The organism is Kribbella sindirgiensis (assembly GCF_004331435.1).
In the GTDB taxonomy this organism is placed as follows: domain Bacteria; phylum Actinomycetota; class Actinomycetes; order Propionibacteriales; family Kribbellaceae; genus Kribbella; species Kribbella sindirgiensis.
On record NZ_SJKA01000012.1, the window covers coordinates 114,107 to 228,019 of the forward strand.

General features: G+C 68.9%; 112 protein-coding genes and 1 pseudogene (2 of these 113 only partly in view). 84 read left to right on the top strand and 29 right to left on the bottom strand.

All coding sequences use genetic code 11. The features are described 5' to 3' along the window. Window positions 1-614 carry the 3' portion of an RNA polymerase subunit sigma-70 gene (locus tag E0H50_RS29485; RefSeq protein ID WP_131293800.1) on the top strand. It extends 337 nt beyond the left edge of the window, so 614 of the gene's 951 nt are visible here — the last part of the coding sequence; the start codon falls outside the window, past its left edge; the stop codon is at window positions 612-614. Window positions 615-621: 7 nt separating this feature from the next. On the opposite strand, the gene E0H50_RS43170 is transcribed toward E0H50_RS29485, so the two are convergent. After that, window positions 622-768 (bottom strand): hypothetical protein, encoded by a 147-nt coding sequence (locus E0H50_RS43170; RefSeq protein WP_165547339.1) that lies wholly within the window; start codon window positions 766-768, stop codon window positions 622-624. Window positions 769-942: 174 nt separating this feature from the next. Beyond that, window positions 943-2,598 (bottom strand): bifunctional 3'-5' exonuclease/DNA polymerase, encoded by a 1,656-nt coding sequence (locus E0H50_RS29490; RefSeq protein ID WP_131293801.1) that lies wholly within the window; start codon window positions 2,596-2,598, stop codon window positions 943-945. A 135-nt stretch (window positions 2,599-2,733) separates the two neighbouring features. Here E0H50_RS29490 and E0H50_RS29495 point away from each other — a divergent pair, with 135 nt between their 5' ends. From E0H50_RS29495 to E0H50_RS29525, 7 genes are all read left to right on the top strand, one after another. Next, entirely contained in the window at window positions 2,734-4,086 is a 1,353-nt protein-coding gene (locus E0H50_RS29495) for an aminotransferase-like domain-containing protein (protein ID WP_131293802.1), read from the top strand. 72 nt (window positions 4,087-4,158) lie between these two features. Continuing rightward, window positions 4,159-5,049, top strand: coding sequence for a pyridoxal 5'-phosphate synthase lyase subunit PdxS (gene pdxS / locus E0H50_RS29500; protein ID WP_131293803.1), 891 nt, complete (start codon window positions 4,159-4,161; stop codon window positions 5,047-5,049). Further along, window positions 5,046-5,612 (top strand): DUF6891 domain-containing protein, encoded by a 567-nt coding sequence (locus E0H50_RS29505; RefSeq protein WP_238151349.1) that lies wholly within the window; start codon window positions 5,046-5,048, stop codon window positions 5,610-5,612. The genes pdxS and E0H50_RS29505 overlap by 4 nt, the downstream gene beginning before the upstream one ends. Further along, a complete protein-coding gene (gene pdxT / locus E0H50_RS29510) occupies window positions 5,609-6,202 on the top strand; it encodes a pyridoxal 5'-phosphate synthase glutaminase subunit PdxT (protein WP_131293804.1) in 594 nt (197 codons plus the stop codon). Before E0H50_RS29505 ends, pdxT begins: the two co-directional genes overlap by 4 nt. A 33-nt stretch (window positions 6,203-6,235) precedes the next feature. Next, window positions 6,236-7,000: a YebC/PmpR family DNA-binding transcriptional regulator gene (locus E0H50_RS29515; RefSeq protein ID WP_131293805.1), complete on the top strand. Its 765-nt coding sequence runs from the start codon at window positions 6,236-6,238 to the stop codon at window positions 6,998-7,000. Window positions 7,001-7,037: 37 nt separating this feature from the next. After that, window positions 7,038-7,301: a CopG family transcriptional regulator gene (locus E0H50_RS29520; protein ID WP_131293806.1), complete on the top strand. Its 264-nt coding sequence runs from the start codon at window positions 7,038-7,040 to the stop codon at window positions 7,299-7,301. After that, a complete protein-coding gene (locus E0H50_RS29525; RefSeq protein ID WP_131293807.1) occupies window positions 7,298-7,711 on the top strand; it encodes a type II toxin-antitoxin system VapC family toxin in 414 nt (137 codons plus the stop codon). The genes E0H50_RS29520 and E0H50_RS29525 overlap by 4 nt, the downstream gene beginning before the upstream one ends. Before the next feature lie 28 nt (window positions 7,712-7,739). On the opposite strand, the gene E0H50_RS29530 is transcribed toward E0H50_RS29525, so the two are convergent. From E0H50_RS29530 to E0H50_RS29580, 11 genes are all read right to left on the bottom strand, one after another. Further along, window positions 7,740-8,528, bottom strand: coding sequence for a hypothetical protein (locus tag E0H50_RS29530; RefSeq protein WP_131293808.1), 789 nt, complete (start codon window positions 8,526-8,528; stop codon window positions 7,740-7,742). A gap of 69 nt (window positions 8,529-8,597) precedes the next feature. Continuing rightward, on the bottom strand, window positions 8,598-11,291 hold the full coding sequence (locus E0H50_RS29535) for an exo-rhamnogalacturonan lyase family protein (RefSeq protein ID WP_131293809.1): 2,694 nt from the start codon (window positions 11,289-11,291) through the stop codon (window positions 8,598-8,600). Further along, window positions 11,264-13,810 (bottom strand): exo-rhamnogalacturonan lyase family protein, encoded by a 2,547-nt coding sequence (locus tag E0H50_RS29540; protein ID WP_131293810.1) that lies wholly within the window; start codon window positions 13,808-13,810, stop codon window positions 11,264-11,266. Before E0H50_RS29540 ends, E0H50_RS29535 begins: the two co-directional genes overlap by 28 nt. After that, window positions 13,807-14,694 carry a carbohydrate ABC transporter permease gene (locus E0H50_RS29545; protein ID WP_131293811.1) on the bottom strand — a complete coding sequence of 296 codons (888 nt, stop codon included), beginning with the start codon at window positions 14,692-14,694 and terminating at the stop codon, window positions 13,807-13,809. Before E0H50_RS29545 ends, E0H50_RS29540 begins: the two co-directional genes overlap by 4 nt. 9 nt (window positions 14,695-14,703) lie before the next feature. After that, window positions 14,704-15,684 (bottom strand): ABC transporter permease, encoded by a 981-nt coding sequence (locus E0H50_RS29550; RefSeq protein WP_131293812.1) that lies wholly within the window; start codon window positions 15,682-15,684, stop codon window positions 14,704-14,706. A gap of 3 nt (window positions 15,685-15,687) precedes the next feature. After that, window positions 15,688-17,238 carry an extracellular solute-binding protein gene (locus E0H50_RS29555; protein ID WP_131293813.1) on the bottom strand — a complete coding sequence of 517 codons (1,551 nt, stop codon included), beginning with the start codon at window positions 17,236-17,238 and terminating at the stop codon, window positions 15,688-15,690. After that, window positions 17,235-17,855 carry a YesL family protein gene (locus E0H50_RS29560; RefSeq protein ID WP_131293814.1) on the bottom strand — a complete coding sequence of 207 codons (621 nt, stop codon included), beginning with the start codon at window positions 17,853-17,855 and terminating at the stop codon, window positions 17,235-17,237. The genes E0H50_RS29555 and E0H50_RS29560 overlap by 4 nt, the downstream gene beginning before the upstream one ends. A gap of 121 nt (window positions 17,856-17,976) precedes the next feature. Beyond that, window positions 17,977-18,627 (bottom strand): DUF1961 family protein, encoded by a 651-nt coding sequence (locus E0H50_RS29565; protein WP_131293815.1) that lies wholly within the window; start codon window positions 18,625-18,627, stop codon window positions 17,977-17,979. Then, window positions 18,627-19,643, bottom strand: a complete 1,017-nt coding sequence (locus E0H50_RS29570) for a LacI family DNA-binding transcriptional regulator (RefSeq protein WP_131293935.1) — start codon at window positions 19,641-19,643, stop codon at window positions 18,627-18,629. The genes E0H50_RS29565 and E0H50_RS29570 overlap by 1 nt, the downstream gene beginning before the upstream one ends. A gap of 276 nt (window positions 19,644-19,919) precedes the next feature. After that, window positions 19,920-20,309, bottom strand: coding sequence for a VOC family protein (locus E0H50_RS29575; protein WP_131293816.1), 390 nt, complete (start codon window positions 20,307-20,309; stop codon window positions 19,920-19,922). After that, complete coding sequence (locus tag E0H50_RS29580) at window positions 20,306-21,193, bottom strand: alpha/beta fold hydrolase (protein WP_131293817.1); 888 nt, start codon at window positions 21,191-21,193, stop codon at window positions 20,306-20,308. Before E0H50_RS29580 ends, E0H50_RS29575 begins: the two co-directional genes overlap by 4 nt. Window positions 21,194-21,276: 83 nt before the next feature. Here E0H50_RS29580 and E0H50_RS29585 point away from each other — a divergent pair, with 83 nt between their 5' ends. From E0H50_RS29585 to E0H50_RS29640, 12 genes are all read left to right on the top strand, one after another. Further along, window positions 21,277-21,735 (top strand): hotdog fold domain-containing protein, encoded by a 459-nt coding sequence (locus E0H50_RS29585; RefSeq protein WP_131293818.1) that lies wholly within the window; start codon window positions 21,277-21,279, stop codon window positions 21,733-21,735. A 26-nt stretch (window positions 21,736-21,761) separates the two neighbouring features. Then, on the top strand, window positions 21,762-22,934 hold the full coding sequence (locus E0H50_RS29590; RefSeq protein WP_238151351.1) for a GNAT family N-acetyltransferase: 1,173 nt from the start codon (window positions 21,762-21,764) through the stop codon (window positions 22,932-22,934). A 72-nt stretch (window positions 22,935-23,006) separates the two neighbouring features. Beyond that, a complete protein-coding gene (ruvC, locus tag E0H50_RS29595) occupies window positions 23,007-23,603 on the top strand; it encodes a crossover junction endodeoxyribonuclease RuvC (RefSeq protein ID WP_131293819.1) in 597 nt (198 codons plus the stop codon). 22 nt (window positions 23,604-23,625) lie between these two features. Then, a complete protein-coding gene (ruvA, locus tag E0H50_RS29600) occupies window positions 23,626-24,228 on the top strand; it encodes a Holliday junction branch migration protein RuvA (RefSeq protein WP_131293820.1) in 603 nt (200 codons plus the stop codon). Between the two features lie 3 nt (window positions 24,229-24,231). Next, complete coding sequence (gene ruvB, locus E0H50_RS29605) at window positions 24,232-25,284, top strand: Holliday junction branch migration DNA helicase RuvB (RefSeq protein ID WP_131293821.1); 1,053 nt, start codon at window positions 24,232-24,234, stop codon at window positions 25,282-25,284. Window positions 25,285-25,522: 238 nt separating this feature from the next. Next, window positions 25,523-26,020 carry a preprotein translocase subunit YajC gene (gene yajC / locus E0H50_RS29610; RefSeq protein WP_131293822.1) on the top strand — a complete coding sequence of 166 codons (498 nt, stop codon included), beginning with the start codon at window positions 25,523-25,525 and terminating at the stop codon, window positions 26,018-26,020. Window positions 26,021-26,107: 87 nt separating this feature from the next. Then, window positions 26,108-27,871: a protein translocase subunit SecD gene (gene secD / locus E0H50_RS29615; RefSeq protein WP_238151352.1), complete on the top strand. Its 1,764-nt coding sequence runs from the start codon at window positions 26,108-26,110 to the stop codon at window positions 27,869-27,871. Continuing rightward, window positions 27,871-29,073 (top strand): protein translocase subunit SecF, encoded by a 1,203-nt coding sequence (gene secF / locus E0H50_RS29620; protein ID WP_131293823.1) that lies wholly within the window; start codon window positions 27,871-27,873, stop codon window positions 29,071-29,073. The genes secD and secF overlap by 1 nt, the downstream gene beginning before the upstream one ends. After that, window positions 29,073-29,612, top strand: a complete 540-nt coding sequence (locus tag E0H50_RS29625) for an adenine phosphoribosyltransferase (protein WP_131293824.1) — start codon at window positions 29,073-29,075, stop codon at window positions 29,610-29,612. The genes secF and E0H50_RS29625 overlap by 1 nt, the downstream gene beginning before the upstream one ends. Window positions 29,613-29,743: 131 nt before the next feature. Further along, window positions 29,744-32,107: a RelA/SpoT family protein gene (locus E0H50_RS29630; protein WP_238151354.1), complete on the top strand. Its 2,364-nt coding sequence runs from the start codon at window positions 29,744-29,746 to the stop codon at window positions 32,105-32,107. Between the two features lie 6 nt (window positions 32,108-32,113). Then, window positions 32,114-32,590: a hypothetical protein gene (locus E0H50_RS29635; protein WP_131293826.1), complete on the top strand. Its 477-nt coding sequence runs from the start codon at window positions 32,114-32,116 to the stop codon at window positions 32,588-32,590. Window positions 32,591-32,783: 193 nt separating this feature from the next. Then, entirely contained in the window at window positions 32,784-33,500 is a 717-nt protein-coding gene (locus E0H50_RS29640) for a hypothetical protein (RefSeq protein ID WP_238151355.1), read from the top strand. Window positions 33,501-33,998: 498 nt separating this feature from the next. Here the strand turns inward: E0H50_RS29640 and E0H50_RS29645 are convergent, their stop codons facing one another. Beyond that, on the bottom strand, window positions 33,999-34,901 hold the full coding sequence (locus E0H50_RS29645) for a hypothetical protein (RefSeq protein WP_131293827.1): 903 nt from the start codon (window positions 34,899-34,901) through the stop codon (window positions 33,999-34,001). A 179-nt stretch (window positions 34,902-35,080) separates the two neighbouring features. On the opposite strand from E0H50_RS29645, the gene E0H50_RS29650 reads away from it, so the two are divergent. The 3 genes from E0H50_RS29650 to E0H50_RS29660 all read left to right on the top strand — a co-directional run bounded on the left by E0H50_RS29650 (window position 35,081) and on the right by E0H50_RS29660 (window position 37,171). Further along, the gene (locus E0H50_RS29650) at window positions 35,081-35,668 is read left to right on the top strand and encodes a papain-like cysteine protease family protein (RefSeq protein ID WP_131293828.1); all 588 of its coding nucleotides are present in this window, start codon (window positions 35,081-35,083) and stop codon (window positions 35,666-35,668) included. A gap of 1 nt (window position 35,669) precedes the next feature. Next, window positions 35,670-36,440 (top strand): hypothetical protein, encoded by a 771-nt coding sequence (locus E0H50_RS29655; RefSeq protein WP_131293829.1) that lies wholly within the window; start codon window positions 35,670-35,672, stop codon window positions 36,438-36,440. Window positions 36,441-36,601: 161 nt separating this feature from the next. Next, window positions 36,602-37,171, top strand: coding sequence for a GrpB family protein (locus tag E0H50_RS29660; protein ID WP_131293830.1), 570 nt, complete (start codon window positions 36,602-36,604; stop codon window positions 37,169-37,171). A 221-nt stretch (window positions 37,172-37,392) separates the two neighbouring features. Here the strand turns inward: E0H50_RS29660 and E0H50_RS29665 are convergent, their stop codons facing one another. The 3 genes from E0H50_RS29665 to E0H50_RS29675 all read right to left on the bottom strand — a co-directional run bounded on the left by E0H50_RS29665 (window position 37,393) and on the right by E0H50_RS29675 (window position 40,874). Next, on the bottom strand, window positions 37,393-38,637 hold the full coding sequence (locus E0H50_RS29665) for a hypothetical protein (RefSeq protein ID WP_131293831.1): 1,245 nt from the start codon (window positions 38,635-38,637) through the stop codon (window positions 37,393-37,395). 95 nt (window positions 38,638-38,732) lie between these two features. After that, complete coding sequence (locus tag E0H50_RS29670; protein WP_131293832.1) at window positions 38,733-39,590, bottom strand: hypothetical protein; 858 nt, start codon at window positions 39,588-39,590, stop codon at window positions 38,733-38,735. Window positions 39,591-39,647: 57 nt separating this feature from the next. Then, a complete protein-coding gene (locus E0H50_RS29675; RefSeq protein WP_131293833.1) occupies window positions 39,648-40,874 on the bottom strand; it encodes a DUF349 domain-containing protein in 1,227 nt (408 codons plus the stop codon). A gap of 260 nt (window positions 40,875-41,134) precedes the next feature. Here E0H50_RS29675 and E0H50_RS29680 point away from each other — a divergent pair, with 260 nt between their 5' ends. From E0H50_RS29680 to E0H50_RS29695, 4 genes are all read left to right on the top strand, one after another. Further along, on the top strand, window positions 41,135-41,824 hold the full coding sequence (locus E0H50_RS29680; protein WP_131293834.1) for an MBL fold metallo-hydrolase: 690 nt from the start codon (window positions 41,135-41,137) through the stop codon (window positions 41,822-41,824). After that, window positions 41,821-43,143 carry a histidine--tRNA ligase gene (gene hisS, locus E0H50_RS29685; protein ID WP_131293835.1) on the top strand — a complete coding sequence of 441 codons (1,323 nt, stop codon included), beginning with the start codon at window positions 41,821-41,823 and terminating at the stop codon, window positions 43,141-43,143. Before E0H50_RS29680 ends, hisS begins: the two co-directional genes overlap by 4 nt. After that, window positions 43,140-44,909, top strand: coding sequence for an aspartate--tRNA ligase (gene aspS, locus E0H50_RS29690; RefSeq protein WP_131293836.1), 1,770 nt, complete (start codon window positions 43,140-43,142; stop codon window positions 44,907-44,909). The genes hisS and aspS overlap by 4 nt, the downstream gene beginning before the upstream one ends. 94 nt (window positions 44,910-45,003) lie before the next feature. Then, on the top strand, window positions 45,004-45,921 hold the full coding sequence (locus E0H50_RS29695; RefSeq protein WP_131293837.1) for a glycoside hydrolase family 19 protein: 918 nt from the start codon (window positions 45,004-45,006) through the stop codon (window positions 45,919-45,921). 1 nt (window position 45,922) lies between these two features. Here the strand turns inward: E0H50_RS29695 and E0H50_RS29700 are convergent, their stop codons facing one another. Further along, window positions 45,923-46,705 carry an arginase family protein gene (locus tag E0H50_RS29700; protein ID WP_131293838.1) on the bottom strand — a complete coding sequence of 261 codons (783 nt, stop codon included), beginning with the start codon at window positions 46,703-46,705 and terminating at the stop codon, window positions 45,923-45,925. 582 nt (window positions 46,706-47,287) lie between these two features. On the opposite strand from E0H50_RS29700, the gene E0H50_RS29705 reads away from it, so the two are divergent. The 3 genes from E0H50_RS29705 (at window position 47,288) to E0H50_RS29715 (ending at window position 48,695) form a co-directional block, all read left to right on the top strand. After that, window positions 47,288-47,713, top strand: a complete 426-nt coding sequence (locus E0H50_RS29705; protein ID WP_131293839.1) for a helix-turn-helix transcriptional regulator — start codon at window positions 47,288-47,290, stop codon at window positions 47,711-47,713. Between the two features lie 32 nt (window positions 47,714-47,745). Continuing rightward, window positions 47,746-48,171, top strand: coding sequence for a VOC family protein (locus E0H50_RS29710; protein WP_131293840.1), 426 nt, complete (start codon window positions 47,746-47,748; stop codon window positions 48,169-48,171). A 170-nt stretch (window positions 48,172-48,341) separates the two neighbouring features. Further along, window positions 48,342-48,695 carry a GntR family transcriptional regulator gene (locus E0H50_RS29715; RefSeq protein ID WP_238151357.1) on the top strand — a complete coding sequence of 118 codons (354 nt, stop codon included), beginning with the start codon at window positions 48,342-48,344 and terminating at the stop codon, window positions 48,693-48,695. Here E0H50_RS29715 and E0H50_RS29720 read toward each other — a convergent pair. Beyond that, a complete protein-coding gene (locus E0H50_RS29720; protein WP_165547340.1) occupies window positions 48,679-49,383 on the bottom strand; it encodes a class I SAM-dependent methyltransferase in 705 nt (234 codons plus the stop codon). The two genes, E0H50_RS29715 and E0H50_RS29720, sit on opposite strands and share 17 nt — an antisense overlap. A gap of 76 nt (window positions 49,384-49,459) precedes the next feature. Between E0H50_RS29720 and E0H50_RS29725 the strand changes: the two genes are divergently transcribed. After that, window positions 49,460-49,960 carry a hypothetical protein gene (locus E0H50_RS29725; RefSeq protein ID WP_131293843.1) on the top strand — a complete coding sequence of 167 codons (501 nt, stop codon included), beginning with the start codon at window positions 49,460-49,462 and terminating at the stop codon, window positions 49,958-49,960. Window positions 49,961-50,078: 118 nt separating this feature from the next. Then, window positions 50,079-52,097, top strand: coding sequence for a GxGYxYP domain-containing protein (locus E0H50_RS29730; RefSeq protein ID WP_131293844.1), 2,019 nt, complete (start codon window positions 50,079-50,081; stop codon window positions 52,095-52,097). A 50-nt stretch (window positions 52,098-52,147) separates the two neighbouring features. Here the strand turns inward: E0H50_RS29730 and E0H50_RS29735 are convergent, their stop codons facing one another. Continuing rightward, window positions 52,148-52,762, bottom strand: coding sequence for an AMIN-like domain-containing (lipo)protein (locus E0H50_RS29735; RefSeq protein WP_202868382.1), 615 nt, complete (start codon window positions 52,760-52,762; stop codon window positions 52,148-52,150). Window positions 52,763-52,867: 105 nt separating this feature from the next. Here E0H50_RS29735 and E0H50_RS29740 point away from each other — a divergent pair, with 105 nt between their 5' ends. From E0H50_RS29740 to E0H50_RS29830, 19 genes are all read left to right on the top strand, one after another. Continuing rightward, entirely contained in the window at window positions 52,868-53,701 is an 834-nt protein-coding gene (locus E0H50_RS29740; RefSeq protein ID WP_131293845.1) for a GNAT family N-acetyltransferase, read from the top strand. A gap of 117 nt (window positions 53,702-53,818) precedes the next feature. Next, complete coding sequence (locus E0H50_RS29745; RefSeq protein ID WP_131293846.1) at window positions 53,819-56,473, top strand: preprotein translocase subunit SecA; 2,655 nt, start codon at window positions 53,819-53,821, stop codon at window positions 56,471-56,473. A gap of 167 nt (window positions 56,474-56,640) precedes the next feature. After that, a complete protein-coding gene (locus E0H50_RS29750; protein ID WP_131293847.1) occupies window positions 56,641-57,522 on the top strand; it encodes a VC0807 family protein in 882 nt (293 codons plus the stop codon). An 8-nt stretch (window positions 57,523-57,530) separates the two neighbouring features. Then, window positions 57,531-58,460, top strand: coding sequence for a hypothetical protein (locus E0H50_RS29755; protein WP_131293848.1), 930 nt, complete (start codon window positions 57,531-57,533; stop codon window positions 58,458-58,460). Window positions 58,461-58,506: 46 nt separating this feature from the next. After that, window positions 58,507-59,442 carry a hypothetical protein gene (locus tag E0H50_RS29760; protein ID WP_131293849.1) on the top strand — a complete coding sequence of 312 codons (936 nt, stop codon included), beginning with the start codon at window positions 58,507-58,509 and terminating at the stop codon, window positions 59,440-59,442. Between the two features lie 82 nt (window positions 59,443-59,524). After that, window positions 59,525-60,892 carry a replication-associated recombination protein A gene (locus E0H50_RS29765; protein WP_131293850.1) on the top strand — a complete coding sequence of 456 codons (1,368 nt, stop codon included), beginning with the start codon at window positions 59,525-59,527 and terminating at the stop codon, window positions 60,890-60,892. Next, window positions 60,889-61,197 (top strand): nuclear transport factor 2 family protein, encoded by a 309-nt coding sequence (locus E0H50_RS29770; RefSeq protein WP_131293851.1) that lies wholly within the window; start codon window positions 60,889-60,891, stop codon window positions 61,195-61,197. Before E0H50_RS29765 ends, E0H50_RS29770 begins: the two co-directional genes overlap by 4 nt. Window positions 61,198-61,291: 94 nt before the next feature. Then, window positions 61,292-61,906, top strand: a complete 615-nt coding sequence (locus E0H50_RS29775; protein ID WP_238151359.1) for an excalibur calcium-binding domain-containing protein — start codon at window positions 61,292-61,294, stop codon at window positions 61,904-61,906. A gap of 150 nt (window positions 61,907-62,056) precedes the next feature. Beyond that, window positions 62,057-63,754, top strand: coding sequence for a multicopper oxidase family protein (locus tag E0H50_RS29780; protein ID WP_131293853.1), 1,698 nt, complete (start codon window positions 62,057-62,059; stop codon window positions 63,752-63,754). A gap of 131 nt (window positions 63,755-63,885) precedes the next feature. Further along, window positions 63,886-64,296, top strand: a complete 411-nt coding sequence (locus tag E0H50_RS29785; RefSeq protein ID WP_130388436.1) for a DUF948 domain-containing protein — start codon at window positions 63,886-63,888, stop codon at window positions 64,294-64,296. After that, window positions 64,293-64,529, top strand: a complete 237-nt coding sequence (locus E0H50_RS29790; RefSeq protein ID WP_131293854.1) for a DUF6167 family protein — start codon at window positions 64,293-64,295, stop codon at window positions 64,527-64,529. Before E0H50_RS29785 ends, E0H50_RS29790 begins: the two co-directional genes overlap by 4 nt. Window positions 64,530-64,534: 5 nt before the next feature. Beyond that, on the top strand, window positions 64,535-67,204 hold the full coding sequence (alaS, locus tag E0H50_RS29795) for an alanine--tRNA ligase (protein WP_131293855.1): 2,670 nt from the start codon (window positions 64,535-64,537) through the stop codon (window positions 67,202-67,204). Between the two features lie 28 nt (window positions 67,205-67,232). Beyond that, window positions 67,233-67,691 carry a Holliday junction resolvase RuvX gene (ruvX, locus tag E0H50_RS29800; RefSeq protein WP_131293856.1) on the top strand — a complete coding sequence of 153 codons (459 nt, stop codon included), beginning with the start codon at window positions 67,233-67,235 and terminating at the stop codon, window positions 67,689-67,691. An 11-nt stretch (window positions 67,692-67,702) separates the two neighbouring features. After that, entirely contained in the window at window positions 67,703-68,887 is a 1,185-nt protein-coding gene (mltG, locus tag E0H50_RS29805; protein ID WP_238151360.1) for an endolytic transglycosylase MltG, read from the top strand. 1 nt (window position 68,888) lies between these two features. Further along, the gene (locus tag E0H50_RS29810) at window positions 68,889-69,713 is read left to right on the top strand and encodes a shikimate dehydrogenase (RefSeq protein WP_131293858.1); all 825 of its coding nucleotides are present in this window, start codon (window positions 68,889-68,891) and stop codon (window positions 69,711-69,713) included. Then, a complete protein-coding gene (locus E0H50_RS29815; protein ID WP_131293859.1) occupies window positions 69,700-71,235 on the top strand; it encodes an FAD-binding oxidoreductase in 1,536 nt (511 codons plus the stop codon). Before E0H50_RS29810 ends, E0H50_RS29815 begins: the two co-directional genes overlap by 14 nt. Window positions 71,236-71,249: 14 nt before the next feature. Next, window positions 71,250-72,290, top strand: coding sequence for a DUF2330 domain-containing protein (locus E0H50_RS43985; protein WP_131293860.1), 1,041 nt, complete (start codon window positions 71,250-71,252; stop codon window positions 72,288-72,290). A gap of 19 nt (window positions 72,291-72,309) precedes the next feature. After that, window positions 72,310-73,017: a prepilin peptidase gene (locus E0H50_RS29825; RefSeq protein ID WP_238151361.1), complete on the top strand. Its 708-nt coding sequence runs from the start codon at window positions 72,310-72,312 to the stop codon at window positions 73,015-73,017. 88 nt (window positions 73,018-73,105) lie between these two features. Beyond that, window positions 73,106-74,686 (top strand): FAD-binding oxidoreductase, encoded by a 1,581-nt coding sequence (locus tag E0H50_RS29830; protein WP_131293862.1) that lies wholly within the window; start codon window positions 73,106-73,108, stop codon window positions 74,684-74,686. A 13-nt stretch (window positions 74,687-74,699) separates the two neighbouring features. On the opposite strand, the gene E0H50_RS29835 is transcribed toward E0H50_RS29830, so the two are convergent. Further along, window positions 74,700-75,809: an ADP-ribosylglycohydrolase family protein gene (locus tag E0H50_RS29835; protein ID WP_131293863.1), complete on the bottom strand. Its 1,110-nt coding sequence runs from the start codon at window positions 75,807-75,809 to the stop codon at window positions 74,700-74,702. 124 nt (window positions 75,810-75,933) lie between these two features. Here E0H50_RS29835 and E0H50_RS29840 point away from each other — a divergent pair, with 124 nt between their 5' ends. From E0H50_RS29840 to E0H50_RS29870, 7 genes are all read left to right on the top strand, one after another. Beyond that, window positions 75,934-76,134, top strand: coding sequence for a hypothetical protein (locus tag E0H50_RS29840; RefSeq protein WP_131293864.1), 201 nt, complete (start codon window positions 75,934-75,936; stop codon window positions 76,132-76,134). A 38-nt stretch (window positions 76,135-76,172) separates the two neighbouring features. Further along, window positions 76,173-76,439 (top strand): type II toxin-antitoxin system Phd/YefM family antitoxin, encoded by a 267-nt coding sequence (locus tag E0H50_RS29845; protein WP_202868383.1) that lies wholly within the window; start codon window positions 76,173-76,175, stop codon window positions 76,437-76,439. After that, window positions 76,436-76,846, top strand: coding sequence for a type II toxin-antitoxin system VapC family toxin (locus E0H50_RS29850; RefSeq protein WP_131293865.1), 411 nt, complete (start codon window positions 76,436-76,438; stop codon window positions 76,844-76,846). The genes E0H50_RS29845 and E0H50_RS29850 overlap by 4 nt, the downstream gene beginning before the upstream one ends. Window positions 76,847-76,889: 43 nt before the next feature. Continuing rightward, window positions 76,890-78,089 (top strand): chorismate synthase, encoded by a 1,200-nt coding sequence (gene aroC, locus E0H50_RS29855; protein WP_131293866.1) that lies wholly within the window; start codon window positions 76,890-76,892, stop codon window positions 78,087-78,089. Further along, a complete protein-coding gene (locus E0H50_RS29860) occupies window positions 78,086-78,586 on the top strand; it encodes a shikimate kinase (protein WP_131293867.1) in 501 nt (166 codons plus the stop codon). Before aroC ends, E0H50_RS29860 begins: the two co-directional genes overlap by 4 nt. Further along, window positions 78,583-79,683, top strand: a complete 1,101-nt coding sequence (aroB, locus tag E0H50_RS29865; protein WP_131293868.1) for a 3-dehydroquinate synthase — start codon at window positions 78,583-78,585, stop codon at window positions 79,681-79,683. Before E0H50_RS29860 ends, aroB begins: the two co-directional genes overlap by 4 nt. A 244-nt stretch (window positions 79,684-79,927) precedes the next feature. Further along, complete coding sequence (locus tag E0H50_RS29870) at window positions 79,928-81,013, top strand: Gfo/Idh/MocA family protein (RefSeq protein WP_131293869.1); 1,086 nt, start codon at window positions 79,928-79,930, stop codon at window positions 81,011-81,013. Here E0H50_RS29870 and E0H50_RS29875 read toward each other — a convergent pair. Then, a complete protein-coding gene (locus E0H50_RS29875; protein ID WP_131293870.1) occupies window positions 81,010-82,971 on the bottom strand; it encodes a HelD family protein in 1,962 nt (653 codons plus the stop codon). The two genes, E0H50_RS29870 and E0H50_RS29875, sit on opposite strands and share 4 nt — an antisense overlap. A gap of 58 nt (window positions 82,972-83,029) precedes the next feature. Here E0H50_RS29875 and E0H50_RS29880 point away from each other — a divergent pair, with 58 nt between their 5' ends. The 3 genes from E0H50_RS29880 (at window position 83,030) to E0H50_RS43990 (ending at window position 85,040) form a co-directional block, all read left to right on the top strand. Further along, window positions 83,030-83,617, top strand: a complete 588-nt coding sequence (locus E0H50_RS29880; RefSeq protein ID WP_131293871.1) for a TetR/AcrR family transcriptional regulator — start codon at window positions 83,030-83,032, stop codon at window positions 83,615-83,617. 14 nt (window positions 83,618-83,631) lie between these two features. Then, window positions 83,632-84,069: a type II 3-dehydroquinate dehydratase gene (aroQ, locus tag E0H50_RS29885; protein WP_131293940.1), complete on the top strand. Its 438-nt coding sequence runs from the start codon at window positions 83,632-83,634 to the stop codon at window positions 84,067-84,069. A 740-nt stretch (window positions 84,070-84,809) separates the two neighbouring features. Continuing rightward, on the top strand, window positions 84,810-85,040 hold the full coding sequence (locus tag E0H50_RS43990; protein WP_238151391.1) for a response regulator transcription factor: 231 nt from the start codon (window positions 84,810-84,812) through the stop codon (window positions 85,038-85,040). 78 nt (window positions 85,041-85,118) lie between these two features. On the opposite strand, the pseudogene E0H50_RS29895 reads toward E0H50_RS43990, so the two are convergent. Continuing rightward, window positions 85,119-86,027: pseudogene (locus E0H50_RS29895) on the bottom strand (EamA family transporter); the annotation flags it as partial. On the opposite strand from E0H50_RS29895, the gene E0H50_RS29900 reads away from it, so the two are divergent. Both E0H50_RS29900 and fxlM read left to right on the top strand, forming a co-directional pair. After that, the gene (locus E0H50_RS29900) at window positions 86,016-86,513 is read left to right on the top strand and encodes a MarR family winged helix-turn-helix transcriptional regulator (RefSeq protein ID WP_131293873.1); all 498 of its coding nucleotides are present in this window, start codon (window positions 86,016-86,018) and stop codon (window positions 86,511-86,513) included. The pseudogene E0H50_RS29895 and the gene E0H50_RS29900 sit on opposite strands and share 12 nt — an antisense overlap. Window positions 86,514-86,519: 6 nt before the next feature. Beyond that, window positions 86,520-87,671, top strand: a complete 1,152-nt coding sequence (fxlM, locus tag E0H50_RS29905; protein ID WP_131293874.1) for a methyltransferase, FxLD system — start codon at window positions 86,520-86,522, stop codon at window positions 87,669-87,671. On the opposite strand, the gene E0H50_RS29910 is transcribed toward fxlM, so the two are convergent. Then, window positions 87,649-88,374 (bottom strand): hypothetical protein, encoded by a 726-nt coding sequence (locus tag E0H50_RS29910; RefSeq protein WP_131293875.1) that lies wholly within the window; start codon window positions 88,372-88,374, stop codon window positions 87,649-87,651. The two genes, fxlM and E0H50_RS29910, sit on opposite strands and share 23 nt — an antisense overlap. 301 nt (window positions 88,375-88,675) lie before the next feature. On the opposite strand from E0H50_RS29910, the gene efp reads away from it, so the two are divergent. Both efp and nusB read left to right on the top strand, forming a co-directional pair. After that, complete coding sequence (gene efp, locus E0H50_RS29915; protein ID WP_131293876.1) at window positions 88,676-89,239, top strand: elongation factor P; 564 nt, start codon at window positions 88,676-88,678, stop codon at window positions 89,237-89,239. Window positions 89,240-89,274: 35 nt separating this feature from the next. Further along, window positions 89,275-89,685, top strand: coding sequence for a transcription antitermination factor NusB (nusB, locus tag E0H50_RS29920; protein WP_131293877.1), 411 nt, complete (start codon window positions 89,275-89,277; stop codon window positions 89,683-89,685). Between the two features lie 272 nt (window positions 89,686-89,957). Here the strand turns inward: nusB and bldD are convergent, their stop codons facing one another. Further along, a complete protein-coding gene (bldD, locus tag E0H50_RS29925) occupies window positions 89,958-90,473 on the bottom strand; it encodes a transcriptional regulator BldD (protein WP_130388461.1) in 516 nt (171 codons plus the stop codon). Window positions 90,474-90,679: 206 nt separating this feature from the next. Between bldD and pyrR the strand changes: the two genes are divergently transcribed. The 9 genes from pyrR (at window position 90,680) to E0H50_RS29970 (ending at window position 101,744) form a co-directional block, all read left to right on the top strand. Beyond that, the gene (pyrR, locus tag E0H50_RS29930) at window positions 90,680-91,321 is read left to right on the top strand and encodes a bifunctional pyr operon transcriptional regulator/uracil phosphoribosyltransferase PyrR (protein ID WP_131293878.1); all 642 of its coding nucleotides are present in this window, start codon (window positions 90,680-90,682) and stop codon (window positions 91,319-91,321) included. After that, on the top strand, window positions 91,318-92,256 hold the full coding sequence (locus E0H50_RS29935; RefSeq protein WP_131293879.1) for an aspartate carbamoyltransferase catalytic subunit: 939 nt from the start codon (window positions 91,318-91,320) through the stop codon (window positions 92,254-92,256). Before pyrR ends, E0H50_RS29935 begins: the two co-directional genes overlap by 4 nt. After that, window positions 92,253-93,545, top strand: a complete 1,293-nt coding sequence (locus tag E0H50_RS29940; RefSeq protein WP_131293880.1) for a dihydroorotase — start codon at window positions 92,253-92,255, stop codon at window positions 93,543-93,545. Before E0H50_RS29935 ends, E0H50_RS29940 begins: the two co-directional genes overlap by 4 nt. Next, a complete protein-coding gene (locus E0H50_RS29945; protein WP_131293881.1) occupies window positions 93,542-94,027 on the top strand; it encodes a PH-like domain-containing protein in 486 nt (161 codons plus the stop codon). Before E0H50_RS29940 ends, E0H50_RS29945 begins: the two co-directional genes overlap by 4 nt. Next, window positions 94,024-95,145 (top strand): glutamine-hydrolyzing carbamoyl-phosphate synthase small subunit, encoded by a 1,122-nt coding sequence (gene carA, locus E0H50_RS29950; RefSeq protein ID WP_131293882.1) that lies wholly within the window; start codon window positions 94,024-94,026, stop codon window positions 95,143-95,145. Before E0H50_RS29945 ends, carA begins: the two co-directional genes overlap by 4 nt. Further along, window positions 95,145-98,447, top strand: a complete 3,303-nt coding sequence (gene carB, locus E0H50_RS29955; protein WP_131293883.1) for a carbamoyl-phosphate synthase large subunit — start codon at window positions 95,145-95,147, stop codon at window positions 98,445-98,447. The genes carA and carB overlap by 1 nt, the downstream gene beginning before the upstream one ends. Beyond that, window positions 98,440-99,489, top strand: a complete 1,050-nt coding sequence (locus E0H50_RS29960; protein WP_131293884.1) for a quinone-dependent dihydroorotate dehydrogenase — start codon at window positions 98,440-98,442, stop codon at window positions 99,487-99,489. The genes carB and E0H50_RS29960 overlap by 8 nt, the downstream gene beginning before the upstream one ends. A 23-nt stretch (window positions 99,490-99,512) precedes the next feature. After that, window positions 99,513-100,349, top strand: coding sequence for an orotidine-5'-phosphate decarboxylase (gene pyrF / locus E0H50_RS29965; protein WP_131293941.1), 837 nt, complete (start codon window positions 99,513-99,515; stop codon window positions 100,347-100,349). Between the two features lie 432 nt (window positions 100,350-100,781). Beyond that, entirely contained in the window at window positions 100,782-101,744 is a 963-nt protein-coding gene (locus tag E0H50_RS29970; protein WP_131293885.1) for a DUF4037 domain-containing protein, read from the top strand. Here E0H50_RS29970 and E0H50_RS29975 read toward each other — a convergent pair. Next, complete coding sequence (locus E0H50_RS29975) at window positions 101,714-102,577, bottom strand: LysR family transcriptional regulator (protein WP_131293886.1); 864 nt, start codon at window positions 102,575-102,577, stop codon at window positions 101,714-101,716. The two genes, E0H50_RS29970 and E0H50_RS29975, sit on opposite strands and share 31 nt — an antisense overlap. Window positions 102,578-102,646: 69 nt before the next feature. Between E0H50_RS29975 and E0H50_RS29980 the strand changes: the two genes are divergently transcribed. The 7 genes from E0H50_RS29980 to coaBC all read left to right on the top strand — a co-directional run bounded on the left by E0H50_RS29980 (window position 102,647) and on the right by coaBC (window position 107,216). Continuing rightward, window positions 102,647-103,612 (top strand): EamA family transporter, encoded by a 966-nt coding sequence (locus E0H50_RS29980; protein WP_238151362.1) that lies wholly within the window; start codon window positions 102,647-102,649, stop codon window positions 103,610-103,612. Between the two features lie 9 nt (window positions 103,613-103,621). Next, the gene (locus tag E0H50_RS29985) at window positions 103,622-103,999 is read left to right on the top strand and encodes a hypothetical protein (RefSeq protein ID WP_238151363.1); all 378 of its coding nucleotides are present in this window, start codon (window positions 103,622-103,624) and stop codon (window positions 103,997-103,999) included. Window positions 104,000-104,102: 103 nt separating this feature from the next. Next, entirely contained in the window at window positions 104,103-104,477 is a 375-nt protein-coding gene (locus E0H50_RS29990) for a hypothetical protein (protein WP_238151364.1), read from the top strand. Between the two features lie 117 nt (window positions 104,478-104,594). Continuing rightward, complete coding sequence (gene mihF, locus E0H50_RS29995) at window positions 104,595-104,909, top strand: integration host factor, actinobacterial type (RefSeq protein WP_131293887.1); 315 nt, start codon at window positions 104,595-104,597, stop codon at window positions 104,907-104,909. 44 nt (window positions 104,910-104,953) lie between these two features. Beyond that, entirely contained in the window at window positions 104,954-105,577 is a 624-nt protein-coding gene (gene gmk / locus E0H50_RS30000; RefSeq protein WP_131293888.1) for a guanylate kinase, read from the top strand. A gap of 2 nt (window positions 105,578-105,579) precedes the next feature. Beyond that, the gene (rpoZ, locus tag E0H50_RS30005) at window positions 105,580-105,882 is read left to right on the top strand and encodes a DNA-directed RNA polymerase subunit omega (RefSeq protein ID WP_130388473.1); all 303 of its coding nucleotides are present in this window, start codon (window positions 105,580-105,582) and stop codon (window positions 105,880-105,882) included. A gap of 38 nt (window positions 105,883-105,920) precedes the next feature. Next, window positions 105,921-107,216 carry a bifunctional phosphopantothenoylcysteine decarboxylase/phosphopantothenate--cysteine ligase CoaBC gene (gene coaBC / locus E0H50_RS30010; RefSeq protein WP_238151365.1) on the top strand — a complete coding sequence of 432 codons (1,296 nt, stop codon included), beginning with the start codon at window positions 105,921-105,923 and terminating at the stop codon, window positions 107,214-107,216. Window position 107,217: 1 nt separating this feature from the next. Here the strand turns inward: coaBC and E0H50_RS30015 are convergent, their stop codons facing one another. Continuing rightward, window positions 107,218-108,114, bottom strand: coding sequence for a GNAT family N-acetyltransferase (locus tag E0H50_RS30015; protein ID WP_131293889.1), 897 nt, complete (start codon window positions 108,112-108,114; stop codon window positions 107,218-107,220). Between the two features lie 86 nt (window positions 108,115-108,200). Here E0H50_RS30015 and E0H50_RS30020 point away from each other — a divergent pair, with 86 nt between their 5' ends. From E0H50_RS30020 to E0H50_RS30030, 3 genes are all read left to right on the top strand, one after another. Next, complete coding sequence (locus E0H50_RS30020) at window positions 108,201-109,322, top strand: winged helix DNA-binding domain-containing protein (protein ID WP_131293890.1); 1,122 nt, start codon at window positions 108,201-108,203, stop codon at window positions 109,320-109,322. A gap of 189 nt (window positions 109,323-109,511) precedes the next feature. Continuing rightward, a complete protein-coding gene (gene metK / locus E0H50_RS30025) occupies window positions 109,512-110,705 on the top strand; it encodes a methionine adenosyltransferase (RefSeq protein ID WP_131293891.1) in 1,194 nt (397 codons plus the stop codon). Window positions 110,706-110,791: 86 nt separating this feature from the next. Then, window positions 110,792-112,825 carry a primosomal protein N' gene (locus E0H50_RS30030; RefSeq protein WP_131293892.1) on the top strand — a complete coding sequence of 678 codons (2,034 nt, stop codon included), beginning with the start codon at window positions 110,792-110,794 and terminating at the stop codon, window positions 112,823-112,825. Here E0H50_RS30030 and E0H50_RS30035 read toward each other — a convergent pair. Together E0H50_RS30035 and E0H50_RS30040 are read right to left on the bottom strand one after the other, a co-directional pair. Next, window positions 112,822-113,895 carry a phosphotransferase enzyme family protein gene (locus tag E0H50_RS30035; RefSeq protein WP_131293893.1) on the bottom strand — a complete coding sequence of 358 codons (1,074 nt, stop codon included), beginning with the start codon at window positions 113,893-113,895 and terminating at the stop codon, window positions 112,822-112,824. The genes E0H50_RS30030 and E0H50_RS30035 overlap by 4 nt on opposite strands. Next, a protein-coding gene (locus E0H50_RS30040; protein WP_238151366.1) for an ArsR/SmtB family transcription factor crosses the window boundary here: on the bottom strand, window positions 113,892-113,913 show its 3' portion. The gene runs 647 nt beyond the window's last position; 22 of the gene's 669 nt are visible here — the last part of the coding sequence; its start codon lies off the right edge, out of view; the stop codon is at window positions 113,892-113,894. Before E0H50_RS30040 ends, E0H50_RS30035 begins: the two co-directional genes overlap by 4 nt.

Consider the following 113,913-nt stretch of genomic DNA (forward strand, 5'->3'; position numbering starts at 1 on the left):
ATGCGGTCGCGATCCGGCGGGAGACGATCGAGTTGGCGTTCCTGATCGCGATCCAGCACCTACCCGCGCGGCAACGGGCCGTACTGATCTTCCGTGACGTCCTGGGGTGGTCAGCCCGGGAGACGGCGGACGCTGTCGACCTGTCCGTGGCAGCCGTCAACTCCGCCTTGCAACGTGCGCGTCCGGTCCTCCGCGAGCACCTACCGCCACACCGCTCCGAGTGGTCGGCGCGCGACACGTCCGAGGCCGAACGCGAACTCCTCCGGCGCTACCTCACCGCCTGGGACAACGCCGACCCCACCGCGCTGGCCGCCCTGATGCACGAAGACATCCGCATCACCATGCCCCCGTACCCGTTCTGGTTCGAAGGCCGCACCGACGCAATCCGCTCCCTGACCCCGAACCTCACCCCGGCCTACCGCGGGACCTGGCGATTCGTCCCTGTGACGGTCAATCGCCAGCCCGCCCTGGCCGCTTACCTGAATCGTGATTTCTTCGGCCTGGACATCTTCCGCGTCGAACAACGCCGAATCGCGGAAATCACCGCCTTCGAAACCACAGATGCCGGGCGGTACGGCCTGCCGGCCACGATGGGACTGGACGACGGAAGGTGAAGACTGTCTACCTGCCGAGTCGGTTCTTGGCCTTTGCGTAAGCCCTGGCCTGTTTCCCGGTCATCTGGACGGCCTGGCCGGAATCCCCCTTTTCGATCGCCTTGCTTTCCTTCTTGGTGACCTCGCCCTTGCGGAGTTTGCGGCCGAAATCCATGACAGTTTGTCCTTTCGTCGCGCCTGGAGGTTTTGCGTTGTCGGGCAGCCCAGGCATTCCTGACCATACAAGTCTCAGAGGTCAGGACGGGCCGATCGGTTCCCTCGAAATCCGAGACAACGAGCTGTGCAGATAGCGAATGACTGTTTCCCAGCCGCACTCACGACATCTGGGCTACTTGGCGTCGGAGTACCTTTCGACCACCGTCGAAACGAAGGCGAAATTCGCGGGTGTCGGGCCGAAGGTCAGGACGCCGGCGAGGTTGCCGGCCTGCTGGATGTATTCGGTGACCTGCTCGGCTTCCTCGGCGGGGCAGTGGACGATGACCTCGTCGTGCTGGTGGAAGACAAGCTCGGCCTTCAGAGGGGCCAGGGACTGACGAAGGGCGGCCAGCAGCAGCAGAGCCCAGTCGGCGGCGCTGCCCTGGACCACAAAGTTCCTGGTGAAGCGGCCGCGGGCTCGGGCGTGCCGGGGGTCTGTGGCAGGGAGGTCGGCGGGCGGGCCTTCGAGCATGGCCTCGTCGAGGGGATGGCCGCTGGGTGGACAGGTGCGGCCGAGGTACGTGCGGACCAGCCGGCCTTCTTCGCCGGCTCGGGCCGCGTCGTCGACGTACGCGACGGCTTGCGGGAATCGTTTGCGCAACATGGCCAGGTGCTTGAGGCCGTCGCCGGACGTCTGACCGTAGATCGCACCCAGGACGGCGAGCTTCGCCTGCGCACGATCGCCGGAGAATGCCTGGTCCGACACGGCCTTGTAGAGGTCTCCGGGATCACTGGCGACCTCCATCAGCGCGCGGTCGCGCGAGATCGCCGCCAGGACCCGCGGCTCGAGCTGCGAGGCGTCGGCGACGACGAGCCGCCAGCCGGGGTCGGCGACCACCGCGCGGCGGATCACCTTCGGGATCTGCAGACCGCCGCCGCCGTTCGTGATCCAGCGGCCCGACACGGTGCCACCGGGCAGGAACCCGGGCCGGAACCGCCCGTCGTGGACCCAGTCGTTCAGCCAGCTCCAGCCGTTCGCGGTGTAGATCCGGTAGAGCTTCTTGTACTCGAGCAGCGGCGCGACCGCCGGATGATCGAGGTGCTCGAGCTCCCACTTCCGCGTCGACTTCACCTGGTGCCCGGCCTGCTTGAACGCCTTCAGTACGTCGGCCGGCAGCTCGGGCCGCACCCGGTGCCCGAACGCCGCGGAGATCTGGTCCGCGAGCTCGGTCAGCCGGCGCGGCTCACCCGATCCGGCGAACCGTTCACCGAGCAGCTCGCTCAGCACCTCTCGATGCGCGTCGGCGCTCCACGGCAACCCGGCGAGGTCCATCTCGGCCGCCACCAGCATCGCGGACGATTCCGATGCCGTGAGCAACCGCATGCGGTCCGGGTACTCGGCCAGGTCGTGCCGGCGGAGCTGGTCGGCGTACACCCGGAGCAAGGCGTCGAACGGGACCGGCTCGACAGCGATCTCGAACAACGACGACTGCTCACCCGGTACGACGGCACGCAGCGGCGGATCGGGTGGGACCGGCCGACCGCTCAATCGCGCCCACGCGGCGGCCGCAGACCGGGGCTCGCCGAGCCGGCCCTCGTGGCCGAGGAGCAGGCCCTCGGTGTTCTCGATGTCGTAGCACCGCTCGACCCGGACACCGGCGGCCAGCAACCGCGGGTAGATCTCGGTCGACGAACGCCACACCCACCGCGCGACCTGCGGCCGCGACGCGACGGCCGCGACCAGGTCCGGTTCGCGCAGGATCTCGCCGGCCGGCTGCCCGTCCGGATGCAAGGCGACGAGCATCGCCCCGCCGCCCTCCTCCGGAGCGATCAGCCACCGTTCGTCCATGAGCCCCATCCTCACACCCACCACCGACACTCTGATCACCTCACTTTGAGCCCCCACCAGCCAATTCGACGGCCGGATAATGGCTGGTGGGGGCACAAGGATCGAGGATCAGGCCAGTCGTGCGAGACTGGACTTATGTGGCGGGTGGGGGACCTGGAGGCGGCGGACGGGACCAAGACCGAGCAGGTCGAAGGTCTCGTGCTGCGGCGCATCGAGCGGGGCGACCTGTCGATCGGCTCGCGGTTGCCCTCGGAGCGGGTGCTGGCGGAGCGGCTCGGAGTGAGTCGCGTGACCGTCGTCCGCGCGTTGGAGAACCTGCGGCGTGACGGCGTACTGGAGACCAAGCGCGGCTCCGGGACCGTAGTGCGACCGCTGGACCGGCTGCTCGACCCAGTGGCGCCGGCGTCCACGGTGACGGCAGGGGACCGGCCGGTGCTCGACCTGCGGTTCGCCACGACGGCTGCGCCGCATGACGTGGCTGAGGCGGCAGCGCAGATCGTTGAGGACGGGCTGCCACAGGCCATGGGCGGTGACGGGCCACCACCAGGAGGGTCACAGGAGCTCAGAGCGGCTCTGGCCGAGCGCCTCAGCTCAGAGGGCGTGCCCACCGAGCCGGAGCAGTTGACGCTCACCGTCGGCGCAGCAGCCGGTCTGAACGCGGCACTGGCCGGGCTGGACCTCGGACCGGGCGTGGCGATCACCGAGACCCCGACGTACCCGGCTGCCTTCGATCTGCTCCGCAAACACCGCCTGGACGTCGCCGGCTGGCCTGCGGGTGTCTGGGACACCGATCAGCTCGCTCACCTCTGCCGGCGCCACCGCCCGAAGGTCATCTACCTGCAGGCCGACAACCACAACCCGACCGGCCTCAGCCTGCCCGCTGACCGGCGGCAAGCGGTGGTCGAGATAGCCCGCAGGTACGGCGCTGCTCTGATCAGTGACGAGACGATGCGGCCGTTGTGGTTGGCCACCGGGGAGCAGGCCGAGCCACTCAGCCGCTATCCCAGGACTGTGAGTGTGGGCTCGCTGTCCAAGACGGTGTGGGGTGGGCTGCGGGTCGGGTGGGTGCGTACCGGCAAGCAGTTGCGCAGGCGGATCAACACCGCGGCGCAGCTGAGCGTGGCCTCGCCCAGCGCCTTGGACGACCTGCTGGCGCGGGCGATCGTGCCGAAGCTCGACAAGGTGATCGGCCGCCGCAGGACCCGGCTGCGCGCCAACCTGAACGCCCTGGAGACCGGACTCCGGACACTCGACGGTGTGGCGTGGCCCACGCCGACGGGCGGTATGACGCTGTGGCTCGAGCTGACCGAGACGCGGGCCCGCCGCGTCCTGGAGGCGGCCCGGGAGCAGGGGCTGTTGCTGGGCGCGGGTGACCTGTTCACGCCGGACGCGACCGACCGCAGGCACATCCGGATCCCGTTCACCGCGCCACCGGCCACGCTCCGGCTCGTGGTCGCCCGACTGGATGAGGCCCTTCAGTCCAGTTGATCCACGGTGGACTGAAGTTCGAGGCCCGGTACCTCCTAACCTGGACAGCGAGCCCCACGATCAGGAGGAACAGTGACCGAGAACCAGACCGGTACCGCCAAGGTGAAGCGCGGGATGGCGGAGATGCTCAAGGGCGGCGTGATCATGGACGTCGTCACCGCCGAGCAGGCCAAGATCGCCGAGGACGCCGGCGCGGTCGCGGTGATGGCGCTCGAGCGGGTCCCGGCCGACATCCGCGCCCAGGGCGGCGTCTCCCGGATGAGCGACCCGGACATGATCGACTCGATCATCGGCGCCGTGTCGATCCCGGTGATGGCCAAGGCCCGGATCGGTCACTTCGTCGAGGCGCAGGTGCTGCAGAGCCTCGGCGTGGACTACATCGACGAGTCCGAGGTGCTCACCCCGGCCGACTACGCGAACCACATCGACAAGTGGCAGTTCACCGTGCCGTTCGTCTGCGGCGCGACCAACCTGGGCGAGGCGCTGCGCCGGATCACCGAGGGCGCGGCGATGATCCGCTCCAAGGGCGAGGCCGGTACCGGTGACGTGTCCAACGCGACCACCCACATGCGCCAGATCCGCCAGGAGATCCGCAAGCTGCAGAACCTCCCGGAGGACGAGCTGTACGTCGCGGCGAAGGAGCTGCAGGCGCCGTACGAGCTGGTCAAGGAGGTCGCCGCGCTCGGCAAGCTGCCTGTGGTGCTGTTCACCGCCGGCGGCATCGCCACCCCGGCCGACGCCGCGATGATGATGCAGCTCGGCGCCGAGGGCGTCTTCGTCGGCTCGGGCATCTTCAAGTCCGGCAACCCGGCGCAGCGCGCGGAAGCGATCGTCAAGGCCACCACGTTCCACGACGACCCCGACGTGATCGCCAAGGTCTCCCGCGGCCTGGGCGAGGCCATGGTCGGCATCAACGTCGACGAGATCCCGCAGCCGCACCGGCTCGCAGAGCGCGGCTGGTGAGCAACAGTCTGCAGTCCGTGGACGAGCGGACCGCCCGGGAACTGCGCGGGCTCGCTCGCGTGCTGGTGCGGTCCGGGTACGCCGACCACGCGGCGATCACGGCCGCACTGACGGAGGCCGTCCAGGAGGACGCGCCGTCGATGGACCCGGCCGCGCTCGTACCGCTGCTGATCGGTGAGGCGGTCATCGACCTCAACGCCGAGGCGTCCGATTGGCCGGAGAACACGGATCCGGACCGGCTGGACGCCGTACTCGCGGAATTCGAGCGTCTCGGCCTGGTGGTGGTCCGCTACACGTCGGACCACCACGCGGCCCGGCAGGCGCTGGAGGCCGCGGACGCGCCGCAGGGGCTGGTGTTCTTCACCGACACCGATGTCTGGCACGCGGTCGACTTCGGGATGCTGGAGCTCAAGCTCTGGCACCCGGACACCGCGAACGTCGCACCGGGGGAGCCGCTGCTGGAGGACGTGCTCGCGCTGCTGCGCCAGAACGACCTGCCCGCGGTGTTCGACGAAGGCCGTATCGAGGTCACCCTCGAGTGGCGACGGAGGGTGACGCTGTGACGGTCATCGGCGTTTTCGCGTTGCAGGGGAACGTGCGTGAGCACCTGGCCATGCTGGCCGAGGTCGGCGTCGAGGGTCGCGCCGTACGGCGTCCGTCCGAGCTGGCGGAGGTCGACGCGATGGTGCTGCCGGGCGGCGAGTCGACCACGATGGACAAGCTCGCGCGGGCGTTCGACCTGTTCGAGCCGCTGCAGAAGCGGATCGCGGACGGGATGCCGGTGTTCGGCACCTGCGCCGGGATGATCATGCTGGCGAACGAGATCACCGGCGGGACCGCGGACCAGGAGACGCTCGGCGGGCTCGACGTGACGGTCCGGCGGAACGCGTTCGGGCGGCAGGTGGACTCCTTCGAGGCAGACCTCGAGTTTGCTGCCTTCGACACGCCGTACCACGCCGTGTTCATCCGGGCACCGTGGGTGGAGCGCGTCGGCAGGGACGTCGAGGTACTGTCGACGGTGAGCTCGGGCCCCGCCACGGGTAGGATCGTCGCGGTCCGCCACGATCGGCTGCTGGCCACCTCGTTCCATCCGGAGATGACCGGGGACGCCAGGTTGCACGGGTACTTCGCCGATCTGGTCCGGGGCTGCTGAGTCTGTGTTGTAGGTAGAAGGGTTGGGTTCGCCATGTCAGGCCACTCCAAGTGGGCCACCACGAAGCACAAGAAGGCCGTCATCGACGCGAAGCGCGGCAAGCTCTTCGCGAAGCTGATCAAGAACATCGAGGTGGCCGCCCGGATGGGCGGTGGCGACCCCGGCGGGAACCCGACGCTGTACGACGCCATTCAGAAGGCGAAGAAGTCCTCGGTCCCGAACGACAACATCGACCGCGCGGTCAAGCGCGGTTCCGGTGCCGAGGCGGGCGGCGCGGAGTACCAGACGATCATGTACGAGGGCTACGGCCCGAACGGCGTGGCGATGCTGGTCGAGTGCCTCACCGACAACCGCAACCGGGCCGCCGCGGACGTCCGGACGGCGATGACGCGCAACGGCGGATCGCTCGCCGACCCGAACTCGGTCGCGTACATGTTCAACCGCAAGGGCGTGATCGTCGTCGCCAAGGAGCAGGACGGCAAGTCGCTGTCCGAGGACGACGTGATGGAGGCCGTGCTCGAGGCCGGCGCCGACGAGGTCAACGACCTCGGTGAGTCCTGGGAGGTCGTCACCGAGGCCACCGACATGGTCGCGGCCCGGACGGCGCTGCAGGACGCCGGGATCGACTACGACTCCGCCGACGTCCAGTTCGTCCCGTCGATGACGGTCGAACTCGACGCCGACGGCGCCGGCAAGATCTTCCGCCTGATCGACGCCCTCGAGGACAGCGACGACGTCCAGAACGTCTACGCGAACTTCGACGTGTCGGACGAGATCATGGAAGCGGCCAACGCCTGATATCCCGCAGGGGAGGATCGATGGTAGGATCAGGAGCATGAGTGAGACTACCGGAAAGTACTCGATCACCATGCCACGGGAGATCGCGGACGCGGCCCGGGCGCGGAGCGGACCGTCGGGTCTGTCGGCGTACGTCGCGGCCGCGGTGGCCCGTCAGGTCGAGCGGGACGATCTCAACGAGCTGATCGCGGCCGGTGAGGCCGAGCATGGTCGCATCTCCGAGGAAGCGATCCAGGCCAAGCGTGAACAGCTTCGGCGTGCGCGTCAGGATCAGCACGGTTCCGGCACGAGCGCTGCATGACTCCTTCGGTCGCCACGCCAGGCGGCAGTCTGATCCTCGACAGTGAGGGACTCGCCCGAGCAGTTCTGCGGGATCGCGACGTGATGGAGTGGCTGGCCCTCGCTCGCGACGAGGACATGCGGGTCATCGCCAGCGCAGCAACTCTCATCGAGGTGGTGCATCCGCGGATCAGGAGGCCCGCTCTCGAGTGGACCCTGTCGCGGATCATCGTGGAGCCGGTGACCGAGTTGATCGCGGGAGTGGCGATCGCGCTGTTGAGCGATGCGGGGTTGCACGGCCACAGGTACGCCATCGACGCGATGGTGTGTGCGACCGCGCTCGCCGCACCTGGGCCGGTCACGGCGCTGACCAGCGATCCCGATGATCTTGCTCGGCTCTGCGACGGCCGGGTTACCGTGATCAAGATCTGAGTCGTGCCACGCGCTGCTCAGGCGCGCCTCACAGCCCGAGGGCTTTTCCGTCGATCACCTGGGCGGCCGGCGGGGCCTTCGGCGTGGTGGCCTGGTTGTACTCGGTGAACGTCACCGCGTCGGCGCCGGACGACTCGAGGCGGACCGGGCGCGCGGTGACGGTGTCGACCCAGAGGGTGCCGTCGGTGTCGCGGAGACCGATCGCGGTGACGCCGTCGACGGTTCGGGTCGCGGTCTTGCGGAGCGTGCCGGTCGGCTCGAACAGCGTGTCGAAGAACTTTGGCTTGCTCGCGAACGCCGCGAGCTCACCGAGATCCTTGTCGGTCAAGGACGTCTTGATCCAGCGGCCCGCGACCAGCCCGATCACGGCGTCCGCGTCGGCCTTGTCCTTGATCTGGGCACGCCAGAACTTGTCACTGAGCTTTAGGTACGCCGTCTTGTCCAGGACGATCAGCGAGAACGCGGCGCCGTTGATGCTCATCGTGCCCTGACCACCCGCCTGACCGAGCCGGATGTCCAGCACGATCCGGTCGCCCCCGTCCGACATCGCCCCCTTCATCCGCACACTGGTCGCGGCCTTCGCGGCGGCTTGAGCCTTGCTCAGGATCTTCGCTGCGGACAGCCCGGCGATCGTGCTCGCCGGCGTACTGGGAGACGGTGTCACCACCGGAGACGGCGTAACGGACGTCACCGTCGGTGTGGGCGTCGGCGTAGTCCCCAGCGAGTCGCTGGTTGCCGGGTCAGATCCCTGGCAACCAGCGACAAGTCCAGCCAGCACACCCACCACCGCGCAGATCGCCGTACGACGTATCAACATCTCCCGCTCCCCCTCCCGCACTCCCCAGTGCAGATATTGAGAGAGATGCAGGAAGTGCCCGAAAAGTTGTTACGGGTCGACGATCTGGTCTCCGACCAGGGCGAGGGTTTGGATGGCGGCGAGGCCGTAGAGCGCTGTGGTGTTGGTGGAGATCCACTTGGCGGCCTGGGTGGGGTTGAGGGTGCTGGTGACGTCTTCGGCGGTCCAGGGGAGCGTCGGCGCGTAGCCGTCACCCTTGTAGAACTCCGACCAGGCGCGGGCGGCCAGGTCGTCGCGGTTCAGGCGGACCGAGGCGTACGCCGTGAGTCGCGCGTGCCCCTGCCGCAGGATGAGGTTGCCGAAGTACGCCCCGCACTCTGCTGTCTGCTCTGCGCGGGTCGCGTTGAACAAACGGCAGTACTGCAGCCACGCGGCCTCGAATGCGGGCATCTCCACCAGGTCGATCAGCTCGGCGCAGATCTCCACCTCGCCGAACATGGCGCTCAGATGGGACACGCTGACGATCTTCTCGGCCACAGGTGCGAAGCGTCCGGTGTCGAGGTCGTAGAGTCCGCTGCCGGTGACGAACCCGTTCGGCATCGCCCCGATCGTTTCCATCGTCCCGAGCAGCTTGGCCTTCGCCACGGCCGCCTTGGGTCCTTGCCGCTCCCACTCGGTCAGCCAGGCAGCAGCCAGACCGCTCCAGTCCGTGCCGAGGCCGATGGACAGCGCATGCGGATCAGGTGTGTACGGCTCGGTCCTGATCTTCCGGAGCGGGTCCAGCACCAGGAACGTCTTGTCCGAGTCCACCAGCTCCGACAGCAGGTCGCCAGTACGGTCGTCAGCCGTCAGGTAGTAGTAGAACCGCCGGTACGCCGCCGTACTGATCCGCTGCTGTTTCGCGCTGTCCGCCCAGTGCTGTACGCCGTGCCGCGTACCCAGGCCGGCCCACTGACCCAGGTGGTACACGTCGACCTCACCGGTGTGCCGTGTCATCGCCTCCGCGAACCGGAAGATGTCGGCACGCCCAGACCGCAGGAACGCGTACCAGAGCCACAGGTCCGGTGACAGCTCCGAGTTGTCCCACGCGTACCCGCCGACGTCGTACCGCCACACCAGCCGGTCCTCGTCGAACGTGTGCATGATGTCGCCGTAGTCCCAGAACCCGTACCAGTGCCGCGACTCGACCTGTTCGCGGTAGTAGTCGAACAGGAAGTCCAGGTGGTCCTCGATCGCCTTCTTGGCCGGCACCGACCGGTCCACCGGGGAGAACAGCCCACCGAAGACCCGGGAGCTCACCAGCTGATCCACCGGGTTGATGAGCTGCGGCGGCGTCCGCACCTGGTCGGCCAGGTCACCCAGCCGTGCAGCCGAGGGTGTCGCCTCCAGTGCCCAGAACGTCAGCTCGGAGGTACGGGCGATGCCGTACGGCGTACCGAACGCGGGCTCGTAATCCTCATAGGTGATGTTGAGTCCCTCGAGCTGCTCCGGATAGGTGTCCTGGCCCATGCCGTCGTGGTAGAACCGCGTGTCCATCGCACCGGCCTCCGGCGACCACAGCCACACGGTCACCTCGGCTTCCTCGGTCGCCGCGTTCCGGATGTCCAGCTGCGTCGGGTGCCGCTGCCAGAAGTCCCTGAGCCCGAAGGCGAATCCGCCGCTCACGCCACCGACGTACCCGAGCCCGGAGGCGCGTTTGCCCTGGTCGACCGAGACCCAGCCGTAGCCCTTCTTGGTGCGCTTCTTCACGGCGAACCCGTCCGCGGTCAGCTGGCTCAGCGAGTAGTCGCCCCACTCGGGGATGTACTGCAGCCGCGTCGTCACCCGCTGGTCCCAGGTCGCGGGATCGGGCAGCTTGGTCCCGGCGATCTGCGCGGCCCGGACGACGGCGCCCGGGTCGCGGCGCAGGCCGGTGATGCCCTTCACCGCCTCGGACACCATCCCGTGCCCCTCGCCGACGAACCGCACATGCCGGTCGTACGCCGCGTCGCGCATCGGCACCGAGAAGCGCACGCCGAGACCCGCGATGTAGTCCTTCTGCCCGTCGCGGTCGTAGACGAACGTGTGCACCATCCGCACGTTCTCCGCACCGGCGACGAAGTACAGCCGGACCGAGAACGGCAACCAGGTCAGGCCCTTGCGCGACTTGTGCCGGCCCTCCACCTTCACCACCGCGCGGACCGGTCCGGCCTGCTCGACGCTGACCTTCTGGATGTCGCTCTCGTACCGGTCCCGGACAGCGCCACCGGTCTCGTCCTCGGCGATCCTGTCCTGCTTCAGGTTCACGAGCACGCCCTTGTGGGCGATCAGAACGTCACCACGCCAGATCTGGCTGACCACCTCCGGCCCGCTCTTGCGGATGCGGGTGCGGATCACGCCGGTGTCGACGTCGACGTACAGCTTCTCGTTCTTGACCGTGACGGGTCGCGCGGGCGCGGTCGCCGTACCCGGGCCGAGCGTGTACGACTCAGCAGGTGCGTCCACCGCGATCGCGTGCGCACTCCACTTGAGCGAGCCGTCCGGCCAGTAGGCGGTCGGCCAGCTCTGGAGTGGTACGTCGGCTCCGTCCGCCGACTTCAGCGCGAACGACTGGTTCGCTGGTACGGCGCCCTTCGGCCACGGCGTACCCCAGGTGGTGACAGCCGCCGTAGTGGGCTTGCCTTCGAGCCAGGTGAGCTTCACTTCCTGCACCTCCGCGGCAGTTGCAGGTTGGATGTTGTCCAGCAGGGAGACCGCGGGCACTGCGGCCATACCTGCTAGGACTGTGCGTCTTGAGACCTCCATGCCGTTCCACCTCTGTCATTCCGGTGTGCGGGGATCAGGGACAGGTTCTGGATCGCTGCCAGCGCGTACTGCGACGCGCCGTTGGTGCTGATGAACGCGGCCTCGTCGGCCGGCATCAGCGCGCCGTCGACGGGAGTGGTCTTCCACTCGGCGTTGTCCACCAAGAAGTTCCGCCAGGCCAGCCGGGCCAGCTCCTGGTCGCCGGTGCGCGCTGCGGCGTACGCGGCCAGCCGGCTGTGGGCCAGCTCTTGCGAGATGCCCTGCAACGGCTGTCCGAGCTCAGCGGCCTGCTCCTCGGGCGAGAGCAGGTACAGCCGGCAGTAGTCGAGCCAGGCCTTCTCGAACCCCGGTACGTCGAGGTCCAGGTCGATGAGCTCGGAACAGATCTCGGGCAGCCCGAAGAGTGAGGACAGGTGGGACACGGCGATTCCCCGCCTGCTGGTGTCGAAACGGCCGGTAGACACGTCCAGCCGTGCGTTGCCGGTCAGGAAGCCGTAGTGCAGCGCGGCGATGTCGGACATCGTGCCCAGCAGCCGCGCTCGCGCTCGCTCGTCTCCGTAGCGCTCCCACCGCGTGAGCCACGCAGCGGCCAAGGCACCCCAGTCCACGCCCAGCTCGATGGACAGCGCATGCGGGTCGGGGGAGTAGACGTCCGGTCGTACCTTGCGCTGTGGGTCTGTGCCGAGGAAGGTCTCCTCGATGGTCGCCAGCTCGTCCATCAGGTCACCTGTCCGCTCGTCCGCGGTCAGGTAGTAGTAGAAGCGCCGGTAGATCGCGCTGGAGATCCGGACCTGCTTGCAGCTGCAGCCCCAGTGCTGGACGTTGTGCCGCGACCCCAGGCCCTTGAAGCGGCCCAGGTGATGTACGTCGACCTCTCCGGTGTGCCGTGTCATCGACTCGGCGAAGCGGAACACGTCGGCCCGTCCGGTCCGCAGGTACTGGTACCAGAGCCACAGGTCGGGGGAGAGCTCCGAGTTGTCCCAGGCGAACCCGCCCACGTCGTACCGCCACGTGTGCCGGTCGCGATCGTACGTGTGCATGACATCGCCGTAGTCCCAGAACCCGTACCAGCGGCGTTGCTCTCGCTGACCGACGTAGTACTGGAAGAGGAAGTTCAGCCGGGCCTCAATGTCCTGGTGGTCTGCGGTGGGCAGACTCCAGGTGCCGAACACACCTGCCTCTAGCAAACGCGCAGGAGAGACCGTGAGCAGCCCAGGCGAGTTGAGCAGTGCTACGTGTTCCGAAAGTTCCTCGGTTGATGGTGTGGTGCTGTGGATGCGCAGACTCAGCTCATGCGTACGGGCGACACCGTGCGCGTTGCCGAAGCCGGGTTCGTAGTCCTCGTAGGTGATCTCGAGTCCTTCGAGCTGTTCTTCGTACGTGTCCTGGTCCATGCCGTCGTGCCAGTAGCGCACGTCCATGGCCGGTGCGCTGGGCGACCACATCCACACCGTTGCCGTGGCCACGTCGGTGGCTGCGTTGCGGATGTCCAGCCTGGTCGGGTGCAGTTTCCAGAAGTCACGGAGCCCGAAGCCCAGTCCGCCGCTCACGCCACCGACGTACCCGTAGCCGGGCGCCCTGGTGCCGGACGGGATGGTGATCCACCCCTGTCCCGCGCCGGTGCGTTTGCGCAGCGTGAAACCGTCCGCGCTGGTCTGGTCGAGGGTGTAGTCGTTCCACTGCGGGATGAGGTGCAGGCGGTCGGCCACCTCCGGGTTGGGGATCGCCTCGACAGTACCGCCGGCGACCTGGGTACGTCGTACCTCTTCACCCGGATCGCGACGCAGACCGGTCAGACCGCGCACTGCCTCGGTCAGGAACCCGGAAGGACCCGCGAGCCGGACGTGGCGGTTATGCGGCTCGTCGCGCATCACCACGTCCGCGCTGAGCCCCAGACCGGCCAGGAAGTCCCGGTCCGGATCGCCGTCCCAGACGAAGCTGTGGACGATCCGTACGTCGGCAGCGCCCGCGTAGAAGTACAGCCTGATGGAGAACGGCAGCCAGTCACCGTGCTTGCCTTCGAGCCGGACGACGGCGCGCACCGGCCCGTCCTGCTCGACAATGAGATTGTCAACAATCGCCGTCGTCTGCGTCCGCGTCGCGCCCAGGTCGTCGTCCGGAGCGTTCTGCCGCAAACTCACCAGCCGGACGTCCCGCACAATCTCCTGACCGTCGTAGCTGATCGACGCCATCAACCCAGGCGGTCTGAGAACCCACGCGACCGGTCCGGTCGTGATCCGCACCTCGTCATCGGCCCGTTCCACCTGTACGCGCTGGGCCGGCGGCGCGGGTGCACCGACGACCAGCTCGTACGACGACTCGGGCCGCTCGGACGGCCCGATCGCGTGCGCGGACCACTTCACCGAGCCGTCCGGCCACGTCGCGGTCGTCCAGCTCTGCACCGGCGTACCGTCGGCCAACGCAAACTCGGTGCCCTCGGCAACCGTGCCCCGGGCCCAGGGGACACCCCAGGAAACACCTTGTCGACAAGGAGTTTCCAGCCATTGCAACGTAGTCATTCCTTCACCGATCCGATCAGGACGCCCTTCGCGAAGTGCTTCTGCAGGAACGGGTAGAAGAACAGGATCGGGAGCGTCGCGACCACGACGACCGCGAACTTCAGGCCCTGCTCGGGGAACGTCACCGTCTCCAGCTGCTGCAGCACGTTCGCCGAGTCCGCGTTCGCCGCGGTCAGCTGGCGGACGATCATCTGCAGCGTCCACTTCTTGCTGTCGTCGATGTAGAGCAAAGGCGACATGTAGTCGTTCCAGATCCCGACCGCGTAGAACAGCGAGAACGTCGCGATGATCGGCTTCGACAACGGCAGCACGATCCGCAGGAACACGTTCAGCTCGTTGCACCCGTCGATCCGGGCCGCTTCCTCGAGCGCCTCCGGCAACTCCTGGAAGAAGCTCTTCACCACGATCAGGTAGAACGGGTTGATCGCCAGCGGCAGGACCAGGGCCCAGTAGCTGTCCAGCAACCCCAGATCCCGTACGACGAGGTACGTCGGGATCATGCCGCCGCTGAACACCAGCGTGAAGATCACCAGGTTCAGCACCAGCGCCCGCCCCGGCAGGAACTTCTTCGCGAGCGGATAGGCCATGGTCAGCGTCAGCAGCAACTGGATCACCGTGCCGACCGCGGTCACGCCGACCGTGGTCAGCAACGCCCGGACGAACGTGTCGGTGGAGAAGATGTAGTGGTACGTGTCGGTGACGAACTTGTGCGGCCACAGGAAGAACGGCCGCGAACTGATCTCGGACTCGGTCGCGAACGACCCGGCGAGCACGTAGAGCAGCGGAAGTACCGTGACGACGGCCAGGCCGGTCAGGAACACGACGTTCAGCACGTCGAAGGCACGGCTGCCGACGGAGTCGTAGTACCGCACTCGTTGTTTCATTCCGCCTCCTCAGAACAGGCCGCGCTGGCCGAGCCGCTTGGCCAGGAAGTTGGAGCCGAAGATCAGCACGACGCCGACGACGCCCTTGAACAGGCCGACCGCGGTCGCGTAGCTGAACGAGCCCTGGGTGATGCCGATGTAGTACACGAACGTGTCGAACACGTCCGCGACGTCACGGTTCAGCGACGTGGTCATCAGCCAGATCTGCTCGAACCCGGAGTCCATCAGATGCCCGGACGTCAGAATCGCCATCACCACGATCGTCGGCCGGATCGCCGGCAACGTGATGTGCCAGAACTGCCGCCACCGGCCGGCGCCGTCCACGCGAGCGGCCTCGTACAGCTGCGAGTCCACGCCTGCCAGCGCCGCCAGATAGATGATCGTGCCCCAGCCGGTCTGCTTCCACAGCAGTTGCAGCACGATCAGCGGGCGGAACCAGTCCGCCTGCGCCACGTAGTCGGTCTTCTGCCCGCCGACGAGACCGTGGATCCAGTTCGCGATCACACCGAAGTCCACCGAGAACAGCAGATAGGTGAGCGAGGCAACGATCGTCCACGACAGGAAGTGCGGAATGTAGACCAGCGACTGCACGGACCGCTTCAGGACGTTGACCCGGAGCTCGTTCAGCAGCAACGCGACGACGATCGGCGCCGGGAACACGAAGAGGATTGTCAACAATGCGAGCAGCAGCGTGTTGAACAGCAGCCGGCCGAAGTCGGGTCCGGTGAACAGCTCCTGGAAGTGCTTCAGCCCCACCCACTCGCTCCCCGAGTAGCCGAGGAACGGTACGTAGTCCTTGAACGCGATGGTCAGTCCGTACATCGGCAGGTACTTGAACACCACGAAGTACGCGAGACCGGGCAGCAGCAACAGGTACAGCCAGCGGTAGCGCCAGAAGTTCGGCGTACGCCGTTTGCGCCTTTGGGTGGACGCCGGCCGCGGGGAGCCCGCGGCCGGTTGCGCCACCTCGGGGACGAGGTCAGTGGCCATCGATCAGCCGCCGGCCTTCGCGGACAGGTCGTTGATCTCCTTGGCGATGTCCGTGCCGCCGCTGTCGTACCAGCGCTTGATCTGCGCCTTCAGCTGGTCCTCGGTGATGGCACCGGACAGGTACTTGATCCGCGCGTCCGGGACGATCGTGTCGATGGTCTGGCCCTTCGCCACCGCGGTCGGGGCGACGAAGCCGAGCGCCGGGTTGAAGACCGCGGTCTTCAGGTCCTCGTTCATCAGCACGTCGAACTTCTCCCGCATCTTGCGGCTGGCCTCGTCCGCCGGCCGCAGCTGGTAGGCGCCGGTGCCGACGCTGGCCCGGGTCCCGAGCTGGATGAACGCCTTGTCCACGTCGTTCTGGATCGCCTTGACCTTCGGGTCCTCCTGGTTGATCGGTACGGCGTACTCGCCTTCGACCTTGAAGTTGCGGCCCTCGATCCCGTTGGTGAGCAGGATCGAGCCCTCCTTGGACTCGAGCTTGTCCAGCGTCTTCAGCACGTCATCGAGCTGCTCGTCGGTCCGGATGTGTTGCTTGGAGATCGCGAGGACGTCGTTGTAGCCGGTGAACGGGTAGGAGTGCTTCTCGCCGTCCGGGCCCGCCAGGTTGCCGACCAGGGTGACCTTGTCGAAGTCCTTCGGGTTCTTCTCCTTGAACAGGTCGAGGAGCTGGGTGGCCCGAACGTTCACGTCGATGATCATGCCGCCCTTGCCCTGCACGAACGGGTCGTTCCAGTTCGCGCTGTCCAGGGTGGCGAAGTCCGGGTTGACCAGGCCTTCCTGTACCCACGTGCGCAGCCACCGGTTCGCCGCCAGGAACTCCGGGGTGTCGAAGCCGGGTACCAGCTTGCCGTCGCGTTCGCCCCATCCGTTCGGCGCACCGAACCAGGTCTCGACCACGTCGTACGGGCTGGCGCTGGCGTAGTTGCCGGGCCACTTCGGGATGATCAGGCCGTAGGTGTCCTTCTTGCCGTTGCCGTCCGGGTCCTTCTCGGTGAAGGCCTTGGCGATCGCGTACAGGTCGTCGACGGTCTTCGGCTCCTGCAGACCGAGCTTGGCCAGCCAGTCCTTGCGGATCACGATGCCGGAGCGCAGCAGCGGCCGGACCCGGTAGATGCCGTAGGTCTTGCCGTTGGTCTGCGAGTTCTTCGCGGTCTGCTCGTTGGCCGGCTTCAGGTTGGGGTACTTGTCGAGCTTGCCGGTCAGGTCCCAGAACGCGCCGGCTTCGGCGGCCTTGACGAACGAGGGGCTCTTCTCGTTCACCGTCATCACGTCCGGGATGTTGTCCGAGGCGAGCGTGACGTTCGCCTTGTCGCCGTACTCCGCGTTCGGCACCCAGGTGATCTTGAGCTTCTTGCCGATCAGCTTCTCGACCGCCTGCTGGAGTTCGCCGTTCGGATCCGGCGCGGTGCCGAACAACTTGGTCATCACCGTGAGTTCGGTACTGGCGGCCTGGCCGCCTTTGTCGTCGCCACCGCCGGAACAGGCGGAGGCGGCGAGCAAGGCCGTCGACAGCGCGGCGGCGACGGCGATGCGCCGTGGGGAGAAGATGGTCATTGGTTCCCTTTCAGGTGCAGGCGCGCCTCGTTCTCGGCGAAGAAGCGCAAGCAGAGCCAGGTGTCGAGCTGGATCCAGGCGCCGCCGGCCAGAACGAACCCGAAGACCGGGAACTTCACCGACACGAAGGCGATGGACACCGCGACGAACAGCAGGACCAGGGACGACGCCGGCCGCGCGAGCGCGACCAGCGATGCCTTGGGCAACAACATGCGGATCCCGAGGTCGTAGTGCACGGCCATCGGGAGCGCGTACGCCGCGATCAGCCCGAGCGCGACGAGCGCCGTGAGGCTGGCCAGGCGGGGGACTGCGGCCCCGAGCGCGGCGAAGTACAGGTAGTTGCCGACGAGAACGACGGCGACCGCGACCAGGGGGAGTACGACGAGCGTGCCGCGGCGGAACTCCTGGCGGAACGCGGTACGGAAGGCAGGAAAGGCGTGAAACGATTCATCGGATGACCTGCGTCTGGCCAGCGAATAGGCCGCGAGCGTGGCCGGGCCGATACCCAGCGCAATCCCGCCGAGCACCGTGAAGAGGATCCACAGGGCGTTCAACTTGATCACCCAAAGGACCTCGTCCGCAGCGTCGTACAGCCTGATGGCCCAGCCAGTGCCCATGCCGGTTCCTGCCTTGTTTCGGGGCGAAAAGTGTTGTGACCGTATGGTTGAATCGTCTCAATGTCAAGGCTTGGGAAAGCGTTTGTCGGAGACTGGTCACGGGGCTGCGCGAACGCGGGGGTCAGGAGTGGGTGACGCGCAGGTTCGCGTATTCGCCGATCAGGGGTGCCATCTGGCGGAAGCCGAGCTTGCCGCCGGCGAGCGGGTCCTGGTCGTGATGGGTGAAGCTGACCAGGTCGTTGATCGCGAACGTGATCTCGCCGTTGTGGACGGTCAGCCGGAGGTGGTACGGGCCGTCGGCGTCGGCGACGTCCGGGATCGGGTCGGCGCCCTGCGCGACGAGGTGGAATCCGTAGCTCTTGCGCAGGTTGCAGGTGTGGAAGGCGCGCTCGGCCGGCCAGCGTCTGCGGAAGTACGAGACGTGGTAGGTGTCGAGGTCGCCGTGGTGGTACTGCTCGTACGGCCCGGTGCGCGGCCGCAGCTCGAACAGATCCTCGCCGTGGCGGCCCTTGGCGTGGAAGAACAGGATGCACAGACCGGGTTCGCGGATCGGCCAGAAATCCCACTCGATCGTCACGTCCGGCGGGAAGTCCTCCGGGCACCACAGCACGACGTTCGCGTCCTGGCCGTCCGCCGCGGGGCGCACACTCTCCAGGCGCAGCCGCCCGAGCGGGAACGACGTCGCGCCGTCGCCCTCCAGCCGGAAGCCGTCGAGATCGGCCACCGACGCGAGCGGGTTCTCGTAGAGCACGTGCTCGTCGTCGCGCTGCATCAGCGGCGGCGCTGGAAGTCGCTGGACTCGCGGACGATCAGGTCCGGCTGGAAGATCACCTGACGATGCCGGTGCCGCTCGGCCGACTCGACCTCTTCCTGCAGCAGCTCCATCGCGGTCCGCCCGAGCAACTCGGCCGGCTGCCGCACGGACGACAGCGGTACGGCGGCGGCGCGGGCGAAATCTATGTCGTCGTACCCGACGATCGCCATGTCCCGCGGAACCCGCAGGCCGGCGACCGCCATCCCCTGCAGGAATCCGAGCGCGAGCAGGTCGTTGGCGAGGAACGCCGCGGTCGGACGCGAACGCGCCGGCAGCGCGGCGAGCTGTTCACCGATCGCGCGACCTTCGACCACGCCCATCACGTCGACCTCGTGGTGCTGCAGGTCGACACCGCCCGCCTCCTCGACGACCGCGGTGATCCCGGCCCGGCGATCTGCCACCTGCTGCATCGTGAACGGCCCACCGATAAAGGCGATCCGGCGATGGCCCGACTCGATCAGGTGGTTCCCGGCGAGACGTCCGCCGAGCTGGTCGTCGACCGACACCGAGCACAGCCCGCGGTCCGCCGTACGGTCGACCAGGACCACCGGCGTACCGCGGTCGACCAGTGCGGTGAGCCGCGGATCGGTGCTGTCGAACGGGGTGATCAGGATGCCCATCACGCGCTGCTGCTCCAGCTGATCGAGGTGATGTCCCTCGCGCACCGGGTCGGTCTTGCTGTTGCAGAGCATCACCACGGTGTCGTGCTCGTACGCCAACGCCTCGGCGCCTTCGGCGAGATCGGTGAAGAACGGGTTCGTCACGTCGAGCACCACCAGCCCGACGGTCCGGCTGCGCCCGGCCCGCAGGTGCCGCGCCGCCTCGTTCCGCACGAACCCGAGCGCCTGAATGCTGTCCTGCACCCGCTGCCGCGTCTCCGGCGCCACGATCCCCGGCCGATTGAGAAAGTTGCTCACAGTCCCCACCGAAACCCCGGCCCGCTGCGCAACCTCCTTGATGCTGGGCGTCCCCATCGTCCCCCGTCCAGCAGCGTCATCGGTCACCCGCAGTCTAACCAGCCCCAATTGAATCGTCTAAATCACCGACCTGAGGCATCCGGGAACAGGCCGTGGGGACTGTGAACAGGAAATAGCATGTCTCCAGTCACCAGTGCCTGTCCGCAGCCACCAGTTCGGCACGGGGCTGGGGACTGCCACCCACCTGAAAGGACCAGCGGTGCACTTCCCTGCGGTGAGGGGGGCGAACCAGATATTCGTCTCCCGCACTCCCGCGGCGGTTGTCCGGTGGGTTCAGACGGAGTGGGTGATGGCGCCGTCTGGCTGGTAGAGGCCTTTGGATAGGTCTACGAGTACGAGGATGTTGCCGAAGGGGTCTTGTACGACGGCGACTTGGCCTACCGGGATGTCTGTGGGGGGACTGATGATGGTGCCGCCGGCCGTTGTGAAGGTGGTTACTGCGGTTTCGACGTTGTCGACGAGCCAGTTGGGTTCGTAGGCGAGGTGTTCGGTGAGTACCAGTTCGCTGTCGCCGTTGGGGAGCTCGAGGCCGGCCTGGCCGACGTTGTCGTTGCGCCACTTCAACCGATGGCCGAGCTTGTCGACGTAGAACTGGATGCCGTCGTCCAGGCTCGGTACGGGTACCTGTACTGCGTCTACGCGCTGGAGAAGTCCGTTGGTCATGGCGCGACGTCCAGGATTGCTCGGGCGAAGGATTCGGGGGCTTCCTGGGGAGGATTGTGACCGATGCCTGGCAGCTCGCGGCGGTCGAAGCCGCCGGTGAAGAGGGGTTCGTCGGGGCTGGAGTCGTCGGGGCCAAGGCCGTCGGCCAGGGCGTCCAGCGCCACGGTCGGCACGGTGATCTTCGGTGCGGACGCCAGCAGCTCCTCGAGGCGGTCGTAGCGCGGGTCGCCGGGAGCCATGCCGCGACGGTGCCGATAGGAGTGAATGACGGTCTCGATGAAGTCAGGGTTGTGCAGGCTGGGTGCGCTGACGGCGAAGGCCGTGGTGGCGTTCGCCCAGGTCGGCGACGATTGCCGCCACAGCAGTCCGCAGAGCTCGTCTGTGTACTGCTCCAACCCGGCACGCCCACGGTCGGTGAGGAAGTAGTGGGTGTACCAGGCGGCGCTCTCGGCCTCAGGCGTCGCGGGCTCGGCAGAGTGGGCGATGTCCTGGATGTTGTACCCGCCCACTGTCACCAGGCCGGCAACACGCTCGGGTGCGACCGCGGCCGCGATGCAGGCCGCCCGGCCACCCCAGTCGAAGCCGCCCACGACGGCGCGTTCGATCTCGAGCGCATCGAGCAGATCGAGCAGGTCCTGCCCGAGCGCGCCTTGCTGACCAGAACGCATGACGTCTGCGCTGCGGTAGCGGGTCGGCCCGTAGCCCCGGAGGTACGGAACCACCACGCGCATCCCGGCGTCGGCCAGAACCGGCACCACACCGTCGTAGCAACGAACGTCGTACGGAAAGCCGTGCAGCAGTACGACGACCTGCCCGTCACCGGCCCCAGCGGTCTCGTAGGCGATGTCCAGCACCGGCGTCGACACGGTCCGCGGCTGATCCATCAGGCTCCTCCTCAGGTGCTGGGGCGATGACGATACTCGCGGTGCTCTTCACTCGGCATGTGACTCGTGAGTAACATGCGGGTATGAGTCAGGTGCTGGGGTTGTGGGAGCGGTTGCGGGGCGTGCCGGGTGGGGTGCGGGTGTTCTCTTGGGGGTTCACCTGGAAGGCGCCGTACTTTCGGTCGGTGCGGCCTCGGTTCGTGCAGGTGAGTCCCAACTACGCGGCGCTGACGTTGCCGAAGCGGCGGGCGGTGCTGAATCACATCGGGACCGTGCATGCGATTGCTGTGTGCAACGGTCTCGAGGCGGCGATGGGAGCGTTGGCGGAGGCGACCGTGCCGGCCGGGAAGCGGTGGCTGCCGAAGGGGATGGAGGTCGCGTACCTGGCCAAGTCGACGTCCGACCTGACGTGTACGGCGGAGACCGATCCGGACACCTGGACCGCGGGCCCGGACGTTCCGGTGCGGGTGAAGGCGACCCGCGACGACGGCACGGTGGTCGTCGAAGGCACCATCCACCTCTGGGTAACTGACAAGCAATAGGCAGCCGTACGACGTAAGGTCTCGGCGTGACTGAGCTGCGGGTGGTGGAGGTTGCCGAGGAGCAGTTGGACTCGGTGTGGCAGGTGCGGGCGCGGTCGTTCGGGATGGGTGGTGACCGCGACGAGTGGAAGAAGAGCGCACGGTCGTTCATCGTCGACGGGCGGTACCTCGGTGTCGTCGACGGTGACGAGCTGGTCGCGGCGGCGCGGGTCTGGCCGCATGAGCAGTGGTGGGGCGGGCGCCGAGTGCCGATGGGCGGTGTGGCCGGCGTTGTCGTCGCACCGGAGTACCGCGGTCGCGGGGTCGGCAGCCTGTTGATGCGCGCCGTACTCAACGTGTGCGCGGAGAAGGGCTATCCGCTGACGGCGCTGTATCCGGCGACCACCGTGCTGTACCGGCATCTCGGGTACGAGTTCGCGGGCAGCCGGCACCTCTACACGTTCGAGGCCGCCGACCTGCGGACCCTGGGCGGCACCAGCAGAGGCAACGGTACGGCGGTGCGCAGGGCGGGCCGCGACGACGCCGACCTCTTCCTGGAGCTCGCCGCGAAGGCGCACGAGACGCGACGCTCGAACGGTCCGCTGATCTGGCCGCGTACCGAGGTCGAGTCCTGGCTGGAGGACGAGAGCAACTTCGCGTACGTGGCCGAGGACGGCTTCGTCGTCTACAAGTGGAAGGACCGCAACCTCGCCGTCGAGGAGCTCATTGCCGGGTCGGAGGAGACCGCACGCGCGCTGTGGGCGACCGTCGGCTCCGGTGCGTCGATCGCGAAGACGGTGGAGGCGTGCTGCCCGCCGTTCGATCCGATCCACCTGTTGGTGGAGCACGAGGCGCTCGGCAAGTCCTGGCAGAACCGGTGGATGCTCCGCCTTGTGGACGCTCCGGCAGCCCTTGCGGGACGGGGCTTCCCGGACGGCGTCGTACTCGAGGCCGACTTGCGGATCGACGACCCCGAGCTGCCCGCGAACACCGGCGACTGGCACCTCTCGATCAGCGACGGATCAGCCTCCCTCACCGCAAGAGAGCCGTCGGACGACGCACTCCGGGTCGGTCCGCGCGGACTGGCGGCGCTGTACGCCGGTACGCCGCTGGCCACCCTGCGCGGTACCGGACTGGTCACCGGGGGAGCAGCCCTCGCGGACTCGGCGTTCGACGCGGTCTTCGGCGGGCCGGCGGCGTACATGCTCGACGACTTCTGAGTCCCGGCGCGCCGATTTCCAAAGGCACATCACCGAAGACTAGGGTTGTCGAACAAACGTTCGGAGGTGTTCATGCGGGTTCTCGGCGTCGACCCGGGTCTGACCCGGTGCGGCCTCGGCGTCGTCGAGGGGACACCGGGGAAGCCGCCGGCGCTGGTCGCCGTCGGGGTGATCCGGACGCCGGCCGACCTGGACGTCTCCAAGCGGCTCGTGCTGATCGAGAGAGAGCTCGACGAGTGGATCGCCCGGCACCAGCCGGACGCGGTCGCGGTCGAGCGGGTGTTCGCGCAGCACAACGTCCGGACAGTGATGGGTACGGCGCAGGCATCGGGGGTCGCGATGGTCGTCGCGGCCCGGCGCGGGCTGCCGGTCGCCCTGCACACGCCCAGTGAGGTGAAGGCCGCGGTCACCGGATCCGGCCGTGCGGACAAGGAGCAGGTGACCACGATGGTCACCCGGATCCTCAAGCTGAGCGAGCGTCCGACGCCCGCGGACGCCGCGGACGCGCTGGCCCTGGCGATCTGCCAGGTGTGGCGCGGCGGGGTGGCCGGCAAGCTGCAGCAGGCCGCGAGCAGCCGGGCGAACATGGAGGCCTTGGCGCAGGCACAATCGCGGTTGCAGGTGGCGAGATTGCGGGCCGCGGTGGCGGCCCAGCAGGGCAAGCGGTGAGCACGGAAACGGGAGGTTGGCGATGATCGCCTTTGTGCGGGGACCGGTGGCGGCCATCGGACTGGACAGTGCCGTGGTCGAGGTCGGCGGGATCGGCCTGCAGGTGTACTGCGACCCGGGCACGCTGGCCGGTTTGCGCCCGGGACAGGAGGCGCGGATCGCCACGTCGATGGTGGTTCGTGAGGACTCGCTGACGCTGTACGGGTTCGCCGACGACGACGCGAAGAACCTGTTCGAGCTGCTGCAGACCGCGTCCGGCGTCGGGCCGAAGCTCGCTCAGGCCGCGCTCGCGGTGCTGAACCCGGACCAGCTGCGGCAGGCGGTCGCGACCGAGGATCTCGCCGTACTGGTGAAGGTTCCGGGCATCGGGAAGAAGGGTGCACAGCGGATCGTGCTCGAGCTGAAGGACAAGATCGGTGCGCCGTCCAGGACGGTGACGGGCCGGCCGCTGCAGGCGCAGGAGGCGTGGCGCGACCAGGTGCAGGCCGGTCTGGTCGGTCTCGGCTGGTCCGCGCGCGATGCCGAGGACGCGGTCACCGCGGTCTCGCCGCTCGCCGCCGACAGCCCGAACCCGTCCGTCCCCGACCTGCTGCGCGCCGCGCTGCGCGTGCTCTCCAAGGCGTAACGCATGGAAGACAACGTCAGGCCCCTGGTCTCCGCGGACGCGGTCGATCTCGAGGAACGCAAGATCGAGTCCGCGCTCCGGCCGCGAACCATGGCCGAGTTCGGCGGTCAACGTCGCGTCAGCGAGCAACTCGAGTTGGTGCTGCATGCCGCGCGTGGGCGTAGCCGCACGCCCGACCATGTGTTGCTGTCCGGTCCGCCTGGCCTGGGCAAGACGACGCTGGCGATGATCATCGCCAGCGAGATGGCCGCTCCGCTGCGGGTGACCAGCGGTCCGGCGATCCAGCACGCCGGCGACCTGGCCGCGATCCTGTCCGGGCTGAGCGAGGGCGAAGTCCTGTTCCTGGACGAGATCCACCGGATGTCGCGGCCCGCGGAAGAGCTGCTGTACATGGCGATGGAGGACTTCCGCGTCGACGTGATCGTCGGCAAGGGGCCGGGTGCGACCGCGATCCCGCTGGAGATTCCGCCGTTCACCCTGGTCGGCGCGACCACGCGGGCCGGTCTGCTGCCCGGGCCGCTGCGGGACCGGTTCGGGTTCACCGGCCACCTGGAGTTCTACGAAGCCGCCGAGCTGGAGAAGATCGTGAACCGGTCGGCCGCGCTGCTCGAGGTCGACATCACCCCGGAGGGCGCGACCGAGATCGCGTCCCGTTCCCGCGGTACGCCGCGGATCGCGAACCGGCTGCTCCGCCGGGTCCGTGACTATGCCGAGGTCCGCGCGGACGGCATCATCACACTCGCGCTGTCGAAGGCCGCCCTGGATCTCTACGAGGTGGACAAGATGGGGCTGGACCGGCTGGACCGGTCGGTTCTGGACGCGTTGTGCCGCCGATTCGGGGGCGGGCCGGTCGGTCTTTCCACGCTGGCGGTTGCGGTCGGCGAGGAACGTGAGACTGTGGAGGAAGTGGCCGAACCGTTCCTGGTCCGGTCGGGCTACCTGGCCCGTACGCCGCGTGGTCGCGTCGCCACGCCCGCGGCCTGGCGGCACATCGGGCTCAAGGTCCCGAAGGGCGCGACGTTCGCGGACACGCTCTTCGACACCGATGAGGACTGAAGGAGTTCAACCGCAACTGAACACGACGACCGCCGGGGGAACCTCTGCCGGTGCCGGAACGTAGACACTGCGTAGCGAGCAGTAGTGAGTAACGCAAACGTGACCCGGCGTCATGCGGTAGTTGTTGACGCGCGGCGTTAGACTCCCCGGTGGTCTGACCTCCCGGTCTTCCACCGCGACCTGCGCATTCGCGCGGTGCACGCCTTACAACCGAGCCGACGAAGGATTCTGAGACCCGATGCAACTCCTCGCCGTACCGATGGCCTCCTCCGGGGGTGGCGGCATCACGCTGCTGCTGCCGCTGATCCTGATCGTCGGAATGATCTGGTTCATGAGCCGCTCCCAGCGTAAGCAGCGTGAGCGGCAGGCACAGACCGTCGCCGCACTCACGCCCGGCACCAAGGTGATCACCACCAGCGGCCTGGTCGGCATCGTCGAGGAGACCGACGACGAGTACGTGACGCTGGAGATCTCCGAGGGCGTCCTGGTCCAGGTCGTCAAGGCCGCGATCGGCCGGGTGCTCCCGGAAGAGGACGCGACCGCCGACGAGGCCGAGTCCGCCGAGGTCACCGAGACCGCTGAGGCCACCACGGCCGACGAGACCGCCGACGCCGGCAAGACCGCTGACGACGACGCGGCGAAGGTCGACGTACCGGATGCGGGTAAGGCCGGTGACAAGGCCGACGGCAAGGTCCAGGACACGCCGAAGCTGCCGCCGACGCACACCGAGAACTGATTTCCGTCCCAACAACGGCCTGCGGCGCGGCGTTCGGCGTCCACCTGACGGTGCGGCGCGCCCAGAAGTACAAAGGTTGAAACTGACGTGGCAACGAGTTCGACATCCCGCCCCGGGCGGAGCCTGATCGGCTTGCTGGTGGTCGTGGTTCTGCTGTTCGGGATCATGGCCCTGACCAAGACCTGGTCGCCCAAGCTCGGGCTGGACCTGCGGGGCGGTACGACCATCACGCTGACCGCCAGCACGTTCGACGGCACCGGCAAGGTCACCGCCGAGCAGCTGAACGAGGCCAAGAACATCATCGGCCAGCGGGTCAACGGGGCGGGTGTCGCCGAGTCCGACATCACCACCTCCGGCGCGAACCACATCAACGTGGCCGTGCCGGGCGCCACGAAGGAATCCCTGGTGTCGCAGGTCGGTCAGACCGCGCTGCTGTACTTCCGGGTGGTCTACAGCGCGGACGCCGTTGCACCGCAGCCGACGCCGACCCCGTCGGCCACCCCGAAACCGAGTACGACGCCGAAACCGAGTACGACGCCGAAACCGAGCACCACGATCAAGCCGAGCACCCCGGCCAGCAGCACGCCGAAGGGCCGGGCCTGGTCCAGCGCGCTGGGCGGGGCGACGCCGACGCCGACCCCCAAGGCCAGTACGACGCCGACCGCGAAGCCGAGCGCCACGCCGTCCGCTACGCCTTCTGCCACGCCGTCGACGCCGGCTGCCGGGGGAGACGGGCTGAACTACACCCCGGACGCGGCCACGCAGGCGGCGTTCGCGACGTACAAGTGCGGTGACAAGCAGCTCGACGACCCGAGCAAGGCGATCTTCTCCTGCGACCGCCAGGGCACCTACAAGTACCTGCTCGGCCCCGCGATCCTGAACGGCACCGACCTGTCGGACGCCTCCGCCGGCATCCCGCAGAACGGCCTGCAGTGGCAGGTGAACCTGAAGTTCACCGGTGAGGGCGGCGAAAAGTTCCTCAAGGCCACCACGGCGATCTCGCAGCGCGGCCAGGGCCAGAACCTGTTCGCGATCGTGCTCGACGGCGAGACCATCTCGACCCCGAGCGTGGACAGCCCGATCCCGGGCGGTCAGGCGCAGATCACCGGTACCTTCACCGAGGCCGAGGCCCGCGACCTGGCGAACGTGCTGAAGTACGGCGCGCTGCCGATCAAGTTCGACATCTCCTCGGTCGAGACCGTGTCGCCGCAGCTCGGTGGCGACCAACTCTCCGCCGGTATCTGGGCCGGGATCATCGGCCTGGCGCTGGTCGTCGTGTTCTGCTTCCTGTACTACCGCGGTCTCGGTCTCGTGGTGGTGCTCTCGCTCGCGGCCGCCGGCCTGCTCACCGGAGCGCTGGTGATCCTGCTCGGCAAGGCGATCGGGTTCACGCTGACGCTGGCCGGTATCGCCGGTCTGATCGTGGCTGTCGGTATCACCGCGGACTCGTTCATCATCTACTTCGAACGACTGCGGGACGAGGTCCGTGAGGGCCGCAGCCTGCGCTCGTCCGTGGAGACCGGCTGGGCCCGCGCCAAGCACACGATCATCGCCGCCGACTCGATCTCGCTGCTCGCCGCGCTGGTGCTGTACGTACTGGCGATCGGCAGCGTGAAGGGCTTCGCGTTCACGCTCGGCCTGACCACGCTGATCGACCTGGTCGTGGTGTTCCTGTTCACCAAGCCGCTGGTCACGCTGCTGGCCCGGACCGACTTCTTCGGTCACGGGCACAAGCTGTCCGGACTGGACCCGGAGCATCTGGGCGTCGAACGGCTGCCCGGACAGACGAAACCGTCGGCCCGGCCGCGGAAGACGCCGTCGACGCGCAAGCCGGTCGGAGGGGAGGTCTGATGTCGAAGCTCGGACAGATCGGTGCCAAGCTGCACCGTGGTGAGGTTTCCTACGACTTCATCGGCCACCGCAAGTTCTGGTTCAGCCTCTCGGCGGTCCTGGTCATCATCTCGCTGGCCGGCCTGTTCGTCCGCGGCCTGGCGCTCGGGATCGAGTTCAAGGGCGGCGTCGAGTACGAGGCCAAGGTCAAGGTCACCGACAGCACCGTCCAGGACTTCGGCGACGCCGTGAAGGCGACCGACGCCAAGGACCTCGGTGACCCGGTCGTCACCACGATCAACAACGAGAAGGTCCGGGTCCAGACCAAGCCGCTGGCCCAGAACGACATCGGCACCGTGCGCGCGGCGATCGCCAAGGAGGCCGGTATCCCGGCCGAGCAGGTCACCTCGCAGCAGATCGGCGCCTCCTGGGGCCAGCAGATCGCGAACAAGGCGATCCTGGCGCTGATCGTGTTCCTGGTCCTGGTGTTCGGGGTGATCTGGCTCTACTTCCGGGAAGCCAAGGCCTCGATGGCGGCGATCATCGCGCTGGTCCACGACGTCACGATCACGGTCGGGCTGTACGCGCTGATCGGCTTCGACGTCACGCCGGCCACGGTGATCGGCGTACTGACGATCCTTGGTTACTCGCTGTACGACACCGTGGTCGTGTTCGACAAGGTCCGGGAGAACACCCGCGGTATCACCGGGTCGAACCGCTACACCTACTCGGACGCGACCAACCTGGCCGTCAACCAGACCGTGGTCCGGTCGATCAACACGACGGTCACCGCGCTGCTCCCGATCGGCGCGATCCTGGTCGTCGGCACGGTGGTGCTCGGCACCGGCCCGCTGAAGGACCTCTCGCTGGCGCTGTTCGTCGGTGTTGCGATCGGTGCGTACTCGTCGATCTTCATCGCGCCGGCGCTGCTCGCGGTCTTCAAGGAGCGCGAGCCGGGGATGCAGGCGCTGAGCAAGCGGGTGTCCGCGAAGAAGGCGCAGCTCGCTGCCGCTGCGGCCGCTCCGGTGAGCGTGGCGACGGCCGGGGCCCCAGCGGGTGCGGCGGCGCGTTCCGGCGTCCAGGATTCGACGCGGCAGGACACGCCGCGGAAGGCGGACCGGGCGACCGGGACGGCTCCGACGCCGTCGTCGCGGCCGATGAAGGCAGCGGCCGCGGGGCGTCCGCAGCCGACCCGCAAGCCGCGGTCGAAGCGCGGTAAGTGATGCGGTCGCTCGAGCAGGTCCTCGCGGACGGTATCCGCGACATCCCGGACTACCCGCAGGCGGGGGTGGTGTTCAAGGACATCACCCCGCTGCTGGCCGACCACACCGGTTTCGGCCAGGTCGTCGAGGCGCTGGCGGCCGTCGGGAAGGACGACGACGGCCGGCCGGTCGTCGACAAGGTGGTCGGGATCGAGGCGCGCGGGTTCATCCTGGCGGCCCCGGTCGCGCTCGCGCTCGGCGCCGGGTTCGTGCCGGTGCGGAAGAAGGGCAAGCTGCCCGCGGCGACGTACGAGGAGTCGTACGCGCTGGAGTACGGCGAGGCGACGATCGAGGTGCACCAGGACGCGTTCGCCCCCGGTGACCGCGTGCTCGTCATCGACGACGTCCTGGCCACCGGCGGTACGGTCGAGGCCTGCCTGCGGCTGATCCGGCGCTGCGGCGCCGAGGTCCTCGGTACGGCGGTGTTGCTGGAGCTGTCGTTCCTCCCGGGCCGCAAGCGCCTCGACGGCGAGGCCGTCGCCGCCCTCGTCACGGTCTGAATTCGGGTAAACCCTCCGTCATCGCAGGCTTACCCGGCGTGTTGTCCACAGGCGGTTCTGCCTCGCTGGACGCTGGCCTCTAGACTGGTGCCCTGTCGGCGGAGGGACACAACGTGGGCGAAGACCCGGCGATGACATCTGCGGTGCCGAACGCCGTACCGCAGGAGCCGCCGCGCGCGCCGTCACCGGTGCGCCCGGCGCCCGTATCGCCGCCGCCTGCCACCCAGCCGCCGCGGATCGCGCCGGCCCGGGTCCGTGCCCGGCTCGCCCGCCTCGGCGGCACCCGGCACCCGAACCGGGCGCCGATGCTCGAGCCGCTGTTCCGGGTGGTCCGTGCGACCCACCCGAAGGCCGATCTCGGCATGATCGAGCGCGCCTACCGGACCGCGGAGAAGTACCACACCGGCCAGATGCGGAAGAGCGGCGACGCGTACATCACGCATCCGCTCGCGGTCGCCACCATCCTCGCCGAGCTCGGTATGACCGCGACCACGCTCTGTGCCGCGCTGCTCCACGACACCGTCGAGGACACGCCGTACACGGTCGAGGACCTGACCCGCGACTTCGGCGAAGAGATCGCCATGCTGGTCGACGGCGTCACCAAGCTCGACAAGGTCCGCTACGGCGAGTCCGCGCAGGCCGAGACGATCCGCAAGATGGTCGTCGCGATGTCCAAGGACATCCGGGTGCTGGTCATCAAGCTGTCCGACCGGCTGCACAACATGCGCACGCTCGGCTCGCTGCGCCAGGAGAAGCAGGAGCGGATCGCCCGCGAGACGCTGGAGATCTACGCCCCGCTGGCGCACCGGCTCGGTATGAACACGATCAAGTGGGAGCTCGAGGACCTGGCGTTCTCGACCCTGCACCCGAAGGTGTACGACGAGATCGTCCGGCTGGTCGCCGAGCGCGCGCCGTCCCGCGACGAGTACCTGGCGACGGTGATCGACCAGGTGCACGAGGACCTGCGCCTCGCCAAGGTGAAGGCCACCGTCACCGGCCGGCCGAAGCACTACTACTCGATCTACCAGAAGATGATCGTCCGCGGCCGCGAGTTCGGCGACATCTACGACCTGGTCGGCATCCGGGTCCTGGTCGAGTCGGTCCGCGACTGTTACGCCGCCCTCGGCATCATGCACGCGCGGTGGAACCCGGTCCCCGGCCGGTTCAAGGACTACATCGCGATGCCGAAGTTCAACATGTACCAGTCGCTGCACACCACGGTGATCGGGCCGCAGGGCAAGCCGGTCGAGCTGCAGATCCGGTCGTTCTCCATGCACCGCCGCGCGGAGTACGGCATCGCCGCGCACTGGAAGTACAAGGAGGACCCGTCGTCGGTCGCGCCGGCCGCGCCGAGCACCGAGATCGGCGGGCCGAACGACATGCCGTGGGTGCGGCAGCTCGTCGACTGGCAGCGGGAGACCTCCGACCCGTCGGAGTTCCTCGACTCGCTGCGGTTCGAGATCAACAACGCCGAGGTCTACGTCTTCACCCCGCGCGGTGACGTGATGTCGCTGCCGACCGGGTCGTCGCCGGTGGACTTCGCGTACGCCGTGCACACCGAGGTCGGCCACCGCTGTATCGGGGCCCGCGTCAACGGGCGCCTGGTGCCGCTGGAGAGCACCCTCGAGAACGGTGACGTCGTCGAGGTCTTCACGTCGAAGGCGCAGGGCGCGGGCCCGTCGCGGGACTGGCTCACGTTCGTCAAGAGCCCGCGTGCGCGGAACAAGATCAAGCACTGGTTCTCCAAGGAGCGCCGCGACGAGGCGATCGAGCACGGCAAGGACGCGATCGCGAAGCAGCTCCGCAAGGAGGGTCTGCCGCTGCAGCGCCTGCTGTCGCACGAGACCCTGACCGCGGTCGCGAACTCGCTGCGGTACCCGGACGTCACCGGGCTGTACGCCGCCGTCGGCGAGCAGCACGTGAGCGCGCAGGCCGTCGTACGGCGACTCATCGAGACGTACGGTGGCGAGGAGGGTGCGGCCGAGGACCTTGCCGAGGGCATGCGGCTGCCGGCCACCAAGGAGCGGCGGAAGCGGACCGCGCGCGGCGACGCCGGTGTCATCGTCAAGGGCGCGACCGACGTACTGTCGAAGCTCGCTCGGTGCTGCACACCGGTGCCGGGTGACGAGATCATCGGCTGGATCACCCGCGGCGCGGGCGTCTCGGTGCACCGGGCCGACTGCGCGAACGTGGAGAACCTGAAGACCCAGCCCGAGCGCATCGTCGAGGTCGAGTGGGCGCCGACGGCGCAGTCCGTGTTCCTGGTCGCGATCCAGGTCGAGGCGCTGGACCGGGCCCGCCTGCTGTCGGACATCACCCGGGTGCTGTCGGACTACCACGTGAACATCCTGTCCGCGGCCCTCACCACGACCCGCGACCGGATCGCGAAGTCCCGCTTCACCTTCGAAATGGGCGATCCGACGCACCTCGGGCATGTGCTGAAGGCGGTTCGCTCGGTCGAGGGCGTCTTCGACGTCTACCGCGTCACGCAGTAGGCCCCCGTGGGCGACTGGTTCCGCGGCTCGGCCGACGGGCCGGGGCTGAAGCTGTCCAACGGAGCGACCGCGGTCTTCCTGGACGTGCTTGCGCTGCCCGCGTGTGAGCTGGCGCAGACGGATTTTGAGCGTGGGTTCGCGTTACTCCTGTGCAACTCCCGGATCGGGCTGGGGAACGACGGGTTCGATCTGGACGAGCTGCCGTGGTCGAGTGCTGGGTGGGAGGCGGAGCGGGCGTTCCTGTTGCGGGTGGTTCGGTTGGCGGCTTCGCGGTTCCGGTGGGAGTTGCTGAGTTACGAGCCGCCGTACGTCGAGGTGTATCTGGGGGAGTACGAGCGGGTGGTTCTGGAGTTCAGGCCGCCGGCCGAGCCGGTTGAGCTGCCGCGGCTGTGGGATCCGGAGCCGGTGGAGGCTGCGTTTGTCCGTTGCCCTGAGCATGGGTTGTATCTCGGCGACTACACGGACTGCAGGCTCTGTTTGTAAGGGTGGGGACACTGCAGGTATGAGGCGGCGTGCGTTTCTGATCGCGGGTGCGGGACTGCTGGCTGGGTGCAGTGATTCGTCGGCTCAGAATCAGCCGAGCTCGAGTCCGAGTCCGACTCCAGTTCCGTCGACTCCTGCGGCGTCCAGTGCGCCGGTGACACCGTCTCCCGCACCCACGGTTGTGCTGCCAGCCGTGCGCTCCTGGGCGCCGGGGCCGGGGGAGATCCAGCCACAGGTGAAGCGGCTCGCGGTGGCGGCCGTGGTGAAGCTCCTGCAGCCGACCGAAACGCAGGCCGTGATCGAGGTGATCGACGCCCAGTACGGCGGCATCTTGAGCGACTCGGCCAGCGTCCTGGTGCCGTACCGCGTGTACTCGATCCGGCAGAACCGCCTGATCAGCGGCGGTACGACGGTCGACGTACGACTGAGCAAGGCGTCGTCGGGGACTTGGCGAGTGACCGCGACCCACCCGGCGCAACCCGGGGCGCCGGCTGCGAGCCTGTCGGCCGCGGCGAGGCAGGTGCTGGCCAGCGAACAGATCCTGCTGCCGCCCGCTTCCGCCGCGGACATCCGCTCGGGCCAGGTCCACGACACCGTGCTCACCACGATGCTCGAGCTCGCGAAGACCTACCAGATCGGGGTCAGCGTGATCCGCTCCGGTCACCCGACCAACGTGTTCGGCACCAACCGTCCGAGCGACCACCCCCGCGGCCGGGCCTTCGACACCTGGCAGATCGACGGCCACCCGGTCGTGTCGCCGTCAACCTCCCGCGCACTCGTCACGGCGTACATGCGCGCAACCGAGTCCCTGGGCTCCTACAACGTTGGCGGCCCCTACCAACTATCCGGCACCGCGTACTTCTCCGACCAAACCCACCACGACCACGTCCACGCCGGCTTCCGCACCTAACCCCAACCGCCCCCACCCGTCCGGCCCTCGGCTCGCACCGCACCCGCCGGCGCCGCGCCCGCCCGGCACCGCACCCGCCCGGCACCGCACCCGCCCGGCACCGCACCCGCCCGGCACCGCACCCGTCCGGCGCCGCACCCGCCGGCACCTCACCCACCCACCGTGCCCGCTCATCCAGGCGCCCAGCGCCCGCCGCTGAGTGCGAATTTGGTGGGTATACCCACCAGGTCTGGGGTTCTGCACCCTGGACCACGGTCCAGAACCCCGCAGGTCATGGGTCTACCCACCAAATTCGTGGGCTGACCGGCGCTCCTGTTCGTTGGTGCGGGCGGTGTCCTGTCGACCTTGCCGGGGGAGGACACCTTTTCCGGGTACTGCGGACAGGGAATAGCAGGTGCGAGCCCACCAGAACCTGTCTCACGGCACGCGGTTCGCCACACGTCGTACAGGAGCGCCGGTCAGCCCACGAAATTGCGACGGCCGGGGTGGGAGCCGTACCTAGTCCCACTCCCAGATGATGCCGACGGTGCCGGGGTCTGCGGCGGGTTCGATGACGTGGACTCGGCCGTCGGGGGTGAGCATCAGGTCGCGGTGGAGCAGGTTCGGGCCGGAGGTGTGGCGGCGGCGGATCTCGTGGACGCGGACGGGCAGCGCGGCGCGGTCGAACTGCACCTCCAGCACGTAATGCATCCCGCCCCACTCGCTGAACCGCTGGTACTCCGTCGACGGCAGCCCGGTGCGGTCCTCGATCTCGTAGCGCACGACAGCCGTCTCGCCGACGGCGAGGACCCGGTCGAGCAGCAGCTCTCCGAGCATCGCGCCGGCCTCGGGGGAGCGGGCGATCCGGCCGGTCCGGCAGCCGCTCAAGGCCCGCAGGGCGAGTTGCTCGGCGTCGCAGCCCGGCTCGCCCTGGTGCGCGATGATCAGCCGATCCACCGGCTGTACGGCGACCACGCTCTGGATCACGCGCCGGCAGTGAGCGCTCCGATCCGCGCCCAGGCGAACCTCTTCGAGAACGGTCACGTTGCGCAGCCGGCCGTGGGCGTCGCGGCGGAGCCGGTCGAGCAGCCGGGTCAGCGCCTCGGCGTAGTCGACCACGGCGTACGGCTGCGACGTCGTGTCCGGCACGGTCCGCGCCGGCGGGATCCGTCCGGTGAGCCACCCGGGCGGCAGTTGCAGGAGCTCTTCGAGCGCCGTGACGATCGCCAGCGAATCCTCGCGGGGGATCCGGCGGCCGCTCTGCCAGGTGCTGAGCGTCGCGACCCCGACGTGCAGCCCGCGGTCGGCCAGATGGGTCCGGATCCGGTTCAGGGCCAGCCCGCGGCGGGCGATCGCCTGCCGCAGCGCCTCCGCGAACGACGCGTCCGGAGTCACCGCACGGACTTCGACCGGCTTGATCATGGGCCCCACGCTCCTCAGGGCAGCAGTGTAAACATTCACAGCACCCGCTGACACTGCCTCGTCACGCATCGTTCACGCGCCGTTGCCGTTCACACCCCGGATCCGAGTTCTTGCCGCGCTGCGGCCGCGTCCCCACGATGGAGTCCGCCCACCCCGCAGTACCTCTTGAAGGAGGACTCATGCGCAGGCTCCGCCCAAGGCCTGGCCGCAGCTGGTCGTTGCTGCTGGCTACGATCCTCGGTCTGGTGACGCTGGCGCCGCTCGCCCCGCCGGCCGCGGCCGCCCCCAGCAGCTACTACCTGAACGTCACCGGCCAGGCCCAGCAGAAGTCGAACTGGTGCTGGGCCGCGAGCGGCAACAGCATCGCCGCGTTCTACGGCCGCACGTACTCGCAGAACCAGTTCTGCAACCTCGCCTTCGGCTACTCGATGAACGGCACCTGCCCGAACAACCAGGCCACGCTCGGCAACGACCAGAGGGCGTTCCGGGCGATCGGGATCAGCGCCGGCAGCTACGTGTCGTCCACGCTCAGCTTCAGCACGCTCGTCACCGAGATCGCCGCCGGCCGCCCGGTGATGACCCGGATCGGCTGGACCTCGGGCGGCGGTCACATGATGGACATCATCGGGTACGACGCGTCCGACTCGACCATCGAGTACTACAACCCGTGGCCGGACGACCCGCGCTACAACTACTCGTCCTACAACTGGTACCGGTCCAACTCGCAGTTCACCTGGACGCATTCCCTGTACCGGATCGGAGCCTGACATGCGCCGCCCGAAGAACGTCCTGCTCCGTTGCGCCGCCGTACTCGCCGCAGGTCTCGGTTTCACGTTCGCCGCCGCCGGTCTGGCCGATGCGGCGGGTCCGCAGCCGGTCGCGCCGGCCGAGTTGTCCAAGGCAACTGACGCCGCGCGGTCGTCCGAGGCGCTGAGCCTGCTGGGCAAGGCCGGAGGTACGGCGAAGGCCGCGGCGAGCGTCGCGCGGGACACGCGGCCGATCTACGCGCTCAACCCGGCATTCGTGCGGGACGCGGCGGCGCCGGTCGCGACCTTCTGGTACGCCGCGACCACCGCGGCGCAAGGCGGCCGGACCTTGACCGTCTTCACGACGCCCGACGAGAAGGGCGCCTGGCATGCCGTCAACGTTGCCTCCGGCAACACCGAGGCGCGGATGGTGTCGGCGGCCGCGGGGGCGCTCGTCTTCACCGAGCCTCAGGTCGGCGCGTGGTATGCGCTCTCCGGTACGCAGGTGCGACCGCTCAACCAGTCGGCGGTGAAGTCGATCGGTGCCCGGCCGATCACCGTCACCGCCTACCAGGAACTCGTCTCCGACCGGTACTCCGACAAGCTCCCCGGCACGCAGTACAACGATGCCGGCATGGCGGGCGGATACGACGCCAACTCGTCCACGGCCACTGTTGCGGTTGCGTCCGGCAACAACCACCTCATGCTGATCACCGCTGCCGGTGGCGTGCTCCTGCTCGCGCTCCTGGTGCTCGCTCGCCGGTACTCCCTCAAGGCCCGCTACAACGACTGACCCCTCCGGCCGTCGGTCGTCGGCGCCGGGGATGATCCCGCCGTACCGGACTGGTGCCACCCGGGCGCCATGTCCCCGCCGGGGCGTGCGGGGTCCGTTCCGCCTGGTTCGCCGCACTAATCCGCTGGTGCGGCGAACCGGGTGGTTGGGAGCATGGGCGAATGCCCTTCCCGGATGAGCTAGGTCCTGCGATAGCCGTCGTCGACTACAACCCGAACTGGCCCTCCGACTTCAACCACCTCGCAGCCAGGCTGCAGGCCGCGGTCGGCGACCGCGCGGTCGCCATCGACCACATCGGCTCCACGTCCGTCCCCGGCCTCGCCGCGAAGAACTGCATCGACGCACAGATCCGCGTCACCGCTCTCAGCCCCGACCTGGTCGACCTGCTCGAGTCCGCCGGCTTCCGCTGCCGCCCCGAACCGTGGAACCACACCGAAACGTCGTACGGCGTTCCCTGCGAGAAGCTCGTCTTCGCCCCACCCGCCGGAGAACGGGCCGTCAACGTCCACGTCCGCGTCGCCACCGGCCCGAACACCCGCTACGCCCTCCTGTTCCGCGACTACCTCCGCGCCACCCCAGAAGCCCGCGAGTCCTGGGGCGCCTTCAAACAACGCCTGGCCCAATCCGTCCCCGACCTCTTCGACTACGGCCAAATCAAAGCCCCCGCCACCAACATCCTCATGACCACCGCCGAACACTGGGCAACTCAAACCGCCTGGACCGTTCGCTGATCGCCGTCGCCGCGGCAGGCCAGGCGGTGGGCGCGCCCCTTGCCTTCGACGCGGACCTGGAGTTCCGGCCGGGGGAAGCGGGCATCGAACAGCCGCAGCCGGTGCCACGACTCGCCCAGTGACTCCGCACGGCCGTCGGCGATCCGCAGGAGCTCCGCGGCTTGGGACGTGCTGTCCGCGCCAGTTCGTCGGTGAGCCGGGTGGTTGGGGGCACGCGCCGATCAGGAAATGAGGTTCTTGTCCGTCACGAACGAATGCTCGCCGGTTTCGTCCTTCCAGTAGACGAGGGTCGGCGAGGTTGCGCCGTTCGTCGGCTCCGACGTCTCGAGCGCCTTCCGAGTCGTCCGGGCGGACTCGATGAGCGAATGGAACTCACTCATGATTTCCCGCTCGCTCTCCATCGTTGCCCTGTACGCGGTGTTACGCCTCGCGAGCTCCTTCTCGAGCGTGGCGCCCTCGCCGCCTGGGAAGTTACGCGCCGCCCAGTTCATGTCCTGGAGTTTCGCCTCGAGCTGACCGATCTCATCCTTGAGCGCTCGTGAGCGGTCCTGCAACTGCTGCCAGAACACGATCCCGTCGTCGATGACTGCCTTCAGGTATTCCGTCGACGAGGCGACCGATTTCGGATTCTCCTGCATGTCGACGCAGACCCGGAGATAGGAGATTCGGAGCTCCACGAACGACGCGAGCATCGCGCTGTGGGCGTCGTAGTTCGCCTGCTGAACCTCCTTGAGATCATCGACGTTCGTCGCGCTACGCGCTTCGACGAGTTGCCGGAACCTGGCGGCGAGTGCTCTCACGTCGCGTTCCGCGAGCGCGAGGCGCACGAGCATGTCGTTCGAGAAGGACCCTTCGAGACCGTACTGCCGGTAGACGTCGTCGACGGTCCTGGAGGCGGCGAGCAGTTCGCCGGCGTGTGTCGCTTCGGTCCTGGCGATCGCCTTGTCCAAGGCGCTCTTGATGGTGTCGAGCTTCCGATCGACCTGCTTGAACTGCTGCATCATCACTGCTGTGTTGAGCGCCAGGACAGCGAGGATCGGCGCCACCACCGGAAGCGAACTCGCCACGGCGATGAAGGGCGCCTGTGCCACGATCCCGCCGGCTCCCATCACGGCGCTGCCGACGCCGTTGCCGAGGGTCATGAGCGTCGCGGGATTCGCGGTGGCCATGAAGAGCGTCGACGAGAACGCTGCCGAGAGCGCGGTCGCTCCGGTCGCAGCGCCAGCGACAGCCAGCGAAAGCGCACCTTGCGGAGAGACAGACCTCGCGTCCGAGACGTAGTTCCCGGTGGCAAGGTAGGCCTCACGGAGGCTGGACATCATCAGCTCTCGCAGCTTGCCCTGGAACTCGAAGACGGCGAGCTCCGCTCCCTCACTGCCCAAGCGTCGAACCGTGACCTCTTGAGGCATCTCTTCTTCTGGCGTATCCACGACTCCCCCTTCATACCTCGCCGTACGGCGGCACACACCCCACCCCTTTGGACCGATGCGACTCTATCCCAGTCCGCAGTGCCCAGGCCGGAGCCCGATTCGCCGCTCATACCCGTCGATATCGTCGCGGCTCACCACCGCCGTGGCAGGCGTGGTTCCTGGCAGAGGAAGCTGCCTATCGCGAGTTCCAAGGCTGGGTATGAGCCCCATAGGTCGGTGCGGCGGACCGAGATGATGTGCCAGCCCAGGGCGTCGAGTTCTGTACGGCGGGTTTCGTCTTTCAGCTGTTGTTTCGTTGAGGAGTGCCACTGGTCGCTGTCGTACTCCAGGCCGAGGCGGCGGCCGTCTACTGGCAGGTCTGGATAGCCCAGGTCCAGGCGGTAGGTGCGGCCGTTGCCTTCGACCGGGACCTGGAGTTCCGGGCGGGGGAAGCGGGCGTCGAACAGCCGCAGGCGGAGCCACGATTCACCTGGTGACTCCGCGCGGCCGTCGGCGATCCGTAGGAGCTGCGCGGCTTGGGCGGTGCTGTCCGCCGGGAAGTAGGCGGCTGATGCGGATACGAGGTCGCTCATCGGCATGCCTGCGTGGAGCAGCCCGTCCACCGCCGACAAGGCGAAGGGTCGTGGAAGCTGTTTGACCAGCTCGATCGCTGTGGCGGCCGGCGTAGTGACCATGAGCCCTTGGATCTCCACGGCAGGGCGTTCGGCGAAGGTCCATTCGGGACGAAAGGGTTCCCGGGCGAGCGCGGTGGAGTCGATGCCGTGCAACCAGGCGGCGGCCCGGCCGCACACCGTCGCCCCGGACGGTACGACGAGATGTAGCGCGTCGGCCCTCAGCGCGATGGTTTCCGGCACCCGCACGTCGACGTACACGCCACTGATCAACTGCCGGATCTCACCCCGGGCCAGTAACCAAGGAAGCTTGCGCCCTACCTGGTGCGCACGAAACGGGATGCCGCAGAAGTACAGCGGCAGGTCAGCAGGAAGCATCCGCACAGCATCGCTGAATTCGGCGATCGCTGCGGAAAGTTGTCCACAGGGCTTTGGTCAGCTGAAGTCGGTGAGGGCGTTTTGGGCTTGGGTCAGCCATTCCCGGCGGGCGGCTATGGCTTCGCGGGCTTCGGTGGCTTTGCGGGTGTTGCCTTGGGCCTCGAACTTGGCGGCTTGCTTCTCGAGGTCGGCGATCAGGGACTGGAGTTGTTTGACGGTGGCCTCGGCGCGGGCGCGGGCCTCGGGGTTGCTGCGGTTCCAGACCTCGTCCTCGGCGGCCTTCACGGCCTGCTCGACGGCCCGTAGGCGGCCGTCGACGGCGCGCATCGAGTCGCGGGGGACCTTGCCGATCTGGTCCCAGCGGTCCAGGTACTCGCGGAGCTGCTCGCGGGCGGTGCGCGCGTCCTCGACCGGGAGGATGGTCTCGATCTCGGTCAGCAGTGCTTCCTTGGCCTGCAGGTTCTGCACCTGCTCGGCGTTCTCCTCGGCCTGTACGGCGTCCCGCGCGCCGAAGAACAGGTCCTGCGCGGCGCGGAACCGCGCCCACAGCTTGTCGTCCACCTCGCGCGGCGCCGGTCCGGCGGCCTTCCACTGCCGCATCAGGTCGCGGAAGCGCCCGGAGGTCGGGCCCCATTCGTTCGACGAGGCGAGCGTCTCGGCCTCGGCGGCGAGCCGCTCCTTCACCAGGGCGGCCTCTTCACGCTTGGAGGACAGCTCCGCGAAGTGCTGCTTGCGATGCCGCGTGTACGTCGTCCGCGCGGAGGAGAACCGGTGCCAGAGCTCGTCGTCGCTGGACTTGTCGAGCCGGGGGAGTGCCTTCCACTCGTCGAGCAGTTCGCGCAGCCGGGTCACGCCGTGCCGCCAGTCGGTGCCGGCCGCGATGGTCTCGGCCTCGGTGGCGATCTTGGTCTTGGCGGAGCGCGCCTCCTCGACCTTGGCGGCCCGCTCGGCCTTGCGCCGCTCGCGCTGCTGCGCGACCAGGGGCGTGAGGGCCTCGAGGCGGGTCAGCAGGCCGTCCAGGTCGCCGACGGCCTGCGCGTCCTCGATCGAGCCGGTGACCTTCTTGACCGCGGCGCGGGCGTCGTCGGGCGAGACCGTACCGGCCTGGACCCGCTGCTCCAGCAGCTCGACCTCGAATGCCAGCGCGTCGTACCGGCGGGTGTAGAAGGCGAGGGCTTCCTCGGGGTTCGCGTCCGGCCACTGGCCGACCGCCCGTTCACCGGCCTTCGTCCGTACGAAGACTGTTCCGTCCTCGGCTACCCGGCCCCAGTTCTCTCCGGCCACAACTCGCCCCTTCCGGCGGTATGCACTGCGCTCGTGCCCATTCTGGTCAGTCCCCGGTCCAACCGCGCGGACAGGGCCCGCCTGGGCGCGTCGAGCTGCCTTCCCGACGCTCAGGCCCTCCACTCGCAAAGGCCTGTCCCTGAACAATCACAAACTCCCAGCTCAGGCGCAACGGGGTTGCATCACAATCCGGTTCGAAGTACGGCGAACCGCCCGGGTAACCTTGGTGGGTCCCGAACCCCGTTCCAGGAAGGTCTGCCGTGCTCATCGCCGGGTTCCCCGCGGGTTCGTGGGGTACGAACTGCTACGTCGTCGCCACCGGCCAGGGCGCGGAGTGCATCGTCGTCGACCCCGGTCAGGACGCGACCGGCGGGGTCGAGCAGGTCGTCCGGGAGAACAAGCTGAAACCCGTCGCGGTGCTGCTCACGCACGGTCACATCGACCACATGTTCTCGGTGCTCCCGGTCTGCGGGACGTACGACGCGACCGCCTGGATCCACCCCGACGACCGGCACCTGCTCGCCGACCCGATGGCCGGGATCAGCCCGGAGACGGCGCGGATGCTGCTCGGCGGCGATCACACCTTCGCCGAGCCGGACGACGTCGCCGAACTGAAGGACGGTCTGTCCCTGGAGCTGGCGGGCCTGAACTTCACGGTCGACCACACCCCGGGTCACACCCGCGGGTCGGTCACTTTCACCACGCCGTACGACGGACCAGAAGACGTACCAGCGGTGCTGTTCTCCGGTGACGTGTTGTTCGCCGGGTCGATCGGCCGGACGGATCTGCCGGGCGGCGATCATCCGGCGATGCTGCATACGTTGGCCACCAAGATCCTGCCGATGCGCGACGAGATCGTCGTCCTGCCGGGTCATGGTGGCCAGACCACGATCGGCCGGGAGAAGGCGACCAACCCCTACTTGCAGGACCTGGAGATACCGAACTTATGAGCAAGGTGACCCCACTCAGCGGGTTCCCCGAGTTTCTGCCGAGCGACAGGATCGTCGAGTTGCAGTTCCTCGACACGATCCGGGAGACCTTCGAGCTGCACGGTTTCGCGTCGATCGAGACCCGGGCGGTCGAGCCGGTCGAGCGGCTGTCCAACCAGGGCGAGGACGCCGACAAGGAGATCTACGGCGTACGGCGGCTCGCGGCCGGCGCCGACGAGGACGCGGCCCTCGGACTGCACTTCGACCTGACCGTGCCGTTCGCCCGCTACGTACTGGAGCACAGCGGCAAGCTGGTGTTCCCGTTCCGGCGCTACCAGATCCAGAAGGTGTGGCGCGGTGAACGTCCGCAGGAGGGCCGGTACCGCGAGTTCACCCAGGCGGACATCGACATCATCGACAGCGGCGAGCTGCCGTTCCACTACGAGGTCGAGCTGCCGCTGGTGATCGCGGACGCGTTCCGCAAGCTGCCGATCCCGCCGTTCCGGATCCAGGTGAACACCCGGCAGATCCCGGAGGGCTTCTACCGCGGCCTAGGCATCGAGGACATCACCGGAGCACTCCGGATCGTCGACAAGCTGGACAAGATCGGCCCGGACAAGGTGACCGACCTGCTGACCGCGGCCGGCCTGTCCGCGGAGACCGCGAAGCAGGTGCTGCGGCTCGCGGAGATCTCGAGCACCGATGCGTCGTTCGCCGATCAGGTCCGGGCGCTGGGTGTGCAGCACGAGATTCTCGACGAGGGGCTCGAGCGGCTGTCGCAAATCATGACGGCGGCGAACGAGCACGCGCCGGGGCTGCTGGTCGCGGATCTGAAGATCGCGCGCGGACTCGACTACTACACCGGCACGGTCTACGAGACCCAGCTGATCGGTGACGAGGGCTACGGGTCGATCTGCTCCGGTGGGCGGTACGACTCGCTGGCGTCCGACGGCAAGACGACGTACCCGGGTGTCGGGATCTCGATCGGGGTGTCGCGGCTGGTGCACCGGTTGATCAGCAAGGGGTTGGTGAAGGCGAGTCGGAGTACGCCGACCGCTGTGCTGATCGCACTGAACTCCGAAGAGGACAGGGCGGAGGCCATGCGGACCGCGATTCAGCTCCGGGGCCGGGGGATTCCGGTCGAGGTGGCGCCGGCGGCCGCGAAGTTCGGGAAGCAGATCAAGTTCGCCGATCGGCGCGGGATTCCGTTCGTCTGGTTCAGCACCGAGAACGGTCCCGAGGTGAAGGACATTCGGAGCGGCGAGCAGGTGCCGGCGGACGCCGCCACCTGGGCCCCGCCCGCACACGACGTACGTCCAAGTATTGAGGAGATCTCGTGATCCGTACCCATTCCGCAGGCTCGTTGCGTGCCGAGCACGCCGGGCAGACGGTGATTCTGGCGGGCTGGGTGGCGCGGCGACGCGATCACGGCGGCGTGGCGTTCATCGACCTGCGCGACTCGACCGGCACCGTCCAGGTCGTGATCCGTGACGAGGACGCCGCGCACGGCCTGCGTTCGGAGTACTGCCTGAAGATCGTCGGCGTCGTCTCCCCGCGCCCGGAGGGCAACGCGAACCCGAACCTGCCGACCGGCGAGATCGAGGTCATCGCCGAAGAGGTCGAGGTGCTGAACGAGGCGGCCCCGCTGCCGTTCCCGGTCGAGGAGCACCACGCGACGCCGGTGAACGAGGAGATCCGGCTCAAGTACCGGTACCTCGACCTGCGCCGCCAGGGCCCGGGTTCGGCGTTGCGCCTGCGCAGCGAGGTGAACAAGGCCGCTCGCGAGGTGCTGGCCAAGCACGACTTCGTCGAGCTCGAGACGCCGACACTGACGCGTTCGACGCCGGAGGGTGCCCGCGACTTCGTGGTGCCGGCGCGCCTGCAGCCGGGCAGCTGGTACGCGCTGCCGCAGTCGCCGCAGCTGTTCAAGCAGCTGCTGATGGTGGCCGGTATGGAGCGCTACTACCAGATCGCCCGCTGTTACCGCGACGAGGACTTCCGCGCCGACCGGCAGCCGGAGTTCACTCAGCTGGACGTCGAGATGAGCTTCGTCGACCAGGACGACATCATCGCGCTGTCCGAGGAGATCCTCACCGCGCTCTGGAAGCTCGTCGGGTACGACGTGCAGACGCCGATCCCGCGGATGACCTACGGCGAGGCGATGGCCCGGTTCGGCACCGACAAGCCGGATCTGCGGATGGGCCTCGAGCTGGTCGAGTGCACGGAGTACTTCAAGAACACGCCGTTCCGGGTGTTCCAGGCGCCGTACGTCGGTGCTGTCGTGATGCCGGGTGGCGCCGACCAGCCGCGCAAGCAGTTGGACGCGTGGCAGGAGTGGGCCAAGCAGCGCGGTGCGCGCGGACTGGCCTACGTGCTGGTCGGTCAGGACGGCGAGCTCGCCGGGCCGGTCGCGAAGAACCTGTCCGAGGAGGAGCGTGCCGGGATCGCCGACCACGTCGGCGCGAAGCCGGGTGACTGCATCTTCTTCGCCGCGGGTCCGGTCAAGACGTCGCGGGCGCTGCTCGGCGCGGCCCGGCTGGAGATCGGCCGTCGCGGCGGTCTGATCGACGAGTCGGCGTGGTCGTTCGTGTGGGTCGTCGACGCGCCGCTGTTCGAGCCGGCCGACGACGCGACCGCCGCGGGCGATGTCGCGGTCGGGTCCGGCGCGTGGACCGCCGTACACCATGCCTTCACGTCGCCGAAGCCGGACTCGCTGGAGACGTTCGACACCGATCCGGGGTCGGCGCTGGCGTATGCGTACGACATCGTCTGCAACGGCAACGAGATCGGCGGCGGCTCGATCCGTATCCACCGCGAGGACGTGCAGAAGCGGGTCTTCAAGGTGATGGGCCTGACCGACGAGGAGGCCTCGGAGAAGTTCGGGTTCCTGCTGGACGCGTTCAAGTTCGGCGCGCCGCCGCACGGCGGGATCGCGTTCGGCTGGGACCGGATCACGGCGCTGCTGGCCGGCACCGAGTCGATCCGCGACGTGATCGCGTTCCCGAAGTCCGGCGGCGGGTTCGACCCGCTGACCGCGGCGCCGGCGCCGATCACGCCCGAGCAGCGCAAGGAAGCGGGGGTGGACGCGAAACCCGAGAAGGGTTGAGCATTCCCGGGCTTGGGAGGAAACTGGCGGAGTCGTGAAGATGCTTAGTTAGGTTTTCACGACGACCGCCCCTCCTACCGCCCCAGGAGTGTTCATGCGTCGTCTCCTCCTTGCCCTTCTCGCCGGTCTCGGTCTCACCGCAGCCGCGGTGACCCCGGCGTACGCGACCGTCTTCCAGACCTACGGCAGCGGCGTCAACATCCGCGCCGACGCCTCGCTGTCCTCCGCTGTCGTCGGCACGCTCAGCGGTCCCACCTCGATCGACGTGGACTGCCAGAAGAACGGCGACCTGGTCAGCAACTCGGACGGCACCAGTTCGTGGTGGGCCCATGTGCCCGCGCTCGGCGGCTACGTGACCGTCGTGTACGTCGCGGTTCCCGAGGACAAGCTTCCCGGCGTACCCGAATGCGGCTCCGAGCCGCCGGCCGGTGACATCACGCTGGCCGACGTCCAGGCGATGTTCGGCAGCCGGATCGCCAACCCGTCGCTCGTCGAGACCGGTCTGCCGTCGCTGAACCAGGCGATGCGGGACGCCCAGATCAACACGCCGTACCGGAAGGCGGCGTTCCTCGCGACGCTGGTGCACGAGTCGCGGCTGGAGTACAACATCCGCGAGATCGGCGACACCCGCCCGTACGGCGGACGCGGGTACATCCAGCTCACCGGGGACTTCAACTACGGCCCGGCCGGGCAGTACTTCGGTATCGATCTGCTCGGCAACCCGGACCTGGCGTTGTCGCTGCAGTGGAGTGCGCCGATCGCCCGCTGGTACTGGACCGTTGCCCGCGACATCAATCCGTACGCCGACAACCTCGACATGGGCCGTGTCAACGCGGCGATCGGCTACCCGGCCGGCGCCGAGGACCAGCGCCGCTGCGACTCGTTCAAGAACGCGCTGAACTACTTGACCGGCTCGGTACCGTCCGGCGTGATCTGTACGCGTCCGGCGCCGCTGCAGGGAGACACGACCAAGTTGACCCGCAGCCAGTTCGAGACCCTCAGCGGGTTCTGACTCAGGCGAACCGCAGCAGAGCCGTCCCAAGGGCGCGGACGACCTCCTCTTCGCGGAGGTCCCGCGCTCGCGGGGCGTGCTCGGTGATCGCGGCCCCGACCACGTCATCGAGACCGGCGATCAGCTCCAGTACACGCGCGACGGACGGTCCCACCGGATAGGAGTACCCCACCGAGGCGAACTCGGTCGGATCCAGGACGTCGAGATCCAGGTGGACGTACAACGGCCCCTTCAAGCCTTCGAATGCCGCTTCCAGTTCCCCCACATCAAGGCCCTTGTTTCGTAGGTACTCCTGCTCGCAGTCGTCCACCACGCGCACACCAGCGAAGACCACCTGCTGTGGTGTCAGCACGGTCTTGGGCGTCAACGCAGGCGGCCCGTCGCCGAGCAGCGTGCGCACCACCATCCCGTGGAAAGCGCCGGAGAAGGGATCTCCGGGGCCGTAGACGTCAGGGTTGGCGTCGATCCACAGCAGTGTCAGGTCTGCGCCGTACTTCGCGGCTGCCGCCGAGATCGGTACGAGGTCGACCGCACAGTCCCCACCGGCGGTCAGAACGAAGTCGTCGATCGTGGTCAGCGCTTCCTCGGTTGCCCGCTGAACACCGACCAGAGCGTCGGCGGCGCGCACCCCGCCGGCCATGGGTCCGTCCGACTCCGGTACGTCGACCGTCAGCACCCGATCGGCCGGCACCAGGCGAGCCGTCCGATGAGCTCCGTCCGCGAGAAACCGCGCGGACTCAGCCGCGGACCCCTGCCATTGCGGCACACACAACACAGTCGACATGAACGAAACCTCCACGCTGGATGGGCTGAGCGGGTGGACATCCCACCCGCGAACGATCGATCACGAGGTCGATAGAGCCCATCCGGCTCGGCGCTGCCGCAGCAACCGCCTGAGCTCGGTCAGCAGGAATCGGCGCGACATACGATCCAACCTACCCCGGGACTTGAGACGAACCAGCTGGGTTATCCGGCCCTGTCTTGGATGTGTGGGCGAGGGCGGCCAGGTCCGGGAACTGGGGACTGCTACCCATTTGTGCAGGTCGACAGTACGTATACGGCCACTGTCCGGCGATCCGGGCAGCCGGCCGGTGTAGACAGGCGGGTAGTAGAGGTATACGTACTGTCGAGCTGCCGTTTTCGGCGGGCTGTGGCTGCCCGAGGGCGCGGTCAGCCGGCTGCCGGGGGAAGGGGCACCTTCAGGGTGCTGCGGACAGGAAATACCAGGTGCTAGCCCACCAGAACCTGTCCCACGGCCCCGCAGCTCACCCCACACAGGACAGCCGGACAACGCCTGCCCGGGTATACGCCGTACGCTCCGTCGCGGCTCTTTCGGCACCTACCGAAAGTACCTAGGCTCAGGGACGTGAGCGTCGTACCGGTCGAGTTGTTGCCGCATCTGCGGCGGGCGCGGGATGTTGCCGATCGCAACTATGCCGAGCCGCTCGACCTGGCCGGGCTGGCGGCCGCGGCGGGCGTGTCGAAGTACCACTTCCTGCGGTGTTTCGCGGCGGCGTACGGCGAGACGCCGATGCAGTACGTCACGCGCCGGCGGATCGAGCGCGCGACGGATCTGCTGCGGGCGACGAACCTGACCGTCACCGAGGTGTGCGCGATGGTCGGGTACAGCAGCCTCGGGTCGTTCTCGCAGCGGTTCACGGAGCTGGTGGGGATGCCGCCGGCGCAGTACCAGCGGACGCAGGCCGGCGCGCGGATCCCGGGATGTTTCGTGTTCATGCTGGGACTGAACTCAGCAATTCCGGAGAAGCCGGCGGGGGAGTCCGGGGCCTAACGTCGTACCGAACACAACGATGAGGAGCTGCCGTGATCACCAACATCAGCCTGATCAGTGTCTTTGTCGACGACATCGACGAGGCGAAGGCGTTCTACACCGAGAAGCTCGGGTTCGTGCTGAAGAACGACGTGAGCCTGCCCGACTTCCGCTGGTGCACCGTGTACCAGGCCGACCACCCGGAGCTCGAGCTGCAGCTCGCGCTGCCGGGCCCGCCGCTGGACGAGGAGGCGACCGCCGCGATCAAGCGGATGATGGCGAAGGGCACCATGCACGGCTTCGGCATCGCCACCGACGACTGCCGCAAGACCTTCGCCGAACTGACCGCCAAGGGCGTCGAATACATCCAGGAGCCAGCGGATCGCCCGTACGGCGTGGAAGCGGTACTGCGCGACAACTCGGGCAACTGGCTTGTCCTCGTGGAGCAGCGCCCGTACACCGCCGAGGACTTCAACTGAGCGCGTCAGCCAAACTCGTGGCGTAGCGGATCAGCTCCTCGTCGGAGGGACCGAGCGGACGACTCTCGACGACCGCCACGATGCTGCCCCGCGTGACACCGCACTGCCTGGGGAGGACATGGCACAACTGTCTTGCAACGCAGGGTCACCGGTTGTGGGATGGTGAGCGGGTGGAAATCTCCGTGGACCCGGTCGGGCTGACCCCGCCGTACGAGCAGGTCCGGTCGCAGATCGAGGGGCTGATTCGGGCCGGTGAGCTGGCGCGCGGCACCAGGCTGCCGACCGTGCGGCAGCTGTCGCTGGACCTCGGGCTTGCTGTGAACACCGTCGCCCGCGCCTACAAGGAACTCGAAGCCGACCGCCTGGTCGAGACCCGCGGCCGCAACGGCACCTTCGTCCTGGCCTCCCGCAGCCAGATCGACGACGCGGCCACCCACACCGCCGCCGTCAACCTCGCCCGAACCGCCCGCGAAGCCGGCCTGTCCCTGGCAGAAGCCACTCAGATCCTCAACCAGGCCTGGTAGCCACGACGTCTCCGCCTCGCTGCGAGACGACGTCGAGACCGGCGCGCTCCAGCTCGGCTCGCAGCGCTTCGGGACGCAGGTGGCGGCGGTGGGGGAGGTACCAGGTGTTGTCGAGTTGTACGGCGTCGTCCGCCGGCGCGATGGTTCTCTCGTAGCAGATGCCGGTGGTGGCGTCGTACCGGAAGTCGCCGTCGTAAACGCGGGCCGCGTCGTACATCGCGGTGGAGAGAACGTAGTGACCGTTGGGTTTCAGGCGGTCGCGGACGGCGGTGAGGACGGAGGCACGGTCGGGGTCCGTGACGATCGACTGGAGGCAGTAGCTGTCCAGGATCACGTCGTACTGCTTGCTCCCGACCGGCATCGCGCACACGTCCTGTACGCCGAAGTTGACGCTCACGCCCCGCTCCCGCGCGAACGCCCGCGCCAGCGCGATCGCCTCCGGAATCAGATCGATCGCATCGACGCGGAACCCACGCGCCGCGAGGAAACACGCGGCCGGCCCGGTGCCACAGCCGTACTCCAGCACGTCACCCGACGTCGGCAGCCGGTCGAGAACGCTTTCGAGGAAGGCCCGGTTGGGGAAGTCGTCGAAGGTCCAGCTCTCGCCGAACAGGTCGTTCCACTGGGTCAGCCCTTCGCGCTCGAGCTGCCGGTAGGCCGCCTGGTGCTCCGCGTAGTAGTACCGCACCCGCTTACTATGTCTCGCCGCCGTACGCCCGCTCCACCCAATTCGTCCGGCGGGGAGCTCTCTTGGAGGACGGCAGATGGACGAGGAGACGGCTGTGGAAGCGGCCATGCGCCTGAAGTCGGACGCAGAGGACGCGAAGTCCGACCCCGCGGTGCAGGAGGAGTGGATCCGGCAGTCGAACCTGATCTACGGCGGGCTGGGCGCCGCCGGGCTGGTGGTCGTCCAGCCGTTCCTGACCACGTCCCCGCTCGATCTGACCGCGACGATCTGCGTGGTCGCGTTCGCCGTCTCGATCCCGTTGCTGGCGGCGCTCCTGGTACTGAACCGGCAGGAGGCCTTCCGTCGCCAGGTGACCAAGTCACGCCTGGTCAGCGTGGCCAAGGCAATCGCCGAAGGCTCCGCGTTCGTCGGCATGACCGCCGCGTTCTGGCACATCTCGCAGATCGCCGGCATCACCTTCCTCGCCACCGGCGTCTTCGCCCTGGGCGTCCACTCCGCCGGTTACACAAAACTCGAGTACGACGGCAACTTCCGCTCCCGCTTCCACCGGTCCATCGGCAAACCGCCCGCGGAGTGACCGGAAACGATTCCAAGAAAGTCGGGTCAACGTTGTAGCGAGCTATGTACACGCTCTCTCGGCGTTGCTAGATTCCGGGCTGATTTGACATCGATGTCAACCTCAGGGAGTGGTCGCGATGGTTTCGAGACGTGCGTTCCTGGCGGGCAGCGGTGCGCTGACGGTGGGTGGGCTCGGGGTGGTTCCGGGCTTCACGTCGGCAGCGCAGGCTGCGGTTTCATCGACGTCCGGCAGCCCCGCTCGGCTGCTGCCGGTGTTCAACCGCCCGAGACACCTGGACTACGGCGATGTGAGCAAACTCAGCGGGGGAGACCAGACCCTGCTGACAACGTTGCAAGGCATCGTCAACCGTACTGAGCCCGAGTTGTACTTCCTGTACGACACCGGCACGGTGAGCGTGCCGGACGCCAAATGGCTGGCCGACATGCACCTGCCGACCAAGCTGTACAAGAACCCGCTGGACCTGGTCGCCAAGTACCGCGGCCGGATCCGCGGCGCGATCGTGCACGACCCCGCCGTACCGGACTCGCTGAACGTGGCGACGACGCTCGCCGGACTCGAGAACGCCGTCGTGGCCGACGCGGATCAGGCCAAGGCGCACGGTCTGCGGATCGTGAAGGACCTGCGCGGGATGTTCGACGACGACGTCGTGAAGACGTACCGCTGGCAGCTCGACAACCTGTTCCCCAAGGTCACCCACAAGCTGCTCGCCGGCCTCCCGCCGACCCGCGTGGTCGACGTGGAGGGCGTCCAGTGGCAGGAGATCGCCCGCGAGACCCAGCAGATCCGCGACTCCTCGAACCGCGGAACGTACAACCTGGACGTCTCCGCGAAACTCGGCAAGGAGGCCGTGTACGTCCGGTTCGCGGACTCGTTCACCGACGACGGCTGGGGTGCGTCGGTGCGGCACGTGGTGGTGACGGCGAACGGCACCGAGTTCGCCCGGTTCGAACCGAACTCCCCGGAGGAGGCGCCGTACCTGTTCGACGGCTCGCACTCCTCGATCGGCGGCGAGGGCAACCGCTTCGCCGACGGCGGCAACTACTGGATCTACCGCTTCGAGCCGCCGGCGGGTACGACGTCCCTCGTCGTGACCGTGGAGATGTGGAACCAGTACCTGGTCTCCGCGACCGACACGTCCCCGACCCGCATCGAACCGTTCGCGTACTTCCGCGACTACGTGGTGGCCACCAAGGCCCTGGTGAGCTGGCTGCCACCCGGTGGCGCGACGGGCGACCTGCTCATCGAGCACTACGCGAAGTATCCGACGCTGGCGCCGTACATGGGCTGGTTCGCGAACGACGTCTCCGGTGAGTGGGACGGCGTCGATCTCGCCAGCAAGGGCGGCTCGCCAGTGGTCGCGGCCGACTTCTACATGAACGGCACCGTGCACGCCGGCTTCACGGCGCCGATCTCCGACAAGCCCCGGCCGATCCGCCGGATCGACAAGCCGAAGAACAAGGTCTACGTGACCCTGACCTTCGGCGAAGGCGACAACATCCAGTACTGCCAGCGCCGGCTACGCGAGATCTGGGACGACCCGAAACGCGGCCAGGTGCCGACGAACTGGACCATCAGCCCGTTGCTCGCCGAAACCGGCCCCGGCCTCTACAGCTACTTCCAGCGAACCGCGACCGCCAACGACCTCCTGGTCTGTGGCCCGTCCGGCGGCGGCTACACGTACCCGGGTTCGTGGGTGCCCGCCGAGCTGACCGAGTACCTGAAGATGACCGGTGGCTTCATGCGCCGTACCGGGCTGGACGTGGTGTACGCGTACAGCAGCAGGCAGGACGACAAGTGGATCCTGCTGTCGGAGGAGATCGCGAGCGGGTACAACGAGTACACGCCGGTCAAGGGGATCATGCAGACCTGGGACGGCGACCCGCTCACCGTCCGGCAAGGCGGTCTGCCGATCACCGGCCAGTGGGGCGCACCAGGTAAGGCAGCCGAGTTCAAGGCCGCGATGGATCAGCGGATCGCGAACTGGGACGGTGCGAGCCCGCTGTTCATCTCCGGTGGGATCGGCGCCTGGTCCTGGTCGCCGTCCGACATGGGCGAGCTCGGAGCGCTGCTCGGCGACCCGTACGAAGTGGTTCTCGCGAACGCCTTCTACGACCTGCTCAACAGGGTGCTGTAGAAAACAGGGGCGCGGCCGCCCGCGGGGAACGGGCGGCCGCTGGGGTGGGCTTACCAGTGGTGAGCGACGTCGATCACCAGGCGGGAGTTCGAGCCCGGGCCCGCGAGGGTGAAGACGCGGAACGGGAGCCGGGCGCGGACGCCCAGACCGATCGTGGTCTGACCTTCGAAGCTGCCCGCGTACGCGACCTGCCGGAAGGTGCGGTACCCGGTCACGTTGGTCAGTTCCTTCTTGTTCTTCGGCGCGTACGTCGCCTTGCCGGTGTCGACGTTGTACGACGACGCGTGCACGACGATCTGCAGTTTCGCACCGCCGCGGAGCGGGACGAGGAACCCCGAGCCGTCCTGGTACACGTTGCGGACGTAGCGGACGTCGTACCCGGGCGCGCGGCCCTGCAGGTCGACGACGAGCCGGTCGTAGCAGGCGTGCCGGCCGGTGCGGACTCCTGTGATCGGCGACTGGACCATCCGGCTGTTTGCCTCGGGCAATGATCCCCAGCCGCGCGGGCAGGACGCGGTGCTCAGGGACGCGGTCGAGACGGTCGAGGTGCTGCGGGGGGCGGTGGACGATCCGGACAGCGCCGGCGCGGCGAACGCGGCCGCGGGGACGGCGAGCACCGCTAAGGCGGCGACGATCGTCTTGGGTATTTTGTGCTGGAGCTTCATGATGCTTTCCCCCTTGTATGGACACTTACTTGGACGACACCAGTGGCCAACTGGTTTACTTTCGGGACCGGTGATTTCAGGTAGTCGATCGGGCACGATGTGCAGATGACCCCTGACGAGCTGCTCGACGTGTTCCACCGCCGGATCCGGTTGCCGGACGCCGATGCGATCCCCGGCTGGAAGCAGGAACACGACGGTCCCGACGGCATGGTGCATCGGTCGTACATCGAAGGTGCCGAGGGAGCCGGGTTCGTCGAGACACCGCGCGGGCTGGGCGACGACCCGGACGCGGTGATCGCGAACGAGATCGCGTTCTTCCGGGAGCGCGGCCTGCCGTTCGAGTGGAAGACGTACGCGTACGACGAACCGGCCGACCTTGGTGAGCGGCTGGTCCGGGCCGGGTTCACGCAGGAGGAGCCGGAGACGCTGATCCTCGGTGAGGTCGACCGGGTGCTGCAGCGGCCGTCTGCGCTGCCGTCGAAGGTGCGGCTGCGTGAGGCGGACGGGGCGGACGACTTCCAGCGGATCGGCGTACTCACCGACGCTCTGTGGCACAGCGGGGTGGAGCGGATCGTCGAGCGGCTCGCGGGGGAGGCGCGGATGTTCCCGGATCGGCTGTCGGTGTTCCTGGTCGAGGACGCACTGAAGGGCCCGGACGGGCCAGCCGTGTCGGCCGCCTGGATCCGGTTCCATCCCGGCACCGGGTTCGCCAGCCTGTGGGGCGGCGGGACGCTGCCGGAATGGCGCCGGCAGGGCATCTACAGCGCACTGCTCGCCCACCGCGCCCGCCTCGCGAAGGACCGCGGCTACGAGTTCCTCCGCGTCGACGCGTCCGACGACTCCCGCCCCATCCTGCAGAAACTCGGCCTGTACGGCGTCACTGTCACGACCCCGTATGAGTGGACCCCGGACCTGCACCACTCATCAACCACCCCCTAGCGAGGGGTCGCAGGCGGTGTCGAGCGTGGACGGACGGGCGACGCGCTCGTTGGTGAGTGGTGGGCGTTCGGGGGTGACGCGCGGAACGACACACCGAGGCTGTACGTTGCCTGCATCATGGCCCTGAAAATCGCTTCTCGCTTCCGCCGGCTGCTGCAGCGCCCCGGCTCGATCGATCTCGGCCCGTACGAACGGCTCACCCAGCTGGTCGGCGAGGCGGAGGACTCGGTCGTCGACCTGACCGACGAAGAGCTCACCGAGGCGGTCGCGGAACTCCGCACCACCGGCGGGCTGCACGAGGACGAGCAGATCGAGTTCCTCGCGCTGGCCCGGGACGCGGGTAAACGGGCGATCGGCGAGCGGGCGTTCGACGGCCAGGTCGTCGGCGCGCTGGCGATGCTGCAGGGCCGGGTCGTCGAGATGGCGACCGGTGAAGGCAAGACGCTGGCGGGCGCGATCGCTGCGGCCGGGTACGCCGTGGGCGGGCGCAAGGTGCATGTGCTGGCGGTGAACGACTACCTGGCCAAGCGCGACGCCGAGTGGATGGGTCCGGTGTACGAGCTGCTCGGTGTCACCGTGTCGCACGTCGGGCAGGCGTCTACGCCGGAGGAGCGTCGGGAGGCGTACCAGGCGGAGGTCTGCTACGTGCCGGTCAGCGAGATCGGGTTCGACGTACTGCGGGATCGTCTCGTCACCGATGTCGCGGACCGGGTGACCGTCGAGGCGGACGTGGCGCTCGTGGACGAGGCCGACTCCGTGCTGATCGACGAGGCCCGGGTCCCGATGGTGCTCGCCGGCGCGACGCGGAACGAGGCGCTCGACGACGACGTCGTCCAGCTGGTCCGCACACTGCGCGCAGGCGTCGACTACGAGATCGACGGCGACGGCCGGACAGTCGCCCTCACCGACCGAGGCACCGACAAGGTAGAACAAGCCCTCGGCGAACGCGCCGAGGCAGAAGCAGTCGAGGCAGAAGCGGCCGAGGCTGCCGATGACGTGACCGACGCGGACCAGGCGGACGAGGCCGACACCGACACCGACACCGACGAAGCTGTGTCGGATGACGAGGTTGTGGAGGAGGTTGAGCGGGCGCGGTTCAACTTGTATGACGACGAGAATCTGGATCGGCTGACTCAGGTGAACGTCGCGTTGCACGCCGAGGTGTTGTTGCGGAAGGACGTCGACTACCTGGTGCGGGACGGCAAGGTCAGTCTGATCAACAACAACCGCGGCCGGATCGCGAAGCTGCAGCGCTGGCCCGACGGTCTGCAGGCCGCGGTCGAGGCGAAGGAAGCGGTCCCGGTCAGCGACTCCGGCGAGATCCTGGACAGCATCACCGTCCAGGCGCTGATCAAGCGGTACAAGTCGCTCTGCGGCATGACCGGCACCGCGGTCGTCGTCGGCGAGTCGCTCCAGGAGTTCTACGACGTCGAGGTCGCCGTCGTCCCGCCGAACAACCCGAACATCCGCAAGGACGACCAGGACCGCCTTTACCTGACCGTCGACCAGAAGAACGCCGCGCTGGTCAAGCACATCGGCGAGGTGCACGAGACCGGCCGGCCGATCCTGATCGGGACCCACAGCGTCGAGGAGTCCGAGCAGCTCAGCGACAAGCTCGAAGCGGCCGGCATCGACCACGTCGTACTGAACGCGAAGAACGACGCCGAGGAGGCGGCGATCATCGCGGAGGCCGGTGTGCCGGGGACGGTGACCGTGTCGACGCAGATGGCCGGCCGCGGTACCGACATTCGGCTGGGCGGCAAGGACGAGACCCACGACAAGGACAAGGCCCTCGAACTCGGCGGCCTGTACGTCGTCGGCACCGGCCTGCACGCGTCGCGGCGGCTCGACGACCAGCTGCGCGGCCGCGCCGGCCGGCAGGGTGACCCGGGCGGGTCGCTGTTCTTCGCGAGCCTCGCCGACGAGCTCGTCACGCGGTACTCCGTCTCGTCCGGCCTCCGCCCGCACCCGGACGCTACCGGCCGGCTCACGGACCGCAAGTCGATCGGCATGCTCGAGCACGCGCAGCGGGTCGCGGACGGCGCGAACGCGGAGCTGCACCGCACCACGTGGCAGTACAACCGGCTCACGGGACAGCAGCGGGCGATCCTGCTTGAGACCCGCGAGAAGGTGCTGACCGAGGACCTGGCCGCGGACGAGCTCGCCGAGCGCGCCAAGGAGCGGTACGACGAACTGGTCGACGAGGTCGGCGAGGACGTGGTGAAGGCGGCGGCGCGGCGGATCGCGCTGCGGCATCTCGACCGGCGCTGGACCGACCACCTGGCGTACCTGGCGGACCTGCGGGAGGGCATCCACCTGCGGTCGCTGGCCGGCGGCATCGTGCACCTGAAGCCGATCGACGAGTTCAACAAGTCGGCGATCGCGTCGTTCGACACGCTCATCGAGGACTCCTGGAAGGACGCGGCCGAGACGTTCGCGGACGCGGAGATCACCGCCGACGGGCTGGACGAGGAGAACAGCGGGATCCCGCGGCCGACCGCGACCTGGACGTACCTGGTCAACGACAACCCGTTCGGCACCGAGGCGGACCGGATCCTCGGCCGCCTGCGGAACGCGATCAAGCCCGAGTCGGTCGCCGAGTCCGAGGAACTCCTCGCCGAGCAGTTCGACGAAGACGACCTCCCCGCGGAACTCCGCGACGCCGACGACGATGACCTCCCCGAAGAACTCCGCGACGCGGACACCGATGACGCGGGCGAGGCCGACGAGGCGGACGACGCCGACGGCGCGGGTAAGGGTTCTCGGAAGTAGCCCGGATCTCCAGGCCATCACAATCGGTGGCGACGGACGCGCGTAGGCGTGCGCCCCGCCGCGGGCCGGCACTTGTGATGGCCTGGGGGTCGGCTTCGACTTTGGTCTAGGGCGGGGTGGCCGTCGGCTCGATGCCGGGCGGCGGCTCGGTGGGCGACGCTCTCGTCATGCCCACGCACAAAGGTCCTTGGCTTCTCGTCTTCGACATCGCCGTGCCGCTCGGGCTGTTCTACGGGCTCAAGGCGCTCGGTGTGAGTGACTTGACTGCGTTGCTCGTCGGCGTGGTCCCGGGGCTGATCAGTTCGGCGGTGTCGTTCGCGCGCACTCGGCGTACCGACCTGGTCGGGATGGCTGTCGTGCTGAGCATGGTGGCGAGCTCGGTGGTCGCGCTGATGGGTGGGGACGCGCGCCTGCTGCTCGTCCGCAACGCGTGGATCAGCCTGCCGTTCGCAGGTATCACGTTGTGGTCGTTGCGGCACCCGCGGCCGCTCACGTTCGTCGTGACGCTGGCGATGATGCCGCGGCGGGCGCGCGTGATGGAGCAGCTGTGGGAGACGAACGCGCGCTTCCGGGACGCGTGGAAGTGGATCACCGTGTGGTGGGGGATCGCGACGATCGCCGACGGCATCGTGCGGGTGATCGTGGCGTACACGTTGCCGATCTCTGTCGTCCCCGCGACCGACCCGGTCATCACGATCGCCACCATCGTCGTCCTTCAGGTCCCGACCATCGTCCCGCTCCGCCGCAGCGGTACGTGGCACCGCGTGTTCGCCCCCCGGCGCTCTACAGTCGGGTGGGTGACCGATGACTACGTTTCGCAGGAGCGCATGCGTGAGTTGATCGACGGTGGCGCGGCGACGCCGATGCTGGCCGGGATGGACGTCGGCCCGACCTTCTACGACGAACGCTGGTGGTATGTCCCGGCCGAGGCCGCGGAGGACGCCGACTACCAGCAGGCCGACGAGGCGAAGGCGGCACGGTTCGACAGCCTTCGGCGCCGCTCGGAAGCCGCTGATCGGGTGCAGGCCGAGCTGGACGGCCGGCGATGACACCGACGATGCCTCGGGATCCGAGGACCTACCGTGGCGAGCCCAGCCGTGACGAGCTCGTCGCAGCGCAGCAGGTGGTGGACATGTTCGCCTCCGAGGCGCTGCTGGCCCTGGATCGTTTCGAGCGATCGTTCCCGGCGACGGCGACCGACCGGGAGCGTCAGGTCGCGGACCGGCTCGCGTACTGGTGGCAGAAGCTCGAGTTGGACGAGGCACGACCGGATCCGCGCGGATCCGACGCCGAGCAGATCCTCGGGGTAGCGGCCGACCTGTCGCGCGACCCCGAGAACCAGTGGGGCGTGAGCATCGAGTACGCGTCAGCGTACGCAGCCAACCTGGCTGTGATGGAGGGCCGGATGTCTCCTGTCACCACGGTCGCCGACCTGCGAACAAGGTTCGAGGAGGCGTACGGCGGCCAGGCGAGCGAGCCGGAGCGGGCCGACGACTGGCTGGGCCAGTCGCTGACCCGACTCGGGCGCGCGAGTGTCCTGCGGGACGTGATCGCCGAGGGTGCGCGGGTCGGCGCGAGCGAGGCGCTCCACGAGGCGGCCGACGAGCTGGTTCGGCAGGGGCAGCGGTTGATGGACGACCGGCGCGAACTGGCAGTCCAGCAGGAGGTGCAGCCTGAGAACCACGGGGTCCGTTGGCACGCAAGGAACTTTGCCGCCGCCGCGGCCTACGGCTGGGGTATGACTGCGGCCGACTCGGTCGTGGCCTACGCGGCCATGAACCTCGCCACGGGTTTCTACGCCGTGAGCGCCTGGAACGAACGGCGCGATCAGCGCACCGCGTTCGAACATCGCCTCGACCCGGCGCAGGCTCAGCTCCGCTCCGTCCGTACCGACCTGATCAACAACCTCGACGAGGCCGGCGCAGTGACCCGTCGCAACGCCGGTGCCCTCCGTAACTCCAACCGCCCCACCGGACCATCCCGATGACCGCGGAGGCGGTCGTGCGGGTCCGGGCCGAGTTGGACCGTCGGCGATGAGTCCGCGGGCCGAACTGCAGGAGCCGAGCCGGGACGAGCTCGTCGCTGCGCAGCAGGTCGTGGATCTGTTCGCTGCCGAGGCGCTGCTCGCCATCGACCGGTACGAGCAGTCGTTTCCGGCGGGTGCGCCCGACAAGGAACGGCGTACGGCGGACCGGCTGGCGCACTGGTGGCGCAAGCTCGGGCTGGACGACGTACGCCTGGATCCGGAGGGAACCGACGCCGAGCAGATCCTGGTGGCGGCGTCCGATCTGGCGCTCGACCCGAGGAACCACTGGGGGCTGAGCCTCGAGGAGGCATCCGCTCAGGCTGTGAACCGGGCGGCGATGGACGGCCGAACCATGCCGACCACGACCATCGCGGACCTCCGGGAGAACTTCGAGAGCGCGTACGGCGGGCGCGTGGATCTGCCCGACCGGGACGACGAATGGATCGCGCAGTCGCTGACCCGGCTGGCGCGGGCGAGCGTTCTGCGGGACGTGATCGCGGAGGGCGCGCAGATCCGGGTGAGCGAACCGCTGCGGGCCGCGGCCGACGACATGGTCCGGCAAGGTCAGCAACTGATGGACGACCGGCTCCATCTCGCCCGGCGTCAAGAGGCGCCGATCAGTCGGCGCCCGCTGATCGCCCGGCAGGCGAAGATCAGCTCGCTGTACTTCGCGTACAGCATGGGTGTGGAGCTTACCGGTGCGCCGTTGTGGGCCGAGCTGCTGATGAAGACGCCCGCGATGGCGGTGCTCTTCAAGGAGACTCGCGACGCCTGGCGAGAGCACGATCACGCGGTCGCGACCCGGCTGGACCCCGCCCAGGCCCAGCTCCGCTCCGTCCGCAAGGGCATCGCCGACTCCCTCGACACCCCCACCCCCGCCACCCGCCGCGACACCCGAGCCATCCGCAGTACCCACAACCGCCCCACCGGCCCAACCCGCTAACCCACCCCGCCCGCCGCGGGGTTGCTTGGTGGTGGGGTGCGGGGTTCGGCGGGGTGTCGGTGGGGGTGGATAGGCTTCTGGGGTGAGTGATGGGTTGTTCGATCTTCCGGGGGCGCCCGCGCCTGCCCGTGGTGGCGGGAGTCTGGCGGATGCGGACCACACCGCGGCTCCGCTGGCGGTGCGGATGCGGCCGCGCAGTCTGGACGAGCTGGTAGGTCAGCAGCATCTGCTGGCGCCCGGCTCGCCGTTGCGTCGGCTGGTGGAGGGCGATCAGCCCATGTCGCTGTTGCTCTGGGGCCCTCCGGGGACGGGGAAGACGACGATCGCGGCGGTCGTCTCGCACCAGACCAACCGGAAGTTCGTGGAGCTGTCGGCGGTCACCGCTGGGGTGAAGGACGTCCGGCAGGTGATCGACGCTGCCCGGCGCGATCTGTCCCGCGCGACCGGTGCGGTCGAGACCGTGCTGTTCATCGACGAGGTCCACCGCTTCACGAAGGCTCAGCAGGACGCGCTCCTGCCAGGCGTCGAGAACCGGTGGGTCACCCTGGTCGCGGCGACCACCGAGAACCCGTTCTTCTCCGTCATCTCACCGCTGCTCTCGCGCAGTCTGCTGCTGACGCTGGAGTCGCTGACCGACGACGACATCGCCGTACTGCTCGATCGGGCGCTGACCGACGAGCGCGGCCTGAACGGCGAGTTCGAGCTGGCCGAGGACTCCCGGGACCATCTGCTGCGGATGGCCGGGGGCGACGCCCGCCGCGCGCTCACCTACCTGGAAGCGGCCGCGGGTGGAGCGCGGGCCAAGGACGCGAAGGTCATCGACCTGAAGACGCTGGAGACGGCGGTCGACCGGGCCGCGGTCCGGTACGACCGGGCCGGGGATCAGCACTACGACGTCACGTCCGCGATGATCAAGTCGATCCGCGGGTCGGACGTGGACGCGGCGATGCACTATCTGGCCCGGATGATCGAGGCGGGGGAGGACCCGCGGTTCATCGCGCGCCGGCTGGTGATCTCGGCCAGCGAGGACATCGGGATGGGCGACCCGACCGCGCTCGGGGTCGCGATCGCGGCCGCCGAGGCGGTGCAGCTGATCGGGATGCCGGAGGCGCGGATCAACCTCGCCCAGGCGGTCGTCGCGCTCGCGCTGGCGCCGAAGTCGAACGCGGTGATCATGGCCGTCGACGCGGCGATCGCGGACGTGAAGGCGGGCAAGGTCGGCCCGGTCCCGCCGCACCTGCGGGACGCGCACTACGCCGGCGCGAAGAAGATCGGCCACGGGTCCTCGTACCAGTACTCCCACGACGACCCGCGCGGTGTGCTCCCGCAGCAGTACGCGCCGGACGTGATCGACGGCACCGACTACTACAAACCCACCCGTCGCGGCGGCGAAGCGGCGTACGCCGACCGGGTCGCCGCCATCCGCAAGATCCTCCGGGATCGCAAATGAGCCGTACCGAGGATCACGTGGCCGCCTTCAACCTGGCGGTGACGAGCGGCGCCTGGGAGGCGTTCGCCGATCGGTTCGCGCCGGACGCGACGATGCGGTTCGTGGGTGTTCCGGCCGGACCGTTCGAAGGGCGGACGGCGATCGCGGCGGCGTACCGGGAGAATCCGCCAGGCGAGACCATGACGCTCATCGAGGACGGCGACGAACGGGCGCGTTTCCGCTGGTCAGGTGGTGGGACCGGCACGATGGAGCTGCGCTGGGCGCCGGACGGAGCCGTGCAGACACTCACCGTGAGCTTCGATTGAAGCGTTCGAGTCGGTAAACTGCCTCGCGGCCTGGGGGCGGAAGGTAATGGTTTTGAGGCAGCCCCATCCTCGGCATGTTCGTAAGCGTCCGCCGGTGCTGAAGCTCGGGGCGGCTGCGGCAACAGTCGCTGTCCTGGCAGCAGCGCTGTTCCTGTACCCGTTCAGGTCCGAGCACTCGGAGACCGGCCAGGTACCGCAAGCCGCCGGTTCCTCCAGCCCGACGGTCGATCGGTCGGAGGGTACGTCGCGATCGAGCGCGCGCCCGTCGCTCCCGGTCGGTAAGCCACTGAACCCGCTCGCGCCGCAGACCAGCGCCGGGTCCACGTCCAACGTCCCGCTGACCGGCCCGGGTACGAACAACCCGACCACCGCGGACCCCACCACAGGAACCCCACCCGGCACCCCGTCATCCAGCACCTCGTCGTCCAGCACCCCGGCACCCACCTCCCCGTCAAGCACCTCGACGACCACCACCCCGACGCAGCCGGCGACAACGACCCCGTCGACCAGTACGCCGACTCCGCCTGCGACCACCGCCGTACCGTCGACCACTCCCAGCAGCACGCCCAGCACCACACCCGTCGTCTACCGGAACTGCGCCGAGGTCCGCGCCGCCGGGAAGGCACCGCTGTATCGCGGCGATCCCGGCTACACCCCGGCCCTCGACCGCAACGGTGACGGCATCGCCTGCGAGAACGGCAACTCCTGACCCGCTGAGCCGGGCGTTTCAAACGCCCGGCCGGGCCCTTGGTCCCCGGCGCTGATGCCGGAGGCCTCTCCCGCCGCGGGGCTCCGAAAGCTCCCCTGAAAGCATCCACATCCGGTGCTGGGGGAGCCCCGAGCCTTCTGGGGGGTCGTCATGACCATCAGTCGACGTCGTCTGTTCCAGGCCGGTGCAGGCCTGGCCGTTCCACTCTCGTTCGGTACGGCGCTGCGGGCGTCCGCGGCCGTTCCGCCCGGTGTCACGCCGTTCACCGAACAGCTGCCCACGCTGGCCGACCTCGGCGTCGTCGACGCCACGCAGGGCGGCAGCGCGACGATCCGGATGGTGAACGCCGTCCACCGGTTCCATGGCGCGCTCGGACCTGCGGACACCTTCGCCTACCGCACAGCGACCGGTGCGCAGACCTACCTCGGCCCGGTGATCGTGGCCCGGCGCGACGTCCCGTTCGACCTGGTCGTACGCAACGAGTTGGGCAGCCACCCGCTCGCCTTCGCGATCGACGAGCAGCTGATCCAGCAGGCCGTCGGCGAAGGCTTGCTCCCGGCCGGCACGGACGACGCGGTCCGGCCGCGGGCCGCCGTCCACCTGCACGGCGGGAACACCCGGCCGGAGGACGACGGCGGACCGCTGGACACGTTCCTGCCCGGCACCGAGTTCGTCTACTCGTACGAGAACAAGCAGGCCTCGGCGGGCCTGTGGTTCCACGACCACGCGCTCGCGATCACCCGGCTGAACGTGTACGCCGGTCTGGCCGGCGGCTATCTGCTCCGCGACGACGACGATCCGGGTGACGGCAGCCGCCTGCCTGCGCCGCCGTACGAGCTGCCGCTGGTGATCCAGGACCGGATGCTCACCGCCGACGGGAAGCTCGCCTACCCGCCGAACCAGAACCCGACCACCCCGAGAGCGTGGGCACCGGAGTTCTTCGGCGATGTCGCGACCGTGAACGGCAAGGCCTGGCCGAACCTCGACGTGGCCCGCGGCAAGTACCGGTTCCGCGTCTTCAACGGGTCGAACGCGCGGTTCTACCTGCTGAAGTTCATGGCCGGCGGAGCGGGCCTGTCCTTCCACCAGATCGGCACCGACGGCGGTCTGCTCGATGCTCCGGTGCCGCTGAACAAGCTGACGCTCGGCCCGGGCGAACGCGCCGACCTGGTCGTCGACTTCGCCGCGCTGCCGCCCGGCAGCAGCGTGATCCTGGCGAACAACGCCCGGACGCCGTTCCCGGACGGACCGCAGGCGGCCCGGCGCGGCGGCGCACCCCTGTCGCAGATCATGCGTTTCACCGTGACGAGCACGACCGGCTACACGGCGCCGCTGCCGGCCAGGCTGCGCGCGGTTCCGATCACCAGGCTGGCGGGCCGGACGCCGGCGGCCAGCCGGACGATGACGCTGGTCGAGCTCCTCGACGCGGCCGGCGCGCCGCTCGCTGCGTTGCTGAACAACCGGTCCTTCGCTTCCGAGGAGTTCCGTGACGAGCCGATCGGCAAGGACACGCTCGAGCAGTGGGAGCTGGTGAACACGACCGGTGACGCCCACCCGATCCACCTGCACTTCACCCAGTTCCAGGTGCTCAACCGGCAACGGTACGACGTCAGCCGGGCGGCCCTGGTCGGTGCCGCCGTACCGCCGCCGGCCAACGAGCGCGGCTGGAAGGACACGGTGGTGGCCATGCCCGGCGAGGTGACCCGGATACTGGTCCCGTTCGGTGCGAACGCGGCCGGTGGCGCGCCGCTGGCGATCGGCGCCTCGTACACCGGTGAGTACGTCTGGCACTGCCACATCCTGGAGCACGAGGACAACGACATGATGCAGCGCTACGTGATCGAGTAGCCCGCCGAGGCGGTTTGGTGGGGGACTGTGATGTGCGGGATGGTGTCCTGAAGCGGAGTGTGACAGGAGCCCGCGATAAGGTCGGGCGTCCACAGGTCGCATCAGGTCGCTACGGAAGGTGGATCGTTTCCATGAGCGTCGGTGAAGTCGCGGGGCTGATAGCCGCCTGCGCGCTGCTCATCCTGGTGGGCCTGCTGGCCTATCCGATCCTGAAGCTCGGCAAGGTGTTCGACGAGACCCGGATCATGGTGAAGGGCGTCTCCGACTCCAGCGTCCCGCTGCTCGGCGAGGTGACCACCACGGTCGCGACCACGAACGCGCAGCTGGCGAAGGTGGACACGATCACCGACAACGCGACCACCGTGACCACCAACGCGGCCGCGCTGATGTCGCTGTTCTCGGCCACCGCCGGCGGCCCGCTGGTGAAGGCGGCCGCGTTCACGTACGGCGTCCGCCGGGCGCTCGGTGAGCAGCAGCGCAAGGACGTGTCGCGGCGCGTCAAGGAAGAGATGAAGGCCGAGCGGAAGGCGCGGAAGCGGTGAAGCGGATCTTCTGGCTGATCATCGGGATCGCCGTCGGCGTGTACGCCGTGACCCGGCTGAAGAAGCGGGCCCAGATTCTCGCCCCGGAGGGGATGCAGGAGTCCGCGGCCAAGCTGGCCGCCGCGGTCCGGCACTTCGGCGACCAGGTCCGCGAGGGCATGGCCGAGCGGGAGACCGAACTGCGCGACGCGCTCGGCATCGAGAACACCAACGATCGTGAGGACTACCGGTAACACCCATGGAAACCAGTGAGATCAGGCGGCGGTTCCTGCAGTACTTCGAGGACCGGGGCCACACCGTGGTGCCGAGTGCGCCGCTGCCGTCGCCGGACCCGAACCTGCTGTTCAACGTCGCCGGCATGGCCCAGTTCGTGCCGTACTTCGTCGGTCAGCAGACGCCGCCGTACGCGCGCGCGACCAGCGTCCAGAAGTGTGTCCGGACCCTCGACATCGAGGAGGTCGGCAAGACCACCCGGCACGGCACCTTCTTCCAGATGAACGGCAACTTCTCGTTCGGCGACTACTTCAAGGAAGACGCCGTCAAGTTCGCCTGGGAGCTGGTCACCAAGCCGCAGAACGAGGGCGGCTACGGCTTCGACGAGTCTGTTCTGTACGCCTCGGTGTACTACGAGGACGACGAGGCGATCGACATCTGGAAGCGGGTCGCCGGGCTGCCCGACGACCGGATCGTCCGGCTCGGCATGAAGGACAACTTCTGGTCGATGGGCATCCCGGGTCCGTGCGGCCCGTGCTCGGAGATCCTGATCGACCGCGGCCCGGAGTTCGGCGCGGACCGGGACTGGGAGGCAGGCGACCGCTACCTGGAGTTCTGGAACCTGGTCTTCATGCAGAACATCCGCGGCGAGGGCGGCGGCAAGGACGGCTACGAGATCCTCGGCGAGCTGCCGAAGAAGAACATCGACACCGGTCTCGGCCTGGAGCGGGTCGCGTACCTGCTGCAGGGCGTCGACAACATGTACGAGATCGACGAGATCTACCCGGTGATCGAGAAGGCGTCCGAGCTGAGCGGCCGCAAGTACGGCGCGGAGCACGAGGACGACGTACGGTTCCGGGTCGTCGCGGACCACGTGCGCAGCGCGCTGATGCTGATCGGCGACGGCGTCACGCCGGGTAACGAGCAGGGCGGGTACGTGCTGCGGCGCCTGCTGCGCCGGGCGATCCGCTCGATGCGCCTGCTCGGTTACGAGGACCCCAGCCTGGTCGAGCTGCTCCCGGTGAGCCTCGAGCAGATGAAGAAGTCGTACCCGGAGCTGGTCACCGACTTCGGCCGGATCAGCCAGGTCGCGTACGCCGAGGAGGAGGCGTTCCGCCGTACGCTCACGGCCGGTACGACGATCTTCGACGTGGCGGTCCGCGACACCAAGGCGAGCGGTGCGCACCAGCTCGAGGGCGCGAAGGCGTTCCAGCTGCACGATACGTACGGCTTCCCGATCGACCTGACCGTCGAGATGGCGGCCGAGCAGGGCCTGAACGTCGACACCGAGGGCTTCCGCTCGCTGATGAAGGAGCAGCGCGAGCGGGCCAAGGCCGACGCGCGCGCCAAGAAGGCCGGTCACGCGGACACCTCGGGGTACCGGGAACTGCGGGAGAAGGGCGTCACCGAGTTCACCGGGTACCAGGAGCTGTCCAGCGACTCCGAGGTCCGAGGTCTGCTGCGTGAGGGTGCGGTCGCGCCGTTCGCCGAGCAGGGCGAGACCGTCGAGGTCGTGCTCGAGAAGACCCCGTTCTACGCCGAGTCCGGCGGACAGATCGCGGACGAGGGCCTGATCCTCGGCGACGGGCTGAAGCTGAAGGTGCTCGACGTGCAGCGCCCGGTCAAGGGTCTGATCGTGCACAAGGTCGAGATCGTCGAGGGCGTCCTGCGTCCCGGCGCGAACGTGCAGGCCGCGGTCGACCACGAGTGGCGGGTCTCGGCCTGCCAGGCGCACTCCGGCACGCACGTCGTGCACGCCGCGCTGCGCCAGGTGCTCGGCCCGAACGCGCTGCAGAGCGGCTCGTACAACAAGCCCGGTTACCTGCGGCTCGACTTCGCGTGGTCGTCGGCGCTGGACGCCGCGACCCGGTCCGAGATCGAGGAGGTCGCGAACCTCGCCGTACGCAAGGACCTGCCGGTGTCGGCGCAGTACATGACACTGCCGGAGGCCCGGGACTGGGGCGCGCTGGCGCTGTTCGGCGAGACGTACGACGAGCAGGTCCGCGTGGTCGAGATCGGTGGCCCGTGGTCCCGGGAACTCTGCGGTGGCACGCACGTGAAGCACTCGTCGCAGGTCGGCGCGGTCACCGTCACCGGTGAGTCGTCGGTCGGCGCCGGGGTCCGGCGGATCGAGGCGTTCGTCGGCATGGAGGCGCTGCACTACCTCGGCCGCGAGCGGGCACTGGTCCGGCTGCTCAGCGAGAACCTGAAGGCCCGCCCGGAGGAGCTGCCCGCCAAGGTCGCCGATCTGGCCGAGCGGCTGCGGGTGGCCGAGAAGGAGCTCGAGCGGATGCGCGCCGCGCAGGTGCTGGAGGCCGCGGCGGAACTGGCCAAGGACCCGAAGGACGTCTTCGGCGTCCAGTACGTCGGCCACCGCGCACCCGACGGCGTGAACGGCGGCGACCTGCGCAAGCTGGCGCTGGACGTCCGCGGCCGGATGCCGAACGACAAGCCGGTCGTGGTCGCCGTGCTGAGCGTGAACGACGGCAAGCCCGGCGTGGTGATCGCGCTCAACGACCTGGCCCGGGAGTGGCGGCTGAAGGCCGGCGACCTGGTCCGGATCGCGGCCGAGAAGCTCGGCGGCCGCGGCGGCGGCAAGGACGATGTCGCGCAGGGTGGCGGCACGGACGCGGCCGGTGCCGACGACGCGCTGAGCGCCGTCGAGCACGCGATCGGTCACCAGGTCACCGGCTAGATGAGCCGGCAGTCTTGAGGAGCCGCCGATGAGGACGGGCGTGCGGATCGCGCTCGATATCGGCGACGCCCGGATCGGCGTCGCGAGCAGCGATCCGCACGGAATCCTGGCGACCCCTGTGGAAACCGTCCGGCGTGGGCCCGGCGATCTGGATAGGATCGCGGCACTCGCCGCCGAACTGGAGGCGTTCGAGATCGTGGTCGGGCTGCCGCGCTCCCTGTCCGGGGGCGAGGGGCCGGCCGCGGTGAAGATCCGGGAGACGGCGGAGCAGGTGCGGGACAAGGTACTGGTGACGAACTCGGGGACGACGGTGCGGCTGGTGGACGAGCGGTTCACCACGGTCACCGCCGAACGGATGCTGCGGGAACGGGGAAAGAAAGGCTCCAAGCGACGGGCGGTGGTCGACCAGGCCGCGGCCGTCGTGATTCTGCAACATGCGCTCGACCTGGAGCGTGAGACCGGCAACCCACCCGGGAGGCCCCTGTGAACGGACCATCGGTGCACGAAGAAGTGGACGAGGGCGAGCGTGACGATCTGGGCAGCGGCCTCGGGCTGCGCGCGGAGTCCCGCGTCGAGCGCCGCGCCAACCGGCGCCGGGCGCGCGGCCGCCGCGCCTTCGGCTGCTTCGCCGGCCTGATCTCGCTGGTCGTCGTCGGCGCCCTGGTGGCCGGTGCGGTGGTCGGTTTCGGCAAGGGCAAGGACGCGCTCGAGGGACTCTTCTCCGCTCCCGACTACGAGGGCGCGGGCACCGGCTCCGTGGTCGTCGAGATCACCAAGGGCCAGGCGACCGCGTCGATCGCGGACACCCTGGAGAAGAAGGAAGTCGTGAAGAGCGCCCGCGCCTTCGAGCGGGTGGCCCGCGACGATCCGCGGTCGCTGCAGATCCAGGCGGCCACCTACACGCTGCGCAAGCACATGTCGGCCAAGGCCGCTCTCGACCTGATGCTGAACACCGCCGAGTCGGTCAAGGTGGCCCGGATCAGCATCGCGGCCGGCAAGACCAAGGCCGAGGTCGCGGTGATCCTGCAGGGCTCGAAGATGAAGCTGCCGGCCGGCGCCGCCGCCACGGCCCTCGGCAAGCCGGCCTTGCTCGGTCTCCCGCCGTACGCGCACAACAACGCCGAGGGCTTCCTGTTCCCGGGGACGTACGACGTCCCGAAGAACGCGAACGCGTACACGATGCTCAAGCTGATGACCGCGAACTACGCCAAGACCGCGGCGTCGCTGGACCTCGTCAACACGGCGTCCCGGAAGAAGCTCGATCCGTACCAGGCGGTCATCGTGGCCAGCATCATCGGCGCGGAGACGAATCGGCCGGAGGACTACGCCAAGGTCGCACGGGTGATCTACAACCGGCTGGCGGCCGGGATGCGGCTGCAGATGGACTCGACGATCCACTACGTGGTCGGCAAGGACGGCGGTGTCTTCACGACACCCGAGCAGCGCGCGAACCCCTCGCCGTACAACACCTACAAGTACAAAGGCCTGCCGCCGACGCCGATCAACTCGCCGACCCGCGACGAGCTGCGCGCGGCGATCAACCCGGCCCAGGGCTCCTGGAAGTACTTCACGCTGGTCAACCTGGACACGGGCGAGACCGCGTTCGCGAGCACCCTGTCCGAACACCAGGCCAACACCGCCAAGCTGCAGGCGTGGTGCCAGGCGCACAAGGGCAGGTGCTGAATTGACCCGGTGTGCCGTTCTCGGTTCGCCGATCGCGCACTCGCTGTCGCCGGCCATGCACCGGGCCGCGTACGCCGCGCTCGGGCTGGACTGGCGGTACGACGCGTTCGAGGTCGAGGAGAACGAGCTCCGCGGATTCGTCGCGTCGCTCGGTGACGACGTCCGCGGGCTGTCGCTGACCATGCCGCTGAAACGGGTCGCGCTCGACCTGGTCGACACGGTGGACCCGGTCGCGGAGCTGATCGGCGCGGCGAACACGATGCTGTTCGAGCCGGACGGATCCCGGTCCGCCCACAACACCGACGTACCGGGGCTGGTGAACGCGTTCGCCGAGCAGGGCATCACCGCGGCCGAGTCGGCGGTGGTGATCGGCGGCGGCGCGACGGCCGCGTCCACGCTGGCGGCGTTGCGGGGGATGAAGGTCACCGACGTGACGGTCGTCGTCCGGGACGTCGCGAAGGCCGAGCGGCTGCTGGACCTCGCGGCGGAGCTCGGACTCCGCACCTCGGTCGCGGACTTCTCGCAGGTCGAGCAGATCGGGGGCTTCGACCTGTGCGTGTCGACGCTGCCCGGCGGCGCGGTCGACCCGTGGGCCGAGCACTTCGCCGCCGTCGCGCCGGTGGTGTTCGACGTCGCGTACCACCCGTGGCCGACCCGGCTCGCCATCGCGGCGCACCGGATCGGTACCGAGCTGTTGAACGGACTTGATCTACTCGTGCATCAAGCGACCCTCCAGGTCGAGATGATGACGGGTAGGTCGCCGGCTCCTCTGGCGGCCATGAGGGCTGCTGCGCGTGAGGAGCTGGGGGACCGTGAGCCTGCTTGACCGTCGTACCGTTCTGATCGCCGGAGTCGCCGTCACCGTGGCCGGCTGCGGTGACTCGAAAGACACCGGCAGTACGACGAGCCCGTCGCAGACTCCTAGCACCGCACCCAGCACGACTACGGCTGCCCCCACCACAACCGCGCCGACCACGCCGAGCGGTACCCCGAGCACGTCGGCGCCCACGCAGACCGCGGCCGGGCCGAACTGGAACGCCCTCGCCGGCTCGCTGAAGGGCCGCCTCTACCTGCCCTCCACCTCCGGGTACGCCGCCGCGCACCAACTCTTCAACCCGCGCTGGGACAGCGTCCGCCCGACCGCCGTGGTCAAGGCCGCCAACCCGGCCGATGTGCAGAAGGCGATCGACTTCGCCCGCACCAACAAACTCGTCCTGGTCCCGAAGAGCGGCGGCCACTCGTACGTCGGCGCGTCGACGATCGCGAACGGTGTGCAGCTCGACGTCGGCGGCCTCAAGACCATGAGCTACGCGAACGGCGTCCTCACGGTCGGCGCCGGCGCCCGCCTGTACGACGTGCACGCCTTCCTCGACCGCTACGGCCGCTCGCTGCCGACCGGCACCTGCCCGACCGTCGGCGTCGCCGGCCTCACGCTCGGCGGTGGGATGGGCGTCCACACGAGGACGTACGGCCTGACCTGCGACCGCGTCGTCTCGATGGGCGTGGTCACCGCGGACGGCAAGGCGCACACCGTCAGCGCGAGCGCGAAGTCCGACCTCTTCGCCGCACTGCGGGGCAGCGGCGGCGGCAACCTCGGCGTGGTCACGTCGTTCCAGTTCGCGACGATCCCGGCGACCAAGCTCGGCTTCTTCCGGCTGACCTGGCCGGAGTCGCAGGCGGCGGCCGTCGTCCGTGGCTGGCAGAAGTTCGCACAGAGTGCACCGGCCACGGTCTGGGCCAACCTGCACATCGATGCCAAGAGCAACGGGACGCTGTCGATCCGCGTGCTCGGCGTCTCCACCACGGGCGACGCGACCGCTGCGGCCGCGCAACTGGAATCGCTCGTCGGCGCGAAGGCGTCGGGGCGGACGCTCTCGGTGAAGTCGCACCTGGAGGCGGTCAAGTACCTCGGCGGCGGTACCACGAGCCCACGCCAGGGGTTCCTCGCCGGTTCCGACGTACTCAAGGCGCCGATGGACGCCGCGACGATCACGGGCCTGCTCGGCGCGGTGAAGGCGGCCGCGCGCGCCGGGACGCCGGCGTCGGCGATCCTCGACCCGCTCGGCGGACAGGCCGCGAAGGAGCCCGCCGGCGGTTCGTCCTGGCCGTGGCGAAGCGCGCTGGCCGTCATCCAGTGGTACTCGTCGGCGCAGGGGACGAACGCGCAGACCTTCATCTCGAACGGCCACAAAGCGGTCCGCCCGTCCTCGGCCGGCGGCTACGTGAACTACGTCGAGTCCGGGCGGGCGATCAGCTCGTACTACGGCGCGAGCGCCTCGAAGCTGCAGGCCGCGAAGAAGAAGTACGACCCGGGCAACTTCTTCCACACCCCGTACACCCTCAGCTAGCTAGTGTTCGGCCCGTGAAGCTTTGGCGTGTGATCGCGGGTGTGCTGGCTGCCGGGTTCGTCGCGGCTGGGGTGACGCCCGCGTGGGCGTGTGCGTGTGGCGGCTACCTGCCGGACGGGCAGTCGAAAGCGCGGGTGTACGGCGAGAACGCGCTGGTCCAGTACGCCGGGGGCACCGAGCAGATCACGCTCTCGATGTCGGTCCGCGGCGCGTCGAAGAAGGCGGCCTGGATCATGCCGGTGCCGTCGGCCGCGAAGGTCGACCTCGGCGACGACGACTACCTGTTCTACCGGCTGAACCAGCTGACGGCGCCGAAGCGCGTGGTGAAGAAGACGTACTGGCCGTTCCGCGACCTCGGTATCGGCCGCGGCCCGGGTGACGCGGCCGGTGCCCCGGCGCCGGGAGCCGGGGTGAGCGTCAAGGAGCAGATGACGCTGGGCCCGTTCGCGATCACGCGGCTCGGCGGGTCCAGCGGTACGGCGGTCACGGACTGGCTGCGCACGAACGGGTACGTCGTCCCGTCGACGCTGGCCGCGAACCTCACGCCGTACCTGGCCGAGAAGTGGGAGATCGTCGCGGTCAAACTCGCCCCGAAGCAGGCCGGCGAGAACCTGTCCGGCGCGACCCCGCCGCTGCGGCTGACGTTCGCGTCGGACCGGATCGTGTACCCGATGCGGCTCAGCAAGGGCGCGACCACGACCCAGACCGTCACGGTGTACGTCGCGGCGGAGCACCGGGTCGATGCGACGAGGACACCGGATGCCGACGTGACGCCGGAGCTGCTGTTCGCCGGCCGGGTCGACACCGACATGCTGCCGAAGCCGACCGACTTCCTGACCGCGTACACCGCGACGTACCGCGAGCCGGGCAAGATCACCGACGACTTCACATTCGCGCAGGCGGCGAACGACGACGAGTACCAGCGGATCACGTATGTCACCGAGAACGACGGGTTCTGGAGTACGGTCGCGGTGCTCCTCGTACTGGTCCTGCTCCTGGGCGGCGGCGTGTTCGTCCTCGTGCGCCGGCGGGCGGCCGCGGGCGCGCGCAAGTAGTCGTCTAGGGTCGTGGATCGTGCCGGCTGACAACGCGTTGCTCGCTGTGGGAATCGGCGTGCTCGCGTGCGGCGCGGTGGCGTCGGTGCTCGGTCCGTGGCTGATGCGCACGATCCCCGAGCCGGAGCTCGAGGAGGGCGAGACCAAGGTCCCGTACGCGTCGCTGGCCGGCCGCAGAGCGGCGTACTGGTGCGGCGGACTGGCGGCACTGGCGGGGGGCATCCTCGGCTGGGTGCTCGGCCTGGACGCTGTGCTGCCTGCGTGGCTTGTGCTCGTGGTGGCCGGCTCGGTGCTCGGGTACATCGACGCGCGTACTCGGTTCCTGCCGTCGGTGATCATCTGGCCGACGTACTTCGTGGTCGGGGCCGGGCTGGTGGCCGCGGCGCTGGCGACGGGGGAGTGGGGCTCGTTGCGCCGGGCGGCGATCGCCGGGGCGATCGGTTTCGCGGTGTTCTACGTGCTGTGGTTCGCGTTCCCGCGCGGTGTCGGGTTCGGTGACGTGCGGTTGTCGGGCCTGCTCGGGATCGCGCTCGGCTGGCTCGGCTGGGGTGAGTTCGTGTCCGGGTTGTACGGCGGTTTCTTCCTCGGCGCGATCGTCGGGATCGTGCTGATCGCGGCCCGGATCATGACCCGCAAACAGATGGTTCCGTTCGGGCCGTTCATGCTCGTCGGGGCGTTGGCCGGCGTACTGCTCGGCGTTCCGTTGGAGCGGTTGTACGCCGGATAGCTGAGTCCTGCACTCCACCAGATGGTTGATGTGCGGACACTGCCCGCCTTCCTAGGGTCGAAGCATTCGAACTCGGGAGGGAATCTCAATGCCAGTCAGTCGTCGTGGTCTCCTGGCCGGAACAGCCGTCGCGGGTGCGGCACTCGCCATCCCTGGTACGGCGTCCGCGGCACCGGCCGCTGTCGCCGGTGACACGATCCGTGCGGACGACGCGCGCTACCAGGACCTGGTGCTGCGTGGACAGAACCGCCGGTTCGTCGCGAAACCCGACTACATCCGGGTGATCCGGTCGGCCGAGGACGCCGTCGCGGCCGTGCAGGACGCGGTCCGCGGCGGGAAGCGGATCGCGGTGCGCGGCGGCGGGCACTGCTTCGAGGACTTCGTGGACAGCAGCGACACCGAGGTGCTGCTGGACATGTCGACGTACGACGAGATCACCTGGGACCCGCGGTACCGGGCCTTCTCGATAGGCGCCGGGGCGATCCTCGAAACCGTCTACAAGGAACTGTTCATCGGGTGGGGCCTCACGGTGCCCGGCGGGGGATGCCTCGGCGTCGGCGTCGGCGGCCACTTCAGCGGCGGCGGGTACGGGCCGCTGTCCCGCAAGTACGGCTCGGTCGTCGATCACCTGTACGGCGTGGAGGTCGTGGTCGTCGACGCCCGCGGACGGGCGCGGTCGGTGGTGGCCACGCGCGACAACGAGTACCGCGACCTGTGGTGGGCGCACACCGGCGGTGGCGGCGGGAACTTCGGCGTCGTCACGCGGTACCTGATGCGCTCCAACGGTTCCGCCGGCCGGACGCCGGCCGAGTCGTTGCCGAAGGCACCGGCCGCGTTGCGGTCCAGCATCCTGCTGTACGACTGGAAGACGACGACGCAGGCCGGGTTCCTGCGGACGGTGCGGAACTGGTTCGACTTCTTCGAGCAGCACAACACCGCGGACTCGCCGTACGCGACGCTCTACGCGCCGTTCATCCTCACGCACACCTCGGCCGGGAACTACCTGCTGTCCACGCAGATCGACGCCGCCGCGCCGAACTCGGCCGAGCTGATGAAGGCGTTCAACGCCGCGATGGTCGCCGGCGTGGACCCGAAACCGCAGGTGATCGACGTCGGTGAGGGGCCGTTCCTGCACACCACGATGGAACGGTCGATCGGCGAGACGGCGTCGCCCGGTCGCGGGAAGTACAAGGCCGGGTACCTGAAGAAGGGCTACACCGACGAGCAGATCCTCGCGATGTACCGCGGGCTCACCGACCCGACGTACACCGGCCCGGAGTCGTCGGTGCTGCTGGTGCCGTACGGCGGGAAGGTGAACACCGTGCCGTCCGGCGCGACCGCCGCCGCGCAACGTGACGTCGTCGCGAAGATGGTGCTGAGCGCGTCCTGGACGGCCGCGGCCGACGACGACAAGAACCTCGCGTGGGCGCGGAAGGTGTACGCCGACATCTACCGCGACACGGGCGGTGTCCCGGTGCCGAACGCGACCAACGCCGGCTCGTACATCAACTACCCGGACGTGGACCTGGCGGACTCGGCGTACAACAAGTCAGGGGTGCCGTGGCACGACCTGTACTACCTCGGCAACTACCCGCGGCTGCAGCAGATCAAGGCGAAGTGGGATCCGCGCAACGTGTTCCGCCACAAGCTCTCGATCGAGCCCCGCTGAGAGCTGAGTTGAGTCACCAGCCGGGGTAGCGGGTGGTCCAGGCGGTGTGCGGCCCGTAGTCGCCGTGCAGCCGCTTGCCCTGGCTGAACTCCAGCGCGAAGTCGTCGGCGAGCTGGAGGATGACCGGACGTCCCTCGACGGTGAAGACGAGCTCCGCGGGCAGAGCCGTCTCGCCGTGGAGGGCGCCGAGAATGTTCCCGCAGATCGCGCCGGTCGAGTCGCTGTCCCCGGAGTGGGTGACCGCGAGCGCCAGCGCATCGAGGAACTGGTCGGGTTCTGGGTAGGCGAGGGCGGCGAAGACGGCGATCGCGAGCGCTTCCTCCGCGACCCAGCCGCCGCCGAGGCGCTCGACCGTGACCGGTCCGGCCGGCGCCGTCGCGGCCAGGTGCCTGGCGAAGGCGAGCGCCGTACTGGTCTCCTCGTGGCCCTCGTGCTTGATCAGCAGGCTCGTGGCATTGGTGAGCGCGTCGTCGAGGCTTGCGCCGCCGCACAGCTCACGGATGATCGCGGCCAAGGCGCCCGAGGCGAGCTTGCCGGTCGGGTGCCCGTGCGTGTACCCGGCGGCGGTCGCGGCAGAGTCGAAGACCCACTCGGCCGGGAAGTACTCCGGCAGCAGCCCGAACGGCGCGACCCGCATCACGCCGCCGCAGCCCTTCGAGTCGTTAGCCGCCTGGTCGCCGTACTGCGCGATCCTGGCCGCACCCTTGCGGGCCTGGGTCAACGCCGTCAGGCAGGTATTGCCCGGCGCGCGGCGCGCGTACAGCCACTGCTCGCCCAGTAGCCAGCCGTCCGGCTCGCCGCTCGGTCCCGGCAGGTTCTGCGTGTCCAGCCACCGGTCGTACGCATGCTGAACGACAGCCACGGTGAAGCCCAGCCCGCGGTCGGTCCGGACACTCGCCCGGATCAGACCCTCGACCGTGAACAGGGTCATCTGAGTGTCATCGGTGATCGTTCCCGCGGGCCATCCGCCGGCGACGAACGCCCGTACGCCGTCCGGGTACTTCGCGAGGATCGACCGCGCATCCTCGAACTCCACCGGCCCGCCCAGCGCGTCCCCGATCGCACCGCCCAGCAGGCACCCCCGCACCCGCGCCCGCCACGTCTCCTCAGCCACCCGCGTCATGCCAGGACCCTATCGGGGTGGTGCTGGCGCTACCTCGAAGACGGGATCTGGGGCCAGTTCGCGCGGCGCTCGCAGCTTCTACGGTCGTTGTTGTAGCGCAACCGATCGTTCCAAGGAGCAGACGATGACCACCGCATTCCGTCGTACCGCCGGGCGTCTGGCCGTGGCGGCCCTCGCCACGACCGCCCTCACGGGCGCCGCGATCGCCGGCGGTCACGCAGCCACGGCCAGCACCAGCTGTGAGGACTCACCGATCGCCAAGACCTTCAACGCCGTCCTCGCCGTCCGCACCGGCCCCACCCAGGACAACGCCGCCTGCGACTGAGTCTGCTGATTCTGTCCAGTCTGTCTAGACTGTTGTCCATGACGGTCACAGCTGGGCAGTGGCAGTTGCAAGAGGCGAAACAGCATTTCAGCGAGCTGATCCGGGCTGTCCGGACGGACGGTCCGCAGTTCGTGACGAAACACGGGCAGCAGGTCGCCGTCGTGCTGGACATCGTGGACTACCGGCGGATGGTGGGAGTGGAACTGGTGGAGGATTTCAAGAGTTTCCTGGCCTCGGCGCCAGATATGAGCGAGCTGGAGATCGAGCGGTCGGCCGAGCCCGTGCGGCAGGTCGACTTCGAATGAGCTTCCTCCTCGACACGAATGTCGTGTCGGAGCTGGCCAAGAAGTCTCCGGACCTGAGCGTGGTCGACTGGCTCAAGTCGGTGAAGTCGGCCCAGCTGTACCTGAGTGTGCTCGTGGTCGGAGAGATCATGCAGGGTGTCGAGCGGCTCGCGGGCCGGGATCCCCGGCGAGCCGCTGCGATCGACGACTGGCGGCAGCGACTTGTCCGTGGGTACTCGGACCGGATCGTCCCGGTCTCGCTGGAGGTCGCCGAGACTTGGGGCCGGCTCAACGCAAGCGGCCGGCTGCCGCTGGCAGACGGGCTGATGGCTGCGACCGCCCTCGTCTACAACTGGACATTCGTCACCCGCAACGTCGCCGACATCGAGCGCACCGGCGTGCGGCTGCTCAACCCCTTCGGCAACTGAGACCGCTGTCCGGGGTGTGAGCGTGCCGTGAAAGAATCGGGGCATGCTGCGCTGGCTCACCGCCGGCGAGTCGCACGGACAAGCGCTCGTCGCCGTACTCGAAGGTCTTCCCGCAGGCGTTGAGGTCACCACAGATGATGTGGCCGACGCCCTGGCTCGTCGTCGGCTGGGCTACGGCCGCGGCGCCCGGATGAAGTTCGAGCGGGACGAGGTGACGTTCGTCGGCGGCTTCCGGCACGGGCTGACCCTCGGGAGCCCGGTCGCGATCCAGGTCGGCAACACCGAGTGGCCCAAGTGGGAGCAGGTGATGAGCGCCGACCCGGTCGACGCCGAGACACTGGCCGGCCTGGCCAGGAACGCCCCTCTGACCCGCCCGCGGCCCGGCCACGCCGACCTGGCCGGCATGCAGAAGTACGGGTTCGACGAGGCCCGCCCGGTGCTCGAGCGCGCCAGTGCCCGCGAGACCGCGGCGCGCGTCGCGCTCGGCGAGGTCGCGGCCCGCTTCCTCCGCCAGGCGTACGGCGTGACGATCGTCAGCCACGTCGTCGAGCTCGGCACCGTCAAGGCGCCGTACGGCGTGATCCCGGCGTACTCGGATGTCGCGGCGCTGGACGCGGACCCGGTCCGCTGCCTCGACCAGGACGCGAGCAAGCAGATGGTCGCCGAGATCGACGCCGCGCAGAAGGCCGGCGACACCCTCGGCGGCGTCGTCGAGGTCGTCGTCGACGGGCTCCCGCCGGGCCTCGGCAGCTACGTGCACTGGGACCGCCGCCTCGACTCCAAGCTGGCCGGCGCGTTGATGGGCATCCAGGCGATCAAGGGCGTCGAGCTCGGTGACGGTTTCGAGCTGGCCCGGACACCGGGCTCCAAGGCGCACGACGAGATCGTCGCCGAGGACGGTTCGGTCCGCCGGACCAGCGGCCGTTCGGGTGGCACCGAGGGCGGGATGAGCACCGGCGAGACGCTCCGGGTGCGGGCCGCGATGAAGCCGATCGCGACCGTCCCGCGGGCCCTCCGCACGATCGACACCGCCACCGGCGAGGCCGCTGCCGCCCACCACCAGCGCTCGGACGTCTGCGCCGTACCGGCGGCCGGTATCGTCGCCGAGGCGATGGTCGCGCTGGTGCTGGCCGAGGTCTCGCTGGAGAAGTTCGGCGGCGACTCGGTCGGGGAGACCGCGCGGAACCACCAGTCGTACCTGGCGAACCTGCCGAAGACGATCACCCCGCGGGAGTGGGAGTGAGCCCGGTCGTCGTCCTGGTCGGCCCGCCCGGATCGGGCAAGTCCACGATCGCGGCGCTGCTGTCCGAGCGCCTCGGCGTCCGGCACCGCGACACCGACCACGACATCGAGGCCGCGGCCGGCAAACCGATCTCGGACATCTTCGTCGACGAGGGTGAGCCGCACTTCCGCAAGCTCGAGCGGGACGCGATCTCGGCCGCGTTGCAGGGCGACGGTGAGGTGCTGTCGCTCGGCGGCGGCGCGATCCTCGACGCCGGCACCCGCGCCGACCTCGCCGGGCACACCGTGGTCTTCCTCGACGTCAGCCTGGGGGAGGCGACCAAACGCGTCGGCCTCAGCGTCGCGCGCCCGCTGCTGCTCGGCAACGTCCGCACCCAGCTCCGCAACCTGATGGAGGCGCGCCGCCCGCTGTACGGCGAGGTGGCCAAGCTGACGGTGCTGACCGACGAGAAGACCCCCGACCAGATCGCCGACGAGATCCTGGAGCACCTGGGATGACCGACGCCCCGACCCGGATCCGGGTGGCGGCCGCCGCGCCGTACGACGTTGTCATCGGCAACAACCTGCTCGGCGAACTGCCCGGGCTGCTGGGTGAGGGCGTGCAGCGGGTCGCCGTCGTCCACCCGCGGGCGCTGCGCTCGACCGGTGACGCGATCCGCGACGACCTGACCGGTTCCGGGTTCACCGCGCACGCGATCGAGATCCCGGACGCCGAGGAGGCCAAGACCGCGGAGGTGCTGGCGTACTGCTGGTCGGTCCTCGGGCAGGCCGGTTTCACCCGCTCGGACGCGATCGTCAGCGTCGGCGGCGGCACGACGACCGACCTCGCGGGCTTCGTCGCCGCCACCTGGCTGCGCGGTGTGAAGGTCGTGCACATCCCGACCACCCTGCTCGGCATGGTCGACGCGGCCGTCGGCGGCAAGACCGGGATCAACACGGCCGAAGGCAAGAACCTGGTCGGCGCCTTCTGGGAGCCGGCCGGCGTACTGTGCGACCTCGCGTCACTCGAGACGCTGCCCGTCAACGACTACATCAGCGGCCTCGCCGAGGTCGTGAAGTGCGGTTTCATCGCCGACCCGGTGATCCTCGACCTCGTCGAGAAGGACCCGGCCGGCGCCACGAGTCCGTCGTACGGCGCGACCGAGGAGCTGATCGCCCGGTCCATCCAGGTGAAGGCCGACACGGTCGGTGCCGATCTGCGCGAGCGGACCACCACCGCGGGCGGTCCGATCGGGCGCGAAGGGCTCAACTACGGGCACACGCTCGGCCACGCGATCGAGCGCGTCGAGCGGTACAAGTGGCGTCACGGCGCCGCGATCAGCATCGGCATGGTCTTCGTCGCCGAGCTGGCCCGCGCCGCCGGCCGCCTGGACGACGCCACCGCCGATCGCCACCGCGCCGTCCTGGAGTCCCTCGGCCTCCCGGTCAGCTACCGCGCCGACGCCTGGCAGCACCTCCAGGACGCCATGAAGCTGGACAAGAAGACCCGCGCGGACCGCCTCCGGTTCGTCATCCTGGACGCGCTGGCGAAACCGACGATCCTCGAAGCCCCCGACCCCAGCCTCCTCGTCGCCGCCTACAGCGAAATCACCTAACCCCCGCCAAGGCCCCCGCGCCCTGTTCCGCGCCCCGCGCGCACCGACTGCTGTGCCGTTGCACAGGATGTGGGGCCGGGGCACCTGATATTTCCTGTTCCACGGACCCGCGCAGAGTGCGGCGCCCCCGCGTCCTGTGGTGCGGGTGTGGGGTGGCCGGATGTGGTCAGATGGTGGGCTTTGGGTTGTGGGATGGGGGTGGGACGCGGAGGATGCTGTGGATGCCTCGGAAAGGGCTTTCCAGATGACTGAGCGGAAGTACCGGATTGCGATCGTCGGGACCGGTGGGATCGCCGCCTCGCATGCGCGGGCCGTTGGGGCGTTGCCGGATCGGGCCGAGCTGGTCGCGGCGGTGGATGTCGACCTGGACCGGGCGAAGGAGTTCGCCGCCCAGTGGAACATCCCGGCGACGTACTCGAGCCTGACCGACCTGCTGGCCGCCGAGCAGATCGACCTGGTCCATCTGTGTACGCCGCCGAGCTCGCATGTCCCGTTGGCCGCCGAGTGCCTCGCCGCGGACGTCGACGTGTACATGGAGAAGCCCCCGACCCTCTCGCTCGACGAGTTCGACGCCCTGGTGGCTGCGGAGGAGAAGTCCGCGGCGCAGGTGGCGTGCGTGTTCCAGCATCGCTTCGGGTCCGGCGCGGTCCGGCTGCGTGAGCTCCTGGCCGACGGCGTCCTCGGACGTCCGTTGGTGGCCCTGTGCAACACGGTCTGGTACCGCGACGACGCGTACTTCGCGGTGCCCTGGCGTGGCACGTTCGACGTCGAGGGCGGCGGCCCGACGATGGGCCACGGGATCCACCAGTACGACCTGCTGCTGTCGATCCTCGGCCCGTGGGAGAAGGTGACCGCGCTCGCCGCCCGGCAGGCGCGGCCGACGCAGACCGAGGACGTGTCGATGGCGCTCGTGACGTTCGAGAACGGCGCGGTCGCGTCGGTCGTGAACTCGCTGGTGTCCGCGCGGCAGACCTCCCAGCTCCGCTTCGACTGCGAGAACGCGACCGTCGAACTGGAGCACCTGTACGGCTACAAGAACCCCGACTGGACCATCACGCCGGCTCCCGGCCACGAAGAGGTCGCCGCTGCCTGGTCGACCGATCTGCCAGATGTGGCGAGCGGTCACACCGCACAGCTCGCCGCGATCCTCGACGCCAAGGCCGCGGGTGCTCCCACTCCAGTCACCCTGGCCGAGGCCCGCAACACCCTCGAACTCGCCGCAGCCATCTACGCGTCTGCCTTCACTGACAAGCCGATCCGGCGCGGCGAGCTCGCCCACGGTACGCCGTACGCGCAACGCATGGGCGGCCCCGGAGCCCCCTGGAGTTAGAGCTCTGGCGGAAGGTCCCGGCTGTGCAGGATGTCCAGCCGGGACACCGCTCGGGTGAGCACGACGTACAGACGGTTGAGGCCGCGGGTCTCGGCAGCGACGATCTCGGCCGGCTCGAGTGCGATCACATGGTCGTACTCGAGCCCCTTCGCCAGGCTCGCCGGTACGACGGCCACCCGGCCGTCACCGTCCGCCGCGGAGGTCTCGATCCCGGCCGCCTTCAACGCGTCGCTCACCCCAGGCAGCTGGTGGTCGGCCGCGATCACACCTATCGAGCCCTCTTCTCGCAGTGCGCCCTGGACGCTGTCCACACAGGCGAACGCGAGGTCGTCGACGCGGGTGATGGTCAGCTCGCCGTCGGAGCGATAGGACGTGGTCGGCGGGACGGTGACGTCGAGCGCCGTCAGTAGGCGGTTCGCGAGCTCGACCACGGTCGCCGGGACGCGGTAGCCGGTGCTCAGCGCAACGATCTCCGCCGTCGGCTTCCCGAGATGGGCGAGCTGTGTCGTCCAATCGGTCGCCGCCCACGCCGACGTACCTTGCGCAAGATCGCCGAGCACCGTGATCGAGGTGTGCTCGCTCCGCCGCGCGATCGCCCGGCACTGCATGGGGGAGAGGTCCTGCGCCTCGTCCACGATCACATGGCCGTACGTCGGACAGCGCTCGAGCAACGCGCTCACCTCGTCGAGCAGTACGGCGTCCGCGGCCGTCCAGCGCGCGCTCTTCGCCTTGCGCGGGCGCGACCAGGCGATGGCTCGCTGCTCGTCCGCCGTGAGGATGCCCGCCTGACTGGGATCGCTCAGATAGTCCGCCAGCACCTCGTCGGCCTTGAGGAGCGGCCACACCTCCTCGACGTACGGCGTCACCGCCCGCGCCATCCGCCGCATCCAGACGCCGTTGCAGTTCTGTCCACGCGCCTCGGCCTGACGTTGCAACGCGGCGACCAGTCGAGCGATCACCCGCTCCCGTCCGGTCAGGTACGTGGTCGCCTCGGCCTCGGCGACCATCTCCGCGAACTCGTGCTGGTTGACCCGCCACTTGTACGACTCGTCGCTCACCACGACGGCCTGCTCCGGCTCACTGATCCGGCCGTACACCGCCTTTCGCAGCACGTCGGCCATGCGGGGGTCGTGCTTGACCGCGGCCGCCGTGGGATCGTCGACCGCACGTACCTCGCGGTCCAGCAGTTGCTCGATCGTGGTCTGCTCCACGTCCACTTCGCCGAGCGTCGGGAGTACGGCGGAGATGTAGTGCAGGAACGCCCGGTTCGGTCCGAGGACGAGGACGCCGTTGCGTTCGAGCCGCGAGCGGTGCGCGTAGAGCAGGTAGGCGGCGCGGTGCAGGCCGACCGCGGTCTTGCCGGTCCCCGGTGCGCCCTGGATGCAGACCGAGACGTCGAGGCCGGTCCGTACGAGCGTGTCCTGCTCGGGCTGGATCGTGGCGACGATGTCCCGCATCGGACCCACCCGGGCCCGCTCGATCTCCCGTCGTACGAGCTCGCCGGCCGACGACGGCGTACCGGTCCGGAGGTGTTCGTCCTCGAAGCTCGTCAGTGTGTTCCCCGACCAGCCGAAGCGGCGGCGGGTGTCGATCCCGCGCGGCTCGACGGCCGACGCCTGGTAGAACGTGGCCGACACCGGCGCGCGCCAGTCGATCACCAGCGGCGGGCGGCCGATCGCGTCCGAAATGTGCCGACGACCGAGGTAGTAGGTCTGCCCGCGGTGTTCGCCGGCTTCGGTGTCGCCGTACGCGATCACGCCGAAGAACGGCGGGTTGTCGCCCTCCTCGCCCATGTCCCGCGCCAGCGTCTTGAGGTAGTAGCCCAGCCGCTCGGCGGTGTACCGGTCGCCCCAGGTGTCCTCGCCGACGACCACGTTCTCGCGGGCGCCGGCGACCATCCGCCGCAGCGCCTCCCGGCAGCGGCCGGCGTACCCGCGTTCCTCGTCGAGATCCCGCATTCACCCTCCAGCAAAAAGATTAACTCGGTCAATCTTTTGCCTAGGTTAACATGACTCTGTGACCGGACTTCGCGAGCGGAAGAAGCAGCAGACGTACGACGCCCTGTCGGAGGCGGCGATCGCGCTGTTCCTGAAGCGCGGCTTCGACGAGGTATCGGTGACCGACATCGCCGAGGCGGCCAACGTCTCGAAGCCGACCCTGTTCAAGTACTTCCCGACCAAGCAGGACCTCGTCCTGCATCGGATCGCCGACCACCAGCACGAATCCGCCCGGGTCGTCGCGACGGCCGGAGTCCCGCCGGTCCGGGCGTTGCGTGAGCACTTCCTCGCCGGCCTCGTGTCCCGCGATCCGGTCACCGGCCTGAACGACCATCCGCAGGTCCTCGCCTACTACCGGCTCGTCTTCACCACGCCCGCGCTCACGACCCGGCTGCACCAGTTCATGGACGACGACGAGCGCGCTCTCGCGGCCGCGCTCGGAGGCGACCTCGCGGGTGAGCTCCTGGCCGCCCAGGCGGTGTCGGTCCAGCAGGTCCTGTCCCGCCGCAACTGGGAAGCCATCGACGCCGGTCAGCGCGCGGCGGACCGCTACCTGGACGCGGTGACCGAAGCCGAAACGGCCTTCGACGCCCTCCCGCTAGGGTGATGGCTGTGACGGATGTGAGCAGGCGGGTGCTGGTGCTGAACGGGCCGAACCTCGGGCGGCTGGGATCGCGGGAGCCGGAGAAGTACGGTACGACGACGTTCGCCGAGCTGGCCGGGGTGTGCGAGAAGACCGGCGCCGAGCTCGGGTTCGAGGTCGACGTCCGGCAGACCGACGACGAGGCCGAGCTGGTCGGCTGGCTGCACGAGGCCGCGGACGGCCGGACTCCCGTCGTCCTCAACCCGGCCGCGTTCACGCACTACTCGTACGCGCTGCGGGACGCGATCGCGCAGCGGACCGCTCCGTTGATCGAGATCCACCTGACCAACCCGGCCACCCGCGAGGAGTTCCGGCACACCAGCGTGGTCGCCGGGGTGGCGACCGGGACCATCGCCGGTTTCGGGCTCGACTCGTACCGGCTCGCGCTCCGCGCGCTCACCGCCCTCGATTCATAACCAATCTGCCCTTTCGGGCATCAGGTGGTTGTGGGCAGATTTCGCACCGCGACGCGGGCAGGTTTCACCGGCGGACGGCCAGGAGATCGGGGTGAGACGCCGGTGAAATGCCGGTGCCGCACTCTGGGCGTTGGATCGTGACGCCGGCTGTCGACGGCCCGATGGGGCCGACGGTCGGGCCGCACGATCGGGAGGAAATCGACGCATTGGGGGTTCGTGTGACTACGGATTCGATCCGTTCCGTTCAACAACGCTCTGGGGGAGTGACAAGAATGACGACACAACAGGTGGGACAACCGCTCGGTCAGCAGCACCGCATTCCGGTCTGGGTCAAGGCCCTCGACCCGCTGTCGCAGTTCGGGTTGGTGCACACGCTGCGCCAGCGGCCCGAGATCAGCCTGATCGGCGACGCCGACCTGGCGGCACAGTCGCCGTCACAGTCGGCCGGCCCGCGCACCGCCCCGCCAGTGGTCGCGTTGGTCGCCGTCGACTCGCTGGACGCAGGTGCTGTTCAGGTACTCCGGGCCGCGATGCAGCGGGGCTGCCGCCGGACCGTGCTGATCGGCAGCACGATCGACGACGAAGCGCTGATGACAGCGGTCGAGCTAGGGGTTTCCGGCGTACTTCGGCGTACCGAGGCGACCGGAGACCGGATCGTGCACCTGGTGCAGGCTGCTGCTGCAGGGGACGGCAGCCTGCCCCCGGACCTGCTGGGACGGCTGCTCGGGCAGGTGTCGCGGATGCAGCGGCATGTGCTGGCGCCGCGCGGCCTGTCCCACACCGGTCTGTCCGACCGGGAGACCCAGGTGCTGCGACTGGTCGCGGACGGCAAGGACACGCAGGAGATCGCCCGGGAGCTGTCCTACTCGGAGCGCACGGTCAAGAACGTCCTCCACGACGTCACCAGCCGCCTGCAACTCAGGAACCGCTCCCACGCCGTCGCCTATGCCCTGCGCGAGGGTCTGATCTGAGGCACTGAACCTGCGAGCTCGACGGGACTTGCTACGTCCTGGTGAGCTCGCAGGGCGGAGCTGTGCAAACACGAGGGCCGTCAGCACGATGAGGCCGCCGACCGCCTGGAGTGCAGTGAGGTGCTGGGCGAGGATCAGCCAGCCGACTGTGGTGGCTACTACCGGGCTCAGCAGGCCCAGGAACGTGACCTCGGTTGGGACGAGTTCCCGGAGGCCGCGGAACCACAGTGCGTACGCGACTGCTGAGCCGAACAGCGCCAAATACGCGTAGCCGGCGACGTTCCGCAGTGTGAAGTCCGGGAGGGCGCCCTCGACCAGGACGGTCACTGGTGGGAGCACCAGTCCACCGGCCACCAGTTGCCAACCGGTAGTGGCCAGGAGGGGAGCGGGTGATGTCCAGCGCTTGCTGAGTACGACGCCGAACGCCATGACGACCGCAGCGCCGGCAGCCGCGAGTACGCCCCACATGTCGAGGCGCGCGGTAGCCCGCAGTACCAGCAGGCCGACGCCGAACACGCCTGCCAGGGCGGTGAAAACGGTCCGCAGCGAGAGGCGCTGACGCAGCAGACCAGCTGACAGCAACGCGACCAGTAGCGGCTGGATCGCGCCGACCGTCGCCGCGACTCCACCTGGCAGCCGGTACGCACCGACGAACAGCAGTGCGTTGAAGGCGCCGATGTTGAGCGTGCCGAGGACCAGCGAGCGCCACCACCAGCTGCCGCGCGGCAGGACACGTGTGATCGCGACGAGCAGGAGGCCGGCCGGCAACGCCCGCAGGAGCGCGGCGAGCAGGGGGCGGTGGGGCGGGAGGAACTCCGTGGTCGCCACGTAGGTGGTGCCCCAGAGCATCGGCGCGATCGCCGTGGTCAGGAGGAGGGTGGAGCGTCGATTGCTTAGCACTAAGATAAAGTATCTCAGTGCTAAGAAACTTTCAAGTGTCTCACCGCTAAGCGATCTGGGCGCTAGGCTGGGTGAATGGCTGATCACGTCGACCTGGTGCTCGAGCAATGGCGGGCGCGGCGGCCCGACCTGGATCCGTCGCCGATGGGCGTCATCGGGCGGATGAGCCGCCTCGGTGCGCTGTTCGACGCCGAGCTGCGGCGGAACTTCGGCAAGCACGATCTGGACCGCGCGTCCTTCGACGTCCTCGCGACCCTGCGGCGCAGCAACGCCGAGCACAGCCTGACGCCCGCGGGCCTGATGCACTCCTCGATGGTCACGTCCGGGGCAATCAGCCAGCGTCTGGATCGGCTCGAGGCTCGCGGGCTGGTGACGCGGGCGCCGAGTGAGACCGACCGTCGCGGCGTGCTGGTGACCCTGACGCCCGCGGGTCTGGAGCTGATCGACAAGGTGCTGCCGACCCACGTCGACACCGAGGCGCAGCTGCTCGCCGGCCTGTCGGCGGACGAGCAGGACCAGCTGGCAGGTCTGCTGAGGACCTTGCTGGAGTCCCTCGGCGACAAGCGGGACTGACAGGTCATGACTGGTCTCAGCAGTGACCCGGCCTCGGCGGAGTCGCTGCGGACCGCTCTCGTTCGGCAGTTGGTAGCTGCCGGCACCATCCGCGACGAGCGGGTCGCGGCGGCGTTCGCGGCGGTGCCACGGCATGTGTTCGTCCCGCACGCTCCGCTCGACGTCGCGTACGCGGACGACGTCGTACCGATGAAGAAGAACCAGGGCGGTGCGGTGACCAGCTCGGTGTCGCAGCCGAGCATCGTCGCGCTGATGCTGCAGCAGGCCGCGATCAGGCCGGGGGACAGGGTCCTCGAGATCGGCTCCGGCGGGTACAACGCCGCGCTGCTGCGGGAGCTGGCCGGGGCGCATGGTGCGGTGACCTCGGTCGACATCGACCCGGACGTGACGGACCGGGCGCGCGAGTCGCTGGACGAGGCCGGGTACGGCGATGTGACCGTGGTGCGATCCGACGGCGCGTTCGGTGTCCCGGAGTGCGCACCGTACGACCGGATCGTGGTCACGGTGACCGCGTGGGACATCGCCGGCGCGTGGCTGCGGCAGCTCCGGCCGGGCGGGCGCATCGTCGTACCGCTGCGGATGCGCGGGCAGACGCGCGCGATCGCGTTCGACCTGGTCGGCGACCACTTGGAGAGCCGGTCCACGACGGCGTGCGGGTTCGTCAGCATGCAGGGAGTGGATGCGGACTACGAGCGGCGGATCCCACTGCAGGACGGCGGGCTGATCTTCGACGAGGACCAGGAGGGCGACCCGCATCCGCCGTACGACGTACTGACGTTGCCGGGTGTGCAGACGTGGTCCGGGGTCGAGGTGCATCGTGAGGAGCCTTTGCTCGACCTCTACCTGTGGCTGGCGAGCAGACTGCCCGGGTACTGCGTTCTGTCCGGTTCCGAGTGGCCGTGGGTGGCAGCTGTCGCTACGGAGGACAGCCTGGCGTACCTCGCGTCACGTAGCGGTCGCGACGACGTGCACGTAGAACTCGGCTGCAGCGGTCATGGTCCGCAGGCCGGTGAGCTGATCGACCACATGCTCGGCCAGGTGCAGAGCTGGCATCGCAGGGGTCCGGTGTTTCAGGTGCATGCCTCAGACGCTGTACTGCCGCAGGGCTTCCACATCGCCCGGCGGCACAGCTACATCACTGTGCGGTGGGCGGAGTAGCCCGCGGCGGGTTGCTGACGGTTTGCCACAGCTCCTCGATGTCGGAGCGATCCTCCGGCTCGGGCTCGTCGACCCAGCCGCTGGCCCACACGTTCTCGTCACGGTCGTTCACGTTGAAGATCGACTCCGCGAACGCCGCCGAACCGACGTACCGCTCCTCGTCTCCGCCGAACTCATCACGTACGTCGGCACTCTGCTGAGCCGCCGGCGGCGCGACCAGGGAGCGGGCGTACTTCTGCCCCTCCAGGATCCCCATCTCGCGCTCGTCGCTCAGCAACCGGATCGCCCCGACCTCGTTGCCCTTGTTCATCAGGTCCCGCACCCGCGCGTCCAGGTCCTGCTTCGGCGCCGGCAGGTTGTTCTGCTGCGGCCGATGCGCGGGCGGCTGGTACGGCCCCGGGTTGTACTGCACCGGAGGCTGGAACTGGACCGGCGGCTGGAACTGCGCGGGCGGCTGGAACTGCGCCGGAGCCTGGAACTGCGCGGGCGGCGGGTACGTCTGTGGCCCGCCGGGTCCGGCGGCCTGGGTGAACTGGCCCTGGAACTGGACCGGCTGGTTGCCGCCCTGCTGGGCCTGGATCTTCTCGATCAGCGCCTGCATCCGCGCGTTCGGCTGACCGTTGGCGCCGCCGGACTGCTGCCGGGCCTTGTTGATCAGGCCGACCACGATCATCACCACGACGAAGATCACGAACCCCGTCATCGCCGGCCTCCTGGCACCTCGGTAGCGGGTCTGGAGGCCAGCCTAACGGTCACCCAGGTTCGCGGAATCGGCGAAAGCGATAGTGACCGCTACAATTTGCTGTGAGAGTGCGTCCGAGGCCCCATCGCCTACTGCGCAGCACTCGGCACGGCACCTCGCCGCACGGGTGCAAAGGCCACGATGCTCCGCATCGAGACCTTCGCCCCCGCACGCCGATGCACCGCACCGAGCACCTGCTCGCTACGGCGCTGGGGCCTCGGACGCACTCTGACCGCTGATCGATTTCGAAGGGCATACCCGCGTGGCATCGACGAACGACCTCAAGAACGGCATGGTGCTCGACCTGGACGGACAGCTGTGGTCCGTCGTGTGGTTCCAGCATCACAAGCCGGGCAAGGGCGGCGCCATCGTCCGGACCAAGCTGAAGAACGTGCTGTCCGGCAAGGTGGTCGACAAGACCTTCAACGCCGATGTCAAGGTCGATGTGGCCACGGTCGACAAGCGCGACATGACGTACCTGTACAACGACGGCACGGCGTACGTGTTCATGGACAAGAGCACCTACGACCAGCTGCAGCTGACGCCCGAGGTGGTCGGCGACGCGGTGCACTTCCTGCTCGAGAACCAGGACGCCATCGTCGCGGTGCACGACGAGCTCCCGCTGTACGTCGAGCTTCCGGCCTCGGTCGAGCTCACCGTCGAGTACACCGAGCCCGGTCTGCAGGGCGACCGCTCCAGCGGCGGCACCAAGCCGGCCAAGCTGGAGACCGGTTACGACATCCAGGTCCCGCTCTTCCTGACCACCGGCGAGAAGGTCAAGGTCGACACCCGCACCGGGGACTACCTCGGCCGCGTCACCTCCTGAGCAGCGCAACCTCTAGGGAAAGTCGACAACAGAAGATGTCTGCCCGGAGCAAGGCCCGCAAGCGCGCCCTCGACGTGCTGTTCGAGTCGGAGGTCAGGGGGTTGCCGGTCGGTGGCACCCTGGCTGACCGGGTGGCCGACAACGACCCGCCGGTGAACGAGTTCACCGTGGCGCTGGTCGAAGGTGTCGCGAAGCACAGTGAGCAGATCGACGACCTGCTCGAGACCCACTCGGTGGGCTGGACGCTGGACCGGATGCCGGCTGTCGACCGGAACATCCTGCGGATCGGCGCCTACGAGCTCCTGTTCGACGACCAGGTCCCGGACGTGGTCGCGGTGAGCGAGGCGGTCGCGCTGGCGCGGGACCTGTCGACCGACGAGTCCCCGACGTTCGTCAACGGACTGCTGGCGAGACTGCTGCAGCTGAAGCCCACACTGGGCGTCTGAACGAGCTGCTGGTACGACGCTGCAGGGCAAGTCACTGCAGGGAGATGAGGGGGGCGAGCCCTCTCTGTGGCCCGGTAACCGTCTCGGTACGGTCCCGGGCCGCCGTTGCGTCCCCGTGCGCGGCCGGTGAGGTGGTACCTGCCGCTGGTACTGCTTCGTCCTGCCTCGGTCCTGCTCTGTTCGGTCTGTCTGAGGAAGGTGGGCGGCCGCGGGCCAGCTGCTACAAGCCCCGACCGTCTAGTACCTTCGCCAGATTGCTGCCTTCTCAGGCGTCAGGCGCCGGCGGCCTCGGACGATTCCTCGACGTCACCCTTCGCCTCCGGGTTCAGTACACCCCAGGAGATGAAGCGCTCGGTCAGCGTCGTCGGCGACTCGTCGTAGATCACCGCGAGCGTCCGCATGTCGTCCTGACGGATCGACAGCACCTTGCCGTTGTAGTCCCCACGCTGAGCCTGGATCGTGGCCGCGTACCGCGTCAGCGGACCGGCCTCGCTCGCGTCGAGGTGTTGCAGAGCCTCCAGGTCGAGGATCAACCGGGGAGGAGCGGCAGCCGCGGCCGCCGCGCTGGCGGATCCAGGAAGCAGCTCACGGATCGGCACGCCGTAGAAATCGGCGAGCTCCGCGAGCTTCTGGACCGTGACGGCTCGATCGCCGCGCTCGTACGAGCCGACGACAACCGCCTTCCAGCGACCCTTGGACTTCTCTTCCACGCCATGCAGCGACAAACCTTGCTGCTGGCGGATGGCACGTAGCTTGCCACCCAGTGTCTTCGCGTATTCGCTCGGCACGCTGGTTCTTCCCTCCGACTAGTTTCGTCATGTCCGGCCCGCAGGGAACGGGCCGGAAGGTGAAACCCCCCTCGATTACACAGAGTAACAATATTCTGGAGCGGAGGCCAGCGTCAAGACGGCGTGTCACATCCGATACCATGTCAAGCGGTCCGAACGTCCTTTAAAGACCCGTCCAGAGAGGCGGGAAAGGAGGAACGGTAGCGATGAGCCCTGCCCAGAGCGCAGAGCACCCCGAGACCGCGCAGCCGCCGAAACGCAGCAGCCGCGAGGTCCTCGACGCTTCCGACATTTCCCGGGCACTGACCCGGATCGCCCACGAGATCCTCGAGCGGAACCGCGGCGCCGACCCGGTCGTCCTGCTCGGCATCCCCAGCCGCGGCGTCCCGCTCGCGCAACGCGTCTCGGCCCGCATCCAGGCCGTTGAGGGGCAGAGCGTACCGACAGGGTCACTCGATGTGACCATGTACCGCGACGACATCGGCCTCAAACCACCCCGCGGGCTGGAACACACCGATATCCCCGCGGACGGGATCGACGGCAAGGTCGTCGTCCTCGTCGACGACGTGCTGTTCTCCGGCCGGACGATCCGCGCGGCCCTCGACGCGCTCGGAGACATCGGCCGCCCGCGCGCCGTCCAGCTCGCCGTCCTGGTCGACCGCGGCCACCGCGAGCTGCCGATCCGCGCCGACTACGTGGGCAAGAACCTGCCGACCTCCCTGGTCGAGCGGGTCACCGTCCACCTGACCGAGTTCGACGGCGAGGACGCCGTACTGATCGCCGACAGAGCAGCCGACAAAGCAGCTGACAAAGCAGCCGACAAGGCGCCGACGGGGGTGAAGGCATGAAGCACCTGCTGAGCGCCGCGGATCTGAACCGCGACGAGGCGCAGCTGATCCTCGACACCGCCGAGGAGATGCGGTCGCTGGCCGACCGCCCGATCAAGAAGCTGCCCGCGCTGCGCGGGCGGACCGTGGTGAACCTGTTCTTCGAGGACTCCACCCGGACCCGGATCTCGTTCGAGGCAGCGGCCAAGCGGCTGTCCGCGGACGTCATCAACTTCTCGGCGAAGGGCTCGAGCCTGAGCAAGGGCGAGAGCCTCAAGGACACCGCTCTGACCTTGCAGGCGATGGGCGCCGACGGCGTCGTCTGCCGGCACGGGTCGTCGGGTGCGCCGCACCTGCTGGCGAAGTCGGGCTGGATGACCGGGTCGGTGGTGAACGCCGGCGACGGGACCCACGAGCACCCGACCCAGGCGCTGCTCGACGCGTTCACGATGCGCCGGCACCTCGGCTCCCTGGAGGGCCGCCGGATCACGATCGTCGGCGACGTCCTGCACTCGCGGGTCGCGCGGTCGAACGTGCTGCTGCTCTCGACGCTCGGCGCCGAGGTGACCGTGGTCGCCCCGCCGACCCTGGTCCCGGTCGACATGACCCGGTGGCCGTGCGTCACGTCGTACGACTTCGACGCGGTGCTGCCGAAGAGCGACGCGGTGATGATGCTGCGGGTGCAGCGGGAGCGGATGAACGACGCGTTCTTCCCGAGCGCCCGCGAGTACACGCGGCGCTACGGCCTGGACAGAAACCGGATGGCGCAACTGCCCGACGAGGCGATCGTGCTGCACCCCGGGCCGATGAACCGCGGGATGGAGATCAGCGCCGAGGTCGCCGACTCCACCCGTTCGGTGATCGTCGAGCAGGTCACGAACGGCGTGGCGATCCGGATGGCCGTCCTGTACCTGCTGCTATCTGGAAGTAACGAGACCGAGGAGCACACAGCATGACCGCATATCTGATCACCGGCGCACGCATCGTGGGCGGTGACCAAGCGGACCTGCTGATCGACAACGGCGAGATCGTTGCCACCGGCACCGGCCTGGACGCGCCCGCCGACGCGCGGACGATCGACGCGACCGGGCTGGTCGCGCTGCCGGGTCTGGTGGACCTGCACACGCACCTGCGCGAGCCCGGCCGGGAGGACGCCGAGACCGTCTTCACCGGCACCCGCGCGGCCGCGAAGGGCGGGTTCACCGCGGTCTTCGCGATGGCCAACACCGACCCGGTCGCCGACACCGCCGGTGTGGTCGAGCAGGTCTGGCGCCTCGGCCGCGACGCGGGGTACGCCGACGTGTACCCGATCGGCGCGGTCACGGTCGGGCGAAAGGGCACGCAGCTCGCGGAGCTCGGCGCGATGGCGGACTCCGCCGCCCGGGTCCGGGTGTTCTCCGACGACGGCGACTGCGTGTGGGACGCCGCGCTGATGCGCCGCGCGCTGGAGTATGTGAAGGCGTTCGACGGTGTGATCGCCCAGCACGCGCAGGAGCCGCGGCTCACGCAGGGCGCGCAGATGAACGAGGGAGCGCTCTCCGGCGTTCTCGGCCTGACCGGCTGGCCGAGCGTCGCCGAGGAGGCGATCATCGCCCGGGACATCCTGCTGAACGCGCACGTCGGGTCGAAGCTGCACGTCTGCCACCTGTCCACCAAGGGCTCGGTGGAGATCGTCCGCGCGGCGAAGCGCCGCGGGCTCGAGGTGACCGCCGAGGTCACCCCGCACCACCTGCTGCTGACCGAGGAGCTGGCCGCCTCCTACAACCCGGTCTACAAGGTGAACCCGCCGCTGCGTACCAAGGAGGACGTCGAGGCGGTCCGCGAGGGCCTGGCCGACGGCACGATCGACATCGTCGCCACCGACCACGCGCCGCACCCCGTCGAGGACAAGGACTGCGAGTGGAGCGCGGCCGCGTTCGGTATGACCGGGCTCGAAACCGCGCTGAGCGTGGTCCAGCACGCGATGATCGACACCAAGCTGCTGACCTGGGCCGAGGTCGCCGACCGGATGAGCTACCGGCCGGCCGCGATCGGTCAGGCGGCCGAGCACGGCCGTCCGCTCGAGGCCGGCGCGCCGGCGAACGTGGTCCTGTACGACCCCAGGGTCGAGCGGACCGTCGTACCGGACGAGTCGGTGTCGCTGTCGCGGAACACGCCGTTCGAGGGGATGACGCTGCCGGGCAAGGTGGTGGCGACGTTCCTGCGCGGTACGCCGACCGTCCTGGACGGTGAGCTGACCAAGTGAGGGCCTTCTTAGGCGTTCTCGGCACGCTGCTGGTGCTGGCAGCGGGCTACTTCGGCATGTACCGGGGCTGGCGCAACCGCCAGTCCCGGCAGGCTGACCTGGCGCCCTTGCCCACGGCGCCGGAAACCACCATGCGCGGAGTCGAAGGCGTGTACGTCGCCACGACGAGCGCCGGCGACTGGATGGACCGGATCGCCGTGCACGAACTGGGCGTCCGCGCCGCCGCGGACCTGGCCGTCAGTGAGGCCGGCCTGATCTTCCACCGGCAGGGCGCGGCGGATGTCTTCATCCCCGCGGACCACCTCACCGGGGTCCGGACCGACCGTGGCATCGCCGGCAAGGTGACCGCGGAGAAGTCCGGCCTCGTCGTGGTCACCTGGACCCACGACGGACGTGAGCTCGACACCGGGTTCCGTCCACGTCGTAAGGCCGACACCGCCGCCCTGACCGCATCAATCTCGACCTTGATCGGAGCACTATGAGCCAGCCAGCGCTGCTCGTCCTCGAGGACGGCCGGGCGTTCGCCGGTACCTCGTACGGGGCCACCGGTGAGACCTTCGGCGAGGCGGTGTTCACCACCGGGATGACCGGATACCAGGAGACGCTGACCGACCCGTCGTACCACCGGCAGATCGTCACCCAGACCGCCCCGCACATCGGCAACACCGGGATCAACGACGAGGACGACGAGTCGCAGAAGATCTGGGTCGCCGGGTACGTCGTCCGCGACCCGGCCCGGGTGCCGTCGAACTGGCGCGCGAAGCGATCGCTCGACGACCAGTTGAAGGGTCAGCAGATCGTCGGGATCTCCGGGATCGACACCCGCGCGCTGACCCGGCACCTGCGGGAGCGCGGCGCGATGCGGGCCGGGATCTCCACCGAGATCCTGGACCCGGCCGAGTTGCTGCGGAAGGTCCTGGAGCAGCCGCCGATGGTCGGCGCGGACCTGGCCTCGGAGGTGACGACGTTCGAGCCGTACGTCGTTCCCGCCGAGGGGGAGAAGCGCTTCACGGTGGTCGCGCTCGACCTGGGGATCAAGACCATGACGCCGAAGCGGATGTCCGAGCGCGGCATCGAGGTGCACGTGATGCCCGCGACCACCTCGCTGGACGAGATCCTCGCGGTGAACCCGGACGGCATCTTCATGAGCAACGGCCCGGGTGACCCGGAGACCACCGAGCACCCGACCACGCTGTTGAAGGAACTGCTGCAGCGGGGGAAGCCGTACTTCGGAATCTGCTTCGGCAACCAGGTGTTCGGGCGGGCGCTCGGACTGGGCACGTTCAAGCTCAAGTACGGGCACCGCGGGATCAACCAGCCGGTGCTCGACCGGGCCACCGGCAAGGTGGAGATCACCGCGCAGAACCATGGCTTCGCAGTGGACGCGCCGATCGACGGCGCTCTGGAGACTCCGTACGGGACGGCCGAGGTCAGCCACGTCTCGCTCAACGACAACGTGGTCGAAGGGCTCAAGCTCACCGGCAAGGACGGGCGCCTGCTCGCCTTCTCGGTGCAGTACCACCCCGAGGCGGCGGCGGGTCCACACGACTCGGCGTACCTCTTCGACCGGTTCGTAGACCTCATGGAAGGGCGGAACTGATGCCGCGCAGGACAGACATCGATTCGGTCCTGGTGATCGGGTCCGGCCCGATCGTGATCGGGCAGGCCTGCGAGTTCGACTACTCCGGCACCCAGGCCTGCCGGGTGCTGCGCGAGGAGGGCTTCCGGGTCGTCCTGGTGAACTCGAACCCGGCGACGATCATGACCGACCCGGAGTTCGCCGACGCCACGTACGTCGAGCCGATCACCTCGGAGTATGTCGAGAAGGTGATCGAGAAGGAGCGCCCGAACGCGCTGCTCGCCACCCTCGGCGGCCAGACCGCGCTGAACGCGGCGATCGCCCTGCACGACAACGGCGTACTGGAGAAGTACGGCGTCGAGCTGATCGGCGCGTCCGTGGACGCGATCCAGCGCGGCGAGAACCGGGAGTCGTTCAAGCAGATCGTCGAGAAGCTGGGCGCGGAGGTCGCGCGCTCGCGCATCTGCCACACGCTCGACGACGTGATGGGCGCGGCCGACGCGCTCGGGTACCCGCTGGTGGTGCGGCCGTCGTTCACGATGGGCGGCGTCGGCAGCGGGATGGCGTACGACGAGGCGGACCTGCGCCGGATCGCCGGCGCCGGACTGCACGCCAGCCCGACCACCGAGGTGCTGATCGAGGAGTCGATCCTCGGGTGGAAGGAGTACGAGCTGGAGGTGATGCGCGACAAGGCCGACAACGTCGTGATCATCTGCTCGATCGAGAACGTCGACCCGATGGGCGTGCACACCGGCGACTCGATCACGGTCGCGCCGGCGATGACGCTGACCGACCGCGAGTACCAGGTGATGCGGGACCTCGCGATCGGCATCATCCGTGAGGTCGGCGTCGACACCGGTGGCTGCAACATCCAGTTCGCGGTGAACCCGGCCGACGGCCGGCTGATCGTCATCGAGATGAACCCGCGGGTGTCCCGCTCGTCCGCGCTGGCGTCGAAGGCGACCGGGTTCCCGATCGCGAAGATCGCCGCGAAGGTCGCGATCGGCTACACGCTGGACGAGATCCCGAACGACATCACCCGGCAGACGCCGGCCAGCTTCGAGCCGACGCTGGACTACGTGGTGGTGAAGGTGCCGCGGTTCGCGTTCGAGAAGTTCCCGGCCGCGGACGCCACCCTGACCACGCACATGAAGAGCGTCGGCGAGGCGATGGCGATCGGCCGGAACTACACCGAGGCGCTGCAGAAGGCGCTGCGGTCGCTGGAGAAGCCGGAGGCCCGGTTCTCCTGGGCCGGCCAGCCTGCCAGCGAGCTGGAGCCGTTGCTGGAAGCAATCAAGACGCCGCAGGACGGCCGGCTGCGGATCGTGATGGACGCGATCCGGGCGGGCGCCACGCCGGAGCAGATCTTCGACGCGACGAAGATCGACCCGTGGTTCGTGGACCAGCTGTACCTGATCCACGAGACCGCTCTCCAGGTCGCGGCCGCGCCGCGGCTGACGCCGGACGTGATCAAGCTGGCCAAGCGGCACGGGTTCTCCGACCTGCAGCTGGCCGAGATCCGCGGCCTCACCGAGGACGTCGTCCGCGGCGTCCGGCAGGCGCTCGGGATCCGGCCGGTCTACAAGACGGTCGACACCTGTGCGGCCGAGTTCAAGGCCGAGACGCCGTACCACTACTCGTCGTACGACGAGGAGTCCGAGGTCGCGCCCCGGACCGAGCCCGCGGTGCTGATCCTCGGCTCCGGGCCGAACCGGATCGGGCAGGGCATCGAGTTCGACTACTCCTGTGTGCACGCGTCGATGGCGCTGCGCGAGGCCGGCTACTGCACGATCATGGTGAACTGCAACCCGGAGACGGTCTCGACCGACTACGACACCTCCGACCGGCTGTACTTCGAGCCGCTCACCTGCGAGGACGTGCTCGAGATCGTGTACGCCGAGTTGCAGGCCGGACCGGTCGCGGGCGTGATCGTCCAGCTCGGCGGCCAGACGCCGCTCGGCCTGGCGCAGCGGCTCGCGGACGCCGGCGTACCGATCGTCGGGACGTCGCCCGAGGCGATCCACCTCGCGGAGGAGCGGGGCGCGTTCGGCAAGGTACTCGCGGACGCGAAGCTGCCGGCGCCGAAGCACGGGACGGCGCTGTCCGCCGAGGAGGCGCACGGGGTGGCCGAGGAGATCGGGTTCCCGGTGCTGGTGCGGCCGTCGTACGTGCTCGGCGGGCGCGGGATGGAGATCGTCTACAGCTCCGCCGAGTTGAGCGCGGCGCTGGAGCGGCTCGGCGGCGGTCAGGCGTTCGAGCACCCGGTGCTGATCGACCGGTTCCTCGACGACGCGGTCGAGATCGACGTCGACGGGCTGTTCGACGGCGAGGAGCTGTTCCTCGGCGGCGTGATGGAGCACATCGAGGAGGCCGGTGTGCACTCCGGCGACTCGTCCTGCGCGCTGCCGCCGATCACCCTCGGGAACGCGGACATCGAGAACATCCGTCGCTCCACCGAGGCGATCGCGCGCGGTGTCGGCGTCCGGGGCCTGCTGAACGTGCAGTACGCGCTCGCCGGTGACGTCCTCTACGTGCTGGAGGCGAACCCGCGGGCGTCCCGGACGGTACCGTTCGTGTCGAAGGCGACCGCGACACCGCTGGCCAAGGCCGCGGCCCGGGTGATGCTCGGGGCAACCATTTCCGAGCTGCGTGCCGAGGGCATGCTGCCGGCGACGGGAGACGGCGGGACGCTGCCGCCGACGACGCCGATCGCGGTCAAGGAGGCCGTGATGCCGTTCAACCGGTTCCGGACCATCGACGGCAGGTCGGTCGACACGGTCCTCGGGCCGGAGATGCGCTCCACCGGTGAGGTGATGGGCATCGACGACACATTCGGTACGGCGTTCGCGAAGTCGCAGGCCGGGGCGTCGCAGCCGCTGCCCGCGGATGGGAAGGTGTTCGTCTCGGTCGCGAACCGGGACAAGCGGCACATGATCTTCCCGGTCAAGCGGCTGGCCGATCTCGGGTTCCAGATCTACGCGACCGAAGGTACCGCGGACGTCCTGCGGCGCAACGGCGTCGAGGCGGTCACGGTCCGCAAGAGCAGCCAGGGCCCGGGCCCGAACGGCGAGCCGACGATCGTCCAGATGGTCCAGGACGGTGAGCTGAACCTGATCGTCAACACACCGATCGGGATCACCCAGGGCGGCTCGCCGCGGATCGACGGGTACGAGATCCGCAGCGCGGCGGTGGCGCGGAACATCCCGTGCATCACCACCGTGCAGGGCCTCGCGGCCGCGGTCCAGGGCATCGAGGCCCAGCGCACCGGCGACATCGGCGTCCGCTCCCTGCAGGACTGGGTCCCGAGGATTCGCGGTGTCTGAGCGGACGGCGTACGAGCGCTTCGTCCGGCCGGTCCTGTACCGGCTGGGCAAAGGCGACGCCGAGGTAGCGCACGAGCAAACGCTCCGCGCCCTTCAGTTCCTCGGCCGCATCCCAGGTGCGGCGGCGATCGGCGCCCGGGCCTTCGGCGGCCCGGGCCTCGCCCGCACCGTGTTCGGCGTCCGGTTCCCCTCACCCGTCGGGCTGGCGGCAGGCATGGACAAGAACGGGATCGCGCTGCGTGCGTGGCCGGCGATCGGGTTCGGCTTCGTCGAGGTCGGGACCGTGACGGCGCATCCGCAACCCGGCAACGAGAAGCCCCGCCTGTTCCGTCTCGTGGAGCACGAGGCGGTCATCAACCGGATGGGGTTCAACAACCTCGGCAGCGAAGCCCTGGCGGCGCGACTGGCGGCGTACGGCGATCTCGGCTACCCGCTCGGCATCTCGATCGGGAAGTCGAAGGTGACGCCGCTGGAGGACGCGGTCGAGGACTACGTGACCTCGCTGCGCCGCCTCTACCGGTACGGCGACTACTTCGCGGTCAACGTCTCCTCGCCGAACACGCCGGGGCTGCGCTCGCTCCAGGACGCCGGACACCTCCGCGAGTTGCTGACCGCGCTGCACGCCGAGGCCGCCGCGCTGACCGTTGCCGGACTGGCGCCGAAGCCGATCCTGGTGAAGATCGCGCCGGATCTGACCACGTCGGCGATCGACGAGCTGCTCCAGGTCTGCACCAGCACGGGCGTCGCCGGAATCATCGCCACCAACACGACGATCGACCGGGCGGGCGTCGCGGGACACCCGCTGGCGGGGGAGACCGGCGGCCTGTCCGGGCGGCCGCTCGCCGAGATCTCGGCGAAGGTCGTCGCGCACATCCACGCCGAGACCGGGGGAGCGCTCCCGGTGATCGGAGTCGGCGGGATCGTCGACCCGTCGGACGCGACCCGCCTCTTCGACGCGGGCGCCAGCCTGGTCCAGGTGTACAGCGGACTGATCTATCGCGGGCCGGGCCTGATCCGGCAGATCAACAGGAGATTGCCTTGAGCAACGAGACCTTCGGGAGCGACATGTCTGCGAAACCGTTCGGCGCCCGGTTGCGGGCCGCGATGGACACGCGCGGGCCGCTGTGCGTCGGCATCGACCCGCACGCGCACCTGCTCGACGCCTGGGGCCTGCCCGACACCGCGGAGGGCCTGGCGTCGTTCACGTACGGCGTGGTGGACGCGCTCGCCGACCGGGTCGCGGTGTTCAAGCCGCAGTCCGCGTTCTTCGAGCGCTTCGGGTCGGCCGGGGTCGCCGTTCTGGAGCAGGCGACGATCCGGCTGCGGGAGGCCGGGGCCCTGGTGATCATCGACGCGAAGCGCGGTGACATCGGTACGACGATGGCGGGGTACGCGTCGGCGTACCTGGCGGAGAAGGGGCCGCTGGCGTGCGATGCGCTGACGGTCAGTCCGTACCTCGGGTTCGGCTCGCTGCAGCCGGCGATCGACGAGGCCCGGGAGGCGGGGGCGGGGTTGTTCGTGCTCGCTCTCACCTCGAACCCGGAGGGCCCGCAGTTCCAGTCGGCCCGCACCGCCGCCGGCCCGACGGTGGCCGGCGCGGTCCTCGACGGTCTGCGGGCGCTGAACGCCGACGCCGACGGCCTCGGGTCCTTCGGTGCGGTCGTTGGGGCCACCATCAGTTCCACCGATGAGAACCTGGACATCAACGGCCCGCTGCTCGCACCCGGTCTCGGTGCCCAGGGCGGCACGGCCGAGGGTCTCGTCGAGGTCTTCGGGTCCGCGGTGCGCAACGTCGTACCGTCCAGCTCCCGGGAGATCCTCGGAGCCGGCCCCGACGCCACCGCCCTCCAGGACGCCGCCGCCCGCACGAACGACGCCTACCGCACGGTCCTGGGCTACTGACGCACAATCGGCTCAGGTGACGCAGGTGTGAGGTGGCTGGGTTGGGCGTCACCGGGTTGTGCTGCGGGTTTTGTGCAGGTCGACAGTACGTATACGTCCACTGTCCGGCGATCCCGCCTGCCGCCCGGTGCGAAGAGGCGGGTAGTAGAGGTATACGTACTGTCGAGCTGCCGTTTCGGCTGGCTGGCTGCCTGTGGGCTCGGCCAGCCGGTTGTCGGGGGGAGGGACACCTTCTGGGTGCTGCGGACAGGGAATATCAGGTGCTAGCCCACCAGAACCTGTTCCACGGCCTCGCAGTACACCCACACGTCGGACAGAAGAGCCGGATCACCACCTCTGTGCCACTCCTGAGACGCAGGTGGGCGGGGCCCGAGGCGGCCGACTCGTCCGGTCGGGCTGCGGCGTAAGGCCGGGTGTGCGATCTTCGTCGGCATGGGTTCGGGGTTGGAGTTGTGCCGGAGGTTCTACAGCGAGGTTGTCGGGCCGGTTGTCGGCGTGCCGCACAGTGCGGGGTTGCTGGGGCGTGGGTCGGAGGTGCTCGGGTTCGACGACGAGATGTCGACGGACCACAACTGCGAGGCCCGCGTCCTGTTGTTCGTCGAGGACGGTGTGGAGGTCCGGCCCGAGGTGCCCGGTGCCTTCGAGGGCCGGCCGGCGCTGGTGGAGGTACACACGCTGCGCGACTACTTCCTGGACCAGTTGGGTTTCGACGTCGACGGCACGCTGACACCCGAGGACTGGCTGACGTTCCCCGAGTCGATTCTGCGCCAGCACACGGCCGGTGGCGTGTTCCACGACGACGTCGGCCTCCAGGCGGTCCGCGATCGGCTTGCGTACTACCCGGACGACGTGTGGCGGTACCTGATGATCTCCGCCTGGTGGCGCGTGCATCCGGAGATGAATCTCGTCGGCCGCGTCGGGTACGTCGGCGACGAGCTCGGGTCGACGCTGGTCGGCGCACAGCTCGTCCAGGATCTGATGCAGTTGTGCTTCCTGCTGGAGCGCACCTACGCGCCGTACTCCAAGTGGTTCGGTACGGCGTTCGCTCGCCTCTCCTGTGGTCCGGCGATCGGCCCGCTGCTCCGCGACGTACTCCGCGCGGAAACCTGGCAAGAACGCGAGAGAGCGCTCTCTGCGGCTTACCGGGCCGTGGGGGAGCTGCACAACCGGCTCGCGATCACCGCGCCCGTCGAGCTCGGCGTGGAGCGGATGTGGGACCGGCCGTTCGAAGTCGTCTGGGGTGACTTCCCGGGAGCGCTGTCCGCCGCGATCCAGGACCCGAAGGTACGCCGGATCGCGGACCGCTGGCCCGTCGGCGGGATCGATCGCGTGCGCAACCTGCTGTGGAAGGCCCGCGATCGCCGTCACCTGCTTGGGCTGGTCGACTCCCGGTAGAGCGCGATCAGCAGATCGACGGCCGGCTGCGCCGCGGGATGTGGGTCCTCGCGATGCCAGATCAGGTGGACGTCGACCGGTGGCGCGTCCCGCAGCGGGCGGTACACCACCCCGTCCCGCCGGTACTGCGTCGTGGTCGCCTGGGGTGTCACGCCGACGCACCGGCCGGACGAGATCGCGGCCAGCCAGTCGTCGACGTCGTGGGTGAGCTCGATCTTCGGCCGCGCGTCCGCGGGCCACAGATCGACCGTGGTGCTCCCGGTACGGCGGTCGATGACGAGCGTGCGATCGCGCAGCTGATCGAGCGTGAGCGCTCTCTTACGTGCCAGCGGGTCGTCGGCGGGCAGAACGCCGTACCGCCGTTCCTGCGTCAGGAGCACGTGCCCGAAGCGCCGTACCTCGAGCTGACTGCGTACGACCGCGAGATCGCACAGTCCTTCGGCGAGCCCGCCGGTCGCGGTGTTGGTGCGGATCAGTTGCAGCTCGACACCGGGATGCTCGGCCGCCCACTGCCGCTGGAACTCCCGGGTGCGGCTCCCGAACGCCGACCACGCGTGACCGACCCGCAAACGGGTGTGGCCGCTCGTCGCCTCGGTCACGAGTTCGTCGATCTCCGCGAGGATGTGCCGCGCCCGCGCGAGCACCCGGACGCCGGCGGTGGTCGGGGTGAGCGAGCGACTGGTCCGGTGCAGCAGGCGGACGCCGAGTTCGCGTTCCAGGGCCAGCAGGTTGCGGGACACCGCGGCCTGTGAGATCCCCAGCTCGATCGCGGCGTCGGTGAAGGTACCCGAGTCGACGATCTCGACCAGGCACCGCAGCTGCCGGATATCCATGACTCCAGCGTATAGATCGGCTGCCCGGTGCATTTTGCGCCGGCCGGTGCCGGGCGGACGCTCGTGATCGTGAGGCGACAACGGTTGGTCGGTGTGGTGATGATGCTCGGGAGCGGGCTGTCGACGCAGGTCGGTGCGTCGGTGGCGGCGCTCGCGTTCCCGGTGATCGGTCCGGCGGGGGTGGTGGCGATCCGGCAGTGGGTCGCGGCGATCGTGCTGCTCGCGGTCGGGAGGCCGCGGCTGCGGTCGATCACGGCCCCGCAATGGCGCCTCGTCGTCGGGCTGGCGGCGGTCTTCGCCGTGATGAACCTGTCCCTGTACACCGCCATCGACCGGATCGGTCTGGGGCTGGCTGTCACGCTCGAGTTCCTGGGCCCGTTGGCCGTTGCGCTTCTGGGGTCACGGCGCGTGCTCGACCTGGTCTGCGCGCTGGTCGCCGCACCGGCCGTCGTCATGCTGGCGCGGCCGCAGGCAACAACTGACTACGTCGGGATCGGCCTCGGTCTGCTCGCGGCGCTGTGCTGGGCGTTCTACATCCTGCTCAACCGGAACGTCGGGCGAGAGTTGCCGGGCGCAACCGGTTCGGCCGCGGCGGCGGCGTTGTCGGGTCTCGCGTACGTCCCGATCGGCGTGGTCGTACTGCTGCATCATCCGCCGACGCTGGCCGCGGCGTCGTACGCGCTGGTGGCCGGTGTGCTGTCGTCCGCGGTTCCATTCCTCGTTGATCTATTGACGTTGCGCCGCGTCCCGGCGCAGTTCTTCGGCGTCTTCATGAGCGTGAATCCGGTCCTCGCGGCGTTCGTCGGGCTCGTCGTACTGCATGAGCAGTTGGCGGTGCTGGACTGGATCGCGATCCTCGTCATCGTTTCCGCGAACGCCGTGGCGATCTCCTTCGGAGGCGACGCGGTAGATCACAACCGGGTTCCAGTCGGCGGGTGCGATGTTGTTCACGGCGTGCCGGAGCTCGCGGTGACCCCGGCGTTCGGAAAGGTGTCGGCGGACGGGGAGCCACGGTCTTCCCGCGTGACACAGTGAAGGAACACGATGCGGAAGCTGGCAGCCCTCGCGGCCGTTGTGACGATGAGTGTTGGCGCCCTGACGGCCTGCTCGGGTGGCAACTACTGCGATGACCTGAAGGGTTACGTCGACTCGGCCAAGGACGTCGACATCAAGAACGCCGATCAGGTCGGCAAGATGCTGGACCAGGCGAAGAAGGTCTCGAAGTCGGCGCCGGACGACATCAAGGACGACTGGAAGGTCGTCATCGACTACGCCGAGAAGGCGAAGGACGCCAAGGGCGACACCAACAAGCTGGTCGAACTGGCGAAGGCTGACGGCGAGAAGATCACTCCGGCGATGCAGGCGATCAGCAAGCAGGCGAAGGACACCTGCAAGATCGATCTGCCGGGCGCCGGTAGCTGATCTGCCGTAGGCGCAGCCTGGTGGGACGGCTCTGCCCGTTCCGTCCCACCAGCGCGTGCCTCGGTTTCGCCCGGTAGTCCTGCCTACCTGTAGCGTGAACGTCGTGAAGCGCTCTCTCGCCGTTCTCGCGACCATGGCCGCAACCGCAGGTGTGCTGACTGCCTGCACCGACGAGCAGGCGTACTGCGTGGACCTCGCCAAGTACGCCGCCAAGGCAGTCGACGTCGACCCGCAGAAGCCGGTCGACTACGTGAAGATCCTGGACGACGCCAAGGAGCTCCAGGAGTCCGCGCCGAAGGACGTGAAGGACGACTGGGGAGTCGTCGTCGCGTTCGCGGAGAAGGCCCAGAAGGCCGGTACGAACGCCACCCAGCTGGCCGAACTGAGCAAGCAGACAGGCGGCGTGATGACGGCGTACAAGAACATCACCAGCCAGGCCAAGGACAGCTGCAAGGTCGACCTCCCGGCACTGAACTGATCAACTGATCGTTCCAATCGCCCGCTTCGGCCACGACTCTGTTCCACCAGCGCCCGATCACGGGCTGAACCCGTGTTAGGTTCCCTTGCGAAGCCATACAACGGGACAGGTGAAACGGTGCCACTTCCTACTTTGACCCCGGAGCAGCGTGCGGCCGCTCTGGACAAGGCCGCGGCGGCGCGGCGTGAACGAGCCGAGATCAAGAACCGGATCCGGCACTCGGGAGCGTCTCCGACGGAGGTGCTGCACGAGGGGCAGAAGAACGACGTGATCGGCAAGATGCGGGTCAGCCAGCTGCTGCAGTGCATCCCGGGCGTCGGCAAGGTCCGCGCGCAGCAGATCATGGAGCGTGCGGGGATCTCGGAGACGCGGCGGGTGCGCGGCCTCGGCTCGAACCAGATCGCCGCGCTCGAGCGCGAATTCGCCGAGTGAGCCAGACCGAAATCCGCCCCGGCTCGTTGGACACTGGTGTGACGATGACCACGCACTCACAGAACGTTCCGAACGAGCCGGGTCCGGCCGGCGACAGTCCCGCGCGGCTGACCGTGCTGGCCGGACCGACCGCGGTCGGGAAAGGGACGGTCGCGGCGGAGATCCGCGAGCGGTTCCCGGACATCTGGATCTCGGTGTCCGCGACCACCCGCAAGCCCCGGCCGAACGAGGTGCACGGCGTGCACTACCTGTTCGTCTCCGACGCCGAGTTCGACCGGATGATCGCCGACGGCGAGTTGCTGGAGTGGGCGGTGGTGCACAAGGCCGCTCGCTACGGCACGCCGAAGCAGCCGGTCCTCGACAAGCTCGCCGGCGGGCGGCCGGCCCTGCTCGAGATCGACCTGCAGGGCGCTCGTCAGGTCCGCGAGACGATGCCGGAGGCACAGTTCGTGTTCCTGGCGCCGCCGAGCTGGGACGAACTCGTCCGCCGGCTGGTCGGCCGCGGCACCGAGACCCAGGAGGAGCGGGAGCGCCGCCTGGAGACCGCCGTACTGGAGCTGGCCGCCGAGAAGGAGTTCGACGTGACGATCGTCAACGCCTCGGTTCGGGAGGCCGCCGATCAGTTGGTAAAGTTGATTCGATCACCCTCCATCTCTGGAAAGAGCTGACCTTGTCTGGCAACCAGCCCGTCGCCATCGGCATCACGTCCCCGCCGATCGACGACCTGCTCACCCGCACCGACTCCAAGTACAAGCTGGTGCTGTACTCGGCCAAGCGCGCGCGGCAGATCAACGCCTACTACTCGCAGCTCGGCGAGGGCCTGCTGGAGTACGTCGGACCGCTGGTCGAGACGCACGTCCAGGAGAAGCCGCTGTCGATCGCGATGCGCGAGATCAACGAGGGCGTGCTGACCTGCACCGACATCGACCCCGAGGCCGAGGCGGAAGCCGCGGCCGCGGAGAAGTCCGAGTAGTCATCTAGAACAGACGACCGGGAACGGAGCTCGCGCAGATGTCCGCAACCGGTGACCAGACCCCCGGAACCGAGCACGGTCCGGGGGCTGACGTCGTTCCCAAGCACCGGCCCAACGTGGTGCTCGGCGTCGGCGGCGGGATCGCGGCGTACAAGGTCTGTGATCTGCTCCGCCGGCTGACCGAGTCCGGGCACAGCGTGCGGGTGGTGCCGACGGCGGCCGCGCTGGAGTTCGTCGGCGCGGCGACCTGGGCGGCGCTGTCCGGGCAGCCGGTGACCGCCGATCCGTTCGACAACGTGCAAGAGGTGCCGCACGTCCGGATCGGCAAGGCGGCCGAGCTGGTCGTCGTGGCGCCCGCGACCGCGAACCTGATCGCCAAGGCCGCCCACGGGCTCGCCGACGACCTGCTCACGAACACACTGCTCACCGCGCGCTGCCCGATCCTGTTCGCGGCCGCGATGCACACCGAGATGTGGGAGCACCCGGCGACCCAGGCGAACGTCGCGACGCTGCGCGCCCGCGGCATCACGGTCCTCGATCCGGCCGTCGGGCGCCTGACCGGCGCCGACACCGGCCGCGGCCGGCTGCCGGAGCCGTCGGAGATCTTCGCGATCAGCCAGCTGATGCTCGCCGACGAGGCCGCCCGCGCGGCCGGCCAGTCGGTCGCCGACCTGACCGGCAAGCACGTGCTGATCAGCGCCGGCGGGACCCGCGAGCACCTCGACCCGGTGCGGTACCTGGGCAACTCGTCGTCCGGCAAGCAGGGCTACGCCCTCGCCCGGATCGCGGCCGCCCGCGGCGCCAAGGTCACCCTGGTCGCGGCGAACTCCGAGCTGCCCGACCCGGCCGGCGTCCAGGTCGTCCCGGTCACCAGCACCCGCGACCTGTACGACGAGATCACCGGGCGGGCCGCCGACGCGGACGCGATCGTGATGGCCGCCGCCCCGGCCGACTTCCGCCCGGCCGACGTCGCCGAGCACAAGATCAAGAAGACCGCCGACGGCTCGGTGCCCGCGGTCAGCCTGATCCAGAACCCCGACATCCTGCAGACGATCTCGCATGACCGGTCCCGCACCGATCAGGTGATCGTCGGGTTCGCCGCCGAGACCGGCGACGCCGACCACACCGTCCTGGAGCTCGGGCGCGCCAAGCTGGAGCGCAAGGGCTGCGACCTCCTGGTCGTCAACGACGTCTCCGGCGGGAAGGTCTTCGGCAGCGACGTCAACGAGGCAGTCATCCTCGACCGCGACGGCAACGCCCTCCCCGTCCCCTCGGGCAGCAAGGACGCCCTGGCCGGCGTCATCTGGAACCTCGTCGCCACCCACTGGGCCTGAGCTAGTCGAAGCTCAGTGGCAGTGGGGCCCGGAGGCTGATGCTGGTGATGCCGTAGGTGAAGCCGAGGTGTTCGTTGAGGCGGCGCATTGCGTCGTTGCCGCGTTGCGTCCAGGTGTAGATCTCGGTGATGCCGTGGTCGGCGGCCCACGCCATGCTGGTGCGCTTGAGGGTCGCGGCGACCGCCTTGCCACGCCACTCGCGGCGTACGGCGGTGTAGGCGACCTCCGCGCGTTCCGGGCGATCGGAGTCGAGCATCAGGCCCGCCACACCGATCGCCTCGTCACCCGCGACGGCGACGAACATCGCGGCCGGATCGTTGATCCACTCCTTCTCCCACTCCTCCGCGGAAACCTTCAGCGCGCTGGGATGGTCCATGTCCGGGAAGGTCGGCAAGGCGACCTGGTGGTAGGCCGCGGCCCACAGCTCCGGGCGTTCGGCGACCGACACGATCGTGTACTCCGTCGGTGGCGCCGGCCACGGCTCGTCGCCGATCTGCCGTACCTGTTCGACCTCCCGATTCGCTTCCCTGAAGCCGAACCGCTCCGCGAACAGCCGGGACTCCTCGTCGTCGACACTGGCCCCGGCCATGTCGTAGCCCTGGGCAACGGCATGCTCCGCGAGCACCCGCACCAGGGCGGTTCCCACTCCGCGGCGGCGGAAATCCGGGTGCACCCGCGGCATCAGCGCTTCCCGCTCGCCGTCGCCGGAACGATCGGCCATCCCGCTGCCGACCACCTGTCCATCGACCTCGGCCAGCACCATCAGCCGGCCGGGGCGGTCGAGTTCACGCAGCTCGGCGAGGGTCGGGCAGCGCTCGTACGGCAGCACCGCGATCCGCACCGCGCGCCAGGCTTCGTAGTCGGCGTCGGTGATCGCGGTCCGGATGGTCGTGGTCATGACGTCAGCTTGCCTCACCTCGCCGCAAACGGCTCCGGATTTTGCAGAGGTCAGAAGCTGTCCGCTTTCACTCCTAGGCTGAGCGTATGGAGATCACCTGGACGGCCGTGGTGGCGCGGCGGATGCGGCGGCACTTCCTGACCGAGGCCGCGGAGACGCCGGTGGACGCCGTCCGGGCGATGTGCGGGGCGCATGCGCAGATCGCGGCGGCGGGGGACGTGTCCGTAGCAGTGCGCGTGGACGGCGCGAACCGGGAGTCGGTGCAGGGCGACGAGGGGCTGGTGAAGACGTTCGGTCCGCGCGGGACCGTGCACCTGCTGCCGCTCGACGACCTGCCGATGTGGACCGGTGCGCTGTCCGCTCTGTCTGCGCTGCCGGGGGGCGGCCAGCACCCGGAGCCGATCCGGATGACCCCGGACGAACTCGACCAGGTCGTGGCCGCGATCGGTGAAGCACTCGCCGACGCCGACCTGACCGTCGACGAGCTCACGGAGGAAGTCGTACGGCGGACCGGTGAGTGGGCGCGGACGCCGACGATCCCGGCGTTCCAGGGCGCGTGGGCCCGCTGGCGGCAGGCGGTCTATCTCGCGGCGCATGCCGGCGTCCTCTGTCACGGGCCGATGCGCGGCCGACTCACGACGTACTCGAATCCGCATCGGCTCCGCCCGTTCGAGCCGATGCCCGCGGAGAAGGCGCTCACCGAGCTCCTGCACCGGTACCTGTACTCCTACGGTCCGGCGACCCCGCAGCAGTTCGCCCGCTGGCTCAAGGCGACGCCGACCACGGTCAAGCCGTACTTCGATGACCTGCCGCAGGTCGTGCTGAACGGCCAGACCGCCTGGGCCGCTCCCGGCGACGACGAGTTCCCCGACGACCGCGCCGATGGCGTCCGGCTGCTGCCGTACTTCGATGCGTACGGCGTCGGCAGCTACCCGCGCGAGCTGCTCTTCCCGGGGAAGGCGTTCGAGCGGGCGACCGCCCGCGGCCAGGCCGGGAACTATCCGCTGCTGCTCGTCGACGGCGTCGTGGCCGGTGTCTGGCACCAGAAGAAGACCGGCCGGAAGCTCCACGTCACGGTCGAGGCGCTGACCCCGCTGAACCGGCGCCGCCGCACCTTGCTGGACGCCGAGGTGGACCGGTTGGCTGCGATCCTTGGTTGTGCGCCGTCGCTCACACTCGGCGACGTGACGGTCGGCCCGCACGCCTGAACCGGGACCGATCGTCCAGAATGTGATCAGGAATCTCGTATCCTGGATGAATTCGGAGCGTCACCGGGACGCGGGTGGAAACTGCTGGCATACTTCCCAAGATGCATCGCCAACCGCCGGTGCATGGGGGGATCGTGCGGCTGTGCCAACGCGCAACCGGGCGGCACAAGAGGAATCCGAGGGAGAACTGTGGCGAGGCGCCTTTTCACGTCCGAGTCCGTGACCGAAGGTCACCCGGACAAGATCGCTGACCAGATCAGCGACTCCATCCTCGACGCGTTGCTGGCCGAGGACCCGAAGAGCCGGGTCGCGGTCGAGACCCTGATCACCACGGGTCTGGTCGTCGTCGCGGGTGAGGTCACCACGACGGCGTACGTCGACATTCCGGGGATCGTGCGGTCGCGCATCCTCGAGATCGGCTACGACTCGTCCCTGAAGGGTTTCGACGGCGCGTCCTGTGGGGTGCAGGTCGCGATCGGGAGCCAGTCTCCGGACATCGCGCAGGGTGTCGACACGGCGTACGAGACGCGCTCGGACGCGTCCCAGGACGCGCTGGACCTGCAGGGGGCAGGCGACCAGGGACTGATGTTCGGCTACGCGTCCAACGAGACGCCGGAGCTGATGCCGCTGCCGATCACGATCGCGCACCGGCTGTCCGAGCGGCTCGCCGAGGTCCGTAAGAACGGCACCCTGGCGTACCTGCGGCCGGACGGCAAGACCCAGGTCACGGTCGAGTACGACGGTGACAAGGCGGTCCGGATCGACACCGTGGTGGTGTCCAGCCAGCACGCGGCGGACATCAACCTGGAGTCGATGCTGACCCCGGACATCAAGAAGCACGTCGTCGACCCGGTGCTCGAGCAGTTCGACATCGACGCGGCCGACTACAAACTGCTGGTGAACCCGACCGGCCGGTTCGAGATCGGCGGCCCGATGGGCGACGCCGGGCTGACCGGACGGAAGATCATCATCGACACGTACGGCGGCATGGCGCGGCACGGTGGTGGCGCGTTCTCCGGCAAGGACCCGTCGAAGGTGGACCGGTCGGCGGCGTACGCGATGCGCTGGGTGGCGAAGAACATCGTCGCGGCCGGGCTCGCGGACCGGGTCGAGTGCCAGGTCGCGTACGCGATCGGCAAGGCCGCGCCGGTCGGTTTCTACGTCGACACGTTCGGCACCGAGAAGGTCGACGTCGGCAAGATCGCCGACGCGGTCCGGGAGGTCTTCGACCTGCGGCCGGCCGCGATCATCCGGGACCTCGAGCTGCTCCGGCCGATCTACGCCCAGACCGCGCGGAACGGCCACTTCGGCCGCACCGGCGGGGACTTCACCTGGGAGCGCACGGATCGCGTCGAGGCCCTCAAGGCCGCGGTCAGCAAGTAGGTCAGCAAGTAGGTCAGCAAGTAGTTGTCCACAGCGGGTCGGCAGTGCGTCAGCGCACTGTCGGCCCGCTGCTCTAGCATTCCTCAGTGACATCGAACGGAGATTCGCCGGAGCAGCTGACGCTGCTGCGTGACACCGTTCGCAAGTCCCGCACCAAGGAACCGGCCGAGATCACCGCGACGTTGCCGGTGGCCCGGATCGCGGTCGACGTCTCGCTGCCGCATCTCGACCGGCCGTTCGACTATCTCGTGCCGGACGACCTGGCCGCGGCCGCGCAGCCCGGTGCCCGGGTGAAGGTGCGGTTCGCCGGCAAGGATCTCGACGGGTTCGTGCTGGAGCGGCTCGATGCGTCGGACCACGACGGCAAGCTGGTCCGGCTCCGCAAGGTCGTGTCGCCCGAGCAGGTGCTGACGCCGGAGATCGCGGACCTGTGCCGGGCGGTCGCCGATCGGTATGCCGGGGTGCTCGCGGACGTGACGCGGCTCGCGGTGCCGCCGCGGCACGCGAAGGTCGAGGGCGAGTCGTTGCGCTGCGATCAGCCGCCGCGCCCGCCGGTGTCGACGTCCCGCTCGGAGTGGTCGCCGTACCCCCCTGGCTTCCTGGACGCCGTCGAGCGGGGCGAGGTGCCGAGGGCGGTCTGGACCGCCGTACCAGGTGCTGATTGGCCGCTCGCCTTCGCTCAGGCCGCTGCGGTGTGCGCGGCGTCCGGTCGCGGCGCGCTGCTGCTGGCCCCGGACGCGCGCGATCTCGAGCGACTCGCGGCCGCGTGCGCTGAGGTGCTGGGGGAGTCCGGGTTCGTCACGTTGTCCGCGGATCTGGGTCCGACGGCCCGCTATCGGGCGTTTCTGTCCGCGTTGCACGGGCGTGCGCGGGTCGTGATCGGGACTCGGGCGGCGGCGTTCGCTCCGGTGACGGATCTCGGGCTGGTGGCGATGTGGGACGACGGCGACGAGTCGTACGCCGAGCCGCGCGCGCCGTACCCGAATGCCCGGGAAGTCCTGCTGCTGCGGGCGTTCCGGCAGAAGTGCGCGGCGTTGCTCGGTGGGTACGCACGGTCCGCGGAGGCGGCGGCCCTGCTGGAGTCCGGGTTCGCACACGAGCTGATCGCGGACCGGAAGGTGACGCGGGCGGCGGCGCCGTCGGTGCACATCGCGGGGGAGTCGGACATCGATCTGGCGCGCGACCCGTCGGCGCGCGCGGCGCGGTTGCCGTCCCGGGCGTTCGAGATCGCGCGTGAAGGTCTGCGGACCGGGCCGGTGCTGGTGCAGGTGCCGCGGGCGGGGTACCTGCCGAGCTTGGTGTGCCAGACGTGCCGAGCGCCTTCGCGGTGCTCCACGTGTGGCGGGACGTTACGCCGTACCGGGGTAGCGGGGCCGGCGAGCTGCAGTGTGTGCGGCCGTCCGGCGGCGGATCACCGGTGCCCGGAGTGCGGGGACACCCGGATGCGTGCGGCGGTCATCGGCGCACGTCGTACGGCGGAGGAACTCGGGCGCGCGTTCCCCGGGGTCGTGGTGCGTACGTCGGGCGGGGACAACGTGCTCGATGTCGTACCGGACGCGCCGGCGTTGGTCGTCAGCACACCGGGGGCTGAACCGGTCGCCGAGGGCGGGTACAGCGCGGCGCTGCTCCTCGACACCTGGCTGATGCTCGCCCGCCCCGACCTCCGGGCGGCCGAGGAGGCGGTACGTCGTTGGTTCAACGCGGCCGCCCTGGTCCGTCCGGCAAGCGCCGGCGGGATGGTGATCCTGGTCGGCGACCCGTCGGCGCTGCCGCTGCAGGCGATCGTGCGCTGGAGCCCCGAGGGGTACGCCGCCCGCGAGATCGAGGAACGCCGTACCGCCCGGCTCGCCCCGGCCGCCAAACTCGCCGAACTCACCGGCCCGGCCGAATCCGTCAACGACCTCGTCACCCGCCTCCGCGACCTGATGCCGCCGTCCGCCGGCCTCGAGGTCCTCGGGCCGGTCGACCTCGACGACGAAACCGTCCGGGCCGTGGTCCGCACGCCCCGCGCCCACGGGACCACGCTCGTCCGCTCCCTCAAGGAATCCCAGTCGGCGCGCACCACCAAGAAGAACCCCGGCACGGTCCGGATCCAGGTGGACCCACCGAGCTTCGGCTAGCGGTGGAACGCGGCTCTCGTTGCGGCTGCGGTGGAGGCGAAGTACTCCGAAGGCTCGAGGAACCACCATTCGTCGAACGGCACGCCCTTGAGCAGGTCGCGCCGGTAGCCGAAGCACACCAGGTAGAGCGGCCTGATGTACATCACGCCTTCGAGCCGGTCGAGTTCCTCGTCGGTCAGCTCGACGTGTTTGCGGTACGCCGTGACGACGGCGTCGACACGCTCCTGGTTGGTGCTTCGCGAGGGAGCCCAGTTGCCGGTTCCCCACAGCAGGAAGGCGAGGTCGGCCAGCCGCGGTCCGCGCCCGGACGCCTTCCAGTTGATTGCCACCGGCCCGTTCTTGCCCAGCACCGCGTGATCGGGAGCGTGCAGCAGGTTGCCGTGCAACAGGCCCTCGGGCAGGCCGTCGCCGTCGTCCGCGGAGCGCACCTGGTCGCGCAGCCACTCGAAGCGCTCGCGATCGGCCGCCGCGACCTTCGTGTCCACGGCGTCGAGAAAGGCCAAGCCGGCCAGCAGATCCTGTCGTGGCGTTCCCATCCGGCGGGGGTCCTCGCCGCTCGCTCCACCCGGCCGGCTGACCGACTCGTCGAACGGCAGCGCGTGCAGCCGTCCGAGCAGATCGGCCATGATCGCGAACCCCTCGCCGTCCGGAAGCGGGGTGTTGTCGACGAACTCGGTGACGAGCACCGCGCTCCCGTCGAAGTCCGACACCGCGTCGTCGACCGCGAGACGTTCCGCGGGGAAGTCGTGGTGCTCGAGGAATCGCAGGACCGCGGCGTCGCCCTCGACATCCGCGCGCGGCCGAGCGGGCGGGAACGCGCGCGCGATCCACGGGTCGCCGTCGTTCCGGTCGATGCGGAACACGTACGTCTTGTGCACGCTGAGCTTCGTCGCGGCGGTCGCGTCGATACCGTAGCGATTCCGAAGATGCGCGAGCAGCCGATCGGCGTCCGGCTCGTGGTAGATGCGGTCGCCCAGACCCACGAGGTCGGTGAGCGCCTCGGTGTAGCGCTGCCCGGTCTCCTGGGCGTGCCGCCGTACGACCTTCTTGAAGTTCCCGTCCTTGGTCATGCCGTCGTCGCGAGTGTT

Coding starts and splice junctions, on each gene's coding strand:
- E0H50_RS43170 (WP_165547339.1), bottom strand. CDS start 768: ATGGATTTCGGCCGCAAACTCCGCAAGGGCGAGGTCACCAAGAAGGAA.
- E0H50_RS29490 (WP_131293801.1), bottom strand. CDS start 2,598: ATGGACGAACGGTGGCTGATCGCTCCGGAGGAGGGCGGCGGGGCGATG.
- E0H50_RS29495 (WP_131293802.1), top strand. CDS start 2,734: ATGTGGCGGGTGGGGGACCTGGAGGCGGCGGACGGGACCAAGACCGAG.
- E0H50_RS29515 (WP_131293805.1), top strand. CDS start 6,236: ATGTCAGGCCACTCCAAGTGGGCCACCACGAAGCACAAGAAGGCCGTC.
- E0H50_RS29520 (WP_131293806.1), top strand. CDS start 7,038: ATGAGTGAGACTACCGGAAAGTACTCGATCACCATGCCACGGGAGATC.
- E0H50_RS29525 (WP_131293807.1), top strand. CDS start 7,298: ATGACTCCTTCGGTCGCCACGCCAGGCGGCAGTCTGATCCTCGACAGT.
- E0H50_RS29530 (WP_131293808.1), bottom strand. CDS start 8,528: ATGTTGATACGTCGTACGGCGATCTGCGCGGTGGTGGGTGTGCTGGCT.
- E0H50_RS29535 (WP_131293809.1), bottom strand. CDS start 11,291: ATGGAGGTCTCAAGACGCACAGTCCTAGCAGGTATGGCCGCAGTGCCC.
- E0H50_RS29540 (WP_131293810.1), bottom strand. CDS start 13,810: ATGACTACGTTGCAATGGCTGGAAACTCCTTGTCGACAAGGTGTTTCC.
- E0H50_RS29545 (WP_131293811.1), bottom strand. CDS start 14,694: ATGAAACAACGAGTGCGGTACTACGACTCCGTCGGCAGCCGTGCCTTC.
- E0H50_RS29550 (WP_131293812.1), bottom strand. CDS start 15,684: ATGGCCACTGACCTCGTCCCCGAGGTGGCGCAACCGGCCGCGGGCTCC.
- E0H50_RS29555 (WP_131293813.1), bottom strand. CDS start 17,238: ATGACCATCTTCTCCCCACGGCGCATCGCCGTCGCCGCCGCGCTGTCG.
- E0H50_RS29560 (WP_131293814.1), bottom strand. CDS start 17,855: ATGGGCACTGGCTGGGCCATCAGGCTGTACGACGCTGCGGACGAGGTC.
- E0H50_RS29565 (WP_131293815.1), bottom strand. CDS start 18,627: ATGCAGCGCGACGACGAGCACGTGCTCTACGAGAACCCGCTCGCGTCG.
- E0H50_RS29570 (WP_131293935.1), bottom strand. CDS start 19,643: ATGGGGACGCCCAGCATCAAGGAGGTTGCGCAGCGGGCCGGGGTTTCG.
- E0H50_RS29575 (WP_131293816.1), bottom strand. CDS start 20,309: ATGACCAACGGACTTCTCCAGCGCGTAGACGCAGTACAGGTACCCGTA.
- E0H50_RS29580 (WP_131293817.1), bottom strand. CDS start 21,193: ATGGATCAGCCGCGGACCGTGTCGACGCCGGTGCTGGACATCGCCTAC.
- E0H50_RS29585 (WP_131293818.1), top strand. CDS start 21,277: ATGAGTCAGGTGCTGGGGTTGTGGGAGCGGTTGCGGGGCGTGCCGGGT.
- ruvC (WP_131293819.1), top strand. CDS start 23,007: ATGCGGGTTCTCGGCGTCGACCCGGGTCTGACCCGGTGCGGCCTCGGC.
- ruvA (WP_131293820.1), top strand. CDS start 23,626: ATGATCGCCTTTGTGCGGGGACCGGTGGCGGCCATCGGACTGGACAGT.
- ruvB (WP_131293821.1), top strand. CDS start 24,232: ATGGAAGACAACGTCAGGCCCCTGGTCTCCGCGGACGCGGTCGATCTC.
- yajC (WP_131293822.1), top strand. CDS start 25,523: ATGCAACTCCTCGCCGTACCGATGGCCTCCTCCGGGGGTGGCGGCATC.
- secF (WP_131293823.1), top strand. CDS start 27,871: ATGTCGAAGCTCGGACAGATCGGTGCCAAGCTGCACCGTGGTGAGGTT.
- E0H50_RS29625 (WP_131293824.1), top strand. CDS start 29,073: ATGCGGTCGCTCGAGCAGGTCCTCGCGGACGGTATCCGCGACATCCCG.
- E0H50_RS29630 (WP_238151354.1), top strand. CDS start 29,744: ATGACATCTGCGGTGCCGAACGCCGTACCGCAGGAGCCGCCGCGCGCG.
- E0H50_RS29645 (WP_131293827.1), bottom strand. CDS start 34,901: ATGATCAAGCCGGTCGAAGTCCGTGCGGTGACTCCGGACGCGTCGTTC.
- E0H50_RS29650 (WP_131293828.1), top strand. CDS start 35,081: ATGCGCAGGCTCCGCCCAAGGCCTGGCCGCAGCTGGTCGTTGCTGCTG.
- E0H50_RS29655 (WP_131293829.1), top strand. CDS start 35,670: ATGCGCCGCCCGAAGAACGTCCTGCTCCGTTGCGCCGCCGTACTCGCC.
- E0H50_RS29660 (WP_131293830.1), top strand. CDS start 36,602: ATGCCCTTCCCGGATGAGCTAGGTCCTGCGATAGCCGTCGTCGACTAC.
- E0H50_RS29670 (WP_131293832.1), bottom strand. CDS start 39,590: ATGCTTCCTGCTGACCTGCCGCTGTACTTCTGCGGCATCCCGTTTCGT.
- hisS (WP_131293835.1), top strand. CDS start 41,821: ATGAGCAAGGTGACCCCACTCAGCGGGTTCCCCGAGTTTCTGCCGAGC.
- E0H50_RS29695 (WP_131293837.1), top strand. CDS start 45,004: ATGCGTCGTCTCCTCCTTGCCCTTCTCGCCGGTCTCGGTCTCACCGCA.
- E0H50_RS29700 (WP_131293838.1), bottom strand. CDS start 46,705: ATGTCGACTGTGTTGTGTGTGCCGCAATGGCAGGGGTCCGCGGCTGAG.
- E0H50_RS29725 (WP_131293843.1), top strand. CDS start 49,460: ATGGACGAGGAGACGGCTGTGGAAGCGGCCATGCGCCTGAAGTCGGAC.
- E0H50_RS29730 (WP_131293844.1), top strand. CDS start 50,079: ATGGTTTCGAGACGTGCGTTCCTGGCGGGCAGCGGTGCGCTGACGGTG.
- E0H50_RS29735 (WP_202868382.1), bottom strand. CDS start 52,762: ATGAAGCTCCAGCACAAAATACCCAAGACGATCGTCGCCGCCTTAGCG.
- E0H50_RS29740 (WP_131293845.1), top strand. CDS start 52,868: ATGACCCCTGACGAGCTGCTCGACGTGTTCCACCGCCGGATCCGGTTG.
- E0H50_RS29745 (WP_131293846.1), top strand. CDS start 53,819: ATGGCCCTGAAAATCGCTTCTCGCTTCCGCCGGCTGCTGCAGCGCCCC.
- E0H50_RS29750 (WP_131293847.1), top strand. CDS start 56,641: ATGCCCACGCACAAAGGTCCTTGGCTTCTCGTCTTCGACATCGCCGTG.
- E0H50_RS29755 (WP_131293848.1), top strand. CDS start 57,531: ATGCCTCGGGATCCGAGGACCTACCGTGGCGAGCCCAGCCGTGACGAG.
- E0H50_RS29760 (WP_131293849.1), top strand. CDS start 58,507: ATGAGTCCGCGGGCCGAACTGCAGGAGCCGAGCCGGGACGAGCTCGTC.
- E0H50_RS29770 (WP_131293851.1), top strand. CDS start 60,889: ATGAGCCGTACCGAGGATCACGTGGCCGCCTTCAACCTGGCGGTGACG.
- E0H50_RS29780 (WP_131293853.1), top strand. CDS start 62,057: ATGACCATCAGTCGACGTCGTCTGTTCCAGGCCGGTGCAGGCCTGGCC.
- E0H50_RS29785 (WP_130388436.1), top strand. CDS start 63,886: ATGAGCGTCGGTGAAGTCGCGGGGCTGATAGCCGCCTGCGCGCTGCTC.
- alaS (WP_131293855.1), top strand. CDS start 64,535: ATGGAAACCAGTGAGATCAGGCGGCGGTTCCTGCAGTACTTCGAGGAC.
- ruvX (WP_131293856.1), top strand. CDS start 67,233: ATGAGGACGGGCGTGCGGATCGCGCTCGATATCGGCGACGCCCGGATC.
- E0H50_RS29830 (WP_131293862.1), top strand. CDS start 73,106: ATGCCAGTCAGTCGTCGTGGTCTCCTGGCCGGAACAGCCGTCGCGGGT.
- E0H50_RS29835 (WP_131293863.1), bottom strand. CDS start 75,809: ATGACGCGGGTGGCTGAGGAGACGTGGCGGGCGCGGGTGCGGGGGTGC.
- E0H50_RS29840 (WP_131293864.1), top strand. CDS start 75,934: ATGACCACCGCATTCCGTCGTACCGCCGGGCGTCTGGCCGTGGCGGCC.
- E0H50_RS29845 (WP_202868383.1), top strand. CDS start 76,173: ATGACGGTCACAGCTGGGCAGTGGCAGTTGCAAGAGGCGAAACAGCAT.
- E0H50_RS29850 (WP_131293865.1), top strand. CDS start 76,436: ATGAGCTTCCTCCTCGACACGAATGTCGTGTCGGAGCTGGCCAAGAAG.
- aroC (WP_131293866.1), top strand. CDS start 76,890: ATGCTGCGCTGGCTCACCGCCGGCGAGTCGCACGGACAAGCGCTCGTC.
- aroB (WP_131293868.1), top strand. CDS start 78,583: ATGACCGACGCCCCGACCCGGATCCGGGTGGCGGCCGCCGCGCCGTAC.
- E0H50_RS29870 (WP_131293869.1), top strand. CDS start 79,928: ATGACTGAGCGGAAGTACCGGATTGCGATCGTCGGGACCGGTGGGATC.
- E0H50_RS29875 (WP_131293870.1), bottom strand. CDS start 82,971: ATGCGGGATCTCGACGAGGAACGCGGGTACGCCGGCCGCTGCCGGGAG.
- E0H50_RS43990 (WP_238151391.1), top strand. CDS start 84,810: ATGCAGCGGCATGTGCTGGCGCCGCGCGGCCTGTCCCACACCGGTCTG.
- E0H50_RS29900 (WP_131293873.1), top strand. CDS start 86,016: ATGGCTGATCACGTCGACCTGGTGCTCGAGCAATGGCGGGCGCGGCGG.
- fxlM (WP_131293874.1), top strand. CDS start 86,520: ATGACTGGTCTCAGCAGTGACCCGGCCTCGGCGGAGTCGCTGCGGACC.
- E0H50_RS29910 (WP_131293875.1), bottom strand. CDS start 88,374: ATGACGGGGTTCGTGATCTTCGTCGTGGTGATGATCGTGGTCGGCCTG.
- nusB (WP_131293877.1), top strand. CDS start 89,275: ATGTCTGCCCGGAGCAAGGCCCGCAAGCGCGCCCTCGACGTGCTGTTC.
- pyrR (WP_131293878.1), top strand. CDS start 90,680: ATGAGCCCTGCCCAGAGCGCAGAGCACCCCGAGACCGCGCAGCCGCCG.
- E0H50_RS29935 (WP_131293879.1), top strand. CDS start 91,318: ATGAAGCACCTGCTGAGCGCCGCGGATCTGAACCGCGACGAGGCGCAG.
- E0H50_RS29940 (WP_131293880.1), top strand. CDS start 92,253: ATGACCGCATATCTGATCACCGGCGCACGCATCGTGGGCGGTGACCAA.
- carA (WP_131293882.1), top strand. CDS start 94,024: ATGAGCCAGCCAGCGCTGCTCGTCCTCGAGGACGGCCGGGCGTTCGCC.
- carB (WP_131293883.1), top strand. CDS start 95,145: ATGCCGCGCAGGACAGACATCGATTCGGTCCTGGTGATCGGGTCCGGC.
- pyrF (WP_131293941.1), top strand. CDS start 99,513: ATGTCTGCGAAACCGTTCGGCGCCCGGTTGCGGGCCGCGATGGACACG.
- E0H50_RS29970 (WP_131293885.1), top strand. CDS start 100,782: ATGGGTTCGGGGTTGGAGTTGTGCCGGAGGTTCTACAGCGAGGTTGTC.
- E0H50_RS29975 (WP_131293886.1), bottom strand. CDS start 102,577: ATGGATATCCGGCAGCTGCGGTGCCTGGTCGAGATCGTCGACTCGGGT.
- E0H50_RS29985 (WP_238151363.1), top strand. CDS start 103,622: ATGCGGAAGCTGGCAGCCCTCGCGGCCGTTGTGACGATGAGTGTTGGC.
- gmk (WP_131293888.1), top strand. CDS start 104,954: ATGACCACGCACTCACAGAACGTTCCGAACGAGCCGGGTCCGGCCGGC.
- coaBC (WP_238151365.1), top strand. CDS start 105,921: ATGTCCGCAACCGGTGACCAGACCCCCGGAACCGAGCACGGTCCGGGG.
- E0H50_RS30015 (WP_131293889.1), bottom strand. CDS start 108,114: ATGACCACGACCATCCGGACCGCGATCACCGACGCCGACTACGAAGCC.
- E0H50_RS30020 (WP_131293890.1), top strand. CDS start 108,201: ATGGAGATCACCTGGACGGCCGTGGTGGCGCGGCGGATGCGGCGGCAC.
- E0H50_RS30035 (WP_131293893.1), bottom strand. CDS start 113,895: ATGACCAAGGACGGGAACTTCAAGAAGGTCGTACGGCGGCACGCCCAG.